This is a genomic window from Bifidobacterium sp., assembly GCF_022640935.1.
GTDB lineage: Bacteria > Actinomycetota > Actinomycetes > Actinomycetales > Bifidobacteriaceae > Bifidobacterium.
The window spans coordinates 115,343-208,187 of the sequence record NZ_JALCCV010000001.1 but is presented as its reverse complement, the minus strand read 5'-3'; the positions used below and the strand labels follow the sequence as shown (position 1 = coordinate 208,187).

At 61.4% G+C, this 92,845-nt stretch carries 74 protein-coding genes, 1 tRNA gene and 4 pseudogenes (1 of these 79 only partly in view); 53 read left to right on the top strand and 26 right to left on the bottom strand.

The genetic code is table 11. The features are described 5' to 3' along the window. Positions 1 to 119 precede the first annotated feature (119 nt). Together LKG04_RS00840 and LKG04_RS00835 are read right to left on the bottom strand one after the other, a co-directional pair. Positions 120 to 854: an MFS transporter gene (locus LKG04_RS00840; RefSeq protein WP_291760851.1), complete on the bottom strand. Its 735-nt coding sequence runs from the start codon at positions 852 to 854 to the stop codon at positions 120 to 122. A gap of 81 nt (positions 855 to 935) precedes the next feature. After that, entirely contained in the window at positions 936 to 1,790 is an 855-nt protein-coding gene (locus LKG04_RS00835) for a glycerophosphodiester phosphodiesterase family protein (protein ID WP_291760849.1), read from the bottom strand. Positions 1,791 to 1,974: 184 nt separating this feature from the next. On the opposite strand from LKG04_RS00835, the gene dnaG reads away from it, so the two are divergent. The 10 genes from dnaG to LKG04_RS00785 all read left to right on the top strand — a co-directional run bounded on the left by dnaG (position 1,975) and on the right by LKG04_RS00785 (position 15,077). Further along, on the top strand, positions 1,975 to 4,140 hold the full coding sequence (gene dnaG, locus LKG04_RS00830) for a DNA primase (protein WP_291760846.1): 2,166 nt from the start codon (positions 1,975 to 1,977) through the stop codon (positions 4,138 to 4,140). A 797-nt stretch (positions 4,141 to 4,937) separates the two neighbouring features. After that, entirely contained in the window at positions 4,938 to 5,867 is a 930-nt protein-coding gene (locus LKG04_RS00825) for a serine hydrolase (RefSeq protein ID WP_291760845.1), read from the top strand. After that, positions 5,858 to 7,075 carry a P1 family peptidase gene (locus tag LKG04_RS00820; RefSeq protein WP_291760843.1) on the top strand — a complete coding sequence of 406 codons (1,218 nt, stop codon included), beginning with the start codon at positions 5,858 to 5,860 and terminating at the stop codon, positions 7,073 to 7,075. The genes LKG04_RS00825 and LKG04_RS00820 overlap by 10 nt, the downstream gene beginning before the upstream one ends. Before the next feature lie 103 nt (positions 7,076 to 7,178). Continuing rightward, positions 7,179 to 8,222, top strand: coding sequence for a dipeptidase (locus LKG04_RS00815; RefSeq protein ID WP_291760840.1), 1,044 nt, complete (start codon positions 7,179 to 7,181; stop codon positions 8,220 to 8,222). 246 nt (positions 8,223 to 8,468) lie between these two features. Then, positions 8,469 to 10,112: an ABC transporter substrate-binding protein gene (locus LKG04_RS00810; RefSeq protein WP_291760838.1), complete on the top strand. Its 1,644-nt coding sequence runs from the start codon at positions 8,469 to 8,471 to the stop codon at positions 10,110 to 10,112. Between the two features lie 152 nt (positions 10,113 to 10,264). Then, complete coding sequence (locus tag LKG04_RS00805) at positions 10,265 to 11,356, top strand: ABC transporter permease (RefSeq protein ID WP_291760835.1); 1,092 nt, start codon at positions 10,265 to 10,267, stop codon at positions 11,354 to 11,356. Next, positions 11,353 to 12,330: an ABC transporter permease gene (locus LKG04_RS00800; RefSeq protein ID WP_291760832.1), complete on the top strand. Its 978-nt coding sequence runs from the start codon at positions 11,353 to 11,355 to the stop codon at positions 12,328 to 12,330. The genes LKG04_RS00805 and LKG04_RS00800 overlap by 4 nt, the downstream gene beginning before the upstream one ends. Position 12,331: 1 nt before the next feature. Then, positions 12,332 to 13,357, top strand: a complete 1,026-nt coding sequence (locus LKG04_RS00795; RefSeq protein ID WP_291760829.1) for an ABC transporter ATP-binding protein — start codon at positions 12,332 to 12,334, stop codon at positions 13,355 to 13,357. Between the two features lies 1 nt (position 13,358). After that, complete coding sequence (locus tag LKG04_RS00790) at positions 13,359 to 14,183, top strand: ABC transporter ATP-binding protein (RefSeq protein WP_291760827.1); 825 nt, start codon at positions 13,359 to 13,361, stop codon at positions 14,181 to 14,183. 105 nt (positions 14,184 to 14,288) lie between these two features. Next, complete coding sequence (locus LKG04_RS00785; protein ID WP_291760824.1) at positions 14,289 to 15,077, top strand: serine hydrolase; 789 nt, start codon at positions 14,289 to 14,291, stop codon at positions 15,075 to 15,077. Between the two features lie 142 nt (positions 15,078 to 15,219). Here LKG04_RS00785 and LKG04_RS00780 read toward each other — a convergent pair whose 3' ends face one another. Further along, positions 15,220 to 15,945 carry a type 1 glutamine amidotransferase gene (locus LKG04_RS00780; protein ID WP_291760821.1) on the bottom strand — a complete coding sequence of 242 codons (726 nt, stop codon included), beginning with the start codon at positions 15,943 to 15,945 and terminating at the stop codon, positions 15,220 to 15,222. After that, entirely contained in the window at positions 15,942 to 18,128 is a 2,187-nt protein-coding gene (locus LKG04_RS00775) for a serine hydrolase domain-containing protein (protein ID WP_291760818.1), read from the bottom strand. The genes LKG04_RS00780 and LKG04_RS00775 overlap by 4 nt, the downstream gene beginning before the upstream one ends. Before the next feature lie 348 nt (positions 18,129 to 18,476). Between LKG04_RS00775 and LKG04_RS00770 the strand changes: the two genes are divergently transcribed. After that, positions 18,477 to 19,940 carry a serine hydrolase domain-containing protein gene (locus LKG04_RS00770; RefSeq protein WP_291760816.1) on the top strand — a complete coding sequence of 488 codons (1,464 nt, stop codon included), beginning with the start codon at positions 18,477 to 18,479 and terminating at the stop codon, positions 19,938 to 19,940. 31 nt (positions 19,941 to 19,971) lie between these two features. Here LKG04_RS00770 and LKG04_RS00765 read toward each other — a convergent pair whose 3' ends face one another. The 12 genes from LKG04_RS00765 to LKG04_RS00710 form a co-directional block, all read right to left on the bottom strand. Then, entirely contained in the window at positions 19,972 to 20,859 is an 888-nt protein-coding gene (locus tag LKG04_RS00765) for a MurR/RpiR family transcriptional regulator (RefSeq protein ID WP_291760814.1), read from the bottom strand. Between the two features lie 72 nt (positions 20,860 to 20,931). Beyond that, positions 20,932 to 22,515 (bottom strand): glycoside hydrolase family 3 protein, encoded by a 1,584-nt coding sequence (locus tag LKG04_RS00760; RefSeq protein ID WP_291763146.1) that lies wholly within the window; start codon positions 22,513 to 22,515, stop codon positions 20,932 to 20,934. 5 nt (positions 22,516 to 22,520) lie between these two features. Further along, entirely contained in the window at positions 22,521 to 23,282 is a 762-nt protein-coding gene (locus tag LKG04_RS00755; RefSeq protein ID WP_291760809.1) for a GNAT family N-acetyltransferase, read from the bottom strand. Then, complete coding sequence (locus tag LKG04_RS00750) at positions 23,279 to 24,334, bottom strand: ABC transporter ATP-binding protein (protein WP_291760807.1); 1,056 nt, start codon at positions 24,332 to 24,334, stop codon at positions 23,279 to 23,281. The genes LKG04_RS00755 and LKG04_RS00750 overlap by 4 nt, the downstream gene beginning before the upstream one ends. Continuing rightward, positions 24,327 to 25,397 carry an ABC transporter ATP-binding protein gene (locus LKG04_RS00745; RefSeq protein WP_291760806.1) on the bottom strand — a complete coding sequence of 357 codons (1,071 nt, stop codon included), beginning with the start codon at positions 25,395 to 25,397 and terminating at the stop codon, positions 24,327 to 24,329. Before LKG04_RS00745 ends, LKG04_RS00750 begins: the two co-directional genes overlap by 8 nt. Positions 25,398 to 25,603: 206 nt before the next feature. After that, positions 25,604 to 26,515, bottom strand: a complete 912-nt coding sequence (locus LKG04_RS00740; protein WP_291760804.1) for an ABC transporter permease — start codon at positions 26,513 to 26,515, stop codon at positions 25,604 to 25,606. Next, positions 26,512 to 27,522, bottom strand: coding sequence for an ABC transporter permease (locus LKG04_RS00735; RefSeq protein ID WP_291760802.1), 1,011 nt, complete (start codon positions 27,520 to 27,522; stop codon positions 26,512 to 26,514). The genes LKG04_RS00740 and LKG04_RS00735 overlap by 4 nt, the downstream gene beginning before the upstream one ends. Before the next feature lie 9 nt (positions 27,523 to 27,531). After that, positions 27,532 to 29,316, bottom strand: a complete 1,785-nt coding sequence (locus LKG04_RS00730; protein ID WP_291760800.1) for an ABC transporter substrate-binding protein — start codon at positions 29,314 to 29,316, stop codon at positions 27,532 to 27,534. Between the two features lie 192 nt (positions 29,317 to 29,508). Beyond that, positions 29,509 to 30,597 carry an exo-beta-N-acetylmuramidase NamZ family protein gene (locus tag LKG04_RS00725; RefSeq protein ID WP_291763143.1) on the bottom strand — a complete coding sequence of 363 codons (1,089 nt, stop codon included), beginning with the start codon at positions 30,595 to 30,597 and terminating at the stop codon, positions 29,509 to 29,511. 185 nt (positions 30,598 to 30,782) lie between these two features. After that, positions 30,783 to 33,110 (bottom strand): serine hydrolase, encoded by a 2,328-nt coding sequence (locus LKG04_RS00720; protein WP_291760794.1) that lies wholly within the window; start codon positions 33,108 to 33,110, stop codon positions 30,783 to 30,785. Next, the gene (locus LKG04_RS00715; RefSeq protein WP_291760792.1) at positions 33,100 to 34,059 is read right to left on the bottom strand and encodes an N-acetylmuramic acid 6-phosphate etherase; all 960 of its coding nucleotides are present in this window, start codon (positions 34,057 to 34,059) and stop codon (positions 33,100 to 33,102) included. The genes LKG04_RS00720 and LKG04_RS00715 overlap by 11 nt, the downstream gene beginning before the upstream one ends. 179 nt (positions 34,060 to 34,238) lie before the next feature. Further along, the gene (locus LKG04_RS00710) at positions 34,239 to 35,204 is read right to left on the bottom strand and encodes an aminodeoxychorismate lyase (protein ID WP_363300592.1); all 966 of its coding nucleotides are present in this window, start codon (positions 35,202 to 35,204) and stop codon (positions 34,239 to 34,241) included. 442 nt (positions 35,205 to 35,646) lie between these two features. Here LKG04_RS00710 and LKG04_RS00705 point away from each other — a divergent pair, with 442 nt between their 5' ends. The 5 genes from LKG04_RS00705 (at position 35,647) to LKG04_RS00685 (ending at position 41,928) form a co-directional block, all read left to right on the top strand. Next, the gene (locus tag LKG04_RS00705) at positions 35,647 to 36,444 is read left to right on the top strand and encodes a putative hydro-lyase (RefSeq protein ID WP_291760788.1); all 798 of its coding nucleotides are present in this window, start codon (positions 35,647 to 35,649) and stop codon (positions 36,442 to 36,444) included. Between the two features lie 51 nt (positions 36,445 to 36,495). Next, the gene (locus tag LKG04_RS00700; RefSeq protein ID WP_291760786.1) at positions 36,496 to 37,395 is read left to right on the top strand and encodes a LamB/YcsF family protein; all 900 of its coding nucleotides are present in this window, start codon (positions 36,496 to 36,498) and stop codon (positions 37,393 to 37,395) included. Next, on the top strand, positions 37,392 to 39,146 hold the full coding sequence (gene pxpB / locus LKG04_RS00695) for a 5-oxoprolinase subunit PxpB (protein WP_291760784.1): 1,755 nt from the start codon (positions 37,392 to 37,394) through the stop codon (positions 39,144 to 39,146). Before LKG04_RS00700 ends, pxpB begins: the two co-directional genes overlap by 4 nt. Next, entirely contained in the window at positions 39,146 to 40,921 is a 1,776-nt protein-coding gene (locus LKG04_RS00690) for an acetyl/propionyl/methylcrotonyl-CoA carboxylase subunit alpha (protein ID WP_291760868.1), read from the top strand. Before pxpB ends, LKG04_RS00690 begins: the two co-directional genes overlap by 1 nt. Before the next feature lie 71 nt (positions 40,922 to 40,992). Beyond that, positions 40,993 to 41,928: a glutamate cyclase domain-containing protein gene (locus LKG04_RS00685; protein ID WP_291760781.1), complete on the top strand. Its 936-nt coding sequence runs from the start codon at positions 40,993 to 40,995 to the stop codon at positions 41,926 to 41,928. A 19-nt stretch (positions 41,929 to 41,947) separates the two neighbouring features. Here LKG04_RS00685 and LKG04_RS00680 read toward each other — a convergent pair whose 3' ends face one another. Further along, complete coding sequence (locus LKG04_RS00680; protein ID WP_291760779.1) at positions 41,948 to 43,252, bottom strand: ATP-binding protein; 1,305 nt, start codon at positions 43,250 to 43,252, stop codon at positions 41,948 to 41,950. 64 nt (positions 43,253 to 43,316) lie between these two features. Continuing rightward, positions 43,317 to 44,003, bottom strand: coding sequence for a GNAT family N-acetyltransferase (locus LKG04_RS00675; RefSeq protein ID WP_291760777.1), 687 nt, complete (start codon positions 44,001 to 44,003; stop codon positions 43,317 to 43,319). 107 nt (positions 44,004 to 44,110) lie between these two features. Between LKG04_RS00675 and LKG04_RS00670 the strand changes: the two genes are divergently transcribed. Continuing rightward, positions 44,111 to 44,184: transfer RNA gene (locus LKG04_RS00670), tRNA-Arg, on the top strand. A gap of 139 nt (positions 44,185 to 44,323) precedes the next feature. Here LKG04_RS00670 and LKG04_RS08830 read toward each other — a convergent pair. The 6 genes from LKG04_RS08830 to LKG04_RS00645 form a co-directional block, all read right to left on the bottom strand. Next, positions 44,324 to 44,398 carry a 50S ribosomal protein bL37 gene (locus tag LKG04_RS08830; RefSeq protein WP_003817083.1) on the bottom strand — a complete coding sequence of 25 codons (75 nt, stop codon included), beginning with the start codon at positions 44,396 to 44,398 and terminating at the stop codon, positions 44,324 to 44,326. A gap of 176 nt (positions 44,399 to 44,574) precedes the next feature. Beyond that, on the bottom strand, positions 44,575 to 45,525 hold the full coding sequence (locus LKG04_RS00665; protein ID WP_291760776.1) for an aldose 1-epimerase family protein: 951 nt from the start codon (positions 45,523 to 45,525) through the stop codon (positions 44,575 to 44,577). A 443-nt stretch (positions 45,526 to 45,968) separates the two neighbouring features. After that, positions 45,969 to 46,493, bottom strand: a complete 525-nt coding sequence (gene ybaK / locus LKG04_RS00660; RefSeq protein ID WP_291760774.1) for a Cys-tRNA(Pro) deacylase — start codon at positions 46,491 to 46,493, stop codon at positions 45,969 to 45,971. A gap of 230 nt (positions 46,494 to 46,723) precedes the next feature. Next, complete coding sequence (gene gap / locus LKG04_RS00655; RefSeq protein WP_291760772.1) at positions 46,724 to 47,779, bottom strand: type I glyceraldehyde-3-phosphate dehydrogenase; 1,056 nt, start codon at positions 47,777 to 47,779, stop codon at positions 46,724 to 46,726. Positions 47,780 to 47,848: 69 nt separating this feature from the next. After that, positions 47,849 to 48,244 (bottom strand): arsenate reductase family protein, encoded by a 396-nt coding sequence (locus tag LKG04_RS00650; protein ID WP_291760770.1) that lies wholly within the window; start codon positions 48,242 to 48,244, stop codon positions 47,849 to 47,851. Positions 48,245 to 48,416: 172 nt separating this feature from the next. Continuing rightward, positions 48,417 to 49,220: a thiamine diphosphokinase gene (locus tag LKG04_RS00645; RefSeq protein WP_291760767.1), complete on the bottom strand. Its 804-nt coding sequence runs from the start codon at positions 49,218 to 49,220 to the stop codon at positions 48,417 to 48,419. Between the two features lie 120 nt (positions 49,221 to 49,340). Between LKG04_RS00645 and LKG04_RS00640 the strand changes: the two genes are divergently transcribed. Then, entirely contained in the window at positions 49,341 to 51,080 is a 1,740-nt protein-coding gene (locus LKG04_RS00640) for a spermidine synthase (protein ID WP_291760765.1), read from the top strand. A gap of 12 nt (positions 51,081 to 51,092) precedes the next feature. Here LKG04_RS00640 and LKG04_RS00635 read toward each other — a convergent pair whose 3' ends face one another. Then, on the bottom strand, positions 51,093 to 51,788 hold the full coding sequence (locus LKG04_RS00635) for a TetR/AcrR family transcriptional regulator (protein WP_291760762.1): 696 nt from the start codon (positions 51,786 to 51,788) through the stop codon (positions 51,093 to 51,095). 150 nt (positions 51,789 to 51,938) lie between these two features. Between LKG04_RS00635 and LKG04_RS00630 the strand changes: the two genes are divergently transcribed. The 20 genes and pseudogenes from LKG04_RS00630 to LKG04_RS00535 all read left to right on the top strand — a co-directional run bounded on the left by LKG04_RS00630 (position 51,939) and on the right by LKG04_RS00535 (position 75,039). After that, complete coding sequence (locus tag LKG04_RS00630) at positions 51,939 to 52,100, top strand: hypothetical protein (protein ID WP_291760759.1); 162 nt, start codon at positions 51,939 to 51,941, stop codon at positions 52,098 to 52,100. Positions 52,101 to 52,127: 27 nt separating this feature from the next. Next, entirely contained in the window at positions 52,128 to 53,309 is a 1,182-nt protein-coding gene (locus LKG04_RS00625) for an MFS transporter (RefSeq protein WP_291760757.1), read from the top strand. Between the two features lie 41 nt (positions 53,310 to 53,350). Then, a complete protein-coding gene (locus LKG04_RS00620; protein ID WP_291760755.1) occupies positions 53,351 to 54,229 on the top strand; it encodes an alpha/beta fold hydrolase in 879 nt (292 codons plus the stop codon). A gap of 57 nt (positions 54,230 to 54,286) precedes the next feature. Beyond that, complete coding sequence (locus tag LKG04_RS00615) at positions 54,287 to 55,537, top strand: glycoside hydrolase family 1 protein (protein WP_291760751.1); 1,251 nt, start codon at positions 54,287 to 54,289, stop codon at positions 55,535 to 55,537. Between the two features lie 7 nt (positions 55,538 to 55,544). Next, positions 55,545 to 57,797, top strand: coding sequence for a beta-glucosidase family protein (locus tag LKG04_RS00610; protein WP_291760748.1), 2,253 nt, complete (start codon positions 55,545 to 55,547; stop codon positions 57,795 to 57,797). A gap of 60 nt (positions 57,798 to 57,857) precedes the next feature. After that, entirely contained in the window at positions 57,858 to 58,991 is a 1,134-nt protein-coding gene (locus LKG04_RS00605; protein WP_291760745.1) for a GDSL-type esterase/lipase family protein, read from the top strand. Between the two features lie 254 nt (positions 58,992 to 59,245). After that, positions 59,246 to 60,517 carry a family 20 glycosylhydrolase gene (locus LKG04_RS00600; protein ID WP_291760742.1) on the top strand — a complete coding sequence of 424 codons (1,272 nt, stop codon included), beginning with the start codon at positions 59,246 to 59,248 and terminating at the stop codon, positions 60,515 to 60,517. Between the two features lie 337 nt (positions 60,518 to 60,854). Continuing rightward, on the top strand, positions 60,855 to 61,571 hold the full coding sequence (infC, locus tag LKG04_RS00595; RefSeq protein ID WP_291760866.1) for a translation initiation factor IF-3: 717 nt from the start codon (positions 60,855 to 60,857) through the stop codon (positions 61,569 to 61,571). A gap of 131 nt (positions 61,572 to 61,702) precedes the next feature. Next, a complete protein-coding gene (gene rpmI / locus LKG04_RS00590) occupies positions 61,703 to 61,897 on the top strand; it encodes a 50S ribosomal protein L35 (protein ID WP_024463368.1) in 195 nt (64 codons plus the stop codon). Positions 61,898 to 61,942: 45 nt separating this feature from the next. Beyond that, positions 61,943 to 62,326, top strand: a complete 384-nt coding sequence (gene rplT / locus LKG04_RS00585; RefSeq protein WP_291760736.1) for a 50S ribosomal protein L20 — start codon at positions 61,943 to 61,945, stop codon at positions 62,324 to 62,326. An 847-nt stretch (positions 62,327 to 63,173) separates the two neighbouring features. Further along, complete coding sequence (gene xerD / locus LKG04_RS00580; RefSeq protein ID WP_291760734.1) at positions 63,174 to 64,100, top strand: site-specific tyrosine recombinase XerD; 927 nt, start codon at positions 63,174 to 63,176, stop codon at positions 64,098 to 64,100. Positions 64,101 to 64,606: 506 nt separating this feature from the next. After that, entirely contained in the window at positions 64,607 to 65,446 is an 840-nt protein-coding gene (locus tag LKG04_RS00575; RefSeq protein WP_291760863.1) for a ParA family protein, read from the top strand. A 4-nt stretch (positions 65,447 to 65,450) separates the two neighbouring features. Beyond that, entirely contained in the window at positions 65,451 to 66,380 is a 930-nt protein-coding gene (locus LKG04_RS00570) for a segregation and condensation protein A (RefSeq protein ID WP_291760732.1), read from the top strand. Further along, entirely contained in the window at positions 66,377 to 67,255 is an 879-nt protein-coding gene (gene scpB / locus LKG04_RS00565) for an SMC-Scp complex subunit ScpB (RefSeq protein WP_291760730.1), read from the top strand. Before LKG04_RS00570 ends, scpB begins: the two co-directional genes overlap by 4 nt. Positions 67,256 to 67,442: 187 nt before the next feature. Then, a pseudogene (locus tag LKG04_RS00560) lies at positions 67,443 to 68,096 on the top strand (NUDIX hydrolase); the annotation flags it as partial. A gap of 238 nt (positions 68,097 to 68,334) precedes the next feature. Next, on the top strand, positions 68,335 to 69,729 hold the full coding sequence (locus tag LKG04_RS00555; RefSeq protein WP_291760728.1) for an MFS transporter: 1,395 nt from the start codon (positions 68,335 to 68,337) through the stop codon (positions 69,727 to 69,729). 234 nt (positions 69,730 to 69,963) lie between these two features. Beyond that, complete coding sequence (typA, locus tag LKG04_RS00550) at positions 69,964 to 71,886, top strand: translational GTPase TypA (protein ID WP_291760726.1); 1,923 nt, start codon at positions 69,964 to 69,966, stop codon at positions 71,884 to 71,886. A gap of 146 nt (positions 71,887 to 72,032) precedes the next feature. Beyond that, positions 72,033 to 72,488 (top strand): annotated as a pseudogene (locus LKG04_RS00545) (alcohol dehydrogenase); the annotation flags it as partial. Between the two features lie 245 nt (positions 72,489 to 72,733). Then, a pseudogene (locus LKG04_RS00540) lies at positions 72,734 to 73,768 on the top strand (prephenate dehydratase); the annotation flags it as partial. A gap of 239 nt (positions 73,769 to 74,007) precedes the next feature. After that, the gene (locus tag LKG04_RS00535) at positions 74,008 to 75,039 is read left to right on the top strand and encodes a prephenate dehydrogenase (protein WP_291760711.1); all 1,032 of its coding nucleotides are present in this window, start codon (positions 74,008 to 74,010) and stop codon (positions 75,037 to 75,039) included. A 120-nt stretch (positions 75,040 to 75,159) separates the two neighbouring features. Here the strand turns inward: LKG04_RS00535 and LKG04_RS00530 are convergent, their stop codons facing one another. Next, on the bottom strand, positions 75,160 to 75,420 hold the full coding sequence (locus LKG04_RS00530) for a DUF6725 family protein (RefSeq protein WP_291760710.1): 261 nt from the start codon (positions 75,418 to 75,420) through the stop codon (positions 75,160 to 75,162). Between the two features lie 337 nt (positions 75,421 to 75,757). Here LKG04_RS00530 and LKG04_RS00525 point away from each other — a divergent pair, with 337 nt between their 5' ends. The 15 genes and pseudogenes from LKG04_RS00525 to glnA all read left to right on the top strand — a co-directional run. Further along, a complete protein-coding gene (locus LKG04_RS00525) occupies positions 75,758 to 76,840 on the top strand; it encodes a tyrosine recombinase XerC (protein ID WP_291760709.1) in 1,083 nt (360 codons plus the stop codon). 387 nt (positions 76,841 to 77,227) lie between these two features. Next, positions 77,228 to 78,868, top strand: coding sequence for a peptide ABC transporter substrate-binding protein (locus LKG04_RS00520; protein ID WP_291760708.1), 1,641 nt, complete (start codon positions 77,228 to 77,230; stop codon positions 78,866 to 78,868). Between the two features lie 429 nt (positions 78,869 to 79,297). After that, entirely contained in the window at positions 79,298 to 80,224 is a 927-nt protein-coding gene (locus LKG04_RS00515) for an ABC transporter permease (protein ID WP_291760706.1), read from the top strand. 20 nt (positions 80,225 to 80,244) lie between these two features. Next, on the top strand, positions 80,245 to 81,246 hold the full coding sequence (locus LKG04_RS00510) for an ABC transporter permease (protein WP_291760703.1): 1,002 nt from the start codon (positions 80,245 to 80,247) through the stop codon (positions 81,244 to 81,246). Between the two features lie 25 nt (positions 81,247 to 81,271). Beyond that, a pseudogene (locus tag LKG04_RS00505) lies at positions 81,272 to 83,299 on the top strand (dipeptide ABC transporter ATP-binding protein). 468 nt (positions 83,300 to 83,767) lie between these two features. Next, complete coding sequence (locus LKG04_RS00500; RefSeq protein WP_291760700.1) at positions 83,768 to 84,628, top strand: exodeoxyribonuclease III; 861 nt, start codon at positions 83,768 to 83,770, stop codon at positions 84,626 to 84,628. Between the two features lie 294 nt (positions 84,629 to 84,922). Next, positions 84,923 to 85,822, top strand: coding sequence for a DUF3710 domain-containing protein (locus tag LKG04_RS00495; RefSeq protein ID WP_291760697.1), 900 nt, complete (start codon positions 84,923 to 84,925; stop codon positions 85,820 to 85,822). A 136-nt stretch (positions 85,823 to 85,958) separates the two neighbouring features. Further along, positions 85,959 to 86,717 carry a DUF3159 domain-containing protein gene (locus LKG04_RS00490; protein WP_291760695.1) on the top strand — a complete coding sequence of 253 codons (759 nt, stop codon included), beginning with the start codon at positions 85,959 to 85,961 and terminating at the stop codon, positions 86,715 to 86,717. A gap of 389 nt (positions 86,718 to 87,106) precedes the next feature. Next, positions 87,107 to 88,504 (top strand): histidinol dehydrogenase, encoded by a 1,398-nt coding sequence (hisD, locus tag LKG04_RS00485; protein WP_291760693.1) that lies wholly within the window; start codon positions 87,107 to 87,109, stop codon positions 88,502 to 88,504. Beyond that, the gene (locus tag LKG04_RS00480) at positions 88,501 to 89,685 is read left to right on the top strand and encodes a histidinol-phosphate transaminase (protein WP_291760691.1); all 1,185 of its coding nucleotides are present in this window, start codon (positions 88,501 to 88,503) and stop codon (positions 89,683 to 89,685) included. Before hisD ends, LKG04_RS00480 begins: the two co-directional genes overlap by 4 nt. Before the next feature lie 120 nt (positions 89,686 to 89,805). Beyond that, a complete protein-coding gene (gene hisB / locus LKG04_RS00475; RefSeq protein ID WP_291760687.1) occupies positions 89,806 to 90,405 on the top strand; it encodes an imidazoleglycerol-phosphate dehydratase HisB in 600 nt (199 codons plus the stop codon). Next, positions 90,405 to 91,127 carry a hypothetical protein gene (locus LKG04_RS00470; RefSeq protein ID WP_291760685.1) on the top strand — a complete coding sequence of 241 codons (723 nt, stop codon included), beginning with the start codon at positions 90,405 to 90,407 and terminating at the stop codon, positions 91,125 to 91,127. Before hisB ends, LKG04_RS00470 begins: the two co-directional genes overlap by 1 nt. A 46-nt stretch (positions 91,128 to 91,173) precedes the next feature. Beyond that, a complete protein-coding gene (gene hisH / locus LKG04_RS00465; protein ID WP_291760682.1) occupies positions 91,174 to 91,821 on the top strand; it encodes an imidazole glycerol phosphate synthase subunit HisH in 648 nt (215 codons plus the stop codon). Positions 91,822 to 91,909: 88 nt separating this feature from the next. Next, complete coding sequence (priA, locus tag LKG04_RS00460; RefSeq protein WP_291760680.1) at positions 91,910 to 92,653, top strand: bifunctional 1-(5-phosphoribosyl)-5-((5-phosphoribosylamino)methylideneamino)imidazole-4-carboxamide isomerase/phosphoribosylanthranilate isomerase PriA; 744 nt, start codon at positions 91,910 to 91,912, stop codon at positions 92,651 to 92,653. A gap of 103 nt (positions 92,654 to 92,756) precedes the next feature. After that, on the top strand, positions 92,757 to 92,845 hold the beginning of the coding sequence (glnA, locus tag LKG04_RS00455) for a type I glutamate--ammonia ligase (RefSeq protein WP_291760677.1). Its footprint extends 1,249 nt past the window's final position; the window shows 89 of its 1,338 coding nt (coding positions 1-89); the start codon lies at positions 92,757 to 92,759; its stop codon lies beyond the right edge, outside the window.

Here is a 92,845-nt window from a genome sequence, read left to right as displayed (position 1 = left end):
TTATCGTCGCCTGCTTTCCCATAGCGGTTAATAGTTTGGCGACTGAAATCGTACACAGGCGACAAGCCATGCCCCACTACTTCAACAAGCACCAACCAATCTGCGCAAAAATCCGGGCGTTATCCCGGTATCTGCGCCTTGCCGCCTTCACGCACCCGGTATTCCCGGGGTTCGCGCACCATCACCACCAGCGAGACGATGGCCAGCACCATGATGATCGCGCCGGCACCGAACGCCGCTGTCATCCCGTAGCGCCTGTACAGCAGACTTCCTCCGGCCAGGGCGAGCACCGAGCCGATCGAGCCCATGAAGTTGATGATGCCGTTGGCCTTGCTGCGCACGGCGGAAGCCGTCACGTCGGGCATCAGCGCCACGATAGGCGCCCGCCACGTGGACATGAGTATCGCGTAAACCACCACGGCGATCACAGTAAGCGTAGTTCCGGGCGCGATGGCTATCAGCATCAACGCGACCGCGCAGATCGGGGCCACGAACAGGGCGAATGGCAATCGACGGCCCCAGCGCGTGCGCACCGAATCCGACAGGATGCCGAACAGCGGCTGCAGGGTGAGACCGCAGAAATTATCGATGCCCATGATTGCGCCGACCACAGCCGTCGGCAGCAGCAGATCCTTGAGCTTGATGGGGACGTAGGCGTTGTACAAGGCCCACGCCGCGGAGATGGCGAGCATGCCGAATCCGATAGAGAAGGTGCGCCCGTAGTCGAGTTTTGCAGCCGTGTTGGCGCGGCTCGTCGCTGCACCGGAGAGCTGCGCTGCTGATTCAGCCGACAGGAGTTGGATGGTGCTGTCAGCTGTCCCAAACGGTGTGGCGGAGGTTTCGGGATTAGTCATTGCTTCTGCTCCTCGTGATGATGCCTGGTTTGAAGATGGCGCGTGCGGTAAATCGAAAAGAACATTGTGAGCACCATGCCGTCATGCTTCGCCGTCGTCTCGAATGTGCCTGGCGACGCCCGGCACATCGGTGATGATCGCGTCGACGTGATGCGCCACGAGCCAGCGGATGCTGTCGGGCTCGTCCACGGTCCAGGCGCGCACCGTCACTCCGGATCTGAGGAATCCATTGAGCACGCCGGGCCCTTCGGTCAGATTGCGGTAGTAGGGATGCGCCGCCGAGGCTCCGATGTGCTTGGCATACGCCCATGGATCCACGAGCCCTTCGTTGTACAGCGGCGCGATCTGGGCGGCGGAGTCGAGCCGAGTGAATTCCAACAGGCTGAAATGGTTGAAGGTGGAATAGCACACCTGCTCGTTCATGTGCAGGTCGGTGACGAGACGCAGGATCTGCGCTTCGATGCCCGGATAGATCACGTCGGTGCTTTTCACTTCGATGTTGACGAATTTATTATGTTCGCGCATGAGCTCCAGCGCATCGCCCAGCAAGGCGATGCGGGCGGCAGCGAGCCCGGGTCTGGTTTTGGAGAAATCGAGGCGGCGCAGCTCCTCATAGGTGTGCTCGCCGACCAATCCATGGCCGTCGCTCAGGCGCCCCAGCTGGGCATCGTGGATGCACACCAGCCGTCCGTCGCTCGTACGCTGCACGTCGAGCTCCGTGCCGTCCGCCCCTTCGTCGAGCGCGGCTTGGAAAGCCTCCATGGTGTTGGGCGGCGCTGCGTGCGTGGCTCCGGCATAGCCCAGGATTTGCGTACGTTTGGCGGGCGTTGCCGCAGGCGTGCTCGACGTATCTGACAGGCCTGTTTCGCTCAGAACATTCATGTCGGTGGCGTTGCATGCATCACTTGCGGTTTTCACATTGCTCGCGACTGTCATGCTTCCATCTTGGGCCATGGCGAGGTGTTTTCGGCAGCTTCCTGCCGACCGGTGTATGAACGTCTGATGAACTGTTGGTTTTCAACGGATGCGGCGAGGTTCGAGCATCAGGGATCGTTTGTGCATTCGCGATGAGAGATACGGCACAGGATTATATGAGTACGAACGAGTATCGTGGAGCATTATGGCTGGAATGATCCTGAAGGAAGATGTGGAGAAGGTGCGCGGTGCGGCGGACCTGTACGACATCGTGTCCGCGTCTGTGACGCTCAAGCCTTCGGGAACCGGCACGTACGTAGGGCTGTGCCCCTTTCACGACGAGAAGACGCCGAGTTTTTCGGTGCGTCCGTCATTGGGCGTCTGGCACTGCTTCGGCTGCGGTCTGGGTGGCGACGTGTTCGGCTACGTCGAGCAGCAGGAGAACATCGACTTTCGTGAGGCCGTGGAGCTGCTGGCCGACAAGTACCATATCGAACTGCATTACGAGGCCGGGTCGGGCCGCGAAGAGCATTCCGGATCGAAACGCACGCGGCTGCTGGATGCCAACGAGGAAGCGCAGCGATTCTTCGTCTCGCAGATCCTGACGAAAGAGGCGCTCGCGGCGCGCAAGCTTCTCGGCGGGCGCAACTTCAGCCAGGCTGACTGCGAGCGCTTCGGCTGCGGGTATGCTCCGCAAGGCTGGGACAATCTCGTGCGCTACCTGGCCGGCAAGGGTTTCACCCAGCAGGAAATGCTCGATGCCGGGCTTGCGCGCCAGGGCCAGCGCGGCGTCTACGACTATTTCCGCGGGCGGGCGACCTGGCCGATCCGCGACTCCACTGGGCGCACGCTGGGCTTCGGCGCACGGAAGCTGTACGACGACGATACGATCGGCGCGAAATACATCAACACCCCGGACACGCAGCTCTATCGCAAGACGCAGGTGCTCTACGGCATTGATCTGGCTAAGTCGGCCATCGTGAAAAAACGTCAGGCAGTCATCGTCGAAGGCTATACGGACGTGATGGCCTGTCACTTGGCCGGCATCGACACCGCCGTGGCGACCTGCGGCACCGCCTTCGGCGCGGAGCACGCCAAAATCGTGCGCCGGCTCATCTCCGACGATTCGCTCGGAGCCGTGCAGCTCATCGGGCCGCTCAATGTGGAAGGGCAGTCGCTCAGTTCGCGCATCGTGTTCACCTTCGATGGCGATGCGGCGGGGCAGAAGGCGGCGCTGCATGCTTTTTCCCTTGATTCGGCGTTCCTCTCGCAGACTTTCGTGGCGGTCGCCGACAGCAATCTCGACCCGTGCGACCTGCGCTTGGAGCAGGGCAACGAGGCGGTGAGTTCGCTGATCGAGCATGCGAAGCCGCTGTATGATTTCGTGATCGATGCCGCCATCGCGCGCTTCGACACGTCATATACGACCGGCCAGATGGGCGCGGTCAAGGCTGCTGCCCCGCTGATCGCGCAGATTCGCGATCGCTCGCTGCTGGACATATACACGCGTAAGGCGACGCGCCGCATCGGCGTGGACCTAGACATCATGCGCCGCGAGGTCAATGTCGCACGGCGGCAGCAGAATGTGCGCGACGATGACGCCTATGCGTCGAAACGTCGATACGGTGGGTCGGCAGCTGGCGGTGCGGGCGGTTCCGGTGGTTTCGCGGGCTTGGGGGAGCGCGGGCAGGATCCGTACGCGAACCCGGCCCGTCGCAAGGCGCTTGAGCGCCGCGACGCCAACGAGCAGACCTATTATCGTATTGATGACGCCGTGTTCATCTGCGAGCAGCAGTTCATGGCCATGCTCATCCAAGTGCCTCGTGCCATCAACCATACGTGGTTCGCGCGGCTGAGCCTGTCGAATTTCATGACCCCGGTGTTCCGCTCGCTCTTCCAGGTAGTGGCCGCCGCTGGCGGATTGCCCAGTGACGACGAGCCGCAGGGGCTATGGATCCACAGCCTCACCAAGGCAGGCGGGCCGATGCTCGAACAGGTCATCAACGAGCTGGCTGTCATGCCGCTGCCGCTGCCACCTGACCCGCGTGATTCGTCCGGCTCTGCGGGCGCTGCAGTTGGCTCGGGGAACTCGTCGGCCGGAGTCCCGATCGGCTCGGCGATGCGCAACGGGCAGATCGTCCAGGCTGCGGCCGTGCAACTGCGCACACCCAGCCCGGCCGAGCAGCGCTACGCCGCCGAATTGCTCGTGCGGCTGCTCGACATGGGCTTCATGCGCCGCATCGGCTCCGCCAAACGCAAGATGTCGCAACTGCCCGACGGCGAGGAGAAGATCACGCTGCTGGGCGACATCACCACGATGGAGACCGCCCGCAAAGACTTACAATCACAGGTCTACGGCAATGTGGCTTGAGCGATTGCGCTTGCGCGGGTCTGAGTGGCCTGGGTCTGTGCTGCGTAGACTGGGTGACGACGATGCGTTTGAGCTGCCTCGCAGCTGCGAAAGCCTGAGCAGCCCGGTGCTTCCTCAGTGTTCTGGGCTAAGGAATCTGAATGGTCGAACTGCTTGAGAAGGTTGGGCGCTCTGAGCAGCGGCACTGCTCCAGACAGTTGGGCTACTCTGCTGGTCGCGGCTCCTTGGGCAGTCAAGAGGGAAGGTGTTGAAGCATATATGCGATATGAATCGCAGTTGTTGGGCGTAATTGCCTGCTTGTTTGGGGACCGTCGGAGTCGTGATAGCCTTACGTAATGGATTTTCGGGCACTTTTTGCGTTGCATGGGGGAATATTCGCCTCGCGTAACGCAAAATCCGGCTCTATGCGCGTCCGCTGGCAAGTTCCAGAACTGATGGCATTCGCAAACTCCGATGATTGCAACGATCGGGAAAATTGATTCCTACCATTTTCAGTTACGGAACCCGCAATATGCCAGCGATCATGTTCCGCGACGCAGGAATCTGCCAAGGAATGCAGAATTGCCTCCTCTCGTGTCCTATGGCAAAGACGTTGTGTCCATATATCAACCAATCCGAACGTTTGACTTCAAGAAACTTCATTTATGGTTTTACGCTGATCCCGGCTGCCGCTTTCCGTCGAATCGGGTTTGCCTGTGTGCGGTCGCCCGCGCCCGCGCCCGCGTGCGCGTGTGGTTGTGCGGGTTGCGGCGAGGCCCGTAGCCCGTTGGTAACATGCAAGGCGCACAATTGCTGGCATGCTGGAACTTACCCCCGAGATGCACCCTGATGTGCACTGGTCGATTATGATCCGCGATGTATCGAAGGTTCGCCTGGAGAACGAAAACGAGGGCGGTGGCAGGGCTTCCGGCCCCACGCCCAGCCCTAGCTCCACGCTGTTCGCGCTCAACCCCGCTGATTGTCTCAAAACGGCGAGCATCGGCAAGCTGTTCCTGCTGGCCGAAGTGATGCGGCAGGCCGAGGTGGGGACCATTTCCCTAGTTGACGTGATCGACAGGGACTATGAGCGGCCGGACGACCCTATGGAGGATTCCGGGTTGCTGTACATGCTGAATGCGCGAACTTGGACCGTTGCCGATTTGGCTGTGCTGATCGGCGCGTTCAGCGACAACTACGCTACGAATCTGCTGGTGGAGCATGCGGGGCTGGGGAACGTGCAGCGTTGCACTCGCGAAATATTGGGTTATCGCACATCTAATCTGCTCGACAAAGTGCGCTGGGAGCGGCCGCCCGGGCCGCAATCTCCCGATGACATGTCGCGCGGGTGCGCGGATGAACTCTGCGACTATATGTCGCGGCTGGCACATGGCACGCTGATCAGCGCCGAAGCTTCGCAGCAGATCATCCGTTGGCTTGCCGCCGACGCCGACACGTCGATGGCGTCCGGCGCCTTCAACGTCGATCCGCTCGCCCATTGGCCTTCCGATGCTGGATTCCGGCTGTGCCACAAGACCGGCACCGAGTCGGACGTGCGCTGCGATGTCGGGCTCGTCAGGGCCGAATCGACGGGGACAAGCGTCACCTGGGCGATACTGGCTAATTGGGACAAGGCGCGCCACGGCGACTTGCGTGACGAAGTCTTAGCAGGCATGCGCGGACTCGGCGCGAAAATCCGGCGCTATGCGTGCGCCGAAACCGAGCAGGAACGCGGCGGCGTATGGGAGTGAACGCCGCATTGAATGCCGAACTGTGCCACGCGCCCAAAGGCTCTCGCAACCTGATCACCGACGTGCCAGGCGTCACGGTAGGCCATGTGTCGCTGCTCTCGGCGCCCGGCCGGGTAACAGGCGCGTCTCATGCTCCCGCTTCCGAGTCCGGCATGGGCCCGCACACCGCGATTCGTGTCGTGCCGGGCAAACGGACGGTGCGCACCGGCGTCACGGCGATCGTTCCGCCGGGCGACTGCTTCGCCAGCAAGCTGCCCGCTGCGGCTTACGTGTCCAACGGATTCGGCAAAAGCATGGGGCTGGTGCAGGTCGAGGAGCTGGGCAGCCTGGAGACGCCGATCCTGCTGACCAACACCTTCTCGTGCGGCGCATGCTTCGACGCGTTGGTTCGCTACTCGATGGACCGGCACGAGGAGATAGGCGTGAGCACGGGGACGGTCAACCCCGTAGTGCTCGAATGCAATGACGGGACGCTCAACGACATCCGGGCGATGAATGTCATGCCCGAAGACGGACTGAAGGCGATTGCCCGAGCTGCGCCGGAATTCGGCGAAGGCGATGTCGGCGGCGGCAGCGGCATGGTATGTTTCGGCTTGAAAGGCGGCATAGGCTCGTCGTCGCGCGTCGTGGAATTCGACGGCCGGCAGTTCGCCATCGGCGTGCTTGTGATGTCCAATTTCGGGTCCATGGAATGCCTGCGCTACGACGGCCGGCCGATCGGCAGGAGCCTGGCGCACGAACTTGCGCAGGAAACGCGCGAAGAGTCTTCGGAACCTGCGGATCTCGACGGACACAGACAAGGCGGCGAAGACAAAGGCAGCATCGTCGCCGTGGTCGCGACTGACCTGCCGGCGGACTCGAGGCAATTGCTGCGGCTGTGCAAACGGGTGACGGTCGGCATCACGCGCTGCGGTGGCTACATCGGCAACGGCAGCGGGGAGATCGTCGTGGCGTTCAGCACGGCGAACCGCATCGCACACTGGGCCGGCGAAGACCGTGAAGGCAGCCATGAACCCATGGTCACTCAAGGCGAACGGCTGAACGAGAACGTCATGGACACATGCCTGCGCGCAGTGGCAGCCGCCAGCGAGGAATCGATCATCAGCTCCCTGGCCCACGCCCATAGCGTCATCGACGGCGCATACGGTTCGGCGCTCAGTCTGCGTGACGCATGCCGCAGGGCGAGTATTGCGATACCCGGAATCTAAATAAGTCCGATGCGCTCGAACCGATCCGGAACAGGCAAAACCGACTGAACAAACCTAATGGCAAATCCAAACAGGATCATACAGGCAACACAAGGAGCATCACATGAACGAAGTCATCATCCCAGTCATCGACGGGCATAACGATCTGCCATGGGAGTCGCGTGCGAATCGCGGTTACAGCGTCGAGGGCATTGATCAGGAGCTGGAGCAGACGTTGCACACCGACATACCGAAACTCAGGCGAGGCGGCTATTTGGCCCAGTTCTGGTCGGCATATGTGCACAGCGATTTCGAGGGCGGCGACGCCGTGATCGCCACGCTTGAGCAGATCGATTTCATCCATCGCATGTGCGCCCGCTACCCGGGGTCGTTCAAATTGGCCACGAGCGCGAAGGATGTGCTGGCCGCACGCGACGAGGGCCGAATCGCCTCGCTCATCGGCATCGAAGGCGGCCACCAGATCGCGAACAACATGGCCGTGCTGCGCGAATATGCGCGCCTGGGCGTGCGTTATATGACGATGACATGGAACAACACCAATGAGTTCGCCGATGCCTCGGTCGGCGAGCATAAGTGGCACGGGCTCAACGACCGCGGGCGTGAGATCGTGGCCGAGATGAACCGCATCGGCATGATCGTGGATCTCGCCCACGTCTCGCCCGACACCATGCGCGACGCGCTTGAGGCTTCGCAGCTGCCGGTCATGTTCAGCCACTCGTCCTGCTTCTCGGTCAATCCGCACCCGCGCAACGTCCCCGAAGACGTGCAGCACATGCTCGCCGAGAATGGTGGCGTGCAGATGATCACCGCCGTCCCCGGCTTTGTCTCGGCCGAGCTCCATGACTGGTACGAGAACGGCGAGCACGGCCCGCGCCCAGCGGTCACCGTGGGCATGGTGGCCGATCACATCGAGGCTGCCCGCGAGGCGATGGGCGTGGACTACGTCGGCGTCGGCGGCGACTTCGACGGCACTGACGCCATGCCCGAAGGGTTGTCGGACGTCGGCGAATACCAGAACCTTTTCGCCGAGCTGCGCTCGCGCGGCTGGAGCGAAGAGGACCTCAACAAGCTCGGCTGGAAGAACGCCTTGCGCGTGCTGAAGGCCAATGACGGCGCCTATCGCGCGTTCATGGCAGCGGGGGAGTAGCCGACGACGATTCATGTAAAAGCTCGCGCGCGTCGCAGCTCTTTATGCGTAATACTGCATATATATGTGGCATGCAACGCTTGAAAATGACCATAACGGCGCAATGTGTTACACAATGATAGTTTGCGCAACATCAGCCGGTAACACTTCGGGTCTTCAATCGGCTTATGCCTGTGCGCCAAGAGACAAACAGTGTGCAGGAGCAGTTTCAAGATTTTGTCGAATCACGACTGTAGGAGAGAAAATATGAATCATTCCCAACAAAACCTTGGTGGCTATCTGCGTAAATTATGCAAGGTTTCCGTTGCCGCTCTGGCGGCTGCCACCATGCTGGTCACTACCGCCGCGTGCGGCGCCGCCGAGGGGTCCAAGGGCGCAACCGCCAACACGGGCAACAGCGATTCACTGGTGGTCGACAGCTCATTTGACCTCATCACCCTCGACCCGGCGAGAAGTTTCGAAACCACGGCCGTGACCGTCCTGAGGGCCGTCTATCAGTCCGCGCTGAAGTTCGTCGACAATGACATGAGCAAGCCGCAGCCTGAAATCTGCACTTACACAATCTCCGACGACAACAAAGTCGTCACGCTGACGTTGAACGGCGATCATTATTTCGCCGATGGCAAGAAGGTCACCGTAGACGACATCGTTTATTCATACCAGCGTGTGCAGGGAATCCAAGGCAATCCGTCGTTCTACCTTGACGGCGTCACCGTAGCGAAGAAAGATGACACGAGCCTGACGTTGACCAGCGAAACGCCGAATCCGGCAATTCCCTACATTCTACCGAGCGTCAACCTCGGCATCGTAGAGAAAAGCGTTGTGGAGGCGAACGGCGGCACACTCACTCCGAAGGACAAGGCCGATCAATACCTCAACGCTCATTCCGCGGGCTCTGGGCCATACCAGTTCGATTCGGTTTCAATGGATTCAAAGGTGACGCTCAAGCGCAATCCGAAGTTCAACGGCGACAAGCCCCGTTACAACACTGTCGTCATGAACAATGTCGACTCGTCCACCGAGCTGACGAACATCAAGGCCGGCACGACCGACATCGCGCTTTCGATCAATTCCGATGAGGCGGCCAATCTCAAGAGCTCCGAGGCGCATGTGTCCTCCGGGCCTTCCGGATCCACGACGTTCCTGTGGTTCAACTCCGATCCGCAATATGGCGGCAAGGCCGCTGACGTGAACTTCGTGAACGCCGTGCGCAAGGCGGTCAACTACGAAAAGTATGTGGCGATCTACGGCAAGGGTTCCGAACAGGCCTATGGCATGGTGCCCAATTCCTTCCTGGGCGCCCTCAAGAGCTCCAGCGAAGATTCGTATGATCTCGATGCGGCGAAGGCACTGCTCAAGAAGTCCGGATACAACAACGAGCAGATCAACTTCCTGTATTCGTCCGACGACGATACCGCTACCCAGATCGCACAGCTCTTCCAATCGGACATGAAGGCGCTCGGCGTCAATATCAAGCTTGTAGGCCAGCCGACCACGACCCGGTTGGACACCTTCCGATCCGGCAAATTCCAGGCAGGCTTGAGCACATGGGGCGCTGATTATCCCGATCCCTCCGACTACTTCGTCTTTACTCCCGACCAGAACATATCAAAGCGGGCAGGGTGGTATACCACTGCCGGAGCCAAGTCCTCCGGCGGATGGGCCGCTTCCGCCTCGGCCGACGCCATCATGCCGCTTGTCGAGGCTGCGCAGAGCGCGAGTGGCGAATCGGATCGAGACAAGGCATGGCAGGACCTGCAGAATGGGCTGAACCAGGGTAGCCCATTCGTCCCGTTGGTGGTGCAAGGAGCAAATGTCGTCTCGCGTCCGGATCTGACCGACGTGAATTACGACCTGCTGAATAATCTCGATCTCACTACGCTAAAGTAGCGCGAGTCGCTGTGGTCGCGCAGTTCGCCGAGTTCATGCGGACTCGCGACCCCGGCTGCATTCGCACCGACCATACGGTGAGTTGAATCGCGGACAGGAATGGTGATATGACGGCACAGGCAGTATCTCCCACGGCGGGGAATATAGGAAATATGCGCAAGAGCCGCGAGGATGATCCAGACGAATCGGATCCTTCAGGCTTCTGGCGGCAGATCCGCATCGGGCATCCTCTTGCCTTGTATATCGGCAAACGCTTCCTGATCAGTGTGTTTCTGGTTTTCGGCGTCACGCTCGTCACTTTCATTTTAACCAATCTTGTCCCGGCCGATCCGGTGAATTCCATCTTGGGCGAGCAGGAGGCCAACGACCCAGCCGCCGTCGCGCGCACCAGGGCCGAACTTGGGCTCGACAAGCCATTATGGGAGCAGTATTGGCTGTATCTGGTCCGATTGCTGCATGGTGATTTCGGCCAGTCGTTCCTGACCAAAACGCCTGTGCTCGACGATCTCAAACGCGTTGTGCCGGCGACGCTGGAACTGGGCGGGTTCGTCTTCATTTTCACGATCATTTTTGGCGTGCTCATCGGCCTGTATGCAGCGCTCCGGCACCGGCGGTTTGCCGATCAGCTCATCAGGGTGCTGTCGTTGGGCGGCGTGTCCGTGCCGACGTTCTGGCTTGGCGCCATGGGATATTATTTCCTTTTCTACGAGCTGGGGATCTTCCCCGGCTCGGGTCGGCTTGATTCGCGGGTAGCCCCACCGCCCAACGTCACCGGCCTGTATACCATCGACTCCCTGATAGCGGGAGACTGGTCCACCTTCGTCAATGCGCTCTGGCACCTGTGCCTGCCCGCCTTGGTCTTGGCTACGGCCAACCTGAGCAGCCTGATGCGTTTCGTGCGGTCGGCGGTGCTCGAATCCATGAACCAGGATTATGTGCTGGCGGCGCGGGCGAAGGGCCTGCCTTCCCATAAAGTCGTGTTCGGGTATATCCTGCGCGGGGCTGCGGTCCCCATCCTCAACCGCACCGGGCTGTTGTTCGCCGGGCTGGTCACCGGATCGGTGCTCACCGAATCGATCTTCGCTTGGAACGGCCTCGGCCAATATGCCTTCAAGGCGACCATGGCGTTGGATCTGCAAGGCATCATGGGCGTGGGCATCGTCATCGGCGTCGTCTATATCATGGTGAATTTCCTCGTCGACATCATCACCGGTTTCGTTGACCAGAGAGTGAGGATCCAATGAGCACGGCCAATGAAACCGCGCAGGCAGACCCGGCGGCAGCGGGCATTGACGCCACGGCAAGACCGGCGAACGGGGCGGCAGCAGTTCCGGCAGGCCCGGCGCTTCCCGAGAAGGTCGTGCGGAAAATGACCAAGCGTCGTTTCGGCGTGCCCAAGAGCCTACGCACGCCATTGGCGATCATCGGCATGGTCATCATCGCGCTGTGGATTGCGATCATCATCTTCGCGCCGCTGCTTGAGCCGCATGACCCGCTGGACCAGAGCGGCCCGCGTCTCGCGGCGCCCGGCGGCAATTATCTGTTCGGCACCGACACGCTCGGCCGCGACATCTTCTCGCGGGTTGTCGCCGCATCCCGGGTCTCGATACCCTCATCGATCGTCCTCGTGGTCATCTCCTCGGCGCTTGGCTGTTTCATCGGCGCCATGGCCGGGTATTTCGGCGGCCGAATCGATGAGATCTTCATGCGTCTGACCGATCTGGTCTTCGCCTTCCCCTCGACTATCCTTGCCATGGTCATTTCCGCCGCCCTCGGCCCCAGCATCCAGAACGCTATCCTCGCCGTCGTGCTCGTAAGCTGGCCCACCTATGCGCGGCTGGTCCGTTCGCTGGTGTTAGGCTTCCGCAACAGCGAATTCGTCATTGTGGGCAGGCTGCTCGGACGAAGCTCCTTCGCTTCGTTGTTCAAAGACATCCTGCCGAACATCCTGCCGCATATCTTCGTGCTCATGTTCGTAGATCTGGGCGATTGCCTGCTGACGCTTTCGGGTCTGTCATTCCTGGGCCTCGGTGCTACGCCGCCTACTCCGGAATGGGGACAGATGGTGTCTGAGGGCGTGATGCGCATGACATCATGGTGGTTGGCTTTCTTCCCCGGACTTGCGATCTTCACGGTCGTGATAGCGGAGAACTTCGTAGGTGACGCAGTCAGGGACTGGTTCGACCGCAGCTACAGCGCCGGCAGGCAGGGGGAGTGACATGAGCGAACGCAGAATGGAAGAGAACGCGTTGTTCGCCTCGAGGGAAAAGGCCGCGGGCATTGTGATTCGCGGGCTGTCCATGGAATTGTATGGTCGAAAGCTGCTGGACCATGTCGATCTCGACATCGCTCCGGGCAAGATCAGCGGACTCGCCGGCGAATCAGGATCCGGCAAATCATTGACGGGCATGACGATACTCGGTTTGCCGCCTGAAGGCGCGAAACTGACTGGTTCGGTCAAATACGCGGGCGAAACGGAGCTGCTGGGGATGAAAGAGCGCGAACGCAACGGCTATCGCGGTCGCCGCATCTCCATGGTGTTCCAAGACCCTACGTCGAGCATGCATCCGATGCTGTCCATCGAACGGCAGCTGACGGATGGCATGCGCTACCATCTGCACCTGAACAAACAGCAGGCGCGCGAACGCGCGGTTGAACTGCTCAGACTTGTGCAGGTGCCAGAGCCTGAACAGGCTCTCGAACGGTTCCCACATCAATTCTCCGGCGGACAATTGCAGCGCATCGCCATCGCCACGGCACTGAGCTGCAATTCGCGCGTACTGATCGCCGACGAACCCACCACGGCGTTGGACGTGACTGTGCAGGCGGGCATCCTGCACCTGCTCAAAGATCTCAACGAGCGCCTTGGACTGACCATCCTGCTCATCACCCACGATCTCGGAGTTATGAGCGCGCTGGCAGACACCATAGCCGTGATGCGCCAGGGTAAGATCGTCGAAGTCGGCGACCGGTACGACATCATCAACCATCCGCAGCATCCCTACACCATCGACCTGATCAACTCGCTGCCAACGAAGGTCGAAGAGCGCATGGAGGCCGCTGGCGAACTTGGTTCGAGCAACGCGGCCTGGGATGCCGGCACAGTCGAGAACGTTGACATGAACTTGGATGCTGGCGATGCGAGCATTCCAACGATCGAATCGCCGACGAAGGTCAGCCAGGCCGGCGAAACCGGCGCGGCCAATGGAGCTGGCGCGATCGGCAAAATCGACGAGGAGGCCTGAGATGGGGCAACAGCATGATTTCCATACCGCTGCCAAGTTCAATTCCGGACTGGACCTGCGCCATATCGTCGTCGATTACAGGGTAGGCGGCAGAATGGTGCACGCCGTGCGCGGGGTCGACCTTCAGGTGGCTCCGGGCGAGGTCGTGGGACTGGTCGGCGAATCAGGATGCGGCAAGTCAACGCTGGCGAAAGTGATCTGCGGGCTCGTGGCGCCCACGTCAGGGAGCATCGTATTCGACGATGTGCCGATCACGCCGCTCGGATTCCGTCGAAGGCTGACGGAGCTGCGGCGCATCCAGATGGTGTTCCAGAATCCCTATGCTTCGCTTAACCCGCGCCGCACAGTGCGTGCACAGATCGAAGAGGCTCGGGCAATCAGTCCGTTTGCGGTGCCGAGCGTGGAGGAGCTGCTTGCCGAGGTGCAGATGGATGTTTCAGATGCCGACAAGCTCCCGCACCAGTTCTCCGGAGGCCAACGTCAGCGCATCGCCATAGCGCGCGCGATGGCGACCTCGCCGCTGCTGCTGATAGGCGACGAGCCGATCGCTTCGCTTGATGCGTCGCTGCAGGCGAAGACCGCGATCCTGATGAAACAGGTCGCCTCCCGTTCGGATTCCTCGCTGCTGTTCATCAGCCACGATTTATCGATCGTTCGACTCATCGCCACCCGCATAGTCGTGATGAATCAAGGAAGGATCGTTGAAACGGGAACCACCGAGGAGATCTGGAATCATCCAAAAGAAGACTATACGAAGAACTTGCTCGATGCCATACCTGTGCCTGATGGATTGGGTCACCTGCCTGCCTACCACGGGGAGGTGTAAAGCAGCTGTTATGCGCGCTTTGCAGGTACGACATCCGACATGATTGGGAGTGCGACTGATATTCAGCGGGACATTGCGTATGCAAGAGACACGGGAAGTACAGGTATGAGCACAGCCAGCGACTACAGTGACGGCACGCCGCAAATCAGTTTCACGCTTCGTGACAGCGCTGGGAATGCCTTGGCGCGGCGCGCGGGGGAGCGCATCTTCTATGCGGCTTCGACGATCAAACTGGCGGTGGCGATGGCGGCGATCGAGGAGATCGGAGCCGGTCGCCTGACTTGGAAGCAGACGGTCCCGGCCACGCATACGTTCGAATCGGCCGCGGGCGGGACTTTCTCGCTCGCCGACGACCCGGAGGAGGCCGACAACGAGATTCCCGAAGCCGGCACCCCTATGAGTGTGCGGGAGCTGCTTGACGCGATGATCGACCGGTCCAGCAACGAGGCGACCGACATGCTGCTCGGGCTGATCGGCATTCCTCGCGTGCAGCGCTTGTGCAAGGAGCAAGGCATGCATCGGCTGCACATCGAGCGGCTCATCGGGGACATCGCCGCCCGTAACCGCGGTCTGCCCAACGAGGTCACCACCGACGACCTTTCGAAGCTCATGCTCGCGGCGGTGCACGGCGATTGGTCCGCGCATAACGATATCGAGGTTTTGCGCCAGGCGCTCTCCCGGCAGCGCTATGCGGTCATAGCGAGCGAGCTGCCGCATGGCGTGGCATGGGGCTCGAAGTCCGGCTCGGTCGACGGCATCGAGCACGATGTCGCGTTCGTCGGCGACCCGGATTCGGCGGATCTGCGCGTGCTTGCCGTCTGCACCAGGGGATACGCGCCGGATGACGCGCACGAGGCGATCCGCGCGGTCGCCGCGGCTGCGCTCGGTGATTAGGACGACTTGCAACCGTACGCAGCGCATCGGGAGCGGGATGGACTCGAGATGGAAGAGACATCGTGACCGAATCTGTAATATTGCGCCGAGGCCAGTGCATTGATTGGGTGAGCAGAAGAACATAGACAGCATGCGCACCCGGTCAGCGCGTTGAGGCTTTTTCCACGCATATGGCGGCGAAACGAGTGGCGAGACGTTGGGCGAGCCTCGCGTTTTCGGCGCCGGCTTCGCGTGCGTGGCGAACGATATCAGCCCAAACGAAGCCATCGGCCTCGACGCTGCGCTGCTCCTCAGCGTCCCAGTCAACGATATTCTCGGCCGCTACTTCGGGATGGAATTGCAAACCCCACGCGCAATCGCCCATACGGAACGCCTGTACGGGAGCGCGGTCCGAATGTGCCAGTAACACGGCTTGATCAGGAAGACTGGTTATATGGTCCACGTGGTTCTCCGTCATCGAGAATCGCCGCGGCAGAGCGATGAAAAGCGGGTCGTGCCTGGCCGCCGATTCGAGTGTGATCGTGGTCATGCCATGCTCGGGCCGGAGTTTGCGATGCTCGACGAGGCCGCCGCCTACATAGGCCAGCAGCTGGCCGCCCAAGCAAATGCCGAGCATGGGGATGCCACGCTCCAGAGCCTGCGATGTTAGCGCTCTGGTCTGGACGAGCCACGGGAAACGGTCGTCTTCATTTGGCAGGGGAGCTCCGCCCAGCACGATCAGCGCCGAATATCCTTCGAGGCTGCTGGGCAATCCGGCGCCGCCGAACACAAGTTCGTAATCCAATCCCGCCTGTCCGAACCATGGTCCGATCCGCCGGAGGCTTGCTGTTGTCGAATGACCGATCACCAACGCCTTGACTGTCGTCATGCGTGGCCCCTTTCGTCGCTGTCGTCGCGCGCCGCATTATGCCTGCCGACGTTGTCGTTCCTATGTTTGCCGGTATTGCGTCGTCCTTGGCGGGCGAAGGGCTCGCGAAGGCTGCCTTGCCCGTCGTCCTCGGCGATGTCTGTGGCGGTATCCATGATGATGCGGGCCTGCGGCTCGATGACCACGATGTCATCGGTTTTCGGCGCGTCGGCCACCGCGAAATCGAGGCTCTCGATTTCGGGCGGCTGCAATGGATTAAGCCTGATCGAACAGCGCAGGGGATGACGTTCGCAGGGCATGGTCCACGATAATTGCGCGGGGGACTGGGCGGTCAGCGCGCCCGCATTCGCCACAACGGCTCGCAGACCAGGTTCGCCATCGGCGATGTCATGTCTGACCGGCGAAACGCCCTTGCCGGCGTGATGGCCGACGTGAGTCGCTGCGGTCGGGTCATTGCCGGTGGCGTTGGCTCTGGCGCTAGCGTATATCGGGCCAAGTCCTGGCATATCGAGAATTGATGGGTCCCCAGTGGTGGCTGCGGCCCCGATAGCGCCAAGTGCAGAGCGGTCGACCGGGCTGCACTTGGTCATACGGTTCGCACGCCATGCTCCGCCGGTCAGCAATCCGGCTACCGGACTGCGCCTCGTGCCGAGCAGGGGGCCGGTTTGGACAAGCACGGCTGCAAGCTCGGCCGCGCGCTGCTCCAAGGAGGAGTCCATGACGATATTCATCGAGAACAGATCGCTCAGCGATTCTAAAGCAGGCAGGCAAACGCCTGCATCGCAGCCGAAGCTCGGCAAGGCCTGCAACATCGCGCACACGCGGCCCATGGCGATTTCGGTCTGTGGCCACAAGCGGATGCTTCTCGCTGCAACGGCCGATGAGCCGGCTATGGTGCGCGCGCCTGCCGCGCCCGCCCGCGAATGCGATGATCGTGAGCCTGACATTGGTGTGCACGCGGAATCCAGCAGCATGCTCAACGCCTGTGAGGCGACGCCGCCCGGCGTGGCATATCGGCCGTTGGCCAAAGTGACGATGCCGATGCCGGACCCCAGATGCCAGCGCATATCCGAGCCGTAACCCGGGTAGCCGCCGGAATGGTGTGCGATATCGCCGTAGCGCGCGTCGTGCTCGACGACCAGCCCATATCCATAGGACTGGTATTCGCTCGTCGCCCGACGGGTGAGTCTGCCCCGGTTCGAACCCGAACGCGCGATCGGCGGAATCGGGTTATGCCCGATCTGCATAAGACGGCGGAAACGGCGAGGCAAGATGATGTCTTCGGCAAGAGCGCCTTCCCGCGGAAGGCCATTGTCTGAAAATCCGGCACCGAGCCACGCATTCCAACGCGCGATGTCATGCACGCTGCTGATCACTCCGCCGATCGCGCTGAAAGCGCCGGGCGCGGTGAACTCCTCGAACACCCATGCCCCTGAAGCGGCACGGTGATGGCCACAGATGAGCATCGAGGGATCGGCCTCGCGATAATCATACGTGGTCTCCTGCAGCCCGAGCGGTTCGAGAAATTCCGTACGCACATAGTCCGGCAGTTCCGATCCCGTGATTGTGCGCACTGCCTCGCCAAGGATCGCGAAGCCGATATTCGAGTATTCGTACCCCTCGCCCGGTCGGAACACGGTGCGCAATCCACGGGCGAGCAGCTGCCGGAGTTCCTCGTGCGACATGGATTCCTGCCGATCGGCCCAGGCATCGTCCGTGGCGAGCCCTGAGCGCATGGAGAGCAGGTCGGCGATGGTGATCGGGAACGCGTCGTCGTCATGGGCGTTCGTCGTGGCAAGCTCGGGCAGCAGCGTGGCGGCCGGCTCATCGAGATCGAGTCGGCCCTGCCAGACAAGTCGGAGCACGGCGGCCGCAGTGAAGCTTTTGGACATGGAAGCGATGCGGAATCGCATATGCGCGTAGGGCGTTTCATGGCTCGTCCGCTGCGTTGATTCGGGCAGCGTTGATTGTGAAGGTACTGATTCCGGCAGCGCCGAGGTGTCGTGCATCGCCAGCGTTTCAGGCGCGCCAAAGCCATTGGTGTGGATAAGCGCGCCCTGCTCGTAGATGCCATATACGCAGAATGGTGCTTTGCCCTCGGCGACAACGGACTGGATCATCCTATCTATCTCCGGGAAGCATCGGGCGTCGACGCTGCCGGTGTCGATCTGGGACTGCCTCATGCCTGCTCCTTCTGCCTGACCGACGCGTGCATCGCCTTGGCTGTCTGACCATAGCGACTAGGCATCGTATGGCCAGAGCTCCTCGACTGGATGCCATCACCCCTGGGATCGGCATAATGCGACGCATGACGGCGAGTTTAACTCGCGTTGATATGCGGCGTGTAACGTGACGTCTGATGCCGGGGGCGGGTGGTTTTCATACCGAATCACTCCCGACTCATGATACTGATTGCGGCCGATAGGCACGGGCGCATGATGCCGATCATGCCAGCGGCTGCATTGCGCGCATGCGACATCAGGCGCGATGTCGGTGCCGTCCGCAGACGAGGTGTTGCAAGGAGCGGCCCTATGAATAAGGTGGATATGAACACTGCCGATACGAATACGGTGAAGCATGGGCAGACGACGCTGATCGGGCATGACGCATTGCAGGAGTTGATTGATCAGGCCATCAAGGACTACGGCGTGCCGGGCGCGGCAGTCGGCGTGCTCGCGCCGGCGCAGGAAGGCACACTGCATGCGGATGCCGCATGGTCCGGCGTGATCAATCAGGCCACCGGGTACCCGGTGATCGAAGGCACGCTGTTCCAGATCGGTTCGATCAGCAAGATCTGGACCACAGTGCTTGCCATGCAGCTGATCGATGAAGGGCTGCTGGCGCTTGACACGCGAGTCAAGGACGTCTTGCCTGATTTTCGTATAGTCGGCTCGCCTGAAACCACCGAGCACTGCACCATTCGCGACCTGATGTGCCATGTCAGCGGCATCGAGGGCGATGCCTTCCCGGATACGCTGGGGCGCGGCGACGATTGCGTGGCCAAATACGTGGAGTATATCGGGCGATTCCCGGCTCGTACGCCGCTGGGCGGGCCGCTGAGCTACTCGAACGGGGCTTTCGTGGTGCTGGGCCGGGTAATCGAGGTGCTGCGAGGCATGGTCTGGGACGAGGCGCTGCGCAAGTGCATTGCCGGGCCGGCGGGATTCGGGCATGTCTGGACGCTGCCGGAGGATGTTCTGCGCTATTCGGCATGCCTTGGCCATCAGCGTGCCGTCGCGATCGATCAGAAGATCTTCCCGGCTCCTGTTCAGCCTGCCGAGCTGTGGCATCTGCCGAGATGCACCGGGCCGTGCGGACAGGTGTCCGCGTCGATCGGCGACGTGCTCGGTTTTGTTTCCATTTTCCTCGACGGCGGCGTGGCGCCCAATGGCGCGAGGATCATGTCTGCCGATAGCGCTGTGCTGATGACCCGTGAACAGGTGAATCTGCGCGAGCAGGGCGTGCAGAACAATGGCTGGGGACTGGGCTGGCAGCTGCCGAACTGGGGTAGCGAGCCGGCCTTCGGGCACGGGGGAGCGACCGAGGGGCAACGGGCGAACGTCGTGGTCTTTCCGCGACGCCGCACGGCCATCGTGGTGCTGACCAACGCCGATGCCGGCACGCAGATGGCGGCGCATGCGACGTCCGTGCTGGCGGCGCGGGCAGGCGTCGCGCCGCGCCCGACAGTCCAGCTTGACGGGGCGCCGATCGGCGCCGAGGATGCGGCGGCGATTCTGGGAACCTATGAGCGTCTTGGGGAGCATATGGAATTCAAGGCAGGCGGTCCGACCGGCGTACTGGCCGTCATCGAACCGGACGAGGACGATGGCCCCTACGGCGTGCAGCTCACCTTGCCGCTCCACCGCACGACGCAAGGTTTCTATGCCATCCAGCGCCCGGACGAACGCGACCCCACCGAAATAGCCTTCATCAGCTCGTCGCACGGCACCCGATACGTTGCCGCCGGACACAGGGTCACGCCGAAAATAGCATGACGGCGACATAGCGACGACCGGAAAAGCCTAGCTATCGATCCAACTGAGAGACATCGGCGATCTTCTCGCCGCGTACTGCGGCGAACGTCTTGGCGAGTCGGTTCTGCGTCTCCTCGGGATGAAGGCGTGCCACGCCCATGAACAGCACGTCTACGATGATGAGCTGCGCCATCCTGCTCGGCATGGCGGCATAACGGAAGCGGGTTTCCTTCGACACTGTGGTGATCGTCAGATCGGCCAGCGTAGTGATGGGGGAGTCGCCGTAGTTGGTGATCGCCACGCACAGCGCGCCGCTTTGCCGGGCAGCCCGCAGCGCCCGGACGGTCTCTCGCGTCTGCCCGGAATGCGAGAAGGCGATGGCAACGGAGTCTTTGGGGAGCGTCGCAGCGCTCACCAACGCAAGATGCGGATCGCACCACGCGCTGGTCGGGCGGCCGATACGGCTGAGTTTTTGCTGCAGATCTTGGGCCGCCAGACCGCTGGATGCCTGCCCGTACACGTCAATGCGAGGGGCTTTGTCCAATGCCTCCACCACGTTGGCCACTACGTCGAAGTCAAGCATCGTAATAGTGTCTTGCACGGCCTGAGCCTCTTCGAACGCCATCTTGCGATAGACCGCCACCGCTGGATCTGCCAGATCGATATCGCCGTTCGAAACGCCGAAGTCGATGCGCCTGTCCTGATCGGCGACGGCCGCGACTGTCAGCGCCTGCCGGAAGCTGCGATACCCGTCGAAACCGGCCCGTTTGCACAGCCGCATCACCGTGGCGAGCGAAGTGCCGCATCGGCTCGAAAGTTCGCTGATGGTAAGCCGGGACGTTGAAAGCGGTTCCTCGAGCACGAATTCGGCGACGCGCGATTCGCTGGGACGCAATGCCGGGAGCAGTTGTTTGAGGCGCATAAGAAGGTTTTCGGGCACGACGGCTCTCCTTGGAGATCCTGGAGATTAATGGCTACAGGTTTGCAGATATTCGGATTGTTTTGAGTTGTCTCAACACCCGGAACCATGGCGGTTCGGGGCAAGCATTCCGGCGGCCGCCCGGGCGTTGGGCAGCGCATCGCCATATGTCCGCACCATGCGGCCCGCCACAACGCCGCCGGTGGCCGGCCAGCCTGTCTGCAATACTACAGCCTGCGGTTTCGAATGAAGTATGCCGGTGACGAATGCGCATTCTTCGCTGCCTTCGAGCAGCAGCCCGGCGATGAGCACGATGTCGCCCTCATATCCAGACAGTTGCCGGATCAGCCGTGCAGCGCCATCCGCACCGGCGGCCGCAGCATTGCCGGTGTACGGCTGCGGCGTCACAACATCAAGGCCGCGCTCCTTCAAGGCGCGCATGAAACGGTTGGCGCCTGGCCCTATGACCGGCGAGCGTGAACTGCGCGCGTCGACAAGCATGACCGGTCGTCCGCTGGCTGCCAGACGAACATCCCCATGGACTTCCAGCGCACGCGCTGCCAGTTGCTCGCCTTCCTGTGATGGAGCTTGCCTAGTACCGTCAGCTGTGTTGCGACTGCTAGGGGACGTCAGCGCCCGCCAGTCCTGGTTGTGCTGCGCCCGCCAGTATGAGAGCCGCTCGATTCTCTTTCCCGCGCGTTCCAGCGTTTCGATCGGCAGACTACCGTCATCCAGCGCGTCGAATAGGCCGTCCCGGACGCGTATGAAATCATCCTCGCCATGCCCGGGGTGGCCTGCCGGATTGCCGATGCACAGCAGATCGTTGCCGGCGAGCAGCGCCGCGACGCCGCCCCGGCGTTGGCCGATCGTGTCCGCGATGGCGGCCATGTCCAAGGCGTCGCAGATCATAACGCCATCAAAACCGAGCTCCTTGCGAAGTATGCTCAGCGCTTTGGGATTGATGGTCGCCGGATCGTCGCCCAAATACGGCACGGTGATGTGGGCTGACATCACGCATTGGGCGCCCGTTCGGAGCGCGGCTTCGAACGGGGGCAGATGAATGCTGCGAAATTGTTCGGGTGTGCGGTGAGCCAAGGAAGATGTCAGATGCGGATCGCTGACGACATCGCCATATCCGGGGAAATGCTTGATGCAGCAGGCGACTCCGGCCTGCTGGATCCCGCGTGCCATGGCGGCGCCGTGCCGGGCGACCAATTGCGGGTGCGCTCCGAAGGAACGCACGCCGATGACCGGGTTGCGCGGATCGCTGTTGACATCGACCACCGGAGCCAGATCGATGTCGATGCCATTGCTGCCCACAAGCGTGCCGATGCGCTGGCCGGATCGGCAGGTGGCCTGGACATCATCGACGCGGCCGAGCACGGCATTACCCGGCTCGCTTGATCCGTCTGCCGCTTCCAGACGAGTGACGATGCCGCCTTCTTCGTCGACGCCCAGCAGTGCGGCGGGAGAGATGGCATGGATGCGATCCGACAGGCGCCGAGGCTGCTGGGCGTCGTCGGGAACGAAATTATGGGCGAAATACAGGGCTCCGCCGAGGCCCTCATCGAGTGCGCGTGCCAACCACTCGGGCGTTGTGGTCCCGTTGAAACCAGGCCAAAGCACGCGATAGACCATGCGCCGCACGGTGCGATCACGGCGGCTGTCAATCGGCATGGACATTACTGCTCCCTGCCGGTGCCAACGGGAATTGTTCCGGTGTTGACCGTGGTGCCGATATGGTCGGTACTGATGCACAGTTGCAGCGGATTGCCCGGCGCGCTCGGCAATGGCCGGAATCCTAGGTGCGCATAGAATCCCCGTGCACGTGAATTGCCGGCCCCCACCCCGAGCTGCACTCCCGGGATGCCGCGGCGATGCAACTCGGCGAGCATAGCCTGCATGAGCCGGCGCCCGACGCCCTGACCTTGCGCGACGGGCAGCAGGTCGATATGCATATGAGCAGGGTACCGATCCTGATCTGGTCCCAGAAAATTCTCCGGATGGCGGCCGGTCTGCGCCAGTCGGTCGGCAGCGCTGGCCGACTGGTCGACGACCCGATGACGTTCCAAGAACACCGGCAGCCAATGCTCCCGGTACCACGCGACGAAGGCCGCCGTATCCGCGGCTGCGATAGCGTAGCCGCAAGGCATGCCGTTCTGGTCGACCACGAACACCAAGTCGGGGGCATACTGCACATATGGCGACAAATAGATATCGGGCAGCAGGCCGCCGGGAATCCAGTCGCTCGCGTCCTGGCCGGATTTGCCGGTACGCACGCATACTTCGCGCAGTGCCGGCTCGTCGCCCTCACGATATGGGCGAATTGCGAATCGCGCGGTGTCGCGCGAGCCAGCGACACCCGATACTGAGTTATATGACATAGCATTATTCGAATCGGCGGTGCGCAACGCAACGCCGACTGATGCGTTGCGAGTGATCATGCCACAGCCTCCTTGCCGCTGTCGGCTGCGACATCGGAGCGCAAAGGAACCACCTGTCGTATCTGCGGGAACAGGCATGCGACTTCATGGTCGGCCGCGCCAAAGCCACTGTCTTTGCCCGGCACCGCGAGCGGAGGCCGGCCGGTGAAACATACTGGCTGGGCGAAGGGACAGCGCGGGGCGAACAGACAGCCGGTATCGTCATTGCGTTCATCGAGGATGCCTGTGGGCACCACTTGAACGGGAGCCTTGGACTCCAAGCCGCGCAGCACGGGGATGGCGGAAAGCAGCGCCTGCGTGTACGGGTGCAGCGGGGCCTGCGAGACCACGGTGTCTGAAGGCCCGCGTTCCACGATCGAGCCGCGATACAGCACGACCACGGTGCTGTCCTGCCCGATGTAGCGTGCCGAGGCGAGATCGTGGGTGATGAACACCACGGAAATCCCCAGCTCGCTGCGCAAAGTACGTAGCAGCCTCAGGACGCCGAGCCGCAGGGATACATCGATCATGGATACGGCTTCGTCGGCGACAAGCACCTTCGGGTCCACGGCCAGCGCCCTGGCGATGACGATGCGCTGGCGCATGCCGCCAGAGAGCTGATGCGGGTAGCGGGGGAGCACATACTCAGGGTCCAGCCCAACCAGATTGAGGATCTCCAGCAGGCGGCGCTGCGGCCAGTCGGCGTCCTTGTCTGCAATGCGGGCGTGCAAGTGCAGCACGTCGATAAGGATGTCGTAGATGGTCCGTACTGGGTTGAGCGCTGAATACGGATCCTGATGGATGAGTTGCACCCCGCGGAAGAAATCGCGCCGGTGCTTCGCGTTGAACGAATCGATATTCTCGCCATTGACGGCGAAGGTGCCGGCCGTGGGCTGCTCGATGCCGGCGAGGATGCGCCCGAGCGTGGACTTGCCGCACCCAGACTCGCCGATGATGGAGATCGCCGACCCTTCGGGTATCTCTAAATCCACGCCGCGTAATGCGTGCACGGATTCGCTGAGCGCTTTGCCGCGCACGCGATAGGTCTTCTCGATGCCGGAAAGGCTAATCATGAATCGCATTCCCTTCTTGGCTTCCCTTGCCTGCGGCTGCAGGCGTATTCGGCGCGCCAGCCGCTACAACGCCCTTGCCGCTATCCGTTCCCGCGGTATTCCCTTCGGCGTCGATCTTTTCGGCGAAGTGGCAGGCGACAAAAGTGGAACCGTCTGGTGAGCGCCGCATCTGCGGCGTCTGCTCGGCGCATATCGCGGCATGGTCGCGTTGGAAGATCGGGCATCGGTCGCGAAAGACGCAGCCTTTGCGCGGCAAGGTAGCGAGCGTCGGCGGCCGCCCGGCCAAGGGCTGCGCCGCGTCGATATCGCCGGTGAGTCTGGGAAGCGCCCGGATGAGTCCGCGGGTATAGGGATGGCAGGGATGCCTGAGCAGTTCGATGGTGCCGCCGACTTCCACCAGCCGGCCGCCGTAGAGCACCGCGATATGGTCGGCGATATCGGCTACCACGCCTATGTCATGGGTCACCAGCAGCGTGGTGAGTCCCTGCGTGCGGTGAACCTCGCGGATGATGCTCAGAATGTTGGCCTGCGTGATCATGTCGAGCGCTGTCGTAGGTTCGTCGAGCACGAGTACGCTGGGTTGCAGGGCCAGCGCGAAGGCGATGCCCACTCGCTGGCGCATGCCGCCGGAAAGCTCATGCTGGTACGAGGCGAGAATGCGCTCGGCGGGCAGCCCCATGCCGGACAGTAGTGCGCTGAATGAATGCAGCAGTTGGCGCAGGTCGCTGACGTGATGCGACCGACCTAGGTCGAGGACCTGCTTGCCGATCCTTTCCAACGGGTTGAGCGAGTCCTGCGCAGCCTGAAAGACGTAGCCGATGGTGGCCGCGCGAACCTCCCGGAGCTCTCTGTCGCCGAAGCCCAGCACATCGCCCACGCCTTCCACCTCGACGCTGCCATGGGTGATCTGCCCCGGAGGCTGCACGGCGTTGAGCAACGCCATGGCCAACGTGGATTTGCCCGAGCCGGATTCCCCGACCAGCCCGGTGATCGTGCCCGGTTCAAGCGTGAGCGTGACGCCTTCCACAGCAGGCAGCAGACCTTGGTTCACTTTATAGGCCACAGCTAGGTCACGAATCGTGACACGAGGAGGTTCTGCACGGCGCTGCGGCAGGGAAGGCATGTGAGAAGAAGACGTGTGAGAAGAGGTTCGCGAAGCCGACGCGGGCTCTGGGAGCGATGCGGCTTTCGGCGTCGATGCAGGCTGCGGAGCCGGTGCAGTCTCGGATTGCACGCTGTGTTTCGCGAACAGCCCTGTGAATAACGATGTCATGAGTTCTCTCGCAGTCTGGGATTGAATACTTCGTCAAGCGCGTCCACCAGCAGCACGACGCCAAGGGTGAGCAGCAGGATCGCGATCAGCGGGGAGAGCAGATATGGCAGGCCCACGCCGGTCAGGGTCACGCCGTTGTTGACGGCCAATTGGATCATGACGCCCCAGTTCGAGGAGGTGAACGGCAGCACACCCAAATAGAACAGGCCGACCTGGGAATAGATGCTGTTCGTGACCCCCATGAGCAGGTTCATCGCCACGAAGGGCGCCATGTTGGGCAGCAGCTCCTTGAACACGATGTATGCCGTGGGGAAGCCGAAGCTGTGCGCGGCCTCGATGAAACCGCGATTGGCCAGTGACATCGTCTGGGCGCGCACAGCGCGGGCCAGTCCGCCCCATCCGGTGATGCCCAGTACGACGCCCATGGTCCACGGCGAACCGAACTTCCAGACGATCGACAGCACCAGCAGCAGCGGGAAATTCGGGATCGTGAGGATGATGTCGGTGATGCGCATGAGTAGCGAATCGGTGAACCCACGCCGGAATCCCGCGTACAATCCGATGGTCACGCCGATGATGACCGTGATGATCGAGGCGATGGCGGCCGAGAGCAGCACGTATTGCGTGCCCGTCACCAGGAGCGCGAGGACGTCCGCGCCTTGGAAGTCGGTTCCCAACGGATGAGCGAGGCTCATTACGCCGAAGAGATTGTCGCTGTCATCCGGCGGCATATGGCGATACAGCAGGTTGCCGAACAATGCGAATGCGATATACACCACTACGATGATGGCGCCGAACATGCGGCTCGGCTTGCGCTTGAGCACGCGCCAGAGCACAGTGAAGAACCCGGTGCGCGACCGGCGCGGATCGAATGCGATCGCTGGCGAAGACGCGGTCTGCTCGCTCATAGGTTCTCAGCTCCTCTGCGCACGCGCGGATCGATGGCGGTGTAGAGCAAATCCGCCAGCAGATTCGCGATGATAACGGCTACGGTGATAAGCAGGAACGCCCCGTTCATCACTGGATAATCGCGCTGCCCGACGCTGCTGATGAGCAGCTGTCCCATGCCGGGGTAATTGAACGCGTTTTCGATGAATACCGCGCCGCCGAACATGAAGCCGAGCGACAGCGTGAGCACGGTGAACAGGGGAAGCACCGCGTTGCGGGCGACGTATGCGAAGATCTTGCGCCTCGAAAGTCCACGGACTTCGGCGGCGAGGATGAAATCGTCGCCGAGCACGGAAACCACGGAGGATTTCATTGTCAGCAGATAGCCGCCGAAACTCGAAAGAGCGAATGCCAGTGCCGGCAACACGGCGTGCGCGATCAGCGAAGCGATGTATGGGCCGTTGAATCCTGGTTCAAGCGCTCCATCCACTGGCCCGGTGGAGAAGACCGGGTACTTGACCGTCAGAAACGTCACCAGAATCAGCGCCATGACGTATTGCGGAATGCCGTGGAGCACAGAACCCAGTATCGTCAAACCTGAGCCCAAGCGACTGTCGCGCCTCATGGCGGCGATAACGCCGAGCACCACGCCCAAGGCGGCGCTCACCAGCACGCCGGCCAGCACGAGGCCGACCGTCCAGGAGACAGCCGAGGCGAGTTCGCTGCTGACGCTGATGCCCTCCGCGGTGATCGATGTTCCGAAATTGCCATGGGCTAGCTGCGTGAGATAATTCCAATACTGCTGGAGCGCATTGCCCTGTGGCATGAAGCCATAGATGCTCGCCGTCAGCGCCCGGGCCTGCTGGGGGGTCTTGCCCTGCATGAGCAGGCTTTCATAGGCCGTTTCCAGCGGGTCTCCGGGCATGAGCTTGACGAGGAAGAAGGTGAAGGTGCATACCACCCATATGGTCAGAAGCGCCCTGAGCAGACTGGTGCCCACGTAGCGCAGACCGGAGATCACGCGCATCTGATCAGCTCATTTCTTCTTGATGTAGCCGTACTGCATCCATACGCCTGGCTGGTTGTGCAGCAGCCAATTGTCTTTGGACGGGAACTTCGTGAAGCGCGAGTCATTGACGAACTGCAGGTTCTTGTAGTCCCAGATCTGGATGATGGGCAGCTGGTCGTTGGTCAGCGCGGCGAGCTGCTTGACGATATCGGTTTGCTGCGAGCCGGAGGCGGATTGCAGCTTGGCTGCGAGGTCGCCGGGGTCGATGGTGCTGCCGTCGACCTGCTCGGTCTCGGGCCCGCCCATCCAGTTGCCGTTCTTGCCCGCCGGCGAATGGGCGGCGGTGTCGCCGGAGACCGTCCAGCCGTTGGAGCTGCCGTACACACGCTGGAAGGCGTTATACGCGCTGGGTCCAAGGGCGACCAGCCAGAAGCCGACAGGGAACTTTCCTGCCGCCAGATCAGAAAGATACGTTGCATAATCGGCCGAGGTATTGAGCTGTGAGGTGACGCCTGCGGCGCTCAGGTCGCTGGTGATGCTCTTGCCCGCGGCGACCCAGTCGGAGAAGCCGTTGGCCACTTGGATATTCACCGTGAAGGGCTTGCCGTCTGGCAACTGCCATTTGCCGTTGACTTTCTTCAGCCCTGCTTTTGTGAAGCACTCAGCGGCTTTCGTTGCGCTGTGATCATAGGAGTCGAGTTGCTGACCCTTGAGATACAGGTCGTTGACCGTGGAGATCATGCCGGTCGTGGGCCCGGAGGGAGATCCAGAGGTGCTTTCGCCGATCTTCGTGGCCGTTGCCCGGTCGATGGCATAGGCGATGCCGCGGCGCACCCAGACGTTGTCGAAGGGTTTGACGCTTTGGTTGAAGGCCAGCGATGCGCTGACGAAACTTACGCCTTCGACGGTGCCGTTGCCCTTCACCGCCAGGATGCTTTTGAGCATGCTCTCCGAAGTGGAGGTGTATGGGGCGACGTCAAGCTGCCCCGACTTCAAATAGGTCCAGATCTGCTGATTGCTGTTGTAGCTCTTGAGCACCACCTGCGTCGGATCGATATTCGAGGCGGCGAAGTAATGGGGGTTCTTCTTCAGGATCGCCTCGCTCGGATTGACCCGGTCGAGGGTGAACGGCCCGCATGAGATGTCCTTCTTGGGCCCGAGCGATGTCATTTTCTTGCCGAAGGCGGCGATGTTTCCTGCGGCCTTGGTCTTGGCGCCGGACGAGGCGCTGGCGCTCAGCTGCGTGGCGACATCGTCCCAGAAGCCGCTGGGGATCTGGGCATCCCAGAACGAGCCGGGGACTACGTCTGTGCTGAGCGTGTCCGAAAGCAGAGTGCCTTTTTGAACGGTGGCAGGCTGCGTGATCTTGACGGTCTTGTCGTCCGAAGACGCCACAGTCACCGGCGAGTTTCCATTTGCAATGGACAGGGCGAACGAGGCCTTGACATCATCTGCGGTGACCGGCTTGCCGTCCGACCAGTTGGCGTTGGGATCGATATGCACGGTCACGGTGTGCCCGTCCGCGCTCACGTCCCAGCTTTTGGCGATTGCGGGCGCATAGGCGGTCGGATCCGATATCGAGTACTTGAACCAGGCCAGCTGCTCCTTGTTATAGCCCACGAACATATTCGCCACTTGGTTGTACGGGTTGATGGGGGCATTGACATTGATCGACTGGTTCTCATCGATGGTCGTGAAGGTGCCCGACGAGGCGTTTGATGAGGATGATCCGCCGCAGCCGGACAACAGAAGTGCGGCCCCTGCCGCCAACGCGGAAACGATGTGTAGTTTCTTCCAGTGTCGTATTTGCATAAAACCCTCCCTAGAGCGAATAAGGATTGCTGTTAGCCACAGGGTAAGAGACAAGTTCGCAAGTCATGTTAATTTGTTTCATAATTACGTAACATTAAGGAAATTTTTGTCATCGTGCGGTGCGCGGACGAGCGTGCATCCGCGAGGACACCACTCGGGCAGTCTTGCGGTGCGGTCGGTTGGGCAAGACATTCAACAGTGCTCGAAAATCACCTGCGGATAGATTTCACGGGGATCGAGGATCGTGCGTTCATCCAGTGCAAGCACATTTTCATGGCGTTCCAGGCGCAGTCGCAAGGCTCCGGATCCCCATAACAGGTCAAGCGCCGGAGGAGCTGAGGCGCGGGCTGGGGCAAGCACCTTGAAATCATCCGGGTAGAGCCGTGCCAGCGCCGCGATCACCGATAGGCCGGTGCGCACCGGCCTGAATGCCGTCGGATCGCTGACGTGCAGATAGCCGCCACGGCATGGTTCGCCCGCGTATTTTCCGAATGTGGGAATGAACGAGACTTCCCGCACGAACACGCCGGGCAGCTGCATCGAACGCAGCAGCTCCACGAGCCGGCCGTCTATCCATGGGGCGCCGAACATCTCGAAAGGATGCGTTGTCCCGCGCCCTTCCGAGACATTCGTCCCCTCCAGCAGTCCCGTTCCGGGGTAGACGCATGCGGTGGCGAAAGTCGCCATATTTGGTGACGGCGGCAGCCACAGCGAGCCTTGACCTATGAAACCATGATGATCGCATGCGCCCGTGATGACCTGCGGATCGAGCGTTGGCAAGCCATGTTTTCGGTCGTATGCCGCAGTGAGCCGGGCCAGCTGCCCGAGCGTCAGGCCATGGCGCAGCGGTATGGGCAGCGCCCCGATGAAGCTCGTGAAGCGCGGGTCGAGTACCGGTCCTTCGGCGACCTCGGTGCCCAACGGGTTCGGGCGGTCGAGCACCATAAACGGCAGTTTGGCCCTGGCCGCCGCGCGCATGCAGGCGATCATCGTCGCGGGATAAGTCCAAAAGCGCGTGCCGACATCTTGCAGATCGCAGATTAGCAGGTCCAGATCCGCCTGCGTCACCATGCCATCAAGCTGTGAATCGGGCAGCTGATAGGTGTCGTATACGGGCAGATTGACGCGGGGGTCAACGGGCGGTCCCGCGCTGTGCCCGGCCTGCGCCATGCCATCCAGCCCATGCTCCGGGCTGAACAGGGCGACGATGTTGACGCCCGATGCCAGCAGCGCGTCGACGGCACGACGATAGTCATTGGTGACGGCCGTGAAATTCGTCACGAATCCGATCCGGCGGGATGCGAAGAGTGCGGTGCGCAGGGATTCGCTGGCCAGGACGCGGTCGAGGCCGGTCCTCTGTTCTGGGCTGGCGGCTGGCGGCGCTGGAACTGCAAAAGCTTGCGTTGCCGCCATAACGGGATCGGATACGGGATTCGTAGAGTCCGTTGCTGCCTGCAGTGCCGCAGTCATTGCCGGCGAACCCAGTTGAACGTCGCGTCGGCCACCGCCGCGCGCAGCTTGCCGACGAGATTGACCGTGCGCGAGGGATGGACGCGGTTGGTGAGCAGCACGATCGTCAGTTCGCGATCCCTGTCGATCTGGAAGGAGGTGCCGGTGAACCCAGTGTGTCCGCGCGACGCCGTCCCTGCCGCCCCCATCCAATGCGTGGCGCCGATCTGCAGGCCTAGGCTGGCCCCGTAAAGTTCGTTCTCTTCGAAGCTGACGGTTCTCCCCAGCACGCGAGGTAGCTCATCGTTCCACAGCTGATGGGACGCAGGCTCTGCACTTCCTTTGCGCAAGACCTGCGCAAAGCGCGCCACCTCGGCGGCCGGAGCGAACAGCCCTGCATTCGCGCACTGGCCTCCCAGCGCCCAGGAGGTTTCATCGTGGACGATGCCCTGCACCACGCCACGATACAGGGCAGGCATATATTCGGTTGCTGCGGTATGAGAAATCTCGGGTGCGAAGGTGACGTCGTGACAGCCCAGCGGTTCAAACGCATAATGTCTGACGAGCGCAGGCCAAGGTTCGCCGGTGACGCGTTCGGCGAGCACCATGGCCGTGTTGAAACCGACATCGGAGTAATTGCGTCGGGTCCCAGGCGCTGTTTCGAGCGGAGTATGCAGCATGTCATCCTCCAGTTCTTCACGCATATCCGCTATCGGACTCGCGAGGATTTTCTTTTCGTGGCTCCGTTGGATGGCGTGCCGCAACGGTTCGCGCCACCCGTACCAGCTTGGCGGCAGGCCTGCGGTGTGTGTGAGCAGGTGTCTGGGCGTCGCCATGCGTTTGTCCCCTTCGCGCCATGCGGGCAGTGTATCGCCCAGTGGCCGGTCGAGGTCGAGGATGCCGTCGTCTGCCATGGACAACAGTGCATAGGCCGAAAAAGTCTTCGTCAGCGAGGCGAGATCGAACATGGTGTCGGCGACTGCCGCGACCTGTTCATGCGCTGGGATCGGCTGACCGGCATCGTCATAGGCGGCCAGCGTGCCCACGGTGGCATCGGCGATCGTCGTGCCGCGGTGGATGATCAGGCATCGACCAGCCGAGAATCCGCCTGCCGAGCGTGCCGCCTCAAGCATCGTGCGGATGCGGCTGTTGAATGGGCGGGCATCGGCGCAGAGACCGCTGGCAGGATAGGCGTCGGCAACGTGGCCGGCGCGAGTATCGCAGTCGGGAGACAGGACGCCCGAGGAGGAATGTTCTGCAGGCACGCGCCGCATCGTAGCACATTGGGTTTGCCTGGAATGAAGGGCCGTACACGGTGAATTGCCATCATCGCCGTGATGGACCGCGCAGTCCGCCGGCCAATGCGGCTCGTCTCCATGCAATGCCATGTTGGCCAGGATGACAGTGCCATCCAACGGCGTTCCCTCCGGTGCGGTGACTCGTATTGTGGGCTGGCAGCTGCGCAGACGCGTGATGAAGGATTCGCGGACTATAGGGCAGTGCAGCAGGATACCGCCAGTGTATGAGACCTGTCGAGGCAGCTCCCAATCCAGCGCGGCGATGGCGGTTGCGGCGATTTCGGCGCCGGCCCGTTCAAGCAATTGGCGCGCGGCAGGGTCGTCGTCCTTTTCAGCGCAGGCGCACACCGCCGGCACGAAGGAGGCGAGGATGCTGGCGCGATCGGCTTGCGGGTATATCTGCATCGGCCAGGTGCGCGGCTCGCCGAAAGCCTTTTGTGCCGCTGCCAGCAATTGCGCCGATTGGTCTCCCGGCCGTCGCTCGTATGTGTTCAGCGCGATATGCAACGCATGCCGGCCGATCCAGGAGCCCGAGCCGCAGTCGCCCAGCAAGTAGCCCCAGCCGTCGACCCGTTTCCAGCTGGTAAAGTAATCGGTTCCTAATGCGATGACGCCGGTCCCTGCGGCAGCAACGACGCCAGCGTGGCCTGAAAGCGCGCCAGTATGGGCGCTGATGAAATCAGGGACGATAAGTGCACAGTCGACGTCGAAAACCGTTGCCATGTCGGCGCATAGCTGTTCTCGATCATGGGTCAGCGAAGCGACGCCGGCGCAACCCAAGCATACGGATCGAATGTTGCGCATGCGCCCGCCGAACCGCGCAGCCAGCCGTTCGTGTGCCAGCGCGATGAGCGCACGAACGCTGCCGTCATGATGATCCGCCGACACGCCGTGGGGCACGATCAGATCACGTCCAAACGGGCGCGGCGCGCCAAGGCGGCCGTCATGGCCGATATCGGCGTATGCCAAGCGGGCGCGGCAGCCCGAACCGCCGATGTCGATGCCGCAGACGAGTTCGGTGCCCGATGACGGGTATTCAACGGCCATGGTGAGCGTCTTCGACGGCGACTGTCTTGGTTGCGCAGGCATCGACGGCCTGTTTGACCGACCAATGATGCTCATCGAGGCGTCGACGGGCCTGGACGGTGTCGACGGCGGCGAGCTGGCTGACCAGAGCGACCCGCAGATCGCCCTGTGCCTGTGCCAATGCCGCCTGCGAGCCGGCGTCATCGAGACCGGTGATTTCCCGTAGGATGCGCAGTGTGCGGTCACGCAGTTTCTCGTTGGTCGCGCACACGGAGACCATGAGATTGGACCAGGTTTTTCCGCACCGCACCATCACTGCGGTGGAGAAGCTGTTGAGCGCGAGCTTTTCCGCAGTGCCTGCCTTGAGTCGGGTCGAGCCGGCGATGAATTCCTCGCCTGTGTCAAGCACGATAGTCAAGTCGGCGTAGCGCGTGCAAGCACCTTCCGGATTGCAGCAGATCAGCGCATTTTTCGCCCCGATCCGCCGCGCGGATCGTAGCGCGGCCGAAACATATGGCGTAGATCCCGAAGCCGTCAGCCCGATGACCAGATCGCCCGGCGCAATGGATACTTCCTCGCCTTCGTCGAGCTCGGAAGCGTCTTCTGCATTCTCTACGGCGGTGGTCATGGCCTGGAGGCCTCCTGCAATGTGCGCCACGACGGTGTCCGGCGCGATGTTGAACGTCGGGTACAGTTCGGTCGCGTCCAACATGCCGAGGCGGCCCGAGGTTCCAGCGCCGAAATAATGGATGCGATGGCCCTGCCCAAGGCACTGCGTGCCTAGGCTGACCAGCGTGGTCAGTTCGGGTATGGCCTCGCGTACGGCCAGCACGGCCCGTGCATCCTGCTGATTCATCGTCTCGAGCATCGTCCCGACGTCCATCTCGTCCAGATCAAGTGATGCGGCGAGCCGCCGTTCAGTGGCAGGCAGGGGATCGATGGCTGTGTCGTTCTTCAGGGTGGCCTTCATATGTGCATGCACCTTCAGTGCCGGTAGCCGGCGGAATACGAAAAGTAAAAATTTATCTTCATTATACGAAGAGGAAAAATATTTACAATCTCGGCGGGTCTGAAGGCGGTCTGCGCGACCTGCTGCATTCATTGTGTGGCAGGCTTTCCCCCACCGTGCAGAGGAAGCGACAGCAACAACTACACCTCGTATTCCCCCAGCGGTCCGATCGAGAGGGCATCGTCATGGGTGCGGCCGGAATGGATCGCGTCGTTGATAGCGCTGATCTGTGACAGGTCAACCTCAAGAGGCCGGCCGTCCAGCGAGGAGACGGGGATGGCCCAGCCGCCGTGCGTGACGAAAAGCCGGTCGGCTTCGCGCAATTGGGCCAGCGGAAGCTTACGGTATTCGATCTTCATCCCCTCCTGCCGCGCCCAGGCGAACACCTCGCGTTGCGACGTCCCGTTCAGGATGCCGATACGCGGGTCAGGGGTGACGATGCGGTCGCCGAATTGCGCCACGATCGAGGAATTCGGGCATTCGAGCGTGAAACCGTCGGACGTATAGGTCACGGCGTCATCGACTCCGCGGCGCCTGCATTCGCGACGCATCGCCTGGTTGACCGCGTAGCTCAGCGTTTTCGCGCCGTTGAGCAGCCACGGGCTTGTGTCGGTGGCGTCACTGGCATAGCCGCGGTCGAGCGCGGTCAGGCTGATCGGCGTTAAATCATGCAGCGTGCCGTGCCCATCCAGGAAGATCCATACGCTTGGCGTGCCGTACTTCGCCTTGCCAATGCCGGTGTCTGGATCCATGCCGCGCGACACGAGAATGCGCAGCAGCGGAGCCGGTTCCGGATCGTCATATTTGGCGATGACCTCGCCGATCGCGGCTGCGAAGGCGCGCTGATTCGGCTGGGGCATATCCATGAGCCGCGCCGAATTCGATAGGCGTTTCAGATGGTTCTCCAATGAGATGGGGTTGCCGTGCCATACTGTGGTCGCCTCGAAGATGCCGTCGCCGCGCAGCACGCTCAGGTCGAATGGCGAAACGCAGCGGTAATGCGGGTCGACGATGCGAACCAAATCCTTGCCGGAATCGTTCGGTGAGGCGTCCTGCGGCGCGAACAGGGCGTCGCCGTCGCCCACAGCCAGAATGATCGAGTCCATCATGCTCCTTTTCGTGCAGCGTCATGTCGTCTCCTGCATTCGCGCGATGCGGACCAAGTCATGAAAATCACGGTCATGAACCCACAGTTGCGTGAATCAGGTTGCAACCGCAACATAGCGCACCAATATTTCCGTTGCATGCACGGAGCTGTCGGGCGAGCGACGGTTTGCAAGTCATGGGTGTATTGCCCCTGACACGTATTGCAGTGCGCGTGGCCGCACGGCGAGGCTGCGGCGCAAAGGCGAATGCGATCCCTGGCGAGGCTGTGCTGGTTAACACAGGTTTCAGCCAATGGTAATCTGCGTTTAACTTCCCGCGCCTAGCGTGGCAGTCAGTGGCGAAGCAGGACCGGCCGGTCCTGCTGCGGCATACCGCGTAACACGCATGTGATAAGGCGTGGCATGATAGGTATCACACCGATCCGAAGGACAGACAGGCTGCATGGAACATATTTCGCTCGACGCATCCGCCTCGCCGACACAGGCGCGCGAGGCGTTCAGGAACGGGGAGGCCCGTCCGACCTGTGGCATCGCCCGTGGATTCGCACAGGCCAATATGATCAGCCTGCCCAAAGAATATGCTTTTGACTTCTTGCTCTTCGCTCAGCGCAATCCCAAGCCTTGCCCCATTCTGGAGGTGCTGGACCCGGGTTCCTACGAGCCGAAGATCGCGCCGGGGGCGGATGTCCGCACCGATATCGGACGCTACCGCATATGGAGAGATGGCGAGCTGGCCGAAACTTGCGACGATATTCGCGATGTCTGGGGCGAACATGACGACTTGGTCACGTTCCTCATCGGCTGCAGCTTCACCTTCGAATTCCCGCTGATGGACGCCGGCATCCCGGTGCGCCATATTCTCGCCGGTGCCAATGTGCCGATGTACGACACATCGATCCGCTGCGCCAATGCAGGCCGATTCAGCTCCACCATGGTCGTCTCGATGCGCGGCATCCAGCCGGACCAAGTTGCCGAGGCCGCGCGCATCTCCGGCCGCTATCCCGGCGTCCATGGGGCCCCGGTATGGGTGGGAGACCCCGCGGGCATCGGCATCGACGATATCAAGCACCCTGATTACGGCGACGCGCCGATCCTCGAACAAGGCGACATTCCGATGTTCTGGGCGTGCGGCGTCACTCCTCAGGCCGCAGTCATGGCTTCGCGTCCGCCATTCGCCATCACTCATGCGCCGGGCTATATGTTCATCACCGATGTTCCCGACCGGCAGTACATGGCGTAAGAGAACAGGAAGGTCGGGGCCCGCAATGAAGGGGATGGTGCAGCGATGCGTATGAACGGCTATGAGGCAGCGGATACCGATGAAGCCGCTGCGTTTTCGGATTCCGAACGCCTGGCGTCAGGCGATGCTCGCTGTGCTGGCGCTGGTCCACAGGGCACCGGGTCAGACGGCGCCGGTCTCAGCAGCATCGATCTAAACAGCGATATGGGAGAGAGCTTCGGCCGCTGGACGTTGGGCGACGACAAGGCCCTGCTCGGCGTGGTGACCAGTGCGAACATCGCCTGCGGATTCCATGCGGGAGATCCCGCAGGCATCCTGCGCACCGTGTCCGATGCCGCAGCCAACCACGTGTGCATCGGCGCCCATGTGGCATACCGCGACCTTTCCGGGTTCGGACGGCGTTTCCTCGATGAGCAGCCGGGGGATCTCACGGCCGATGTCATCTATCAGATCGCGGCTTTGGAAGGCATCGCCGCAAGCGTGGGAAGCGGCGTGTCATACGTCAAGCCCCACGGGGCCCTCTACAACCGCATCGCCGTAGACGAGCAACAGGCCCACGCGGTCGTCGCCGCCATTGCGGCCGTCGATTCGTCGCTTGCCTTGCTGACGTTGCCGGGATCAGTCGTCGGCCGCGTCGCCGCCGACGCTGGTCTGCGCGTTTTCCGAGAGGCGTTCGCCGACCGCGCCTATACGCCCGAGGGCCGTCTCGTTCCACGCTCGCAGCGCGGCGCGGTCATCCATGACGCGACCGAAGTGGCCGATCGCATCGCCAAGCTCGTCGCCACCGGTCGCATCGAAGCCACCGACGGGACGATGATTCGTGTCGAGGCCGATTCCGTCTGCGTGCACGGCGATAGTCCCGGGGCCGTGGGCATGGCCAAGGCGGTGCGCGAACGTTTGGAATCCGACGGTGTGTCATTGCGACCTTTCGCACGTGGCGGACGGCTGTGAAGTTTCTGAACGCCGGTGCCTCGGCGATGCTGATAGAGCTTGACGATAAGGACGCGCTCGACGCCATGGGCCTGTTCGATGCCGTGGTCCGGCGGCAGCGGGCGGAGGAGCCCCGCCCGCTGCCGCTCGGCGAGATCGTGCCTGCGGCGCGCACATTGCTTGTGCGCTTCGAACCGCTGGAGATTTCGCGCTCGTCAGTCGAGCGCGCGATTCGCGATCTTCAAGGGGTACAGGCTCACGCCTCTTGTGCGACACGGTCCATCGACGTGCCGGTCATATATGACGGCGAGGATCTCGACGCCGTCGCCGCCATATTGGGCATCTCCGCGCAGCAAGTGGTCGAGCGGCACACGGCATGCACTTGGACGGCTGCTTTCGTCGGTTTCGCACCTGGTTTCGCTTATCTGACTGGCGACGATCTCATATTCGATGTTCCGCGCAGGCAAGAGCCGCGGCTGCGCGTGCCGGCTGGCTCCGTCGGCCTCGCCGGATCGTACAGCGGCGTTTATCCGCGCGAGAGTTCGGGGGGCTGGCAGCTGATCGGCTCCACGCCGCTCGCGATGTGGGATGAACACCATGATCCACCGGCGCTTGTCCGGCCAGGCGACAGCGTCAGCTTCCATGCCGTACGCGAACGGATTGCCGCTGATGGCTGCAATGGCGACGCTGGCGGCAAGGCCATTGATGCAGCCGTTCATACGAACACTGAGCAGGCCACTGCTCTCGCTGCCCGGGAAGATACCCCCGGCACGGTTGCACTCGGGGTGGAGGGCTCCACGGCTGTCCACGGACTGTGCGTAGTCCGGCCAGGCGCGCTCGCGCTCTTCGAAGACGACGGCCGTACGGCCGCTGATATGGGCGTGACGGGGTCGGGCGCGGCGGATCCGATCGCGCTGCATCGGGCCAATGACCTAGTCGGCAATCCTGCAGCCTCGCCGGCCATCGAGATCGCGGGCGGCGGAGCGCGGTTCGCTGCCGCCGGGGACGTGGTAGTCGCCATCGCCGGGGCGCCAGCGCCGATCACGGTGTATGGGCGCGACGATTCGGTTACAGCCATACACCGTCAGGAGGCGTTGCTGCTGCTGGATGGCGACGAGGTGGAAATAGGCGCGCCACGCAGCGGATTGCGCGATTATCTGGCTTTGCGCGGAGGATTTGCCGTCAACACGGTGTTGGGCAGCGCATCCGGCGACATGATGTCGCATATCGGGCCGGGGCCGATTCATGCGGGGGATTTTCTCGCCTGCGCCGCCCAGGCTTGCGCCGGGACTGGGCCAGGCATCGCGTGGCAGCAGCTGCCGCAGCGGGACGACGTCACCGAGCTGACGCTCACCCTCGGACCCCGTGACGACTGGTTCACCGCGCAGGCCGTCAACGATCTCCTGAAACAGGACTGGGAGGTCACGGCGCATTCGGACCGCGTCGGGCTTCGCCTGCATGGCCAGCGGCCGCTGCGGCGCGCCGTGACGGCGGAACTGGCAAGCGAAGGCACGCTCGCCGGGGCGATCGAAGTGCCTGGCAACGGTCAGCCGGTGCTCTTTTTGCGCGATCATCCGGTGACCGGCGGATACCCGGTGATCGCCGTGCTTGACGCTGATTCGCTTGTGCTCGCGGGCCAGCTGCCTGCCGGGGCCTTGCTCCGTTTCCGGGTACAAAAGCATGGTCCAGATGCTCAGCACGGCGACATTGCCGATATCCACCACCATGATATTCAACTCAGCGATACGACGGACAAGGGGAAGGCAGCATGATGCAGCGGGTTCTGATAGCCAATCGAGGAGAGATCGCCGTGCGCATCATCCACGCCTGCCACGACGATGGGCGTGTGGCGATCGCCGTATACGCCGATGATGACGCCGACGCGCTATTCGTCGACCTCGCCGACGAATCCTACGCGCTGCACGGCCGCAGCTCGCAACAGACCTACTTGAACATCGATGCGATCATACGCGTCGCCTGCAAAGCCAAAGCCGACGCCGTGCACCCAGGGTATGGCTTCCTTTCGGAGAACGCCGATTTCGCCCAAGCGGTGATCGACGCCGGCATGATCTGGATCGGCCCCAGTCCGGGTGCGATCCGCGCGTTGGGCGACAAAGTGCAGGCCCGTGCCATCGCCGCCGCGGTCGGGGCTCCGATGGCTCCCGGCACCGCGGCGCCGGTGCACGATCCGACTGAAGTCGTGGCCTTCGCCAGACAATACGGTCTGCCGTTGGCCATCAAGGCGGTGCATGGCGGCGGCGGACGCGGTCTCAAAGTCGTGCGACGGCTTGACGAGGTACGCGAGGCTTTCCTTACGGCGACGCAAGAGGCGCGGCTCGCCTTCGGCAACGGCGACTGCTTCATCGAACGTTTCCTCGATCGCCCGCGCCACGTGGAAGTGCAAGTGCTCGGCGATGCCGCCGGCAACGTGATCGCCGTGGGCACCAGGGACTGCTCGCTGCAGCGGCGCAACCAGAAGCTCATCGAGGAGGCTCCCGCGCCCTTTCTGGGAGACGAGACGATAACCCGTCTCGAAGCGGCTGCCGTGGCTATCTGCTCGCGCGTAGGCTATGCAGGCGCCGGCACGGTGGAGTTCCTGGTCGCAGACGACGGCACGCTGTCGTTTATGGAAGTGAATACGCGCATTCAAGTGGAGCATCCGGTCACTGAAATGGTAAGCGGCATCGATCTGGTCCGTGCCCAGCTGCGCATCGCCGAGGGCGGCTCGGTCGCCGAGCTGCACCCAGGTGTGCGCGGCCACGCGATCGAATGCCGCATCAACGCTGAGGATCCGTCGCGAGGCTTCGTGCCATTCCCCGGCGTCGTCAGCGCGCTGCGTTCGCCAAGCGGCCCTGGCGTCCGTTTCGACACCGGCATCGCAGCCGGCTCGAAGATATCGGACCAATTCGACTCAATGTTGGCCAAGCTCATCGTCCACGCCGATACGCGCGCTGAATGCATCAGGCGCATGCGCCATGCCCTCGCCGAGCTGCGCATCGAAGGCGTGCCCACAGTCGCGTCCTTCGACAAGGCCGTGCTGGCCGAGCCTGATTTCGTAGCAGACAACGGACGTTTAGGTGTCTACACGCGATGGATCGAAGAGGTATTCCTGCCCCGCACGGATTCGGAGTCGCTGGGCGCCGGCGTTCCGGGGAGTCGTGCGGGCGGTGAAACCATAACTCGCACGTGGATAGAACTCGACGGCAGACGGCTCGAACTCGGTCTGCCGAGCAAACTTGCCGTAGACATAGCCTCGTCGAGCGGCGTCGCAGCCGCTTCGCAGGCGACGGACGGTGAACACGACGGCTCCGGCAGTGGTTTGGCTGACGGCCGATCCGAAGGCTTGCTGGTTTCGCCGATCACGGGAACCGTGGTGCGCTGGCTGGCTCAGAACGGCGAAGCTGTGCATGAGGGCAGCCCGGTCGTCGTCATCGAAGCCATGAAGATGGAGACCCAAGTTGCGGCGCCCTGTAATGGCGCGCTGCGCATACTCGCGCAGACCGGGCAATCCGTGGAATTCGATCAGAAACTTGGTGAGGTATTATGAGCGGCAGGCATGGGCATGGTGTTGAGCGTCCCCGATCGGCGGGTCATTCCGGTTTCAGGGCGTCGCTGAGTATGTGGCGGCATTACCGCGATGTGGCGGGCATCCGGACCATGGCCGCCAGCGATGTGGGTCGTGGCAGCGAAACGCTGATGACTTTCGTGAAGGGCGATCTGTTTCGGGTCGCGCGCCGCTTTGCATCCGGTGCCAGTCGCAAGGCGCTTGTGGTGACCGGCTTCTACATACCGCAGGCACAGCGTCCGGCCGCAGAATCCGACGGTCCGGTGGGCGCGGTCGAGCTATGCGCCGCAATGCGGGCCATGGGAGGGGACGCGTGGCTGGTCAGCGACGCGTGGTGTGCGCCGGTTGTCGATGCGGCGGCTGAGGGTGTGCTGCCGTCCGATCATGTGCTTATAGCGCCGCGTGACGAGCATTTTGCCGGTTGGTTGGAGTCAATCAGACACTTGATCGGCGAACAATCTGTCGATACTGCGATATTCATCGAGCGTGTAGGCCCGGCGCTCGACGGCATTCCGCGCAATATGCGCGGCGTGGATATCCTGCAGTGGACGGCTCCGCTCAGCCGATTGGCGTCATTGGGACTGCACACGATCGGCATCGGCGACGGCGGCAACGAGATAGGCATGGGACGCATCGCTAATTTTGCGATCGAAGGCGCCGTCACCGATGGCGGTCGGATTGCCTGCGCAGTCGCCACGCGCGAACTCATTGTGGCAGGGACCTCGAATTGGGGCGGGCATGCGTTGGTATGCGCCCTGTACTCGCTCGGTTGTCATCAGGTCGCGACGCTCTTGGACGAGGCCTGGCATCGTGACACGCTCGCGCGGGTGGCTGCTGCCGGCGGGCTCGATGGCGTGACGCTGCTCAACACGCCGACTGTGGACGGGCTGAGCGAGAGCCGCTACTACAGCCAGATCCGTGCGATGTCAGAGCGTGCCATGCCGAAACGGGTCATAGCGGATCGCGCCCGCTCCCGGCGCCATAGGTAGGCGTGGACAGAAACTGAAATCAGTTCAGGTAATATCGTGTGGCGCGGGATTGCCCGATCTTGCGGATCTTGCCCTGCTTGGCTAGGCTGCGCAGCAGGTATGCGGCTTGGTTCTTGTTCAGGCCCAGCTGCTGCTCGAGATCCTTGCGCACGAGCGCCACGCCTGTGTCCGCCATAAGATGCAGCGTGACCTCTTCCAGCGTGTGAACCGGATATGAGGCGAGTTCGTTATCGAGCTGCTGTTGTGCCAACGTTGATTGCGCCGCTGGCTGTTCTGCCGCCGCCAGGTGAGTCGTTGAACGCGAACCTCCCAGAATCAGCGTGGCCAGCGGCATGGCGCCGATGACGCGCGCTCCAGCCAGCGCCTGCGCATGGTCATGGGTGATGTAGGGTCGCGCCGCTGGGAAAGCGTACCGTTTGGCATGCGAGCGAGCTGCCGCGCCTTTTTCGCTGTCGTTGCGATCCGATGGACGCGTCTCGTCGCCGTCGTTTCCAGTGCCATAGTCCGGTTGTGCGCGATCGGGCACCGGTTTGGGCAGGATCATCGCAACCGAGGACGGTCCCACGCGCAGCTGTGGGCTGGACAGGCTGGCGGCATATGTGTCCATGATGCGCGGGATGCCAGTGCCATAGTTTTCGCTCAGCGACAGCGCATTGAACACGTGTGCGAGCGAGCTGTTGCGCGGCTGGCAGATGCCGTTGAGCAGATCGTTGATTCCCAAATCCTGCACCAACCCGCCCAATGAAACGATTTCGATGCGATTGGCGAAGACGTTGACCAGAGTCGGCCCCGAATACCCGTAATCACGATGGAGCAATGCATTCGACAGCGCTTCGTGCACTGCTTGGGCTGGCCACTCACCGTCCTCGTCATGGCGATTGAGGAACAGCGTGGCCTCGTCGATCTCCCGCAGCACCGACCCCTGCAGTTCGAGGCGGTCGTTGAGCGCGGTTTTCGTGTCATCCGAGAATACCGCGCATTTGACGGTGAAGGGGTTCTGATCAGAGATCAGCAGCGCGACATTGGTGAACGCGCCATGGGCATTGCGCAGATTGAAGTCATCAGGAACGGGTTGTGACCATTCCATCCCGGCCGAGGCGAAGGCTTGCGCCGCATAGTCGAAGCTGAGATCCTGCCTGCAGGATGGACGGGAATCGAATGCGTAGCGAACGGCATCATGCCCATCATGCGGAACGGCATCAATGAAAGAATCGGTATAAGAATCATCGGAAACAGCGTTGAACCCGGTGAGCGCGCCGGCATGGGGATCGCACGCGCCGGAGCCATTGCTGCCGTTGCGTCCGGTATTCTGTCCTGTCCCCATAACTCGATAGTACCACGCGATGCCATGCGATGATATCAGTCATCGCATGGCATCGCGTGCCCGTCTAGCATTGAGGGCGTGATGTGGTATCCGGGTCTGCGCCCCAGTAGGCGCTGGTGCTGGTACGGTGCGCGAGCGGGCGTTGTTCCTTGCGGTTGCGCCAATCTGCGGCGGCGAGCGAAAGTGCATCTTCGTCTAGGCGTCTATGAAGCTGTGGAAAGACATTGCCATACTCGGTATGGTCGTAAGTAAAGCCGCAGCGCCCAAGCACGGCGCGCGAGCGCGAATTGTCCTGAAAAAGCTTCGCGTACACGATATCGAGGCCAAGCGTATCGAAGCCATGCTCCAACATCGCCTCGAGAGCTTCCGGCATGAAGCCCCGCCCCCAATGCGGTTCGCCGATCCAATACCCCACCTCGCGGCAGCGTGAGGGGTCGTGGCCAAGCGCAAGCGAAGTCTTCTCCGGTATTGTCTTGAACGCTATGCTGCCGATCGGCAGACCGGTTTGCTTGTAGATGATCGCGAAGCATTCCGGGTCGCGCGCCTGCACGACATCGTGGTATCTGCGGCATTCCTCGATATCGTCATATGACGGCCAGCCGCCTGCCTCGGCGACCTTCGGGTTGCGCCCATACTGGTATTCCTCGGTGATCTCCAACTCGTTGCCTGCTTCCCAGCGACGCAAGACAAGCCTGGGCGTGCGCAGAACGATCGGCTGTTCAATGGTTGTTTCGACAATATGATCGTTCATATCTAACGTTATAGCAGAGGCACGTTATTGCAGGGACCTAGCGCAGACGGCTTCATAGGGCTGCGACTGCGATACGGAGGTGCTGCTACAGTATCGTTCTGTTGTTTGGCCCCGTAGCTCAGTTGGATAGAGCAGGAAACTTCTAATTTCAAGGTCGCCGGTTCGAATCCGGCCGGGGTCACGTCTTTGCCGTCGCCAGTGTTGCGGAAGTACGCAAAAAGCCTCGAGAACCAAGTTCTTCGAGGCTTTTTGCGTGTGAATTCAGCGTAGTGAATTCGTTGTTGCATGAATGCTGCGGCGCTCACTGCGCCGGGCAGGGATCAGGCATTTGGCCTTTTGCCATGATTGGCGGCCTTCTTGCGGCGATCCTTGCGCTTGCGTCCGCGCATACCCATGATGGACTCCTTTACCTTAACGTTATTAGCCTACGGAATTATCGCACAGCGCTTCGACACATATCGCTTAGACGCTGACAATACTGAATAATCGTAATGGCCGCCGCGTTTTGCCGTGCCGAATGCAATCCCTCGCCTTCGACACGGCATCCGACCCCGGCCGCGCACTAGGGCCGCTACTGCTGCTCGACTCTGATGAACAACACGGTCGAGACGCCTTCGCCCGGCTCGATCACGATCAGGTCTTTGCCGGTGTTGAAAGCGTTCGCATAGGCAGTCTGCGGTTCGATGGCGACCCCGCAAGGATGCCGGGACTCAGGGAACCCGGTTCCGGTGCACATCTGGAACGAGGTGATGCTTTCATCTCCGCCGACGCTGACCACACGTCCATCAGGCCGTTCGAACCGTGCGGCGACGGTGCCGTCGCCGGCATGATGCACGTCGGTCCAAGCGTCATCATAAGGCTGCTGGGTGAGCAGCCGGCCTTCGCGCAAATCGTATTTCGTGCCGTCCACCGGCTCGGTTCCTGTGGGCAGCAGACGTTCGTTGACCGTTACATGGGTGTCGGCGGGGATCGTCACGCGGCACCGGGCGTTCAATCTGTCGATTTCGTCGCCATAACCTTCCAAGCCGTTGGCAAGCCACGGATGAATAGCCAATGCCCAAGGTGCGCGCCGGCCACCACGGTTCGTAGCGCTGACATGCAGATGCAGGCCGTCGTCAGCGAGCTGGTATTCGGCTGTCACCACGAGATCGAAGGGGTAGCCGAGCATGTCGGGGACACGCCACCACAGCGTCACCCGATCCTCCTCGAGGCCTTCCAGCGTCCAATACGAGCGGTACCCATAGCCGTGAATGGCATTGCGGCGTTCGTGCTCGTCGATCGGCAGTTCGTACGTCGAGCCGTCGAAGGCGTATTCGCCGTCCTCGATGCGGTTGGGGAAGGGGACCAGCAGCTGCCCGTTGCAGCAGGGCGCGGCCTCGTTGGAGTCCCATGGGACGATGACGTCATCGCCCTGGTAGGTGAGTCTGCGCAGCGTGGCGCCGATTTCGGTGACTACGGCAGCGTAGTCACCATGATGCAATGAATATTGCTGGCCTGAGCGAGGGGGCAGGCTGGTAGGCATTTCGCATCTCCCATGTGATTCGTGATGTGCATGCCGCTGTCGGCCGGCATGCTGACGGTATTCATATGGCGCTGTTGCCATATGGCACTGTGTTTACACGGTTTATATGTCTATGTTTCATACGACTATGTCATTGACATACGCCATCGTGAGGGATCACGGCTGAAATCAGCCGTGATCCCTCACGATGCGCATTCCTACTGTATCTCGGGCGATGGTCTTCTCCGCCGCTCTCACTGAGTGTATATATCGCCTGAAAACACATGTATGAAGGCAAATACGCCTCACGTGACGAGAAAAATCCTGAAATCGTGTTATGTGAGGCAGATATTCCTCACGAAACGCATCCAGCAGCCATATTCACGATGAGTGAGGCTCGATTAGCGGATAAGGCAACTGGAACCTTTGAGAAAGGTTTCGACGAAGCAGTGGTCTCGTTGCCCTCACCATGTGGCGATGGATGCAGCCGTGGCATGCAGAACCGCGAGGAGATCAGTCGGCTTGATTCCCACGTCAAGGCCGCGTTTGCCCCCTGATACCAGGATGGTTTCGAAGCGCAGGGCACTGTCGTCAAGCACGGTGCGATGACGCGTGCGCTGGCCGAAGGGGGAGATGCCGCCAAGCACGTAGCCGCTTTCGCGCTGCGCCACATCGTGGCTCGCCATCGCAACCTTCTTCGCGCCGGCCGCAGCCGCCAACGCTTTGAGGTCGAGATGCCCACTGACCGGCACGATACCGATCACACGTTCGCTGCCGGTGTCGGCCATCAAGGTTTTGAAAATCTGATGTGGGTCGAGCCCAAGCCGTTGTGCGGCCTCGATGCCGTAGCCATCGTCCATATGATCGGCAGAATGCTCGTATTCGTAGGTTTCAAACGTTATGCCGGTCTTGCGCAGCTGCGCAATAGCAGGCGTGGACGCCTTGACTCTTGATCCGGATCCTGCGCCGTGCCTGTTTCGTTTGGACATGGTTTCGTTGTATCGCATGGAGACGATATTCGAGCCAATCCGTACAGCGGATCGTGCTATAGGTGCCGCCCATCGCGTCGTCGCCCGAAAACGACTTCGCCCCTGCCGAGCAGGGAGCATAATACTCGATGCCCAACAGGGGCGAAGGCTCACACAGGAATGCCTACGGCCAGTCAGTCAGCGACGATGCGGACGAGTTGCAATCAATGCGCAGTCCACACGCCTTTTGCTCACTTGGAGACTTCGGCGAACTTCATCAGCGTGCGGATCATATTGCAGGTGAAGCCGTTCTCGTTGTCGTAGAAGGCGACGGTGCGCACCAAGGTGACGCCGTCGACTTCGTTGACCGCGGTCTGGGTCGGGTCGAAAACGCCGCCGTGGGTATCGCCGATGATGTCGGAGGTCACGATGCCGTCGGCGTTGTAGCCGTAGGTCTCGGAATCCGAGTACGCCTTCTTGAAGACCTCGTTGATCTCGTCGGCGGTCGCGGACTTCTCCAGTACGGAGGTCAGCTCGGTGACGGAGCCGTCGGGCACGGCGACGCGCTGGGCATGGCCTTGCAGCTTGCCCTGCACGGACGGAACGACCTTGCCAATGGCCTTGGCCGCGCCGGTGGAGTGCTCGATCGTGTTGACGGCGGCGGCGCGGTTGGCGCGGCCGTTCTTGGAGCGCGGTCCGTCGAGGATCATCTGGGTGCCGGTGTAAGCGTGGATCGTGGTCATGAAGCCGACCTTGATGCCGAAGTTCTCGTCCAGCGTCTTGACCATGGCGGCCAAGGAGTTGGTGGTGCAGGAGCCGGCGGACACGATGTTGTCGTCAGCCGTCAGGATGTCGTCGTTCACGCCGGCCACAACGGTCGGAGTGGTGTCGTCCTTTGCCGGGGCGGAGATGAGCACCTTCTTGGCTCCGGCATCCAAGTGGGCCTGAGACTTCTCGGCGGAAGTATAGAAGCCGGTGCATTCGAGCACGAACTCGACGCCGTCGTTCTTGACCCACGGCAGATTGCGGGCGTCTTTCTCGGCGTAGACCGTGTAGGACTTGCCGTCCACCACGATGGCGGTGTCAGTGGAAGCCACGTCGTATGCCGTTCCGTCGTCATGGCGGAAGGATCCCTGGGTGCTGTCGTACTTGAGCAGGTAAGCGAGCATGGACGGGGTGGTCAGATCGTTGATGGCTGCGACCTCGATGTCACCGGCCTGTCCGCCACGCTCCTGGAGCTTGAGGATACGACGGAACGCGAGGCGTCCGATACGGCCAAAGCCGTTGATACCAATCTTCACTGTCATAAAATACTCCCTTGGGAATCAGGCTCGGGCGCGCGCCAGCGCGCCCCGGCCATTGTTTATCAACGGTGCCTACTTTATCCCGCCGTCTGTACTTGCCAGCAACGTGCCCCATGCTTCGGGCGAAAAACCGACCAAAATGCCGTGAGCGCTCACAACAACCGGGCGCCTGACGAGCATGCCATCGGTGGCCAGCAGTTCCAGCGCCTCGTCGTCGCTCATCGAGGGCAGTTTACCTTTCAGCCCCAAACCGCGATACAGTTGCCCGGACGTGTTGAAGAAGCGGCGGATCGGCAGCCCGCTGGCGTGGTACCAAGCGGTGAGCTCGGCTTTCGTGGGGTTATCCGTTTTGATATTGCGTTCGGTGAACTCGATGCCGTGCTCGCCCAGCCAGCGTCGCGCCCTGGCGCAGGTTGAGCAGTGCGAATAGCAGATGAAAAGCAGTTGGCCTGCAGTGCGGTCAGCCATGAAACCTCCTGATTGATAGACAAGGACGGATTGATTATGGGTGAATGCGTTTCGGATTCTTATGAGTTACGCGATCGGGTCGATCGGGTCGATCGTATTAATGCAGGCGTCCTGGATGCATCAGGCCGTGTCATGCGGTTCGTGCCGTGCGTCGTGGACGGAGGCTGGCTGTTTATTGTTCGCCGCATTGCCGCATCTTTTCGTCCGATCGCAGGCGATCGCGGAATTGCGCGGCGAGCACCGGCGAAATTCCGGTGTCGAGCGGGCCCAGATCGCCGCCGAGTTCGTGGTAGCGCGTGACTACCGGCATCGGCGTCGTGATGGGGAAGGTCACGATCAAGGTGCCTTCGCGCACATTGATCGCGCTGGCGATGCCGGGCAGGAACTCGTTGCTTACGCCCTGCACCACGCCGTTGGTCAGTGTCGCGTGGCGCAGCTGGTATTTCAGCCCTGGCTCGTTCACGTCTCGGGCCTCGTCCGACTGGGCGAACACCGAAACCATGCCGCCAAGCACGGCGGCATGCGGTTCGAATGCGAGCTCGCCGTCGGTGATCGCGGTGACGATGGCACCCTCGCCGTACAGGAACCCGATGCCGCCGTGCCGGGACAGCAATCCCATGAGCTGGATGTTCGCGATCGTATGGTCGATCCTGCCGCCCAGCCCGCCGAGAATATGGAATTCGCGCGCGCCGCGATTCCAGCCGACCTTCAATGCAGAAAGCATATCGGGATCATCCTTCTGCGCCGGCAGCCGCAGCGTGCGGGCATCATCGGGTACGCTGCCCTGCACGGAATCGAAGTCGCCGATCACGATGTCGGCGGCGACGCCATCAACCTGCGCATGGTCGAGCCCGGCATCGGCCGCGATCACCAAGGGGCGAGGATGCCCTGCGAGGAGGTCTGCAGGCATGCCCGGCGTCGGACCATAATATTGTCCCGCTGCAAAGATGACGCATACGTGGCTCGCCTGGTTCATGCTGCCACTCTAGCCCACGCACTGCAGCGCACGCGAGCCCCTGCCCGCATTCACGCCGGTCTGATAGGCTCGCGATGACACTGATGTTCGATGGCTGACATTTGCAGCAAAGAGGGGATTATGACCGCCACGACTGCTACAACGAATCACGGGCTGACTCCACAGATGCAGGAGCGCCCGATCTTGCGCTCGAAGCTGTTCCTGTACGTCACTGAGTTCTTCTCCGGCATGGCCGTGATGGCCGCCGAACTGGGCGCTTCACGTCTGCTTGCCCCGTATTTCTCCAGCTCGCAGATCGTATGGACCATCATCATCGGCACGATTATGATCGCCTTGGCGCTGGGCAGCGTGTGGGGCGGGCGCAAGGCCGATCGCGACCCCAATCCCGACAAGCTCTACATGCGGGTGACGATGGCGGCGGTGTGGATCGCGCTTATTCCGCTCTTGGGCAAATATGTCATTATCGTGGTTTCGGGCCTGCTCATCGTCACGGTGTCGACGAACTTCCTGGTGATCGCCGCGTTCATCAGCTGCATGCTGATCTTCGTGCCGCCGCTGTTTCTGCTGGGCACCGTGACCCCAGGTCTGGTCAAATTCGCCACCGACTCGCTGGACGACAATGCCTCGGTGGTTGGCCGGCTGAGCGCCTGCAACACGATCGGTTCGATTCTGGGCACGTTTCTGCCGACCTTCGTCACGATTCCGGCGGTCGGCACCTTCGTGACCTTCCTATTATTTTCAGGGCTGCTGCTGGCCCTCGCACTCACGTATTTCATCGCTTCGAAAGTGCGCCTTGTCACCAGCGCCATCAGCGCGGTCATATTCGTTGCCTCTGCCGTTGCTTCGCCGATGAGCGGCTTCGCCTTCTGGGAACGCGAGCTGACTTACGAGGGCGAGTCGATCTACAACTACCTGCAGGTCAAGAACCTGTCCGACCGCACTATCCTGTCGACCAACGTGCTCTTCGGCGTCCAATCGGTGACGATGAAGCAGCCGGGCCTGACCGGCATGTACTACGACACTGCGCTCGCCGCCCCGGCGCTCGCCGACCATGCCGGTTCCGCGCTGATTCTGGGCATGGGCACAGGAACCTATGCGCGCCAGCTGCGGCAGTACTACCCACATATGCATATCACCGGCGTCGAAATCGACGAGAAGATCACGGCGCTTGCAGGCGAGTATTTCAAAGAGCCCCAGGATATTCCGGTCAGCACTTACGACGGCCGCGCCTGGCTCGCCGCAGGCAAGGGCACTTACGACGTGATCATGGTCGACGCCTATCAGGACATCACGATTCCCTTTCAGATGAGCTCAACCGAGTTCTTCACCATGGTGCGGCAGCACCTCAATCCCGGCGGCGTCATGGTCGTCAATATGAACATGATCTCGGACGGCAAAGGGTCGATCAACGAGGCGCTGACCAGCACGATCGCCAGCGTGTTTGGGCGGCGCAATATATTGACCGCCGACGTGCCGGACACGACCAACCGCGAGCTCTTCGCGAAAACGCCGAGCTCGAGCGCAGCGAATGAAGGCGAGTCGGACAAGTCGGAATCGGGCGATACGTCTCGAAACCTCGGGACTGGTGATATCGCTCAGGCGAGCGAACCCAACACCCTGCAGGCCACGACGTTCGCGCGGACGCATGATGGCGACCTCGAATGGGCAATGGGGGAGACCGCTAGCCGGCTCAAGCCGGTCTCGCAACCGCAGTCCGGAACCCTGATCCTCACCGATGACAAGGCGCCGGTGGAGCTGCTCGGCATGCACGCCATCGATGAGCTCATTGCGCGGGAGGCCGGGCCGTATCGCGAGATCCTGCGGACCAGAGGCATCCAAGGCCTGCTGGAATTGCAATGAGGTCAGGCGAGGCTAATCGATCTTCTCGTCGCTGAGGTCGGCGTCGCCTCCATCGGGCAGGCCCGTCCGATGGAGGTAACTTTTGGCGGCCTCGAACATATTGACTTCATCTGGGCGCAGCAGCCATTGGATCTGGATGCCGTCGACGAATGCGATGAACTCCTCTGCCCGCTCCCGCGCCTCGGATTGCGTGCAGCCAGTGATGAACCTGATTGATTGGGCCAGCTTGTCGGTCAGTTGGGCGTACCGCGTTTTGAAATAATCGTGCGCAGGATGCTCTGGATTCGTGGCCTCTGCAGCGACTTTGGCGAACATGCCCACAACGCCCGGATTGCTCATGTTGTGCTCGATCGCTTCGAGGAACAGCGGCAGATAGTCCTCTGGCCCGACATCGTTGTAACTCCGGATTTCCAAGGCGGCCGGGAAGTGATCCCGTCGAGCTATCGCTGCCAGAATCAGCTCGTCTTTGTCGGCGAAGTACTTGAGCAGACCTGCATGCGATATGTCCGCCTCCTTGGCAATCGCCCGTAGCGAGACGCCATTCGACCCAGATCTGGAAAAGAGCCTCAGGGCGGCATCGAGAATCCGATTGCGCGTTCGTTCCCCTTTGGTGTCCCCCTCACCCTGCCGCTGCTCGGCGCCGAGCAGCGGATGTGGTCTGTGCCCGGATACGTCCGATCCGGATTCCGCTTGCAATTGCTGACTCATGGATAACACCTTTTCCCATCAATGCCATGCTAGCGACAGCCGTGGTCGCGCAAACCGGGTTGCACAAAAGTAACCATGTGGTAACATACTGAACTTGAGGTGGCGTTGTTGCTGTCCTCATGGTTGCATGTCTGAATAAAGAAGGACGATATGACTTTACAAAGTAGTGTTCAAACTCCAAATCATCCCGGTACCGATCCGGCGAAGACCTCCGGCTCCGAAACGTACGCACAGGCTTTGGGCAACTTCTCCGCCGACGACTCGCCAGTCAATGAATTCGGTGAACGACGTTTTGTGAACAAACTCGGGTGATTCGGTCCCCTGAACCTGTTCGCCATCTTGCTTGCGACCATACCTACGGCCGCCACCGCCTCGTTGTTCGCACTCACATACACGGCTGTGCTGCCCGAGGGTCCCGCCAACAGCGCCATTGGCATAACCAATATCTTCGGCGCATTCACTGGAGCGGTTTTCGCGGTTCTCGTCGGCCACTTGTCAGACAAAACCCGTTCGCGGATGGGCCGGCGCAATCCTTGGATCCTCGGTGGCGCCATAACGTCGGGAATCGCCCTGATTGGGCTTGCGGTCGCGAATTATAGCGCGATATGGCCGGTCGTGCTGTTCTTCTGCCTGTTCCAAGCCGGTTTGAATACTTACTACGCTTCCTATAACGCCTTGCTGCCCGATCGCATTCATTCCAAGCTCCTCGGCCGTGCATCGGCCTACGCGGGGTTCGGTTCGTTGGCGGGAACCGCACTCGGATCAATCGTCACGCAGCTGCTTATCGTGGTCTTCGGTACCCAGCACATCACCAGGGGCTTTCTCGTGCTGCCATGGTCGATGCTCATTATTGCCGTCATCATCGTGCTGGCAATCCCCGGAGCCAATCTCAGCAACAGGCAAATCGGCGACATCGAGACAAACAAGGCGCCCGCGGCGCGGTTCCGCCTGCCCAAGGATCGCGACTTCTGGCTCGCGTACGTCGGCCGGTTCTTCGTTGTGCTCGGTATCATGCTCATTCTCCAGACCGCCACGCAGATCCTGCGCTACCACTATGGGCTCGATATCAAGGGCGCAGCGGCGGTCGGCACGGTGGCCGGGCTAATCATGGCTGGTGTAGGGGCTGTTGCCTCCATTTTCGGCGGTGTCGTATCAGACAAGCTCGACAAAAGAAAGCCGTTGATCGCCCTATCGGTTTCTTTCGTGGTCATCGGCATGATTGTCTTGGCGCTTACCAAGACCTTGGTGTTCTACTATGTGTACACCGCCTTGGCTGCGTTGGCATTCGGCATATTCCAAGCGGTTGACCAGGCCTTGATGGTCGAGGTGTTGCCGGACAAGGAGAACGCCGCCCAAGACATGGGCATTTTGGGGACGACCAATACGCTGACCGGCGTCATCGCGGGAGGCCTCGGTGCGGCGCTGATTGCGAGCTTGGGCTACGAGCTGCTGTTCATCAGCGCTGCGGTGCTTTCGATCGCGGGCATCCTCGTCTTCATTCCCATCCGACGTGTGAAGTAGCAATGCAGCCGATGTCGCCAGTGCAACGCGGGCATTTGCCGATGGCAAAGCTGTGTGAGGTGCCGCCTTTTGGTCCGCAGACGCTTGCATGCGGATTGCAGACATTTGCCATTTCTGCTGCGGTGGGCGACCTGACTGCACTGGCCACTGGCAATGTCATGGTCGCCGAGCGTCTTGCTGTTTTCATTCCGGGGTTTACGGGGTCGAAAGAGGATTTCGTCGACTTCTTCCCTGTGCTGATGAGATCTCTCGATGACGGTGGGTGCCGCGCGGTGCTTAGCTACAGTCAGCGGGGGCAGGCGGATTCCGCTTCGCCTCGGGGCATTGAATCCTACACCCTTGACGATTTCGTGGGTGATGCATGCGAGGTGCTGCAAACATTAGGTGCAGAGCACAGGCCCGTGGACTTGGTGGGGCATAGTTTCGGCGGTGTTGTGGCTCGGCGCATCGCCTTGCGGATGCCTGAGTCGGTACGTTCGCTGACGCTGTTCTCTACCGGCGCCACGCCTATACCGTCGAGCGATGAGACGAGGAAGGCGCGAGGACTGCTTGCCTCCATAGGTCCCTCGCTGATCTATCGCAGCGCATACCCCGAGCGCGGCGATGAAGTGCAGGCAGACCCGTATGTAGAAATGTTCCGATTACGGGCGCATGCGACCAGTTTGGACAACCTCCTCGGTATTTCGTCCATTCTCGGCTCGTATGCCGACGTGACTGCCGAGCTCGGCGGCACGGGCGTCCCGATGCTGTCGGTCCATGGCGCGAACGACAAGGTGTGGCCCGAGGGCGTCTATGATGACGAGGCGCGCCGCCTGGGCATCGCAACGATCTCTATAGCAGGCGCGGCCCACAGCGCGCAAATCGACGAGCCGGCGAGGCTGGCGCATGTCTTGACCGGTTTCTGGTCCAGCATCCAATAGCGGGAGGCGCACAGCCAGGACCGGCTATGCACTGCAACGGCACAGAAGGAGTTCATAATGAGCACACAGCAACAATGCGGCTACATCCTTCCAGAGGATTTTCTGTTCGGAGCTGCCACCTCACCGCATCAGACCGAAGGCAGCAACATCCATAGCGACTGGTGGGCCTTGGAGACGTCCGAGCGGTCTCCTCTCGCCCAAGCGTCTGGCATGGCTTGCGATTCATACCACCGCTGGCGCCAAGACATGCGGCTGCTCCAAGAGAATGGGTTCAACGCCTATCGGTTCGGCGTGGAGTGGGCACGCATCGAGCCGGAACCCGGAGTCTTCGACGAGCACGAGCTGGACCATTATCACATGATGGTCCAGACTGCCGCGAGCATGGGGCTGAAGCCCTTTGTGACGCTCCATCACTTTACTTCGCCGTTATGGTTCGCCCGGCAAGGCGGTTGGGCAGGGCCGGATGCCATCAACCGGTTCGGTGACTATGTCCAGGCTGTGCTGCCTGTGCTGCGTGATGGCGTCGCAGGCATTGTCACGATCAATGAGCCCAATATGGTGGCTATCATGTCGTCGGTGCTTTCAGGCTCTGCCGCGTTGCAGCCCGGGGGATTGCTGCCTGACCCTGACCCGGTCGTGGCGAGACGCCTGGTGGAAGCTCACCGGCTTGCGGCCACACTGGTGCACGAGTCGCTTCCCGGCGTCCCCGTGGGCTGGAGCGTGGCGAATCAATGCGTGCAAAGCCTCGCTGGTGGCGAGGCGGCTGCTGCCGTGTATTCGGCGAAAGTCGAGGATTATTTCATTCGGGCGGCAAAGGAAGATGATTTTATCGGGATTCAGGCCTACACCCGGACTGTCATCGATGCGCAAGGGGCCAAAGTGGCTGTCGGGCCCGACCGGCAGACGTCGAATGGATGGGAATACTATCCGCAGGCCGCCGCGCAGGCGCTCATGCATGTGCACGGTCTGCTGCCTGAGATGCCGCTGGTCATCACTGAAAACGGCATATCTACGATTCATGATGAACAGCGCATCGCCTACACCGAGGCCGCCTTGTGCGCCGTGGGCGAATTGATGGGGCAGGGATATCCGGTGCATGGCTATTTTCACTGGTCGTTGCTGGACAACTATGAGTGGGGGAATTGGCAGCCGACTTTCGGCCTCGCTGCAGTCGACAGAGAATCGGGATCCTACGAAAGGATCCCCAAGCCCTCGCTGTCCTGGCTGGGGGATTGGGCGCGACGTGCCATGCTTCCCACTGAGTGCCGGCACGACGCGGGCGACGATGATGCTGAAGGAAAGGAATAGAAGGATCATGACGACAACGACAACGACAACGCTGACCGTTGAGCAGAAGGCGAGCCTGACCTCGGGCGCCACTACTTGGACCAGCCAAGGCATCGAGGGAGTGGTTGATGCCCTGCATATGAGCGACGGCCCCCATGGCGTGCGCTATCAGGGAGACGAAGGCGATTCCCTCGGCATCGCCAGCAGCAGGCAGTCCACCTGCTTTCCGCCGGCTGCTGGTCTGGCCTCCACATGGGATCGCCGGATGATCGAAACGGTAGCGCGCACCCTGGCGCAGGAGGCTCGCTCGCTTGCCGTGAGCGTACTGCTGGGCCCGGGGCTGAACATCAAACGCTCGCCGCTGGGCGGAAGAAACTTCGAATACGCCTCGGAGGACCCGTTCCTAGCGGGAGCTTACGGCTCCTCATTCGTTCGTGGCGTGCAATCCCAAGGGGTCAGCGCAGTGCCGAAGCATTTCGCTGCCAACAACCAGGAGACTGACCGGTTCCGCGTCAATGCGCAGATTGACGAGCGCACGCTGCGCGAGATCTATCTGCCAGCTTTTGAGACGACGGTGAGGCAGGACCATCCGTGGGCGCTGATGTGTGCGTACAACAAAGTGAACGGCGAGTATGCAAGCCAGAACCGCCGGCTGCTGACTGACATACTTCGCGGGGAATGGAGGTTTGATGGGGTTGTGATCTCGGATTGGGGCGCGGTCGTCGATCGCGTATCGGCGCTTGCCGCAGGTCTGGACATCGAGATGCCGCCGAGCGGGACGGACAGCAAGATAGTGGATGCCGTTCGTTCGGGCGCATGCTCGATCGATACCTTGGACCAAACTGTCAGCCGCATTCGGATTCTGGCGGATCGCACAGCCGACGTCCGCATCAAGGCCAAAGAGCCGATTGACTTTGAAAGTCATGACCGGGTCGCACGCAAGGCGGCCCAAGAGTCCATGGTGCTGCTGAAGAACAACGGGATACTTCCCATCGACCCATCATCGGCCGACACCATCGCAGTGATTGGGGAATTCGCCCGCACTCCGCGCTTCCAAGGGGGCGGCTCCTCGCATGTCAATCCTCCGATGGTCCATGACTTGCTGGGTGAACTGGGTGAGGCATTGCCTCAGGCAACGCTGCGGTTCGCGCCGGGGTATCGTGTGCAATCCGACCATCGCGTGGATGAGGCCCTGCTCTCGCAGGCGAGGCGGACTGCGCAGGAAGCTTCGGTGGCCATTGTCGTCGTGGGATACCTTGATAATGACGAATCCGAGGGGATGGACAAGACTTCGATCGATTTGCACGATGATCAGCGCAAGCTGCTGCAGACTGTCATCGACACCGGGACGCCGACTGTCGTCATATTGTCCGGTGGCGGCGTCATCAGCATCGGTGATTGGGCCGAACACTGTGACGCGCTGCTCGAAGGCTGGCTTCTGGGCCAGGCCGGGGGCGCGGCGATGGCCGACGTGCTCACCGGGGCGGCCAATCCCTCCGGACGCTTGAACGAAACCATTCCACGCGCATTAGACGATACGCCGTGCCGCCTGAATTTCCCGGGCTGCGACGGACAGGTACTTTACGGCGAGGGACTGTATGTCGGCTATCGCTATTATGACACGCTTGATCTGCCTATATCCTATCCTTTCGGATACGGGTTGTCCTATACGACGTTCTCCTATAGCGATCTGCGCATCAGCCAGCTCGGGCAGGGAGCCCAGGGAGCATTCACCGTGACCAATACGGGCTCATGCCGAGGGGCGGACGTCCCGCAGATCTACGTCGCCAGCGGGCAGCCGGGAAGGCCTGCCCATGAGCTCAAGGGATTCGAGCGCGTGGAGCTGGAACCGGGGGAGAGTAAAGAAGTGTCGATTGACTTGGACATGCGCGCGTTCTCTACGTGGAATACCAGACAGGCGAGATGGAGACAGTATCCGGGGCAATATCGCATCGAGCTCTCCCGCTCCAGCCGCGACACGCAGCTGAGCGCCACGGTGGAACTGCCGGGCGACGGCTACGTCGCGTCGCTTGAAGCGATGTCGACCATCGGCGAGTGGAGTGAGAGCCCTTACGGGGCACCGATCATCAATCCATTGGTTCAAGGCATCGCCGAGAACATGGGGGGCGGCGAACCATCGCCGGAGATGAAGGCGATGTTCATGCAGATGCCACTGATCAAACTTGCCTCTTGGGGTATAGGGATCAGCGAAGAAAACGTTGACGATATGGTGCGCCGGGCCAATGATCTGCGTTGCGCGACCGAGACCGTGGACAATTGACAGATTGGCGGCTCCTCTCTCCAAGCATCATTGGCGAGCCGTCGCAACGAAAGGAATGCCATGGCCTATTCCTGCACCGCCGCTGAGATGACGGCGTTTCTCGATGGCGTCGCTGATGTCGTCCCCGGTCCTCTCGGCGGCGTCATGCCGCACCGCATAGCGCGTCGGTACCGCAGCCAGATTCGTGATCCGTGGTTCGTATGGAACGAATTCTGCCCTTCCGGAGTGCATCTCAATGTGCACATCTCGGCACCCGCCACCCTGACGTTGGCCGGATACGCGCTTGAAGAGGCGGATAACAGGCTCAGCGTGGCCACACGTGACGGCCAGGGCACACGCATTACGGATATATCTGTCCGATCCGCAGGCAGGTTGGTTCCCGACCTGGAAAGCCGCACATTTTCGCTCAGGCCTGGTGTGCCGATGCATATCGACCTGGCGCCCGCAGACGGCGGCGATGGGACATTCTGCATCATGCTGCCTCACACGTGCCTGATCGAATTGATAGGCATGCGATCGCAGCGTACGATCGATCCGGCGGACGCGCCCGGAACGATCCGGTGGACGCATTACGGGAGTTCCATCTCGCACGGCGCCCAGACACCAAGCCCTTCGAGGCGGTGGCCCGAGCAGGTGGCAAGGGCGTTGGGGCTCCATCTCAGGGATTACTCGCTTTCCGGCAATGCGCAGATGGATCCATGCATGGCCCGAGCCATCGGCGAAACCCCATCCGACATCATCACATGCGCGATCGGCATCAACATAGTGAATGCGGATTCGATGAGAGAGCGATTCTTCGTGCCCGCTCTCCACGGATTCCTTGACACGATACGAGACAAGCAGCCCCATACCCCGATCATTCTCTCCACAGCCTGCTACTGCCCCATCCAGAAACGTAACCCCGGGCCAATCGTCATGCAGCCCGATGGCAATTATGCCGTGGCCGAGCGCAACGTGGCCGACGATGCAGGCGCCCTCACCCTTCAACGCACCCGCGATCTCATCGCCGCAATCGCCCAAGAGCGCGATGATCCGCAGTTGACGGTGGCGGACGGCCGCGAGTTCTTCGGTCCTGCCGATGCCGGCCTTCTCGTCGATAAACTGCATCCCGGCCCGGAAGGCATCGATCTGATGGCGGGGCGCATCGCGGCTGCGCTAGGGAAGGCCGTATCGTCGATCCGCCGCACCTCATGAAATGTAGCATGTCCAGAGGCTAGGCACCCGACAAGCCTGAGGTATGCCAATGCGCATGCATAGATGAAAGGAAAATCGTGAATATCAACTTCGCTGGAGACGAGGACGAGGGACGGCGTGCCTGGTCCGATTTCGAGGATCTATGCTCCGCAGTTGGGCGCGAAGCGCAGGATATCATTCCGGCCGGTACACTGACCATTGCATGCTCACTCGTCCAAGGCTTGGAGGTGCCATGCGCCAAAGGGATACGTCCGGTGCGGGAAGAATCCGACGAACGTTTTCGCATCCAGCGTTGGGATACGGACAGCCTTGCCATATCGGCAGCCACCGCAACAGGAGCATATCGCGCACTGTGCTCGTTCTTCGCACCGCGTGCGGCGTCCGCCCCGACGCAACATGATGACGGGCCTGCATACTCTTACCGGTCGCTGAATCTGGACGTTGCACGGTACCGGGCTTCAGAGAGAACCATCGAGAGAGTGATCGATCTGCTTGCTGTGCATCGCATGTCGGCCCTCCATCTTCATCTGACCGATCATCAGTCGTGGAGGATTCCCGTCAAGGGATTCGATCGAATAGGCATGCTTGCCGATGTGTTCACGCCTCTGCAACTGAACCAGCTGAAGGCACATGCGGCGAAACGTCATATCTGCCTCATTCCGGAGATTGATCTGCCAGGGCATTGCGCTGCTTTGCTGAGCGTGTATCCACAGTTGGCACAACAAAAATTCGCCAACCCCATCCTTTCCTATATTTCTCCGGATGCCCCGCAAGCCGACGCTTTTTTCGACTCCTGCACAGACGCCTTGTGCGAGCTGGCGACCGGCGAATACGTGCATATTGGGGGAGATGAGGTCTTCGGTATGGCCCAGGAAGCCTATGATAGGGCGATAACCGCCCTGATCGAGGACGTGCACCGACGAGGCGGGAAGGCGATGGCGTGGCAGGAGGCCTCGCGCGCGCATGCTCGCGCGGATGCCTATCAGTACTGGATGACGCAGGATGATATAGCCTCCGAGGAGGAACTTGCGGCGTCTTGGCCTGCATCTTTCAAGCCTTACGCGCATGCGGCTGCAGCCATGTACGCGCAGTGCCGGGAAGATCCCCGGCGTATGCGCGACAAAGGCGCATATGTCGTCGATTCGCGCCAGTCATTCATGTATCTGGACAGGAAATACGCTGAACGCAGCCGTGACCAAGCGCAAAACGAACGAATGGAGACATTAGGTTTTCCTAACTATGAGCCTCAGGATTCGATGCGGGTGTTGGAAGGCCATTCCCTTGAGAGGGCAGAAGGCATCGTGACCTCCGGCGTGGAGGGCGCGTTGTGGACGGAGACGGTGCGCGAAGACGCGGATATCGCCACGTTGCTCCTCCCGAGGCTCGCTCTGATCGCTGACCTCGCATGGAGAGGAAGAGCCGAAGATCGCGGCTCGGAGGCACCGGCGGATGTCTGCGATTACGCCGACTTCTGGGCGAAGCTAGGATTCGGCGACTATTATCAGTCGACAACGCTCTTTCATTGATCAAGGCCCGCCCTTCATGCTTCCGATGCATACGTGGGTGTGCGATGCGCGATAAGGCTTCGCTGCCGTGATGGTCGAAAACGGCCTACGAGTTCTTGTCCGGGGGCATGATATACTTGGTGACTGGCTTGAGAAATCAAGAAAGCGGGGCAACCCCACCTGGAAGCTTGTCATGGCTTCGGGTTCAAGGCATAGAGCTGATGGTTCGCTGCGAATAGGTTCGCGGGGAACCGTGAAGTTGCGATTCGCATCCGACGATGCAATGCGCCTGATATGGCGCTTCGCTGCTGTGCCATGAATCCGCTGCCGAAGTTTTCATCTGGTCCCGCGAAGGAATATAAGGATTGGAGTAATTATCAGCGACGAACCACGTATCAACGACGAGATTCGCGTCTCCCAGGTGCGCCTGATCGGCCCGAACAGCGAGCAGGTCGGCGTCATTGCCACCTCGGTCGCGTTGAATCTGGCGAAGGAAGCGAACCTTGACCTCGTCGAGGTGGCACCGAACGCAAAGCCTCCGGTCGCCAAGCTCATCGATTACGGCAAGTTCAAATACAACGAGAAGATCAAGGCCCGCGAGGCCCGCCGCAACCAGAATACGGCGGAGATCAAGGAGATTCGCTTCCGCCTGAAGATCGACGAACATGACTTCGAGGTCAAGAAGGGCCATGTGACACGATTCCTGAATGGCGGCGACAAGGTCAAGGTCACGATTATGCTGCGCGGCCGCGAGCAGTCGCGTCCGATCGGCGGCGTCGAACTGCTGGAGCGGCTGGCGAACGAGGTCGCCGAATTCGGCGCCGTCGAGTCCTACCCGAAGCAGGAAGGGCGCAACATCATCATGACGCTGACGCCCAAGGCCAAGAAGGTGCACACGCAATCCGAGCAGCGCCGCCGCGGCGATCAGTCGCGCGCCGAGCGCCAGGCCCGTCAGGCGGCGCGCATGGCCGCCAAGACCGGCGCGAACGGGGCGGAAAAGGCACAGGGCAAGTCTGCTCCGGCGGAACAGGACTCCGTTCCCGTTCCAAAGCCAAGGGCCGTGAACAAGGTCTGATGCGGGGCGCCACACATTGAAATGTCATGCCGGAGTTGGCTCTCCGGCTGATCATGCGAGTCATCGGGCAACACGCGGTGACGGAACCATTGTGATGCCACAGGGTGGCATCAAGCACAAGGAGGGCAGCAATGCCGAAGATGAAAACCAATTCCGCAGCCAAGAAGCGCGTCCGCGTCACCGGCTCGGGCAAGCTCATGCAGGCCGGCAGCGCCATGCGACACAACCTCGAACACAAGTCCGCTCGCAAGCGTCGCGCCCTGAAGGCCGACCAGGTGCTCGCACCTGCGCAGAGCAAGAACATGAAGAAGCTGCTCGGCCGCTGAACTGCGACGAGTGATAGACGCTAGACAAAGAAAGAAGTTACTACTATGGCACGTATCAAGCGCGCAGTGAACGCTCATAAGAAGCGTCGCGTCGTTCTCGAAAGGGCCTCCGGCTATCGCGGCCAGCGTTCCCGCTCCTACCGCAGGGCCAAGGAACAGCTCCTGCATTCATTCAATTACAACTTCCGCGACCGTAAGGCGCGCAAGGGCGACTTCCGCAAGCTGTGGATCCAGCGCATCAACGCCGCCGTCCGCGCCGAAGGCATCACCTACAACCGCTTCATGCAAGGCTTGAAGTTGGCCGGCATCGAGCTGGACCGCCGCGCCCTGTCCGAGCTTGCCGTTTCCGACGCCGACACTTTCAAGGCGATCGTGGAGCAGGCCAAGTCTGCGCTGCCCGAGGATGTCAACGCCCCCATCTCCGCCTGACGCACATTGATGCATCCGGCCCCTTTGCATCTTCTGGCTTTTGGCTGATTCGTTTGCCCACGAACTCGTGAAGGCTATGAACGCCGCAGGAGTGCGAGATCGCATGCGCTTCATTCCCGGCGCGGCGGAACATGGTTTCATTGTTCCGCTGCGCCGGGAATGAAGCATTTTTTTGTGATGATGGCGCCGTATCTCTGAAACCTACCGGCTGGTGACTGCAGCCCTGCGACTGTTGTTGATGCTATACGAGTCTTCTCGGCATCCGGCAGGCCTCTCGATTATCTATTAAGCACTTTCCATGGCATAGACGCCTGATTCAGTGTCCTCTTCGGTTGCAATGGATCCCAACAATGGCGCTATTCCGCGGTTTCATCGTTACGGCGTAATCACGTCTACTTGGGCAAGTGCTGAAAAGACGAAAAAAGTGCTTAATAAATGGTGATTTGCTTCAGGCGGCTCATGAAGATGCCGATGAAGGCGCGTCAGCCGGGCGAAACCGCTCGGGAATACGGCTGATCTGAAGGTTCGCCGGCTCATTGCTCACTTCGGCTCTGTTGAGATCATTTTCTCGGATATGTTCTCTAGTTCGGCACTAGAATCATGCATTAAGCACTTTTTTCGTCTTTTCAGCACTTTGCGAAGTAGACCCTACGCCTCGGGCAAAGAGAAACGTTGCAATGGCGCGGTTTGTGTGATTCGTACAGTATTGTGTCCGATCGCAAAAATCTCGCGGTATCGTACAATGTGCTTAATAAAAATATGTGCGGCTCGTTATGACCCATGGCAGACCCATTGCAGCGCCGTGTGGGCGCACACAGTGCAGCGCGGCAGCATAGGATAGGTCGGTATGGAACGGAACGGATTCGATGCGCTGCTTGAGCAGTTCCTCGCGCACATCGATGTGGAGCGTGGGCTTTCACGGGCGACGGTGAAGGCGTACGAATCCGATATCCGTCGGTATGTCGACTGGCTACGGGCTCGCGAGATCAGCATGCCGAGAGCCATTGGCAAACATGATGTGGAGGCTTACATCGCGTTCCTTGATGCGGCGGGGGAGAGCGCGCGAAGCAGGGCGCGTCGGCTCGCCAGCATCCATGAGTTCCACAAGTTCGCGCTCATGCAACATGCGGTAGACGACGATGTCGCAGCAGCGGTAAAGGCGCCGAAGACGTCAAGCACCTTGCCCGATGTGCTCAGCATCGACGAGGTCGGGCGGCTTTTGGATGCCGCGGCGATGCGTGGCAGCGAGGACCCGGTCGTGTTGCGCGATCATGGGCTGCTCGAGTTCATGTATGCGACCGGCTCGCGCGTCTCGGAGGCGGTCGGCGCGGATCTGAGCGATATCGATTTGGATGAGCGTGTCGTGCGGCTGACCGGTAAAGGCTCGAAACAGCGGCTCGTGCCCGTCGGCCGGTATGCGCAGGAAGCGTTGACTGCGTATCTCAATGCCGGGCGGCCGGAATTGGAACGCAAGGCCAAAGGCACTCCGGAGCGGCGGGCCATATTCCTCAACAAACGAGGCAGACGGCTGTCGCGTCAGAGCGTGTGGGAGATCATCCGCCTGGCAGGAGAGCGGGCTCACATCGACCGGCCGCTGCATCCGCACACCCTGCGTCACTCCTTCGCGACGCATCTGATCCAGGGCGGCGCCGACGTGCGCACCGTGCAGGAGCTGCTCGGCCATGCTTCGGTCACCACCACACAGATCTACACGCACGTCAGCCCTGAAAACCTCATCGAAACCTATCTCACCGCCCATCCCAGGGCGCGGTGAGATCTCAATGGCATTCGGCATCCATGGGCGTGCGATTATACCGCGCGTTATGATATATCGGTGATATTGCGATCGGCCGCTGCGCATCACGGCAGCGATTCGAGAGATATGGCAGAAACGGAGGGGCGATGGAGGGCGAAGGTCGTTGGAATACGCCGGACGCTGAGGGTCCCGAAGAATCCGAATCTGACGAGTTAGGCGAGTCTGCTCAGGAAACGTTCAGGCCGCGTGCCGCGCAGTCGGATGCATCAGATATTTGGTATCGCCGCGCGGTGCAGGATCAGCTGCCGGTCAGAGGCACCTTGCGCGTTCCGGCCGTTGACGATACCGCCGAGACAGGTGAGGTCGCGAAGAATGCGTCTAGCGGTGACAACGATGCTGGTGACGCCAGCGACTCCAGCAACGTCGGCGAGAACAGCGAGACGTTCGGTGGCTCTGGCGATGCGACCGGCGCCGCAAGTTCGTCCCAAGGAACAGTGAGCAGGCCTCTTGGTAAGGTGAACAGCATGCCTACTGATCTGCTTGGTCGTCGATATGAGACCTTTCCCGCGCCGCAGCCCCTGCACCAGCATGGTCCGGCGCGTGTCCTTGCCATGTGCAATCAGAAGGGCGGCGTAGGCAAAACCACCAGTTCCATCAATATCGGTGGGGCGCTGAGTCAGTACGGCAGACGTGTGCTGATCGTCGACTTCGACCCGCAGGGTGCGGCCACCGTGGGCCTAGGCATCAATGCGAACACCGTCGACAACACGATTTACACTGCGCTGTTCGACGCGTCGATAGACCCGCATGAAATCGTGCAGCACACCGATTTCGAAAACCTCGACATCATGCCAGCCAATATCGATCTGTCGGCCGCCGAGGTGCAGCTGGTCACCGAGGTCGGGCGCGAGCAGATTCTGGCCGGCGTGCTGCGTCAGATCCGCGACGAATACGATGCCATCATCATCGATTGCCAGCCTTCGCTTGGCCTGCTGACGGTCAATGCGCTGACCGCCGCCGATGGCGTGATCATTCCCGTGGCCGCTGAGTTCTTTGCGCTGCGCGGGGTGGCGCTGCTCATGCAGTCGATCGATAAAGTGCGTTCGCGCATCAATCCCAGCCTCGAGGTCTACGGCGTGCTGATGACGATGTACACCCGCACCCTCCACTGCGAAGAGGTACTCCAGCGCATCTACGAAGCCTTCCAGGAGAAGGTCTTCCACTCGGTGATATCGCGCTCCATCAAGTTGCCCGACGCGAATGTCGCCGCTGCCCCGATCACGATCTACGCGCCCGGGCACAAGACGGCGAAGGAATATCGCGAGGTTGCGCGCGAACTCATTGCCCGCGGCATTGTAGCGTAGGGCGATGATGCTGGGCGCCGAGGGGACGCCGGTTCCCGGTTTCCATGTGGATGTCGAGGGCTATGCCGGGCCTTTCGACGTCCTGCTGGACATGATTGCGAACAGGCGGCTTGAATTGACCGAGCTTTCGCTGTCAGCCATCACTGAGGAATTTTTGGCGTATGTACGGCGGCTAGGCCAAGCATCGGCGCAGCAGTGTGTGCAGACAGCGGTATCCGCGCTATCAGGGTCCGCGGCGCAGCCGGAGCCAACGGTTCGGTCGACAGCGTTCGCGCAGCCAATGTCTTTTGCCCAGCATATGGATGAGGCCAGTGCCTTCCTCGATGTCGCCTCGATCCTGGTCGAGGCGAAGAGCGCAGCGCTTTTGCCGGGTGATGACCAGGGCGAGCGTGACGAGCAGAGCATTGAGGCGCTGCGCGAACGTGATCTGCTCTTCGCACGGTTGGTGCAGTATCGCGCTTTCAAACGGGCCGCGAACGACTTCCGCGTACGGTTCGCTGCGAATTCCGGGCGATTCCCGCATCCCGCGCTGATGGATGACGCGGTGTCGGCCATGCTCCCCGAACTCATCTGGACGCTGGAACCCAATGATTTGGCAGCGCTGGCGGCTCAAGTTTTCGCCAATGCGCCTGCCGACGAGGTGTCGCTGCACCAATTGCATGTGCCTATGGTCGATCTGAAGGCACAGTCGGCGCTTGTGCGCGAACGGCTGCGGTCGTTGGGCCGCGAGGGTGCCATGACTTTTGCCGAGCTGAGCGCCGATGCGGCGTCGCGCATCGAGGCCATCGCACGATTTTTGGCTATTCTCGCATTCTTCAAGCAAGGCGCGCTGCAATTCAAGCAGTCCGGCCCGTTCGAGACCTTGTACATCCGTTGGGCGACGGATGCCGACGAACATGCCGATCTGACGATCAGCGAAGGGGATTTCGCATGAGCGACGATACGCAGGTTGATGTGCAATCAGCGCAGGAAACGCACACTGAACCGGGCCAGGCCGCCGGTGCTTCGCAAGGGCGCAGCACTCCGCCCGCGCGTCCTGAATATGTCGATTTCGATGTCGAGGATTTCCCGGGTGGCTTGCGCGGATGTCTCGAGGCGATCCTCATGGTCGCTGACCAGCCGCAGCAATCCGCCGATCTGGCGAGAGTGCTCGCTGTCGATGAAACTCAGGTCGACGAGGCGATGGAGGCGCTTCGCGCTGATTACGACGGTCGGCGAGGTGCGGCGGGTCGAGACGAGGCTGCCGACGATGTCGCTGCCGCTAATCCTGCCGATCGCGTTGAAACCAGCAGCTCTGACGACTCCGGCAATGCTATAGATATCAGCAATCCGACAGGCATGCTGCGTGGCTTCGAGCTGCGGCATACCGCGCGCGGCTGGCAGTTCGCCAATCGCGCGGAATATGAACCAGTCGTCGCCGCGTTCGTGACGGATGGCCAGACCGCACGTCTCTCGCAGGCGGCGCTTGAGGCGCTGGCAATCATCGCCTATCGCCAGCCGGTGACCCGCGCTCAGGTTGCAGCCATTCGCGGGGTGAACTCGGAGGGGGTGATCCGCTCGCTCATCGTGCGCGGGCTGATCCGCGAGGAGGGCGTCGACCCGGAATCCCGTGCCGCGCTGCTGATCACTTCCGGCCTGTTTCTGGAGCATATGGGTCTGGACTCGCTTGATCAGCTGCCGTCGTTGGCACCGTTCTTGCCGTCCATTAGTGAAATGGAACACGACGAAGTGGGGCATGGCGCAATGAACGAGGGCGAGGCGGAGGAGACCGCGGCGGAGCGGGGCAATGGAGAGCGGAGCGCCTCCTGACCCACGTTCTTGGCGGATATCCGAAAAGTGCGCGTCGGGAAACGCAACAGGCGCTTTTGCGCAGCATATTGACGCCGCCTGTGCACCGGCGATCTTGCACGACTCCAGCTCCCGCGTGTCATACGTCGATCTGATTTATAGTCATAATGACTATAAATAATGGATCGAGTGCGAAAGGCGGCAGGGCATGGGATCGGGCAATGTGACCGAGCGGCGCCGGCAGCAGCCGCTGATTGGCGTATCCACAGTTATTCTGGCGTTGGGACGAGGCGGCAAACCGGGTCTTTGGCTGCCGCTGGTCCGCCGGGTGCGCCAGCCTTTTCTCGGTGACTGGGCGCTGCCTGGCGGGAGCGTGCAGGCGAATCGTTCGTTGGAGGAATCAGCGTACGAGGCGCTCTCGTCCACGACCGATCTGCGCCCCAGCTACCTCGAACAGCTCTACACTTTCGGCGATTCTCAGCGCTCGCATGAAGGGCTGCCGATGGTTTCCGTCGTCTATTGGGCCTTGGCCGGCACGGTCGAGACCCAGAACCTGCGCGAGGCGAATAATGTCGCATGGTTCGCGGAAGGCGACTTGCCAACACTCGCCTTCGATCATCGCCGCATCATCGCATATGCGCTGGAACGGCTGCGTTCGAAAATCGACTATCCCGACATCGTTACCAAGCTGGTCGGCCCGGTCTTCACGTTGGCCCAGCTACACGAGGTCTATGAGGCGGTGTCGGGCAACTCGATCGACCTCGCTAATTTCCGCAGGCGTATGCTCGCCTCGGAGCGGATTGAAGCCACAGCCGAAAAGGTGCGGTATGGGCGTCAGCGTCCTGCGACCTTGTACCGCTATGCGGACGTGCAGACAAACGGCGACGGGCATGGTTCGGGTGCCGTCGGCGGCGACGAGGAATCGGGCCGGGGGAGCCGGGAGGCATGGCAGCGTCCCATGGCGTTCGGCGTTATGCCGCGCAGGGCGAACAGCGTGACGGAATCCGATCTCGAAGAGGTGCTTTCGGCGGTGTCTCCGCAGTTGAGGCTGCACCCGTGAGACGCGCCACTGATTACAGCCACATTACCAAGGAGCTCTCATGACATCCAGATCCTACCCAACCGCCGGGCCTGCTCCGGTGCAACCGGACAATGCCGCCCAAATCGCTGGGCGATCTCTGACGCGCAACGAACGATTGGATCGACTCCCGTTCAATGCGGCGCACCGCAAGCTGCTGGTCGCTTCGGGCATCGGCTGGGCTTTCGATGCGATGGACGTCGGCCTCGTCTCCTTCGTCGTCACTGCAATCGCCGCTGATCCTCATTTCATGCTGAACAATGCCGAACGCTCCTGGGTGCTCTCCATCGGCTTCGTTGGCATGGCAATCGGCGCGGCCCTCGGCGGCTTCATCGCCGATCGCGTCGGGCGTAAAACCGTGTTCGCCGCCACGCTGGTCATCTTCGGTCTGGCCAATGGCGCCATGGCTTTCGCTTGGAGCCTCGCGGCGCTGCTGGTCACACGCTTCGTCATCGGTCTGGGCTTGGGATCCGAGTTGCCGGTTGCTTCGACGCTCGTCAGCGAGTTCGCGCCGACCAAACACCGCGGACGCATGACCGTGCTCCTCGAGTCCTTCTGGGCCGTGGGCTGGATCGTTGCCGCCGCGATAGGGTTCTTCGTGATTCCCAGCACTGGCGACTGGGGATGGCGCTGGGCGCTGCTCATCGGCGCGCTGCCTCTGCTGTATGCGATTGTGGCCCGTATTCACATTCCCGAATCCGTGCGCTTCCTCGAAGCCCATGGCCGTGACGCCGAGGCCGAGCGTGCAGTGCGGTATTTCGAAGCCGCCGGATCCGTGGATCCCGTGGAATCGCCCACTGGCGTCCCGCTGCCCAAAATGCCCACGCGTGCGCTGTTTGGGAAGCGCTATCGCGGACGCACGGTTGCAATAGCGCTCACTTGGTTCTTCGTGAATTTCTCATATTATGGAGCTTTCACATGGATGCCGTCTATGCTTGCCGACCAATTCGGCTCATTGACGAAATCATTCGGCTATGCATTGGCCATATCCGTGGCTCAGCTTCCCGGGTACTTCCTCGCCGCATGGCTCGTCGAGGTGTGGGGCAGGCGCGCAACGCTGAGCATTTTTCTCGCCGTGTCCGCGGTCGCCGCGTTTCTTTTCGCCCAGGCCGATTCGCCGGCCCTGGTGATCGGCTTCGGCATGCTGCTGTCCGCGGCGAATCTCGGCGCATGGGGCGTGCTGTATGCCGTGACTCCGGAAATTTACCCGACTCGGCTGCGTGCTGCGGGATCCGGCGCCGCGGCCGCGGTTGGGCGCATAGCGGCCATCGTCGCGCCCTTGCTCGTGCCATGGTTCCTGACCATCGCCGGCGGTGGCAAAATGATCGCGTTCATCGTGTTCGGCGCGGTATTCGCATTCGCCTGCCTCTCGGCGCTCGCCCTGCCCGAGCGTGCAGGGAAGGAATTGGAGAATTAGCGGTCCCGGGTGCGATCCGATACAGCATAATCCGATATCGCAGATGCCCATAGCCGACGCAACCCGGGCCAAAGCGGCTTTTCGCGCCAGCTGTCGCGCCGCCTCGCTACCATAGGGAAGGTTTGCGGTTAAATATAGCGTGTAAATACAGGTGGAAACTCATTCGATGTTGGGCCGGTATGCAACGGCAAGTGAAACGCAACAACATCCAAGGCATTATAGAGAGGTTGTTTCATGGCGGTACGTGGTGATATTCGGAATGTGGCGATCGTGGCGCACGTCGATCATGGCAAGACGACGCTCGTCAACTCGATGCTGCAGCAGTCGCATGTGTTTTCGGAGCGCGAAGAGGTCCCTGACCGTGTGATGGATTCGAATGATCTGGAGCGCGAGAAGGGCATCACCATCCTCGCCAAGAACACGGCCGTGCAGTACACCGGCCCGCTGGCCGAGAAGTACGGCCACCCCGAAGGCATCACGATCAACGTTATCGACACCCCCGGGCACGCTGATTTCGGCGGCGAGGTCGAGCGCGGCATTTCCATGGTCGACGGCGTGGTGCTGCTCGTCGATGCGTCGGAAGGTCCGTTGCCGCAGACTCGTTTCGTCTTGCGCAAGGCGTTGGAAGCCAAGCTGCCTGTCATCCTGTGCGTCAACAAGGTTGATCGTCCCGATGCCCGCATCGAAGAGGTCGTAAGCGAATCCACCGACCTGCTGCTTGGGCTTGCTCAGGATGTGACCGAGGAAGGCGTCGATCTCGATCTCGACTCGCTGCTCGACCTGCCAGTGATCTATTGCGCCGCCAAGGCCGGATACGCCTCGACCAATGTGCCGGAAAACGGCGGGCTTCCCGACAACGACGACCTGGAGCCGTTGTTCGAATCGATCATTGCCAACATCCCCGCTCCCGAATACGAGGAAGGCGCGCCGCTGCAGGCGCATGTCACCAACATCGACGCCTCAGATTATCTGGGCCGTCTGGGCTTGGTCCGCATCTACAACGGCACGCTGATCAAAGGCAAGCAATATGGGCTTTCGCGCGTGGACGGCTCCATTGAGAACTTCAAGCTCACCGAAATCCTGCGCACGCAGGGCCTGGACCGCACGCCGGTCGATGAAGCCGGCCCCGGCGACATCGTCGCCGTCGCAGGCGTGAACGATATCATGATCGGTGAGACCATCGTCGATCCCAATGATCCCAAGCCGCTGCCGCTGATCCATGTTGACGAGCCCGCGATCTCCATGACCTTCGCGATCAACGATTCCCCGTTGGCTGGCACCGAAGGCAAGGATCACAAGCTCACCGCCCGCATGATCAAGGACCGGCTCGACCACGAGCTCATCGGCAACGTGTCGATTCACGTGCTGCCGACCGACCGCCCCGACGCATGGGAGGTGCAGGGCCGCGGCGAACTTGCGCTGGCGATCCTCGCCGAGCAGATGCGCCGCGAAGGCTATGAGCTGACCGTCGGCCGCCCGCAGGTGGTCACCAAGATCATCGACGGCAAAATCAACGAGCCGATGGAGAACGACACCATCGACGTGCCCGAAGAATACATGGGCACCATCACCCAGCTCATGGCCGACCGCAAGGGCCGCATGGACTCGATGAGCAACCATGGCTCCGGCTGGGTTCGCCTGCAGTTCACAGTTCCTTCGCGCGGCCTGATCGGCTTCCGCACTGCGCTGCTGTCCGCCACGCGCGGCACCGGAATTTCCAGCTCCATCTCCGCAGGATACGCCCGTTGGGCGGGCACCATCGTGACTCGCCAGAACGGCTCCATGGTCTCCGATCGCGCGGGTGTCGCCACGCCATATGCCATGCAGCGTCTGCAGGCGCGCGGCAACTTCTTCGTCGAGCCGCAGAGCCCGGTCTACGAAGGCCAGGTCGTCGGCGTGAACAACAAGCCCGACGAGCTCGATGTGAATGTGACGCTGGCCAAGCACATGACCAATATGCGTTCCGCGACCGCCGATGTGCTCGAAACCCTGACGCCGCCGATCCAGATGAGCCTCGAAGAGGCGCTCGACTTCGCGAACGAGGACGAATGCGTCGAGGTCACGCCCGAGGCCATCCGTGTGCGCAAGGTGATTCTGGACCGCGACGACTGGTACAAATGGCATGCCAAGCAACGCCGCCGCGACGGCAGCAAGTAATAGGCTGCGTTTCGCGCCTGCTGTGACCATATGACTGGTTTGCGCCTCGGGAGATGTTCCTAACGGGAATGTCTTCCGAGGCGTTTCCGCATATCGCGCGTTTTACCTCAGCCGAATTGGGCAACGGCTGGGGCATACTGGGAGGCATGACCCAGAGCAGCAGTACGGATGATGATCGCGATGTGAACCATGTGCAAGCCAGGTATCTGCCGTGGTCGCATCAGTTCAATGCGCCGATTCGCGCGCTGATTTGCGTGCTTGCCGGAGCAGGAGTCGGAGTGATCGGCACGTTCGCGCACCGCATGGGCGCCGCGCGCAATATTCCGTATGGCCTCGTGCTGGCGCTGGCGATCGTCGGCATATCGACATGGTGCGCCCGCTCGCGTTCGGGTGTCACCGGACTTGCCTTGCATCTGATCTCCTCGTCGGCTGTGGCATGGCTTATCGCGATGGGATATCCCAACGGGGATGCGCTTACCCCGATCGGTTTCGGCAGCACTGTGCCGTATTTCAGCCAGCATGTGGGATATCTCTGGCTTTTTGGCATGATTCTCGTACAGGTTGCATTGCTGCCCTTGCCTGCACGGCAGTTCCACATGCCGGAACGGCGCGTGAATTACGATTTCACGGAAGACAAAGATGACGCAAACGACGGTTCAACTATCGTTGCCGAGCCTTTAGTTGCAACTGGCACAACGGCTGCCGGCCAGCCCGACGACGATCACGGCATATCGCGTGATTGCGTTGCAGCGAATGCTGACGTCGTGAATCATGCCGGAGTCGGCAATGGCGAATCACGCGATTGCGCGGCAGCACATGGTGCATTCGACGACGAGAACGGGCTGCAATGACAGCGCGCACACTGTATTACCTGGGGCCGCAGGGCACGTTCACTCATCAGGCCGCCGTCGATGCCGGACATATGCTGAGGCCGTATGCACCCCAGGGCTTCGCACTTGCGGCGGCCGAGGAGGCATCCGAGATCATCCGGATGGTGCAAAACGGCCGAGGATGGGGCGTGATCGCTTGGGAGAATAATGTAGAAGGCTACGTGGTCCCCAATCTTGACGCGCTGATCGATGCGAACGGTGTGGCCGGTTTCGCGCGCATCGGCGTCGGCATCAGCTTCGATGCCTTCACTTGCAGGGCCAGCCTGTCGGGAGCATCCGCCGCAGCTGTCGCCAACGCCATGTGGGGCGATGCGCCGCAGACCCGGCGCAATACAGCTTTTGTGCACGGCGCCAAGGGCGACGGCAAAACAGTTGCCGACAGCATCGCCGATATCCCGGCTCATGTCGAAGTCAGCGCTCATCCGCACGGACTGGCGCAATGTCGACGTTTCATAGCGCAGCACCAGTTGCAGCCGGTGCCAGCGACATCCAACGCCGCCGCATGCCGTGATTTGCAGCCGGGGCGGATCGCGCTAGGGCCGGCAATGTGCGGGCCTTTGTATGGTCTGAGCACGCTCGCAACCCAGGTACAGGATTACCAAGGCGCGCGCACGGAGTTCCTTGTGCTTGGGGCCCGCGATGATGTCCCTGACCTGCTTGCAGAGGCCAGAACGCAGGGTGTGACCGAGTTCGAAAGCATTATCGCGTTCATTCCGCTGAGCACAGGGCCGGGGGTGCTGGCGAATCTGCTCGACGTGCTGCGTGACGCAGGACTGAATATGAGCAGTTTCATCTCCCGGCCCATCAAAGGGCACGACGGCACCTACAGCTTCATCGCCACCATCGATGCCGCGCCCTGGCAGGAACCGTTGCGCAAAGCGTTGATTCAAGTGGTCGAGCATGGTGATTGGGCCAAGACGCTGGCCGTCTACCCGCGCCGCGAACGCCCCAATCCGCCGGTGGACGCGTGGATGCTGCCGACCGGGGGAATGCGCGGAGTCACGGTTGCGGCGCAGGATGATGACATGCCCGATGTTGAAACGCAGGGCGGGGAATTGCACATCGACCAATCGCAAAACGGTGCAATCACCATGCATCGTGACACAATGCGAGCCGAAACCGCTGAAACCACCGAATCGGGCGAGACGGCGCATAGCGTGCCCCCGCGAACCCTCGCCGCGGTTTGCGCGAAGGGTTGGCAGCGCAACGTTGCCGCAAGGAGGGAATTGTTGTGGTGACATCGATTGGTATCGTCGGGCTAGGGCTGATCGGGGGTTCGCTCGCGCGTCGCGCCGTCGCCCGCGGATACGAGGTGCTGGCATGGAACCATACTCCCAGACCATACGAGGAGGCCCGCCGCGACGGCATCCAGTGCATGAAGACCTTGGAGGATTTGGCGCAGGCCAAGCCGGAGCTGCTCATACTGTGCAACCCGCTCAAGGCCATGCCTGATGTCCTTACCCGTCTCGCCCCGGCCATTGATCCTGCGGCGAGCACGCTGAGCGATGTAGGCAGCGTCAAGGGCATGGTGCGAGAACAGGTCGAGCGGGCCGGCTTGGAAGGCTGCTATGTTGGCGCGCATCCGATGGCCGGCAACGAGCGTTCCGGATTCGAAGCCTCAGATCCGGCGCTGTACGATGGCGCGCTGTGGGCGGTCACAGTCGACGCGGATACCCAATACCAACGGTTCTTCGGCGTAGCCCGATTCATTGCCAATGGGCTGGGCAATGAGCTCATCGTGCTCGACGACGTGACGCACGACCGTGCCGCCGCGCTGATCTCCCATATGCCGCACGCCGTCGCCACATCGATGATCAATGAGCTGTGCGCCAGTCCTGAGCGCAACATCGCCGCCGCGCTCGCCGCCGGCAGCTGGCGCGACATGACCCGGGTGGCGCTGACCGATCCGAACCGCACCCGCGCGATGATCGACGAGGACCGCACGAATGTCGAAATCCTGCTGCGCCATCTGGCCGCGCGGCTGCTGGAATTCGCCGACGGCCTGCACCGTGGCGACGAGACGGCAATCGCCGCCTATTTCGCCGAAGGCCAGACCTTCCGCGATTTCAAGGCACATGCTGCCATGGCACGGGCAGCGCAGTGTTCGCAGGGCGGTTCTGCGGCGTTGCATAAGGCCACGCTTGATATCGACCCTGCCCATTGGCAGCGCAAGCTTCTGGAGTCGGCGAGGCGGGGGGAACGAATCACGCGCCTCCTCGATAATTATCGCGTCGTGATTCGCCACCAACCGAATATGGACTAGTGCATCATTTCTGCCAGTTGACCGAGATAATCGGCACAAATGATGCGCCGCTTGGCGAATACTGCATCATTGGCGCCATCTGCCACGAGTAATTGTCACTAATGCATACGGCTCGGCATGTCACGGCCTGGCTGCCTGCCGCTTGCGCCGCTCTGCAACCGGCTTGATCGTTACGATCGCATCGGCATCGAGGCTGACGTCCTGCTCCGGCCGCGATCCGTTGGCCGCTGCGTCACGGGCCAGATCGAGGCGCTTTCCGTCCCACGAACGCACATGGCCGATGAAATCACGAAACTTCATGCGGCCGTCCTGGCTGTCCACGCCGTCGAGAACGCGCACGACTATGCGAGCTCCAGCAGGTATGCGCTGCGGTATCGGCATATATGCCCTTTCGCTATGAGGCTTGCGTGTGAAGCTGCGGCGCCAGACGTGGGATGGCAACAATCTTGACACCAAGCCTAGTCGGCCACGACACAGGATGGCGGGTGCGGGCATTCTGCGCACCTGCCCAACAGCTAGAAACACCCTACATCAAGGGCAGGGAAATGGAAATACGCCCAATCAAAGTCGATATGCTTGGCTAATTACTGATGTCCGAGCCAATCGGCTGCGTTCGCTGCGGTATGCCGCGTTAAGCGGGATACGGGATAACGCGGCATAATAGGGTGGCAGAGCAATATGGCATGGGCAGGCATAGATTTTGGATTCGGGTGTGGCGATGAACATAGGCGATAACACAGCCGGCGGCCCGCGTGATGCGGTGAGTCGGTATCTGGCGTATATGCGCGCCAACCGCGGCGTGAGCGCGAATACCGTGAAGGCGTATGCTTCGGATATCGCGCAGTGCCTGCATGCGCTGGCTTTGCGTGGCGTAGATGATCTGCGAGAGGTGACTCTCGAAGACCTGCGCTCGTGGCTGGTGCTCGAATCGCGCTCGCATGCACGTTCCAGCATGGCGCGCAAGACCGTTGCGGTGCGGGGTTTTTTCGCTTGGGCGCATGAGCATGATGTGATCGCGACCGACCCGGCGGCGGCGCTGATGACGCCGAAGATACCGGAAACGCTGCCCGCCGTGCTCAGCGAATCGCAGGCCGAAACGTTAATGGAGAGCGCTGAGGCCGTGACGAATCTGCCGCGCGATCGCCCGGGCCAACGCAATCGGGCCAGTCGGCGCGATACGCTTGGCCGACGAGACCGGCCGGACCGGACAAATAATCCGGCCCAACCAGGCCAGCCAATACAACCGCAATCAGCCGATGCCCACGATGCCGAGCGGCGTGAGGCCGAACGCTGGCGTGCCGGCGAGCTGCGCGATGCGGCGATCATTGAGGTGCTGTATGCCACGGGCATCCGCGTGGCGGAACTCGTCGGATTGGATATACGCGATGTAGAGTTCGCGAACCGCACAATGAAGGTCACTGGCAAGGGAAGCAAACAACGGGTCGTGCCTTTCGGTACGCCAGCGGCCGGCGCTCTGGAAGCTTGGCTGCGCACAGGCAGGCCGGTGCTGGCTGGCAGACGATCCGGTCATGCGCTGTTCCTTGGCATGCATTCGGGCAGACTTGACCAGCGGATCGCGAGGGAGATCGTGCATGAGGAGTCCCGCCGGGCCGGAGTGCCGGACATCAGTCCGCATGCCCTGCGACACAGCGCTGCCACGCATATGCTCGACGGGGGAGCGGACTTGCGTGAGGTGCAGGAGATGCTGGGCCATTCTTCGCTCAAAACCACTCAGCGCTATACTCATGTCTCCATTGAACAGCTCAAGGCGCGCTACCGCCAGGCGTTTCCCCGCGCATGACAGCATTGAGCGGCCGCGCGTTTCACGCAGAGCATTATGCGAGTATTAGGCAAAAGTTAACCTGCTCGTAATATTCAAATCTGGATTTCGGGCTTGACGAATGCCTTTCGCTACTCCGTTATGGTGAGGGTCAACGAGCGAAATACCGGGGATATTGTGCGATTCCACTGAGAATTCTCAGTGATGCCGAATTCGGTGGCAGTACGACTGATTGGAAAACGCGCGTACCGCTGGCTTTGCATACGTCGTTGCAATTTCCGCTATGTCGCACAATAATAGGACGCAATCAGCAAAGGGGTTGGTGCCTAGTCGCTCCAACCCCTTTTGCGTGAGGCGGCAGGTGGGTTGTGAGTCTTGCCGCACCTTTAAGGAACAAGGAGAAATCGTATGAAGAAGAAAGTCTTTGCCTTCGCGGCCGCGGCATGCTCGCTGGCCGTGCTGCTTAGCGGTTGCGGCGGTGGTTCCGGCGATACCGCCTCGGCCAGCGCAAGCAACGGCCCGGTGGTCATCAAGGCGTGGAACAGCGAGCCGCAGAATCCGCTGATTCCTGGAGACACCAATGAGACAGGCGGCGGCAAGGTCGTCGATCTGCTGTTCTCGCGCCTCGTGTCCTTCGACGCCAAGGGCGATGCCACCAACGAAGTCGCCGATTCGATCACGCCGAACAGCAACGCGACCCAATACACGATCAAGCTCAAGGATGGTTGGAAGTTCACGGACGGCACCCCGGTGACCGCCGAGTCCTTCACCAAGGCATGGAGCTACACCGCCAACGCGAAGAACGCGCAGCTGTGTTCTTCTTTCTTCTCGACCATCAAGGGCTATGACGATCTGCAAAAGAAGGGCCTCAAGGGCGACGAGCAGCTTTCGGGTCTCAAGGTCGTCGATGATCACACCTTCACCGTCGATATGACCCAGCCCGACGCGACCTTCCCGATCAAGGTCGGCTACAGCGGCTTTGCTCCGCTTCCGGAATCCTTCTACAAGGATCCGAAGGCATTTGGCGAGAAGCCTGTCGGCAACGGCCCGTACAAGTTCAAGGCCTGGGACCACAACAAGGTCGTCTCCATCGTCAAGAACCCTGATTACAAGGGCAACGTGCAGGCGAAGAACGCCGGCATCGACTTCGTAATCTATACCAGCGGCGATTCGGCTTATGCCGACATCCAGGCCGGAAACCTCGACGTGATGGATTCCGTCCCGCCGGCAGACACCAAGACCTTCCAGACCGATGATTCCCTGCAGGCGTACAACAAGGCCGGCTCGGTTATCCAGACTTTCACCATCCCATCCGACCTGCCGCATTTCCAAACCGGCACCAAAGAAGGCACCCTGCGTCGTCAGGCCATCTCCATGGCCATCGACCGCAAGACGATCATCAGTAAGGTCCTCAACGGCATCGGCACTCCGGCCGTTGATTTCACCTCTCCGCTGACCCCGGGCTTCTCCGATTCCCTCAAGGGCAGCGAGAACTTGAGCTTCGACAAGGCCAAGGCCAAGCAGCTGTGGGCTGAGGCCGACGCCATCTCGAAGTATGATGGCCAGCTCACCTTCTCCTACAACGCTGACGGCACCGGCAAGCCTGTCTATGACGCCATCGTGAACCAGCTGAAGAACAACCTCGGCATCAATGCGTCGACGAACCCGGTCCCGACCTTCCAGGACTTCCGCGACGCCATCGGCAAGCGCAGCATCAAGGGTGCGTTCCGCACCGGCTGGCAGCCGGATTACCCGTCGCCGGAGAACTACCTCTACCAGATCTTTGATTCCGCAGCTGGTCATGGCAATGGTTCGAATGATGGCGATTACAGCAACCCTGCGTTCGATGCGTTGCTGTCCAAGGCATATGCCGCTACGACCACTGATGAAGCCAACACGATCTACCAGCAGGCTCAGGAGATTCTGCTCAACGATCTGCCGGCCATCCCGCTGTACTACAGCAACGCTTCCGGCGTGGCTGCCAAGGGTGTAAAGGGCTTCGAAATGAACTGGCAGAACGTGCCGATCTACTCGGAGCTGACCAAGTAGGCAGAGGCGGCCGGCGACAATGCGTAGGTGACGCTGGCACAGTGCAAATCGTGTAGACATGCCAATCGTGCAAACAGTCCATGCGATGGCATGGATGGCCGCGTGATGCGAGGGTCATCGTCACACGCAGCCGCCGCAGACAGATCGTCCTGTGATATTCAAGAATATGAATGATTTCGGGGAGGGGATGGGCTGGGCAATGCCTGTCCCTTCCCCGATTCGTATGTAATTGTGTAATCGTGTAATCGTATGATGTATTGCAGTTATGTGCGGAAGTCGAAACAGTCGGTAACCGATAGTACGTTACGCTGGCACGTAACCGCATCGACGGGTTGCGTGTTTCGAACTTCATGGTTCGCGCTGTGTATGTGCTGCAAGGCTGTATATAGAAGGTCCGTCAAGGTCCGTCAAGAGGAATAGGAGCAACCGATGGGCAAGTATCTTCTGCGCCGTATCCTACAGATGATCCCCGTGGTTCTCGGAACGACGCTGCTGGTCTATGCGCTTGTCTTCGCCCTGCCGGGAGACCCGGTCCAGGCGATGTTCGGCGACAAGCCAGTCAATCCAGCCGTCGCAGCCCAGATCCGCGCAGAATACAATCTCGACAAACCATTTTTCATTCAATACCTGCTCTTCCTGAAGAACGCATTGACGCTTGATTTCGGGCAGACCTTCGCCGGCCAGCCGGTGATTTCGGAAATCGCGCGGGCGTTCCCCGTCACCATCAAGCTCGCCATCATGGCATTCTGCTTCGAGGCGGTTTTCGGCGTCATCTTCGGCGTCATCTCGGGCTTGAAAAAGGGCAAGTGGTACGATTCCGTCATCCTCGTCCTCTCCTTGCTGCTGATTTCGGTGCCCACCTTCGTCACCGGTTTCCTCATGCAATACTTCTTCGGCGTCAAATGGCGCATCTTTCCGGTGACTGCAGGCAGCGACCCCGGCTTCCTCGATCTGCTGATGCCCGCCATGGTGCTCGGCTCCGTGTCGATGGCGTACATCATCCGCCTGACGCGTGCCGAAGTCTCCTCGAACCTGTCCGAAGATTACGTGCGTACCGCGCGCGCCAAAGGCATGGCGAACCAGTCCGTGCTGCTGCGCCACGTCTACCGCAATTCGCTGATTCCCGTGGTGACGTATCTCGGCCAGGATCTCGGCGCGCTGATGGGCGGCGCGATGATTTCCGAGACGATCTTCAACATCCACGGCGTCGGGTACCTGACCTACCAGAGCATTTTGAAAGGCGAAGGCAACCTTGTCGTCTCGATCGTCACCGTGCTCGTGCTTATCTTCGTCATCGCCAATCTGCTCGTCGACCTGCTGTATGCGGCGCTCGATCCGCGCATTCGCTACGCGTGAACGCAAGGAGGAAACCCATCATGTCTGATAACACTTCATTTGCCGCATCAGCTGCTCCAGCGGCGCCGGACTTCGCCCGCGCAGATACGCTCCCCGGCCAGGAACGCTATGTCGCGCCCATCGACGAGACGCCGCTGCAGGACGTCGATTCGGTCGACGAATCCTCTCCCGCCACCAGCCTGTGGCAGGATGCGTGGCGTACCTTGCGCACCAATCCGCTGTTCATCGTTTCCGGGCTGCTGATTCTCTTCATTGTTTTCGTGGCGCTGTTCCCAGGCGTGTTCACGCATCAGGACCCGAACTACTGCGATCTTGAGCATTCGCTCGATCCTTCGTCGCGCGCCCACCTCTTCGGCTTCGATGTGCAAGGCTGCGACGTGTTCACCCGCACCGTATACGGCACGCGCACCTCGCTGAGCGTCGGCATCCTCGCCACGTTGCTCGTCGTGCTGCTCGGCTCGGTGATCGGCGCGTTGGGCGGCTTCTTCGGCGGGTGGATTGACGCGATTCTGAGCCGGCTGACTGACATCTTCCTGGCGCTGCCGATCCTGCTCGGCGCCATCGTCGTGCTGCAGATGTTCACCACATCCGATTCCATCTGGAAGATCGTGCTCGTGATGACGCTGTTCGGCTGGGTATCGACCGCCCGCATCGCGCGAGGCGCGGTGATGGAGGCGAAGAATCTTGAGTTCAACACCGCTTCCACGGCGCTGGGTTCCACGCCAATGCGTAATCTGATCAACCACATCATCCCCAACGCATTAGCGCCGATCATCGTGATCGGCACTACGTCGCTCGGCTCCTATATCGTGCTCGAGGCCACGTTGAGCTTCCTAGGCGTCGGCCTGCCTACGACGACCGTGAGCTGGGGCGGCGACATCGCCAATGCGCAGACCATTCTGCGCACCAACCCTTCGGTATTGTTTTATCCATCGGCCGCGCTGGCTATCACCGTGCTGGCTTTCATCATGATGGGAGACGCCGTCAAGGACGCGCTGGATCCCAAGAGCCGTACGGCGTGAGCACGAGGAGCGTAAGGATCAAATGATGAGCGCAACAACCGCAACAACAACGAACAGCGAAGGCAAACTCGAGGCGCTGCAGCGCGAACAGGGCCCGCTACTCGAGGTGAAGAACCTCAAAATCGATTTCACCACCGACAGGAAACGCGCGGTGCACGCCGTGCGCGACGCCTCCTTCAGCGTCTATCCTGGCCAATGGGTCGCGATCGTGGGCGAGTCCGGCTCGGGCAAATCCACTTCCGCGATGGCGGTACTCGGGCTGCTGCCGGGTACAGGCCATGTGGTCGACGGTTCGATAAGGTTCGAAGGCCAAGAGCTGACCTCCTTCAGGCGCAAAGATTTCGAGAAACTGCGTGGCGAGAAGCTCGGACTCGTGCCGCAGGACCCGATGAGCAATCTGAACCCGGTGTGGCGCATAGGCAGCCAGGTCAAGGAATCCCTCAAAGCCAACCGCATGGACATTTCGCATGAGAAACGTTCCAAGTTGGCCAAAGAGCTCGCGGGCGACGATGTGACCATCAAGACCAACGACGACGAGACATTCGTCGGTTCTTCCGAATTGCCGCAGCTGTTTGAGGCCGCGGCCGCCGCGCTGACCGCTGCTGGCGTCGAGGGTGAACAGGCCGAGGCGTCCATGGCGTATTTCCGCCAAGAGTGGGTTCCGGGTTCCGAAACACGTTGGCGTATAGCCGACGATCTCATCAAGAACGGCGTGCCCGACGACGCCTCCTGAACCATCGCCAAAAGCTACGTCACTGGCTCCTCGATGGGCGACCGTATCGCCGGCCTGCTCGACGAGGCCGGGTTGCCGCAGGCTTCGGTGCGTGCACGCCAGTTCCCGCATGAGTTCTCCGGCGGCATGCGTCAGCGTGCGCTCATCGCCATCGGCCTGGCTTGTCGCCCTGATCTGCTGATCGCCGATGAACCGACTTCGGCGCTCGACGTCACCGTGCAGAAAAAGATCCTCGACCATCTGCACACCCTTACTGATGAATTGGGAACGGCCGTGCTGTTCATCACGCACGACTTGGGACTTGCCGCCGAACGCGCCCAGCACATCGTCGTGATGTACAAAGGACGCGTCGTCGAATCCGGGCCGTCGCTCGACGTGCTCCAGCACCCGCAGCATCCGTACACCAAGCGCCTAGTCGCTGCGGCGCCTTCGCTCGCCTCGCAGCGCATCATTTCCGCGCATGAGCGCGGGGAGAACACCGAAGGCCTGCTGGAACATCAGGCCAAGGGCGAGAGCGTGCTGGAGCGCAGCGAGCACATCATCACCGTCGAGCACCTGACCAAGGAGTTTAAACTCCCGCGCAACAAGGAGATGTTCAAGGCGGTCGACGACGTGTCGTTCTCCGTCAAGCGCGGCACGACACTGGCCATCGTGGGCGAGTCCGGTTCGGGCAAATCCACTGTGGCCAACATGGTGCTCAAGTTGCTGGAGCCGACCGACGGCACCGTCACCTACGAGGGCAAAGACATCTCTGGGTTTAGAGGCAAGGAACTCTTGGATTTCCGGCGCCATGTGCAGCCGGTCTTCCAGAACCCCTATGGCTCGCTCGACCCGACGTACTCGATCTTTCGTTCGATCGAAGAGCCGCTGCGCATCCATCATATCGGCGAGCGCAAAAGCCGCGAGAGCCGCGTGCGCGAGCTGCTGGACATGGTCAAGATGCCGGCCTCCGTGATGCAGCGCTACCCGAGTGAGCTTTCCGGCGGCCAGCGCCAGCGTATCGCCATCGCGCGCGCCATGGCCCTGAACCCGGACGTCATCATCTGCGATGAGGCCGTCTCTGCTTTGGATGTGCTCGTGCAGAACCAAGTGCTCGAGCTGCTCAACGACCTGCAGGCCGAACGATCCTTAAGCTACCTGTTCATCACCCACGACCTGGCCGTCGTGCGTCAGATCGCCGACGAGGTCGTCGTTATGCAACACGGCAGGCTTGTCGAACACGCCACCACCGACGAGGTCTTCAACCACCCCCAGCGGCAGTACACCCGCGACTTGCTCGACGCCATCCCCGGCGGCAACCTGACTCTCGGTTTGGACTGAGCGTATTCGGTTCCGGTTCGCGGCGCGTCGGCGGAGCACCGCGGGCTGGTGGCTCGAATCGATTCGCTCTGAGTGGTTTCGCCTGTCCCTGCGCCGCATGCGCCCGGCCGGTCATTTCGCACGACCGGGCGCTGTGCGTTTTCGGGTTTTGAATGTAATGCTTGGGATTCTATATTTTGTGCCTGATGCTTTGGATTCACCCCTGTCGTTCGTTGTGTTGCCGTTGTGTGGCGTATTCGCTTGTCGGGTGCGGTAGTTCCCCGTCGTGTGATGTATTGATCTACCGCGTGATGTTTTCAGAAAATAAGCACCATTGAAAAACGCCATTCCGGTTCCGGCGAAAACGCCACGCAACGAAAAACACGTCACGCAACGGGGAAAACCGCATTCAACGGCCCGAAACGGCGACATAGAAAATAGATCCGGCCGCTGTGGCATGCGCGCGCTCATGGTGTAGGGTCGGGGGTTATGACCATCACTATTGCCACTTCGAATGTCAACGGCCTGCGCGCCGCGAACCGCAAGGGCGTCTCCGATTGGGTGAGCGCCATGACCCCCGACGTGTGGTGCATGCAGGAGGTGCGTGCTCCGCAGACCGAAATCGAGCCGATCTTCGATGATTTCGCCGGGCGTTATGCCCAAGAGAACAAGGTGGCTTCCCCGGACGCGCTGGTGCGTATGAACGAGGTATGCAAGATCAAGGGGCGCGCCGGAGTGGGACTGCTTTCCGATCTGCCGGTGGTCGCGCAGCGCTACGGGCTGCCGGGGCTCGAAGAAGACGTGGACACCGGGCGGTGGATCGAAGCCGACGTCGCGACGCCGCAAGGCTACGAGATCACGGTGGCGAGCGTCTACGTGCATTCAGGCGATGCGGATGATCCGCTGAAAATGGCCCAGAAGTTCCGTTTCCTCGACCAGATGCTCGTACGGATGGGCGAGCTGCGCGACGAAGCGGCCCGTGGCGGCAGGCAGACCGTGCTATGCGGCGATTTCAACATCGCACACACGCCGCTCGACATCAAGAACGCCAAGGCCAATCTCAAACATGCGGGCTTCATGCCGTCCGAACGCGTCTATATCGATAAATGGCTTGACGAATACGATTTCGTCGATGTCATGCGCACTCTGGCCGGTGACATCCAAGGTCCCTATACGTGGTGGAGCCAGCGTGGCCGCGCCTTCGACAACAATGTGGGCTGGAGGATCGACTATCAGTTCGCCACGCCGGAGCTGGCCGAATCTGCGCGTGGATTCGTCATCGACAAAGCGCCAAGCTATGCGGCTCGCTGGTCCGACCATGCGCCGCTGATCGTCACCTACGACGTGTGAGTCCAACATGTGAACGCCCGGGCTGGCACTCGATGCAAGGCATCTTGCATAAGGCGCTCGACCGGTGCTGGGCGCCGGATACTTGGCGGAGCGCCGATAGCCGGTATGAGGTACCAGCAGAAGGGTTTGCGGGTAATAACCCTGCGCAGGCACCCAACACGTGCAATAAACCTTGCGTAGCGAGCGTTGCCTGACGGGCTCTGGCCCGTGGACGCTGGTTGATGACGGCGGCGCTGAATGATAAATGCCGGGTGCTAGGCTTAACTCGATTGCAACCGTAAGAAACGAGGAATCATGGGATTGTTTGGCTTCGGCAGGAAGAGGCATGATCCGCAGGCCGGCGACGAGAGGGCTCAGAATGCGGCGAAGGACGCCGACGATGAGTCTCGCGACGCCGGCATTGACGATGCGGCGACGTCGAATCGATCTGCGGACGAGCCCGTCGGTGAATCTACTAGTGAAGCCATCGACGAACCCTCGTTCCCCGAGGAGCCGAGCACCGATTACGAAGGCCGCGGCGAAGAATACGGGCCTTGGGATGTCAATGAGGAAGAGGCACCCGATTACGACGATTACCTTGATCTCGGGGCATTCTATCTGCCATTCCTGCAGGGCATCGAGCTGCGCATCAAGGCGAGCCGCAGCAGCCAACAGGTGCTTGGCTGCACGATCACCTATGGTTCATCCAGTTTGGAGATCGAGGCGTTTGCAGCGCCCAAGACGCTGGGGCTGTGGGACGATGTGCGTGGCGATCTGCTCGATTCGAACGCAAAGGCCTCCGAGCGCCCGGGCGTGTTCGGCATGGAGCTCGCGCTGCCGGTATCGGTCAAAGGTGGCAAAAGCGTGACCACGCGCATCGTCGGCGTCGACGGTCCGCGCTGGATGTTGCGCGGCATCTTCTCGGGCAAGGCCGCCACGCATCTTGACGACGCCGAAACCAAGGCTTTGGATGGGTTCTTCGCCGATATCGTGGTCGAACGCGGCGAGGAGCCGCTCGCGCCGCGCGACCTGATCCCGATGCATCCGCCTGTCGCACCAGCCGAGCGCAAGGCAGCCAAGGCCAAAACGGACGCCGATACCGAGGCTGGCGACAATTCGATTCCGACGCGCCCCAAGGGCCCCTTCGATTCAGACCAGCAGACCGAAGTGAAGACCACGCTCGCCCGTGGGCCGATGTTCTCCGAAGTCCGATGATCCTGGCAGAGGCGGCAAATTCGGCGTGTTCAGCGGACATAATCAATTCAGCGGATGATACGGACTCAGCCGGAATGACAAGATCGGCGACTCTGCCCAGCCCGGGTGAATCCAGCGGCACAGACGAAGGGCGCGCATGCCAGTGAGCGAACATGAGCGCTATGGCAAACGCACCGGTTTGGCCGCGCTGGCGAAATCCGAGGGCGACGACGACTTTTCCGTCATCGATGCGATAGGCGGCCCGCGCGGCGTTATCGAGTCGATGTTGCCCGGTGTTGTCTTCATCGTGCTGTTCGTGATTACCAAGGACGTGCGCCTGACCGTCATCGTTTCCGCCGCGCTCGCCCTTGTCCAGGTGTTCGTGCGTCTGGTCCAGCGCCAATCGGCGTTGGGCGCGCTCAGCGGCGTCGCCGCAGTCGGCATCTGCCTGATTTGGGCGTGGCGCAGCAATGAGGCGCGGGACTATTATCTGTTCGGTTTCCTGACGAATGCTGTTTCCATTGTGCTGCTTGCCGTTTCATTGGCGGTTCGGATACCGGGACTCGGTCTGGTGCTCGAATTCATCAGATCGTTGCCCACTGGGCATTTTCGTGCTTGGTTGCACGGCTGGCGTTCCGATCGCGAGCTGACGCGTGCCTATGCGATCATCAGCGCCCTGTGGATCGGCGTTTTCGCGTTGCGGCTGCTCATACAGGTGCCGCTGTACGTCACGAACCATGTGACTTGGCTCGGCACGGCACGCCTGCTTATGGGCATACCGTTCTGGGCGCTGGCCATCTGGGTGTCATACCTGATCGTTGCCACCCCTGTGCGCCGTCATATTGCCGTCGAGCGTGCGCTGGGCACAGCTGAGAATGCACAAACCGAGGCAGATGCTCATAACGACGTGGCGTAGGCACTGTTCGCGTGGCCTCACAGCCGTGGCCACCAAGGTGCCCTCGACCGATCTGCCGGTCGTCATGTGCGCGCGGCGCAGACGACGACGCCGATGGACGCGATAGGCACCAGCGCATGCAGAACGGTATGCCATGCGTCGGGAACATGGAGCACTGAAGCCGAGAGACAGCGCACGATGTCGGCATAGGGATAGCGCCGGTATAGAACCTATGGATCTTCAACCAGACCAAGGGCCGGCCGATCTGATCGAGGAAGACGACAGCACGGTGAGGCAGCCTGTGCCGCAGCAGCGAGACGATCGGAAAGCACGTCACATATCTCACGATGCGAATGCAATGCGACGCGTCGATACGCCGTGTGCATGGGGTGTGGCTACCATGGAGCGGTATGAGCGATAACACTATGCGAATCATCGACCTGCGCGGCAGGCGTCTGACCCGAGCCGAACTGCTGGAAGCCATGCCGCGCGCCGAAATGGGCACGGGCGAAGCCTCCGAGCTGGTCCGCCCGATACTCGACGACGTCAAAGCAAGAGGCGCGGCGGCGCTGCGTGATTTCGGCGAGAAATTCGACCATATCCGCCCCACGAACCTTCGCGTGCCGGTCGAGGCCATGCAGCAGGCCCTTGACGAACTTGACCCTGAGGTACGGGCGGCGATCGAGGAATCGGTGCGTCGTGCCCGTGCGGTCGGCGCCTCGCAGGTGCCCAAGGACTTTCACACCGACCTGGCCGATGGCGCGCGCGTGAGCGAACGCTGGATCCCGATCGACCGCGTAGGGTTGTATGTGCCGGGCGGCAAGGCCGTCTACCCGAGTTCGGTCATCATGAATGTGGTGCCCGCCCAGACCGCCGGCGTGCGTTCCTTGGCAATCGCGACGCCGCCGAGCAGAGACAGCGCCGAAGGGCTGCCGAGCAAGACGATTCTGGCCACTTGCGCGATCCTCGGCGTCACGGAGGTCTATGCGGTCGGCGGGGCGCAGGCCATCGCCATGTTCGCATACGGTGCGCGCGGATCAGAGCCTCAGGACGGCGAGATCCTGTGCGATCCGGTCGACAAGATCACCGGCCCGGGCAACATCTTCGTGGCCACGGCCAAAAGCATGGTCTCCGGCATGGTTGGCATCGACGCTGTGGCCGGGCCAACGGAAATCGCGATTCTCGCAGACAAAGACGCCGATCCCAGCTGGGTGGCCGCCGACCTGATCGGCCAGGCCGAGCACGACGAACTCGCCGGATCCGTGCTCATCACCGACAGCGAAGAGCTTGCCGCCGCCGTGCAAAAGAACCTCGACTATCGCGTGCCGCGCACCGAGCACGCCGAGCGTGTGGCTACGTCGTTGACCGGCCGCCAGTCCGGCGTCATTCTCACCGACGGCCTCGACCAGTCTGTGGCCGCCGCGAACGCATACGCCGCCGAACACCTGGAGCTCCAGACCGCCGACCCGGACGCCGTCGTGCCACGCATCACGAACGCCGGGGCCATTTTCTGCGGCCCGTATTCGCCGGTGCCATTGGGAGACTACATGTCCGGCTCGAACCACGTGCTGCCGACCGGCGGCACAGCCCGCTTCGATTCAGGTCTGGGTGTGCATACCTTCCTCAAACCCGTGGAAGTCATCGAATACGACGAACGAGGCCTGAAAGAACTCGCCGCCCGAATCAACGCCTTCGCCGTTTCCGAAGACTTGCCGGCGCACGGCGAATGCGTGCTCAGTCGTTTCGTCGACGATCCGTATGACAAGGCGACGCTGAATGATCAAGAACGCGAGGCGGGGCTGCGATGAGCGCATCCGAGGGTCCAGGCAATGCCATTCCAGCGTCGCTGCCGCTGCGCAACGATCTGATCGGGGAGGAGCCGTACGGCGCTCCACAGCTCGACGTGCCGGTATGCTTGAACGTCAACGAGAACCCGTATCCGCCCGACCCGGGCGTCGTCAAGGCGATCGCCGCACGGGTCGCGGCCATCGCGCCGACGCTCAACCGGTATCCCGACCGCGAGCATACCGAGCTGCGGCAGGCGTTCTGCGATTATCTGGCCCGCGAATCCGGAGCAGCGCTGAAGGTCGAGCAACTCTGGGGCGCGAACGGTTCCAACGAGATCATGCTCCAGCTCTTCCAGGCCTTCGGAGGCCCGGGACGGACCGCCTTGGGCGCTGATCCCACCTACTCCATGTACCCCGAATACGCGCGCGACACCTTCACTGCATGGCGTTTGGCGCACCGCAACGCGGATTTCACACTCGACGTCGACGCGACGATCGCAGCGATCCGAGATGTCGGTCCTTCGATGGTGGTGCTCACCAGCCCCAACAATCCGACCGGCACGACATTGCCGATGGATGATCTCAGGCGCATTCTTGAGGCTTGCGAACAGGCCCCGGTCAGCGGCGCGAACGAGGGCGTGCACCCGATCGTCGTCGTCGACGAGGCCTATATCGAATTCCGCGACCCGGGCGTCCCCTCGGCGGCTACCCTGATCGGCCAGCACCCGAACCTTGCGGTGAGCCGCACGATGAGCAAGGCTTTTGCCTTCGCCGGCGCGCGCGTGGGCTATCTGGCCGCATCCCAAGGCATCATCGACTGCGTGCGCATCGTGCGCATGCCCTATCATCTTTCTGCCGTCACGCAGGCGGCCGCGCTAGCCGCCTTCGAGCATACCGACGAGCAGCTTGCGCGGGTGTTGCACTTGCGCGACATCCGTCAGCAGACGGCACATTGGCTTAAGACCCTGCGCTACAAGGGTCAGGCGCTCCAAGTCGCGCCTTCGGCATCGAACTTCCTGCTTTTCGGCGGCCGCTTCGATGATCGTGAGCGCATCTTCGACGAGCTGCTGGACCGAGGCGTCCTCATCCGCGTGGTCGGGCCGGACGGCTGGCTGCGCGTATGCATGGGCACAGACGAGGAGATGGCGCGATTCCGCGAGGCGTTGACCGAAGTCCTGCCTATAGTGGAACGGGCAGAGTAGTTGAAACGGGCATTGAAAAGTATAGCAACAGCAGCACGGCAGTAGGCATGTCCCTCGTCTGAATCCGTCTTAGGCAGCATGCGGATGAGGGGAACGACTGCGAACCGGGGAGGGAAATCCATGGCACGCACGGCCAGCATCGTCAGAAAGACCAGTGAATCCAATATCGAGCTGAGCCTCGATCTCGACGGCACCGGTGCGACCGACATCGACACTTCCGTGCCGTTCTTCAACCATATGATGACGGCCTTGGGCAAGCATTCGCTTATCGACCTGCGCATCAAAGCCTCGGGGGACACCGACATCGACGTGCATCACACCGTCGAGGACACCGCCATCGTCTTCGGAGAGGCGCTCAAGCAGGCGCTGGGAGACAAACGGGGCATCCGTCGTTTCGCCGATGCGACTGTACCGCTCGACGAGGCGTTGGCCAAGGCGGTCATCGACATTTCGGGCCGTCCCTACGCCGTGTGCACAGGGGAGCCGACAGGATTCGAGTTTGCATTGATCGGCGGGCATTTTACCGGGTCGTTGGTGCGCCACGTCATGGAATCGATCGCCTTCCACGCCGGCATCTGTTTGCATATGCAGCTTATCGCCGGGCGCGACCCCCATCATATCGCCGAAGCGGAGTTTAAGGCGCTGGCTCGTGCGCTGCGCTTCGCCGTCGAGCCCGATCCGCGGGTGAAAGGCATTCCGAGCACGAAAGGGGCGCTGTGATGGCCGACGACGCCACGCCGGATGATGGCGGCTCTCCGCAGGGGGATTTCGACGATGTGCATTTCAGCGACGAGGAGCTTCAGGCTGCGCTGGAAGGATTCGAAAAGGAATTCGACGGGCAGGAGCCCGGGCAGCCGGAATTGCCGAACGACAGTGATACCACTGGCAAGGGCGCTGGCCAAGGTGCAGATGACGGTGTTGACGGGGGCGCTGGTACATCTGCCGGCGACGACTTCGACGAGGAGCTGAAGGGCCTGGTCGGCGACAAGGCGAAAACCGCTGCGCTCATCACCCGGCTCGCTTCGGCCCGGCTGCTTGCTGCGTTCTGCCAGCTCGCCGACATCGCGGCCGATTGCATAGGCTCGGAGCAGGGCGCGGTGGCCGTGCTGCGTAATCTCGACGGCGATGCTCCCGAGTCAGCGGCCAAGGACCTCACCACAGTCGTCTCAGGCATGGCTGCGGTGCTGGCGGTGAATCGGGCGGACAAACTCGAATCGACGCTTTACCTGCATGGCGAAGCGGGACAGACCTTCGCGCCGCCGATTCTCTTCGCCTCCACGCCGGGGTTCGTCGAAGACCTTATGCTGGGCATCGCAAACCTGGAGGATTTGCGCGCCCAAGGGCTGCACAGCATCGATTCGGGGGCGCTGAGCCGCGACCAGGCGATGAAAGTCATCGCCGACCATACGCGCTTCGGCCGCGGCAGTTCGAGCATCCAATAACGCCAGGCGCTGCGATATCATCGCAGGAAACGACAAGGAGCAGCTTATGACTACAGCCGTGGTATTCGATTACGGATTCGGCAACGTGCGCTCGATGCTGCGCGCGCTCGCCAACATCGGAGTCGACGCGACACTGACCTCTGACCATCGCCAGGCCTTGGAGGCCGATGGGCTCGTGGTGCCGGGCGTAGGCGCGTTCGCCGCGTGCATGGATGGTCTCAAGCAGGTCGGGGGAGACCGGGTCATCTATGACCGGCTGCGGGCCGGTCGGCCCGTGCTCGGCGTCTGCGTCGGCCAGCAGATCCTGTTCCAACGAGGCAATGAAAACGGCGCCGAGGCGCAAGGCCTGGGCCTGATCGGCGGCTCCGTCGAACGCATCCAGGCCGATGTCATTCCGCATATGGGCTGGAATACGCTTCAGGCCCCCGACGGCACGACGCTGCTGGACGGCATAGCGGACGAGCGCTTCTACTTCGTGCACTCATATGCGGCGGCGCAGGCCGAGCCGATTGACGGCGCGCCGCTGCAGATCGACTTCGGCGGCGCGCCGCAGCGCGTCGCGTGGTGCCAATATGGCCAAACGAGGTTCGTGGCGGCGTACGAACGTGGGGCGTTGTCAGCCACGCAGTTCCACCCTGAGAAATCAGCAGAGGCGGGCGCCCAGCTGCTGCGCAATTGGGTGGCGACTTTCTGAACATTGCATGGACGACACTGCGGGAGCAACACATGAGAACAACACCGCGACAATACTGTGCAGGCAATCTGCAGGAAAGGATGGCGATATGCTGACGCTTCTTCCGGCCGTCGACGTGCGTGAGGGCAAGGCCGTGCGCTTGAGGCAGGGCGAATCCGGTTCCGAAACCGATTACGGCAGCCCGCTGGAGGCTGCCCGCACATGGGTTGAGGCCGGCGCCTCGTGGATCCATCTCGTGGATCTGGATGCGGCTTTTGGCACGGGCGACAACCGTGCCCGGCTGCGCGAGATCGTCGCCGAACTCGGCGGCAAGGTCAATATCGAGATGAGCGGCGGCATGCGCGACGACGAGAGCCTCAAGGCCGCGCTCGACGCCGGCGCGGCCCGTGTCAACATTGGCACCGCCGCGTTGGAGAATCCCGACTGGACCAAGCGCGCTATCGGCGAATACGGCGAGAAAGTGGCTATCGGGCTGGATGTGCGCGGGCATACGCTGGCTGCCCGCGGCTGGGTTAAAGAAGGCGGCGAGCTATTCGAAACCATGGACATGCTCAATACGGCTGGCTGCGCGCGCTATGTGGTCACCGACGTGACGCGCGACGGCATGATGAGTGGGCCGAACCTCGACCTGCTGCGCGAAGTCGCGCAGCGCACCGACGCCAAAGTCACGGCCTCGGGCGGCATATCGTCATTGGACGACCTGCGCGCGATAGACGAGTTGGAGCCGTTCGGCGTGGACAGCGCGATTCTGGGCAAGGCGTTGTATGCGCGCGCCTTTAGCCTGCAGCAGGCCTTGCGGATGATGTCCTCGGCCGGCATCGTCGGGGCCTGAACAGACAATCGTGAGCAGATAATCCTGATGGGAAAATCAGGTCGGCGACACGGCGCATCCACGCGTTAAGTCGCCGTAATAAACGCATGGGAGCATATGCCATATGGATAAGCAGCAAGAGTTCGCGTTGCGCACGGTCGAGGAACGCGACGTACGCTTCATACGATTGTGGTTCACCGATGTGCTGGGGAC

Excerpts from the sequence above, each read along its gene's own strand:
- LKG04_RS00840 (WP_291760851.1), bottom strand. The coding sequence starts at position 854 with ATGACTAATCCCGAAACCTCCGCCACACCGTTTGGGACAGCTGACAGC.
- LKG04_RS00835 (WP_291760849.1), bottom strand. The coding sequence starts at position 1,790 with ATGACAGTCGCGAGCAATGTGAAAACCGCAAGTGATGCATGCAACGCC.
- dnaG (WP_291760846.1), top strand. The coding sequence starts at position 1,975 with ATGGCTGGAATGATCCTGAAGGAAGATGTGGAGAAGGTGCGCGGTGCG.
- LKG04_RS00825 (WP_291760845.1), top strand. The coding sequence starts at position 4,938 with ATGCTGGAACTTACCCCCGAGATGCACCCTGATGTGCACTGGTCGATT.
- LKG04_RS00820 (WP_291760843.1), top strand. The coding sequence starts at position 5,858 with ATGGGAGTGAACGCCGCATTGAATGCCGAACTGTGCCACGCGCCCAAA.
- LKG04_RS00815 (WP_291760840.1), top strand. The coding sequence starts at position 7,179 with ATGAACGAAGTCATCATCCCAGTCATCGACGGGCATAACGATCTGCCA.
- LKG04_RS00810 (WP_291760838.1), top strand. The coding sequence starts at position 8,469 with ATGAATCATTCCCAACAAAACCTTGGTGGCTATCTGCGTAAATTATGC.
- LKG04_RS00805 (WP_291760835.1), top strand. The coding sequence starts at position 10,265 with ATGCGCAAGAGCCGCGAGGATGATCCAGACGAATCGGATCCTTCAGGC.
- LKG04_RS00800 (WP_291760832.1), top strand. The coding sequence starts at position 11,353 with ATGAGCACGGCCAATGAAACCGCGCAGGCAGACCCGGCGGCAGCGGGC.
- LKG04_RS00795 (WP_291760829.1), top strand. The coding sequence starts at position 12,332 with ATGAGCGAACGCAGAATGGAAGAGAACGCGTTGTTCGCCTCGAGGGAA.
- LKG04_RS00790 (WP_291760827.1), top strand. The coding sequence starts at position 13,359 with ATGGGGCAACAGCATGATTTCCATACCGCTGCCAAGTTCAATTCCGGA.
- LKG04_RS00785 (WP_291760824.1), top strand. The coding sequence starts at position 14,289 with ATGAGCACAGCCAGCGACTACAGTGACGGCACGCCGCAAATCAGTTTC.
- LKG04_RS00780 (WP_291760821.1), bottom strand. The coding sequence starts at position 15,945 with ATGACGACAGTCAAGGCGTTGGTGATCGGTCATTCGACAACAGCAAGC.
- LKG04_RS00775 (WP_291760818.1), bottom strand. The coding sequence starts at position 18,128 with ATGAGGCAGTCCCAGATCGACACCGGCAGCGTCGACGCCCGATGCTTC.
- LKG04_RS00770 (WP_291760816.1), top strand. The coding sequence starts at position 18,477 with ATGAATAAGGTGGATATGAACACTGCCGATACGAATACGGTGAAGCAT.
- LKG04_RS00760 (WP_291763146.1), bottom strand. The coding sequence starts at position 22,515 with ATGCCGATTGACAGCCGCCGTGATCGCACCGTGCGGCGCATGGTCTAT.
- LKG04_RS00755 (WP_291760809.1), bottom strand. The coding sequence starts at position 23,282 with ATGATCACTCGCAACGCATCAGTCGGCGTTGCGTTGCGCACCGCCGAT.
- LKG04_RS00750 (WP_291760807.1), bottom strand. The coding sequence starts at position 24,334 with ATGATTAGCCTTTCCGGCATCGAGAAGACCTATCGCGTGCGCGGCAAA.
- LKG04_RS00740 (WP_291760804.1), bottom strand. The coding sequence starts at position 26,515 with ATGAGCGAGCAGACCGCGTCTTCGCCAGCGATCGCATTCGATCCGCGC.
- LKG04_RS00735 (WP_291760802.1), bottom strand. The coding sequence starts at position 27,522 with ATGCGCGTGATCTCCGGTCTGCGCTACGTGGGCACCAGTCTGCTCAGG.
- LKG04_RS00730 (WP_291760800.1), bottom strand. The coding sequence starts at position 29,316 with ATGCAAATACGACACTGGAAGAAACTACACATCGTTTCCGCGTTGGCG.
- LKG04_RS00720 (WP_291760794.1), bottom strand. The coding sequence starts at position 33,110 with ATGGCCGTTGAATACCCGTCATCGGGCACCGAACTCGTCTGCGGCATC.
- LKG04_RS00715 (WP_291760792.1), bottom strand. The coding sequence starts at position 34,059 with ATGAAGGCCACCCTGAAGAACGACACAGCCATCGATCCCCTGCCTGCC.
- LKG04_RS00710 (WP_363300592.1), bottom strand. The coding sequence starts at position 35,204 with ATGGACTCGATCATTCTGGCTGTGGGCGACGGCGACGCCCTGTTCGCG.
- LKG04_RS00705 (WP_291760788.1), top strand. The coding sequence starts at position 35,647 with ATGGAACATATTTCGCTCGACGCATCCGCCTCGCCGACACAGGCGCGC.
- LKG04_RS00700 (WP_291760786.1), top strand. The coding sequence starts at position 36,496 with ATGAACGGCTATGAGGCAGCGGATACCGATGAAGCCGCTGCGTTTTCG.
- LKG04_RS00690 (WP_291760868.1), top strand. The coding sequence starts at position 39,146 with ATGCAGCGGGTTCTGATAGCCAATCGAGGAGAGATCGCCGTGCGCATC.
- LKG04_RS00685 (WP_291760781.1), top strand. The coding sequence starts at position 40,993 with ATGTGGCGGCATTACCGCGATGTGGCGGGCATCCGGACCATGGCCGCC.
- LKG04_RS00680 (WP_291760779.1), bottom strand. The coding sequence starts at position 43,252 with ATGGGGACAGGACAGAATACCGGACGCAACGGCAGCAATGGCTCCGGC.
- LKG04_RS00675 (WP_291760777.1), bottom strand. The coding sequence starts at position 44,003 with ATGAACGATCATATTGTCGAAACAACCATTGAACAGCCGATCGTTCTG.
- LKG04_RS00665 (WP_291760776.1), bottom strand. The coding sequence starts at position 45,525 with ATGCCTACCAGCCTGCCCCCTCGCTCAGGCCAGCAATATTCATTGCAT.
- ybaK (WP_291760774.1), bottom strand. The coding sequence starts at position 46,493 with ATGTCCAAACGAAACAGGCACGGCGCAGGATCCGGATCAAGAGTCAAG.
- gap (WP_291760772.1), bottom strand. The coding sequence starts at position 47,779 with ATGACAGTGAAGATTGGTATCAACGGCTTTGGCCGTATCGGACGCCTC.
- LKG04_RS00650 (WP_291760770.1), bottom strand. The coding sequence starts at position 48,244 with ATGGCTGACCGCACTGCAGGCCAACTGCTTTTCATCTGCTATTCGCAC.
- LKG04_RS00645 (WP_291760767.1), bottom strand. The coding sequence starts at position 49,220 with ATGAACCAGGCGAGCCACGTATGCGTCATCTTTGCAGCGGGACAATAT.
- LKG04_RS00640 (WP_291760765.1), top strand. The coding sequence starts at position 49,341 with ATGACCGCCACGACTGCTACAACGAATCACGGGCTGACTCCACAGATG.
- LKG04_RS00635 (WP_291760762.1), bottom strand. The coding sequence starts at position 51,788 with ATGAGTCAGCAATTGCAAGCGGAATCCGGATCGGACGTATCCGGGCAC.
- LKG04_RS00630 (WP_291760759.1), top strand. The coding sequence starts at position 51,939 with ATGACTTTACAAAGTAGTGTTCAAACTCCAAATCATCCCGGTACCGAT.
- LKG04_RS00620 (WP_291760755.1), top strand. The coding sequence starts at position 53,351 with ATGGCAAAGCTGTGTGAGGTGCCGCCTTTTGGTCCGCAGACGCTTGCA.
- LKG04_RS00615 (WP_291760751.1), top strand. The coding sequence starts at position 54,287 with ATGAGCACACAGCAACAATGCGGCTACATCCTTCCAGAGGATTTTCTG.
- LKG04_RS00610 (WP_291760748.1), top strand. The coding sequence starts at position 55,545 with ATGACGACAACGACAACGACAACGCTGACCGTTGAGCAGAAGGCGAGC.
- LKG04_RS00605 (WP_291760745.1), top strand. The coding sequence starts at position 57,858 with ATGGCCTATTCCTGCACCGCCGCTGAGATGACGGCGTTTCTCGATGGC.
- rpmI (WP_024463368.1), top strand. The coding sequence starts at position 61,703 with ATGCCGAAGATGAAAACCAATTCCGCAGCCAAGAAGCGCGTCCGCGTC.
- rplT (WP_291760736.1), top strand. The coding sequence starts at position 61,943 with ATGGCACGTATCAAGCGCGCAGTGAACGCTCATAAGAAGCGTCGCGTC.
- xerD (WP_291760734.1), top strand. The coding sequence starts at position 63,174 with ATGGAACGGAACGGATTCGATGCGCTGCTTGAGCAGTTCCTCGCGCAC.
- LKG04_RS00575 (WP_291760863.1), top strand. The coding sequence starts at position 64,607 with ATGCCTACTGATCTGCTTGGTCGTCGATATGAGACCTTTCCCGCGCCG.
- LKG04_RS00570 (WP_291760732.1), top strand. The coding sequence starts at position 65,451 with ATGATGCTGGGCGCCGAGGGGACGCCGGTTCCCGGTTTCCATGTGGAT.
- scpB (WP_291760730.1), top strand. The coding sequence starts at position 66,377 with ATGAGCGACGATACGCAGGTTGATGTGCAATCAGCGCAGGAAACGCAC.
- LKG04_RS00555 (WP_291760728.1), top strand. The coding sequence starts at position 68,335 with ATGACATCCAGATCCTACCCAACCGCCGGGCCTGCTCCGGTGCAACCG.
- typA (WP_291760726.1), top strand. The coding sequence starts at position 69,964 with ATGGCGGTACGTGGTGATATTCGGAATGTGGCGATCGTGGCGCACGTC.
- LKG04_RS00530 (WP_291760710.1), bottom strand. The coding sequence starts at position 75,420 with ATGCCGATACCGCAGCGCATACCTGCTGGAGCTCGCATAGTCGTGCGC.
- LKG04_RS00525 (WP_291760709.1), top strand. The coding sequence starts at position 75,758 with ATGAACATAGGCGATAACACAGCCGGCGGCCCGCGTGATGCGGTGAGT.
- LKG04_RS00520 (WP_291760708.1), top strand. The coding sequence starts at position 77,228 with ATGAAGAAGAAAGTCTTTGCCTTCGCGGCCGCGGCATGCTCGCTGGCC.
- LKG04_RS00515 (WP_291760706.1), top strand. The coding sequence starts at position 79,298 with ATGGGCAAGTATCTTCTGCGCCGTATCCTACAGATGATCCCCGTGGTT.
- LKG04_RS00510 (WP_291760703.1), top strand. The coding sequence starts at position 80,245 with ATGTCTGATAACACTTCATTTGCCGCATCAGCTGCTCCAGCGGCGCCG.
- LKG04_RS00500 (WP_291760700.1), top strand. The coding sequence starts at position 83,768 with ATGACCATCACTATTGCCACTTCGAATGTCAACGGCCTGCGCGCCGCG.
- LKG04_RS00495 (WP_291760697.1), top strand. The coding sequence starts at position 84,923 with ATGGGATTGTTTGGCTTCGGCAGGAAGAGGCATGATCCGCAGGCCGGC.
- LKG04_RS00490 (WP_291760695.1), top strand. The coding sequence starts at position 85,959 with ATGCCAGTGAGCGAACATGAGCGCTATGGCAAACGCACCGGTTTGGCC.
- hisD (WP_291760693.1), top strand. The coding sequence starts at position 87,107 with ATGAGCGATAACACTATGCGAATCATCGACCTGCGCGGCAGGCGTCTG.
- LKG04_RS00480 (WP_291760691.1), top strand. The coding sequence starts at position 88,501 with ATGAGCGCATCCGAGGGTCCAGGCAATGCCATTCCAGCGTCGCTGCCG.
- hisB (WP_291760687.1), top strand. The coding sequence starts at position 89,806 with ATGGCACGCACGGCCAGCATCGTCAGAAAGACCAGTGAATCCAATATC.
- LKG04_RS00470 (WP_291760685.1), top strand. The coding sequence starts at position 90,405 with ATGGCCGACGACGCCACGCCGGATGATGGCGGCTCTCCGCAGGGGGAT.
- hisH (WP_291760682.1), top strand. The coding sequence starts at position 91,174 with ATGACTACAGCCGTGGTATTCGATTACGGATTCGGCAACGTGCGCTCG.
- priA (WP_291760680.1), top strand. The coding sequence starts at position 91,910 with ATGCTGACGCTTCTTCCGGCCGTCGACGTGCGTGAGGGCAAGGCCGTG.